An 89213-nucleotide genomic window follows, 5' to 3' on the forward strand; every position below is an offset into this window, starting at 1 on the left:
GTTCATCTGACGGGATGAAATTGGGATCTTTGGCGCCTGGGTCGAATGCCCACAGCAGCTTACCGGTATTCACATCGAAGCCACGGATAACGCCGGAAGTTTCGCGGGTGGAGAAGTTATCGGTCACCGACCCGGCAATCACGATGGTTTTATCAGTGATGATGGGCGGTGACGTCGGCTCATACAGACCCGGCGTGGTATCCGGCATGTTGGTTTGTAAGTTGAGGATGCCTTGATTGGCGAAGGTTGCGCACAGCTTGCCGGTTTCCGCGTTCAGGGCAAACAGACGGCCATCGTTCACCGGCAGGATGATGCGGCGCGGACAGTCAGCCACCACTTCCGGGCTGGCGTTATCGGCACGTGCTTCATGATAAGAAACGCCGCGACAGGTTACGTGCTGGAAAGAGGTGTTGGTATTGAGTTGGGGATCGAAATGCCACTTCTCTTTACCACTCGCCGCATCGAGCGCAAACAGACGCTGGTGGGCGGTACACAGATAGAGCGTATCACCAACTTTGATCGGCGTGACTTCATTGGTGATTTCACCCGGATCGTTTGGCTGTTTTAAATCACCGGTGCGAAATACCCAGGCTTCTTTCAATTGATGTACGTTGTCGGCGTTAATTTGTTTTAACGGTGAGTAGCGTTGACCTTCCTGATTGCGCCCGTAAGCGGGCCAGTCCTCGTCGGCCACCGGTGAAATTGCTTCGGCCGGGGTGGTATCCGCGCTCAGCGTGCCGTGTACTTCCTGCGGATCGTTGAAACCCGCCCAGGTCAGGATCGCGCCGCTAATCAGTAGTGCGACGACCAGCGCCGTTACCGCGCCGCTGGAAGGGACGATCAGGTGACGCCAGACGAACGGCAGAATCAGCCAGATACCGAAGAAGACCAGGATGTCGCTACGCGGTGTTAATGCCCAGAAATCAAAGCCGACTTCCCATACGCCCCAAATCATGGTGGCGAGAAGCAGGACGGCATACAGCCAAAGCGCGGAGCGTTGACTACGCCATAGCAGGAAGGCCACGCCGAGCATGGCCAGACCCGCTATCGGGTAATACCAGGAGCCACCGATGGCGACCAGCCAGCCTCCGCCAATCAGAAGATAGAGTCCACAAAGTGCGGCGAACAGAGCACTCAGTGTCACGATAAGTCGTTGGGATCGTACGTTGTTATTTGCCATAAAAAATACCATCACAGGTGTTATTTCTTTAATAGCAGTTAATTATAGGAGTTAAAACGCGTGACGATTGTCACATTATGAACTTTATCAACAGATGCCGCGGATGAATGCTTTTGCTGGTATACTGCGTGCCTTGCGCTTAGATGCTCGCTTATTAAAAGTAAGCATTGAGTGATTTGTTTTTAAATCATATGGTTAGAGATATGAAACATACTGTTGAAGTCATGATCCCGGAAGCGGAGATCAAAGCGCGTATTGCTGAACTGGGACGTCAGATTAACGAACGTTATAAGGACAGCGGCAGCGATATGGTGCTGGTTGGTCTGTTACGCGGTTCATTTATGTTTATGGCGGACCTGTGCCGTGAAGTGCATGTCTCCCACGAAGTCGATTTCATGACTGCATCCAGTTATGGCAGCGGAATGTCTACCACGCGTGATGTTAAAATCCTGAAAGACCTGGATGAAGACATTCGTGGCAAGGACGTGCTGATTGTCGAAGACATCATCGACTCCGGCAACACGCTGTCTAAAGTGCGTGAGATTCTGAGCCTGCGCGAGCCGAAATCCCTGGCTATCTGTACGCTGCTGGATAAACCTTCCCGTCGTGAAGTGGATGTCCCGGTTGAGTTTATCGGATTCTCTATTCCAGATGAGTTTGTGGTCGGCTACGGCATTGACTATGCTCAGCGTTATCGCCATCTGCCGTACGTTGGCAAAGTGGTGCTGCTGGACGAGTAATTGGCTGGAGTGCCTGATGGCGCTTCACTTATCAGGCCTACGGCGCAGGTTTGTAGGCCGGGTAAGGCATAGCCGCCTCCCGGCAATGTCTCATTATTTATGGTTGCAGTGTTTCTGGCTGAGGTTAGATAAGCCCTGGCGATAGCGCTGCTCCAGCGTTTCGCGGCTGGTGGCGGTGACGTCGAGATCGCGCAGCAGGCCATCATGAATACCGTAGGCCCAGCCGTGAATGGTGACTTTCTGACCGCGCTTCCAGGCGGATCGCATAATCGTTGAATGACCCAGGTTATAGACCTGCTCCATGACATTCAGTTCGCACAGGGTGTCCATGCGGCGTTCCTGCGGCATTTCGCCAAGCAGTGAGCTGTGTTTAAACCAGATATCGCGAATATGCAGTAACCAGTTATCAATCAGCCCCTGTTCTTTATTTTCAATCGCTGCCTGGACGCCGCCGCATCCGTAGTGGCCGCAAATAATAATATGTTCCACTTCCAGCACATCCACCGCATACTGAACCACTGAGAGGCAGTTCAGGTCGGTGTGAATAACCAGATTGGCAACATTACGGTGGACGAATAATTCGCCCGGTTCCAGACCGGTCAATCGTTCAGCGGGAACGCGGCTATCGGAACATCCAATCCATAGAAAACGTGGATTCTGCGCATGTGTCAGCGTTTCAAAAAATCCGGGATCCTCTTCTACCAGCATCTTTGACCATAGTGCATTGTTGCTGATGAGTGTATCTATGTCTTTCATGGAGTTGTACGACCCGAAACCAGATAAATTCGATGGGCTAATATAGGGTAACTCCAGCATTAATTAAACTATATATGAAATGTCAGAACGTAAGGTAAGTAAAAAACCATGACCATTGCTCTGGAACTTCAAGAACTTAAGAAAACCTATCCCGGTGGCGTGCAGGCGCTACGCGGCATAGATTTGCAAGTCGAAGCGGGTGATTTTTATGCGCTTTTGGGACCGAATGGCGCAGGTAAATCTACCACCATCGGCATTATCAGTTCGCTGGTGAATAAAACTTCCGGACGGGTAAGCGTCTTCGGATACGATCTCGATAAAGATACGGTTAACGCTAAACGTCAGCTTGGTCTGGTGCCACAGGAGTTTAACTTTAACCCGTTTGAAACCGTGCAGCAGATCGTGGTCAACCAGGCAGGCTACTATGGCGTTGAGCATAAAGAAGCCGTTAAGCGTAGCGAAATATATCTAAAACAGCTCGACTTGTGGGAAAAACGTAACGAACGTGCGCGTATGCTTTCCGGTGGGATGAAACGTCGTCTGATGATCGCGCGGGCGCTGATGCATCAGCCAAAGCTGTTGATTCTCGATGAACCGACGGCGGGCGTCGACATTGAGCTACGTCGTTCAATGTGGGGCTTTTTAAAAGATTTAAACGACAAAGGCACCACGATTATTCTGACTACCCACTATCTCGAAGAAGCGGAAATGCTGTGTCGTAATATCGGTATTATTCAGCACGGTGAGCTGGTGGAAAATACCTCAATGAAGAGTCTGCTCTCTAAACTGAAATCTGAAACTTTTATCCTCGATCTGGCGCCAAAAAGCCCGCTGCCAAAACTGGAAGGGTATCAGTATCGTCTGGTTGATACCTCGACGCTGGAAGTGGAAGTTCTGCGTGAGCAAGGGGTTAACAGCGTGTTCTCACAACTGAGCGCCCAGGGTATTCAGGTATTAAGTATGCGTAACAAAGCGAACCGACTGGAAGAACTGTTTGTTTCTCTGGTGCATGAAAAACAAGGAGATCGCGCATGATGCAGCTTTATTGGGTTGCGCTAAAAAGCATCTGGGCGAAAGAGATCCACCGCTTTATGCGTATCTGGGTCCAGACTCTGGTTCCTCCCGTCATCACCATGACGCTCTATTTTATTATTTTTGGTAATTTGATTGGCTCGCGTATCGGCGAAATGCATGGTTTTAGCTACATGCAATTTATTGTGCCGGGGCTGATTATGATGGCGGTGATCACCAACTCGTACGCTAACGTGGCATCGTCATTCTTTAGCGCCAAGTTTCAACGCAATATTGAAGAACTGCTGGTCGCTCCGGTACCGACGCACGTCATTATCGCGGGTTTTGTCGGCGGTGGCGTGGCGCGTGGCCTGTGCGTAGGGATCCTTGTAACGGCTATTTCACTGTTCTTCGTGCCGTTCCAGGTGCACTCCTGGGTCTTTGTTGCGCTCACGCTAGTGTTAACGGCGGTACTGTTTTCACTGGCCGGGTTGCTGAACGCGGTTTTCGCCAAAACCTTTGACGATATCAGCCTGATCCCAACCTTTGTGCTGACGCCGCTGACCTATTTGGGGGGCGTTTTCTATTCGTTAACGCTGCTGCCGCCGTTCTGGCAGGGGCTGTCGCACCTGAACCCAATTGTCTACATGATCAGCGGGTTCCGCTACGGCTTCCTGGGTATCCATGATGTTCCGCTGGTCACCACGTTTGGCGTGCTGGTGGTGTTCATCGCGGTGTTTTATTTGCTGTGCTGGTACCTGATCCAGCGTGGGCGCGGTTTGCGCAGTTAATTCTTTCTTCCTCTCTCTGCTCGGGAGAGGAAGACTTTTGACGCTTATCACCATTATGTATTTATCACACTGATAAACTACTTGCCTGCTAAGGAGGTAGGCAATGTTAGGTTGGGTAATTACCTGTCATGACGATAAGGCACAGGATATGCTGCATCGTCTGGAGCAGAAGCACGGCCCGTTGGCCCAATGCCAGGCGGTAAGTTTTTGGCGTGGACTCAGCTCAAATATGTTGAGCCGCATGATGTGCCACGCTCTGCATGCTACTGACTCAGGCGAGGGCGTGATCTTCCTGACGGATACCGCGGGGGCCGCACCATACCGCGTGGCCTCGTTAATGAGCCACAAACACCCCCAGTGTGAAGTGATTTCAGGTATCAGCTATTCATTGCTTGAGAGAATGCTTTCGTCGCGGGAATCAATGAGCAGCTCTGCGTTTCGCGATTGCATTGTTACGCTTGGCGGGCCGGAAGTCTCAAGTCTCTGGCATCAACAACAAAAAAATCCCCCCTTCGTATTGAAGCATGATTTGTATGAGTATTAATCGTTGGTATTGATGGTGCTTTTGCTACAATAGCCGAGGTTTCTCGCCTCGGTTCGGTTATCTCATATGGTTATGCGCGTTGTGCTTATTTTGTTGCTCCTGTCTTCTGGCAGCGTAGCTGCGGCTTTGCCTGCTCGCTACATGCAAACTACCGAAGCGGCTGCCGTGTGGGCGCAGATAGGTGATAAAATGGTGACGGTGGGGAATATTCGCGCCGGGCAGATCCTTGCCGTAGAGCCGATTGCGGCAGACTATTACGAATTCACCTTTGGCTTGGGTACCGGGTTTATTGATAAGGGACATCTGGAGCCTGTTCAGGGGCGGCAGAAAGTTGATGATGGTCTGGGCGATCTCAATAAACCGCTCAGCAATCAAAGCTTGATTACCTGGAAAGATACCCCGGTTTATAATGCTCCGGATGTGGGTAGCGCCCCGTTTGGCGTGCTGGCGGATAATCTGCGCTATCCCATTATCAGTAAGCTTAAAGACCGACTCAACCAGACGTGGTACCAGATCCGCATTGGCGGCAGACTGGCCTATATCAGTGCTCTGGATGCGCAGGAAGACAACGGTATACCGGTGTTAACCTATCATCATATCCTGCGCGATGAAGAGAATACCCGCTTTCGCCACACCTCCACGACAACCTCTGTACGCGCGTTTAGCAACCAGATGGCCTGGCTACACGACCGCGGCTACACGACGTTGACTATGTATCAACTGGAAGGCTATATCCGCAACAATATGAACCTCCCGGCGCGGGCGGTGGTGCTGACTTTTGATGATGGGCTGAAGTCGGTGAGCCGTTATGCTTACCCGATTCTGAAGCAGCACGGCATGAAGGCAACGGCGTTTATCATCTCCTCACGCATCAAGCGCCACCCGCAGAAGTGGGATCCGAAATCGCTGCAGTTTATGAGCCTTTCTGAACTGAACGAGATCCGCGACGTGTTCGACTTCCAGTCGCATACTCATTTTTTACATCGGGTGGATGCCAATCACCGGCCAATCCTTTTGAGTCGCAGCTATCACAACATTCTGTTTGATTTTGCCCGTTCGCGCCGGGCGCTGTCCCAGTTCAATCCTCATGTCCTGTATCTTTCCTATCCGTTTGGCGGTTATAACGCTACGGCGGTAAAAGCGGCAGGCGACGCGGGATTCCACATGGCGGTCACCACGGTGAGAGGGAAGGTGAAGCCGGGGGATAATCCGTTCTTATTGAAAAGACTTTATATTTTAAGAACGGATTCGCTGGAGACGATGTCGCGGCTGATAGTCAATCAGCCGCAGGGGTAAGCTTATTCGTAGGTAAAAGTAAATGTGGCGACGGATTCGAAATCACCGGCTTTGACGGTAGCTCCGGTAGGGACCAGTTTCGCGGCATAATCAAGGCTGACGCTATTGTTGCCCCAGGTAGAAAAGGCGGTGCCCGATGAATTGGAGCCATCGGCTTTCATCTGTTTGTAGCCATCTTTCACGGAGTAAACTTTTACGCCGACGCCGCTCGCATTACCGCCGCTTTGCGTCAGAATCGTAGGGTCGCCAGCCAGGTAATTGCCACTCATTTTGACGGTCACCTTGGTCATCAGGCAGTTGGTTAATTCAAAGGTGAAAGGGATCTCGCGAGCGGTATTTTTATTAATATCAGAAACGAAGAAATGCCCAAGATCCACCGTCGTTGAATACGCATCGTTGACTGAGGCCCATTGGCAGGTGGGCTCCATCACCTTGAAATGCAAAGAGGAGGCGTCAACAGAGAAGGTGATTGTATTTGGCTGGTCCACTGAGCCCATACGGAAAGTGCCGATTTTACCCGGTTTGGCATAGCCATCAGTTTGGCCGACTCTGGGTTGATAATTTGGGGTCTGATAAACATCGAAAAACAGATCCCAGTTGCTGTCGGCATCTTTCCAGGGCGCGCCGGTTTGTGACGGTACGGTGGCTAATCCGCTGGCGGGGAAATTGAGATAAACATCGCCAACGTCCGATGAGTGGTTGCACCCGCTGCCTTTAACGCAACGCAGCATATAAGTATAGCTGATGCCCTCAATATCGGTTTTGAGCAACCCGCCTCCTGTTCCTGGAACCGTATAAACATCCATCAGGCTTGCATCGGCTTCACCTAAGGTTATTTGGTTGCTGTTGCTTCTGCTGTTATTGCAATCCATCCCCCCTCGTAAGGGAATGGTATAGCTCGCGGGAACGCCCATGTTGACAACATTGGGGCCAATATAGGTAACAGGTAGCTGAATGATGGTCGGTTCGATAATGACGTGGTAATCCCCCGCTGCGCCAGCGGTAATATAACATTCGCTTGATGCCATCACGCTGCCGGAAAAAGCTAACGAGGCGCAGCCCAGGAGGAGAAATAAATAACGCTTTTGCATAATAAGTTCTTTTATTATTCGTAAGTCACGTTGACGACGACGTTGCTGAGCACTTTCCCGCTGCTCACCGCGCCGGTATTTTGATAGCGGGCGTAAAAGGCATATTCAGTCAAATAGTCATCGGCTGATTTCCCTTTTACGTCATATTCGACATCTGATTCGCCATCGTTATTCAGTACGTTGGTGTGGTAAGTTGCGGAGAAAATGACTACCCCGACGTTAGTTGCTGCGCCATTTCCCGCTTCATTTATAAAGACTTGTTTATTTCCGGCGGTGATGCCGGACTGCGGACTAAACTGGAAATGCAGCGACTGGAGTGTATTCCCGCCGGAACCAACGGCATCACATTGCTTCACCCGAATGGTAAAAGGTGTGCCGCCTGCATCCGTGGTGGGCTGAAGGCGGTCGCTGCCGTCGCTATTATAAAACCAACTGCGCATGACGGTAGGTAGCGTAATGTCTCCGCCATTGTCCAGGCTGATTTGACAGGTGTTATTGACGATCCTTGCCGAGAAATTAACATCCAGGCCATCGCCCGCATAGCTGTCTGCTGACCACTGCCCGGTAACCAACCCCATGAACAGAGCCAGTGTCGTGGGGCGAACAGAAAATAATAAATATCGCATCGTCACCTGCCGTTCTGGTTTATTCGTAAGTTACAACAAAGGTAATTGCCGACGAGGCGTCGCCAGCAACGGCCTGCGCGGCGGTATAACCGCTGGCCGCTACCCAACGCGCGTTCATCGCGTATTCCGCTGTGGAAGCGCCTTTAATTGCGGTTGTGACCGTATTTGAAGGCGTACCGCTGGTGCATGCCAGTTGCGTACCGCTCCCGGCCGCGCCGCCCCAGATTTCAACGGCCGTATGGGTATTGACAGTACCGGTGGTGGCGAATGAGGCGCTATTGCTATCGCACGTATTCCCGCTGCCGGCCTGGGCGGCGATTTTTGCCGAATCGACGCCTGCGCAACCGGTGAAAGCAATCTTAAAAGGTTCGGTACGGGTGCCAATATCAGACTTAAAGACATCGCCAAAATTGATGGTGTCCGTGGTGGTTGAGCCCTGTTTCACCGTGGCGGAGCAGGTGCCTGCAACCACTGTTGTGACAAATTTAGCCGACAGACTGGGGGTACCGACGATATCTGCATGCGCTGTATGGGTGAATAATCCACCGCAGAGGGCCAGTGCAAGAAAAAAGGGGGTATGTTTCATCTTAATGACTCCATTGCGCTGGGGAAATTATTCGTAAGTAAATTCAAATGTTGCGGTGGATTCAAATCGGCCCGCTTTAACCTGCGTAGAGGTACCTGTTGCCACCATTGTGGCGACCAGTGGGACGGCTTTTGCCGTTTTGATTTCATTGGTTGTCCATACCAATCTTTCGCTGTCGGTTGTACTGTTGATGACGAAAGGGGCATTCAGCGCGCTGGCGCGGGCAATCGTTAAGCCAACATAAGACGTCGGTGCTGGAGAGGTACCGGCGTAGGTATTTATCAGGGCGGTAGATATTCTTGTTGAACCGGTACCTTTAATTGTGGTTTTGATGGCGTTCAGCGAATCCGGGCATTCGACGATTTTAAGCGTAAATGGCGCGCTAATATTGCCTGTGCCTGAGAGAATATTATCCAGCCGCGTCTGGCCGCTATCGCCAAGGGTGATCGTATTGTCAGCGCCGCTGGCGCCGTCAATGGTCATATCGCAGGTGGTTTCGCGGATCGTCGCTTTAAAGGTGACTTGCAGACTATCACCATTCGCCCATACGGGCTGGGATATCGCCAGCGCTAACGCCGCTGCGGAGAAGCGGGCGAGGTACTTGGATGTGTTAAAAGTCATAAAGGGAACTCCCTGTATAAAATGGCTTATTGCATCTGACATGTTTGGTTATCCAGAACGGTGGTGAGCCCTGCTTTCGGTGCGTTTGCAGCGATCCGGTAATGAACTACGCAGGCGTTATCATTGGCATTACCCCAGACAACTCGTAGTGTTCCTTGTTGTTCTATCCCGCGAACATAGGCCTGGCCTGCCTGACCGACGCTACCGACCAGCTCGCCTTTGCTATTGAGTACGTCTGCGCCCAGAGGAATAAAGCCCCCATCGTTACGTGATAGCTCCAGAATCAGCGACTTACCTTCGTCAGTCTTAAAATCGACACGGACTACGGATCCATCGCGTGGCACGACAACCGTGCTGGTACTCTTAAGTTCAACGTCGTTTTCCAGGGTGGTAATATCAATACCCACGCGGTTTTCACGGTAAGGCGACATATAAGGCAAAATGCCGTAGCCGGAACTGCCAATCTCACCATGGCCATAGTTCAGCCGCGCCCCTTTGGCTCCGTTGGCATTGATTAGCGCCAGCGCGTCGTTATCGCCGATACTACCCGGCGCCAGCGTGATACCGCCGGAATGGATAACCATGCCGCCGTTGTAGCTTGCGGAATATTGTTTGCTGCCGTCGTCGCCGGCGGAGATCGATGTCCCCAGAGGCCCATATGGGCTGTTCCAGGTCGCATAACCGCCAATTTGGTTAATGTCGCCATAATCTCCGCCGCTGGATGAGGTAGTTACGGAGTAGCTCAGGCTGGTGTCCTTTGTGCTGCCGCTGGCAGTGGTATTTATGCTGTTGCTCCCGCTGAGGTCGGAGCGCATACCGACGTTGAGACTGGAGAAACCGGCTGTCGCGCTGTCCTGGCCAAATAGGGTGTTAAAGGGGATATTGAGGCTTAAATAGACGCTGTCGTCCTTGTCGCCATTGTCATCATAGGTTCGTTGCACGGACAAGCTATAGCTGCCGTAGCGGAAACTGTTGTTATAACCGATGCTGTAGTTTGAGGTGGCATCGCTTTCGTTCCAGTAATCCTGCCAGCTACCGCTGATATACAGTGAGCCGTATGCGCTATCGACCGTGGATAACGGTTGATTCACGCTGATCTGTACCTGGTTTTTCATCCGCTGAAAGTGGTTATACAGCTCTTCGCCGGAAGTGTAGGACTGATTCCGGTATTCGCCATGTTTGACGTCGTTAGCCAGCGAAGCCGCATCGTGCAGGCTCAAATAGTCTTCAGTAGAGAAACGGTAGGCGGCAACGTTAAACGAGGTTTTCGTCATCTCGACCATTTTGCTGTAGTTCAGGCGATAGCTCTGGCCGGTTAACGTGCCAATTTCGTCGATTTTGGCTTGCGATTGGGTAACGTCAAAGGCGAAGGCGCCGACGGACGTATTAATGGCAATCCCTAACAGTCCGGCAAAGAAGTGGTCATCCGTTGCTTGAGCGCCGAGATAACCAGTAAAGGTGTTATTAATCCCATAATACAGTGTACCGTAAGCCACATTCGGCCTGTCGCTCAGGCTATCGTCATTGAGTTCGCCGGCGCCGATATCCCAGCGAACCGAGCCCGGACGAAGCATCTGGGTGACGGAGGAAAAAGGGATCGAAAACGTTCGCTTGCTACCGTCGGACTCTTCGATGGTGACGTTCAGATCGTTACCATACCCCGTGGTGCTGATATCGCTGATTTCAAATGCGCCAGGCGGAACCGTGGTTTCATAAATCTTGTTCCCGCTCTGAGTAATGGTGACTTTGGCGTTGCTGTTAGCGACTCCGCGAACCACTGGGGCGAAGGTGGAACTGGCGCCGGGCAACATGCGGTCATCGTTGTACATGCGCAGACCGCGTAGGCTAACAGAGTCAAATGTATCGCCGCGCGTGTAGGAGTCGCCAGCGACCATTTGCGCGCGTAGCGGAGCAATATCACGCTGTAGATAGATATCCTGACTGGAATAATGGCTGCCATTATCGCTGTTCCAGTCAATATTTCCGCGTGAGCGTAAGCGCCACGGCCCCATATTCAGGCCATAATGCAGCCCCATATACGCCGTATCCGAAGTACTGCTACTGCTTTCGTTGTGCCACGCGTTGAGATCATAAGATAATAGCGCCGCCGGGATACCGTTGTCCCAAAGTGAAGGGTCAACATATCCTTGCGGGAGTTTAAGTACATACAGTTGCGGAAAGTTCAGATCAAGGGATTGTTTTCCCGTATCGTAACTCACGCTGGCGCCTGGATATTGCGCTTTGATATCAATACACGTCACCGTATCATCATGTGATTCGTTTAATTTACTGGTATCAATACCTGCCTGCGCTAATAACAGAGGCGTCAGGCAAGGGGATGCGCGCGGCGTGCCATTATCTTTAAATTCAATATCAACTGTAGTTTTTATTTTACCGTTTAAATTGACGGTCGCGCGGTATTTTCCTGCAGGGATTGGGTTGCCTAAGGTATAACGGCTAACATCAATGGCGCCACCACTATTAAGCAAGAACTGCTCATTAAATTCGATGGCTTCTTCTACGTCTACGGTATCTGATTTTGAAGATGGCGCAATTTTGCCATCTGCCAGAACATATTGTGGCAACGAGACAAAGATAGCCAGAGATAATAATGAAAATCGAAACTGCATGATGAGCCCAAATCGTCAACGCCAGTACTCACTACCGGCATAATATTATTATGTAATAAGGGTGATTATCGCCGAGTTATATTGAGGCGTTATTCTCTTCCACACCACCATTATCGTTTATTGACATATATTTCACAGTGCCTGAGGTTTGGCTGTTTAGGCCGGTAACCAGCATTTCGCTACTGGAAAAGGGTAAAATAGATTTACTGCTCACCGGTAACTCTCTGGTACCGACTTTAAAGGTCACCGCGGAAAGAGAGACGTTCCACGGTGAGTTATTTTGAGCGACCAGTGCATAATTACCGTTTTGTTTTTGCAGCGACCATTTCAGATCTTTGACCGCCTGTCCCGGCGTTCCTTTTAAACCATCAGGACGGAAGAAAAGTTTAATCCGGGTACGAAATGCCAACTGTAGCTGATTGGGGGATTCCCCTTCTTTTAGTTTAGCTTTGGGGGGAATTTCCAGGGCGTTAAACCAGAACATGGATTCTTTATCTTGTGGCAAAGGTTGCCCGAGATAGGTAATACGTATTGACTGTCCTTTGTGTGGATCGACGCGCGAAACAGGGGGGGTAATAACGAAAGGCAGCTTGAGTTCTTGTGGGTTGGTTGTATCACGGCCGTCATCCAACCAGGTTTGAACCAGCAGCGGCCGTTGCCCACGATTTTCTAATGAAATAACGACATCTTTTACAGACTGCGGATAAATAATACGAGTGCCGGAAATGACAATATCAGCGCTTGCCTGAAAGGCTGCGACACAAGTCATTGCTACAATAAAGCTTTTTAAGCCGGTACTGAAGGTCAAATTACGCATGGAAATATCCACTCTCTGTTGGATCTGGCAAAACTCCTCTGACCTGACGCCAGAGGAGTGAAGCATAATGATGAGACTTATTCGTACTGCATGGTGAAAGCAACCTGCGCCTGCACAACGCCACTGCTGACTGCGCCAGTGTTCATATACGCTACGTTGTAAATCAGTTCACCGCCGCTTTCATTATTATCTGGATCCCAGGTGACGTGCTGAGTGTTGTTGGTCTGATCGATTTTGATCAGATCACTTGCACCGTTACCGGCGTTGTGCAGAACCAGGTTAACGTTGGAGGCGGCGCCTTGCAGGCCGCTTTGAGGGACCAGTGCACCAGCGGTGCTTGCGCTTGAGCCTGACCAGGAGTCAAATTGGGCGCTGGCGCCTTTTGCGCTGGCATCACAGTTCGAGAGTACCAGGGTAAACGGCGTTTTCCCCAGCGCGCTATCAACGCTGTCAGTCGAGCCGGTCACGAAGTCTTTCACAAATACCGTTGGCAGAGTAACGTTGAAATCGTTAGTTGCTGCCTGAGTATTGATTGGATCATCTTTCAGTGAGATTTGGCAGGTGTTGCCAGAAACCAGACCGTGGAAAGTAATCGTACCTGCATCGGTGTTAGCGGCTAGCGCAGAACCAGAGAATGCAGCCAAAACGAATGCAGCTAAGGTATATTTTTTAAAAGCCATGATTAATATCCATATAAAAAAATATTTCTCGTCTCGAGAATGAGGTTAATTTACATAGCGTTAGCCATTAATAATATTAACTTTTTTAGTATATAGTAATACTTTCCCTTTCTAATAATTAGAATTGCTTAAATAATTTTTAATGAAAAATAATGTTATTTGTTTTCAATGGGTTGCTGTGCCTTTTTCTGCTTTCTGTATTTATGAAACAACTGGATTTTTATGTTTTAATTGAGGGGGTTCATCTATTTTGATATGATGTAAAAATAAACTTTAAAAAAATAATATTATATTCTAGATACAGTTTCTTCTAATATCATTAGCAGGCGGGAAATTGGTTTTGGTATTAAAGGTCCGAGTAATAAATATAAAAGAAGTGAAAGCCATTAATCTGCTTGTGCTTTATGTAAAACTAAACGTATTAACTTATCTTTTGCTTGCGTCACCTTTATGGTCTGTCAGCAATAAAAGTAAAGCAATAAAGTAGGTAAGCCAGATTGAACCATCTTAAATAGCCTCCATCCATAATACATTGGAGGCTATCGATGACTTAAATGAGAAGTGTAAGAATATCAGGCAACCTGGACCGGAATAGCTTTCGCGGTGCGCTTCATTTCGTTGTCGCCTTCAAAGTAGGCCACTTTCGGCCGCCAGGTACGGGCTTCTTCATCAGACATAGTGACGAAGCTGGCGATAATCACAATGTCGCCGACTTCAGCACAGTGCGCCGCCGCACCGTTCACCGAGATGATTCTGGAGCCGCGTTCAGCCGCAATAGCATAGGTTGAAAAACGTTTCCCGTTGGTCACGTTCCAGATATCAATAGCTTCGTTTTCCAGAATACCAGAGGCATCGAGGAAATCCTGGTCGATGGCGCAGGAGCCTTCGTAGTGCAGGTCCGCCTGCGTGACTTTTACGCGGTGGAGCTTGCCTTGCAGCATGGTGCGAATCATAACTTCTATACCCTGTCGTTTACCTTGGCTAAGCAGGCGCGAATGGCCTGCTTTGAGAAATTCTCAGGCAGTATTGCCTGATTTTTAACCCCTGTCTACTGGGCTAATGTAACGCTTTGATTATCGATCAGACGCGCCTGACCCAGCCAGGCGGCGGCCAGAATTACCGCTCGTTTACTGGTTTCCGTCAGTTCCTGCAGCGTGTCGGCATCACGGATTTGAATGTCGTCGGCACGGAAGCCTTTTTCATTCAATTCCTGCTCGGCAATGGCAATAATCTCTTGCAGCTCACGATTACCCGCAATCAGTTTTTCAGCGATGCCGTTCATCACTTTGTGCAGACCTGGCGCAATTTTGCGCTGCTCTGCGGTCAGATAACCGTTACGTGAGCTAAGCGCCAGACCATCTTTGGCGCGGATAATTGGCACGCCAACGATCTCAATGTCATAACCCATATCCGCCACCATTTTGCGGATCAGCGCAAGTTGTTGGAAATCTTTCTCACCGAAGCAGGCGATATCTGGCTGGATCAGGTTAAACAGCTTGCTGACGATCGTGGAAACGCCACGGAAGTGGCCTGGGCGGCTGGCGCCTTCCAGCATGGTGGAGAGACCGGGAACATCAACGAAAGTCTGGCCTTCCAGACCCTGAGGATAAATTTCTTCCACGGCTGGGGCAAATACATAATCGACTTTGCGCTTGTTCAGCTTTTCGCAGTCTTCCTGCAGCGTGCGCGGATAACGCACCAGATCGTCCGGCCGGTCAAACTGCATCGGATTGACGAAAATGCTGACGATCACCACATCTGCCCGGGCTTTTGCCTCATCGACAAGCTTCATATGGCCGTCGTGCAGGTTGCCCATTGTGGGAACCAGTGCGACGCGTTTGCCTTCCTGACGCAGACGGCGAATATGCTGGCGCAGCAGCGGCAGGGTTTCAATAATCAACACAACGAGACTCCTTAATGGAAACTGTGTTCTTCGCCCGGATAAACGCCGGACTCCACTTCAGCCATATACTGCCGTACGGCGGTGCGCATGTCGCCCGCTTCGGCAAGGAAATTTTTCGCGAATTTTGGAATATGACCGCCGGTGATGCCAAACGCATCGTGCATCACCAGGATCTGACCGTCGGTGACGTTGCCCGCGCCAATGCCGATTACCGGAATCGACAGAGCCTCAGTGACGCGCTTCGCCAGTTCAACCGGCACGCACTCGAGTACCAGCAACTGAGCGCCCGCGGCTTCTAAGGCCAGCGCATCATCCAGTAGTATCTGTCCGGCGTCGCCGCGGCCTTGAATTTTATAGCCGCCGAAGATATTCACCGACTGGGGTGTTAATCCCAGATGACCGCAAACCGGCACCGCGCGTTCGGTGAGCATTTTCACCGTATTCGTAAGCCATGCGCCGCCTTCGATTTTGACCATATTAGCGCCTGCTCGCATAACCGTGGCCGCGTTTTCAAACGCTTGTTGCGGCGTGGCATAAGCCATAAACGGTAGGTCGGCGAGCAACAGACAGTTGGGCGCGCCACGGCGTACGGCGCGGGTGTGATAGGCGATATCCTCCACGGTGACCGGCAGGGTAGAGTCGTGCCCCTGAATTGTCATGCCCAGGGAGTCGCCCACCAGCATCACGTTGATGCCAACATCGGCGAACAGTTTGGCAAAGCTATAGTCGTAGGCGGTAATCGTCGCGAAGCGCTTTTTCTCTTGTTTGCATTTCTGCAGCACAGCGATAGTAGTGGGTTTGCTCATAACCTCTCCGGCCATAATATTGATGAATAGAATGGCCGCATTGTAGGGGAATGAAGCGGAATAGCGTTAGCCCTTTGTGGGAATCTTATCGACCACCACTTAAACAGTCATCAGGGATAGTCGATGGTAAAAACACCGTTCGCTTTGAAATTTCCAGACCCAATTGACTGGGTTCCATCACGTTTAAGCGTGGCCAGGAAGTTGAGAGTTTGAGACTGGACCTTCCCGTTTTCGCTGCTGCCGTAGATATTATCATCGCCGGAAGTATCGCGCTGATCGTTATAGACTGATGTTGGGTCGTTTGGAATCATTACCATTTGCGAGCTATAGTTATTGGCCGCGCCGCTGATCTCCAGCCCCACGCCGGTGGCGTTATTCATCGTGAGAATATTGCCAAGCAGGGTAGGCGTTTTGGCCATCGTGGTGGTGGTGAGCGTCACATTAATATTGCGCAGACCCTTGCAACCTGCCAACTGGATGGAAAATGGAACAGCAGTGGCACCGTTGATAATGTCGTTCGGACTGTAGCGGCCCAGATCGACAGTGGTGCCGCTAACGGTGCTACCGCTGGCGACGGGCTGTGTGGTGCAGGTGGGCTCCGCGATGGTTACTGAGCTAATATCAAAGGTTACATTCTGATAAAAACTATTAACGCCTGCCGCTGGGTTTTCATTCCATATGCGGAGATGATAGTCGCCGTTTTTGAGCAAGGTGATCTTTGAATTGCCTGGTGTATAGGTTTGATCGGTATAAAAGGTGATTGCGGCATAAAACGACAACCCACCCCAGGTATAGTAATGCCCTGGTCCTGATAAATCTGGCCCTGTACATCCCCTTCCGTTACCCGCACTGACTGAAATCAGGTTGTGCATGATGCCGTTTTGCATTGCCGTTGATGGACCGCTTACCTGCAGAACGTACGAATGGAAGCTGCGTAGCGTGAGTGAGAAATAGAGACCCGTAATGTTCGTCTTAAAAATATCGACTCCGCCGTAGCTTCCTGCGGAAACGAGGCCAGACTCGATGGACAGGGCACCCGTAGTGCTTTGGCCCTGCTCTGAAACGTAGCAGAAAAGGCTATTATCTGCTGATGCTGAGCCATGAGAGTCGTTCCAGTTGATGGTGACGTTAGCAGGCGCCAGCTCGTTTGTCCGGCTGAAGTAGACGGTGCGTCCAGCAGGATAGATGAGCTTATAGGTACCATCTCTTGATGGGCCATCATATTCATAGTTCTGCTTACCGTTGCCTAATACGAAAGTATCCGTCTGGGCACAGGCTGTGGCAGAAAAAAATATCTGTATTATTAAATACATTGATAAAATGAAGGGAAATGACCTCTGCCATCCTCTGTTTTTATCATATTGCATCGGCGCGCTCCTTCTCATTGAAATCTCCTTCTCAAGCCGGTGAATTTTTACTCATAATAAACTGACACCAGCACGCTGGACTTCACCGGGCCGCTGACAATTGACTGCCCTGGCTGCACCTTCTGCATCCGGGCGTAAAACGAATAGCGGCTATCGGCGTAGTCGGCGGCAGTGACGTCATATTGGCTGCGCGGCGTGCCGTCGGTGTTCATCACGTTATAGATATTGTTGGCATCGTTAATGGAGAAAATCACCACCCCCACATTTTTTGCTCCATTACTTTCATCGTTGGCGAAAATTTGCATAGAGCCGGGGGCAAAGCTGCCGGACAATGGGGAGAAATGCAGGATAATTTTCGACGGATCTTTGCCGCTGACCGGCATGCAGTCTTTCACGTGCACATAGAAGGTGCTGCCGCCATCGTATAGGTCTTCGGCGGTGATGCCGCTGGCGAAGTAGTCATAGCCTTTGGTGCCCAACTCAACGAGCCCATTATTGTCAAGCGAGACTTCACAGCTGGTATTGACAATATTGGCTTTGATTTCCACATCGGTATCAGCCTGACTTAGCGAGGCCAGCAACGATAAGCCGATGCCGACAGCGCCATACAATAATTTGCTCATCACATGTTACTCATAGGTAATGGTGAACAGGCCCTGGGTAGAGAAGGAGCCGGTGTGTAAATCCGCGACGGTGCTGCCGGAGGCGAGCACGATGCGGGCGCTGAGCGGCATGACGACCGTGGTTTCATCGCTGGCCTGCGCCAGATCGATCAGTTGCTGCGCCGGGTTGGCGCAGCTTAGCTGTTTGCTGCCGCTGCTACCCGGCGTTGAGGTGGTCCACACCTCGGCAGAGACGTTTGCCGCGTCGTTGCTACCGTTTAGGGCATTGCGGAATCCATTGCCGCCGCCGGAAGCGCCATCGCAGCCGGTTTTTGCCGTCAGGGTGACATTCGCCTGCTTTTTAGCCAGACCTACGCAGTCGCTGAATACCAGCGAAAAGGCGCGTGAGTTGGTTTTATTCACAACCTGCGGAATATAAACGTCGCCAATATCAACAATCCCGTTCGCTTTGCCGCTGTCGTCGTGCAGCGTGGCCTGGCAGGTTGACGGCGTAATGGTAGTGGATACCGTCATTTCCAGTGAGTTTGTGCCCGCGTAGCCCGGTGCGGCGGCAAGGAGAATAGACAGTGTGCTACATAGCCGAATGAGATATCGCATCAACGCAGCCTCCCGCTTATTTATAAGTAAAGGTAAAAATGGCCTTAGCCTGAAAATCACCGGTTGTCGGTGACACTGAGGTACTTGCGCGGCGGAAAAAGGCGCTTAGCTCCATACCGTCGGCAATTTGGCTCTGGCTCCAGTCGGTTTGTTGCGTGCCATCGAGTCTCAGGCGGCTGCTGTCGTCACTGCCGGCGGGCTTAAAGCCTAGCCCGACGTTTTCAGCGTTTCCCTCGGTCAGGTCGTTTTTTATCATGAAGTTGGTCGTCGACAGCGTGACGCCTTTGATGGTCATCGCGATTGAAGCGATTGCGTTGTTGCACTCCTCCGGCTTGAGCTTAAAGCTGCCCTCGGTGCTGGCGGTGGCCTTAAGCAGTTCGGCGATCCCGATATTGGGAATAGTGAGCGCATACTGTGCGTCGCTACCGCTGAGCGATGCATTACTAAGGGGGCTGACCTTCATGAGACAGGTCGTTTCTTCAATGACGGCGGTGAAGTTAAGACTCAATCCCTGAGTACTGCTAAAGGCTGACTGTGTCAGCAGCGCGCTGGTGAGTGCCAGTGAGTTGACTACGTGGTGTGTTCTCATCCTGTGTCCTCGTAATCTATTGCATCTTGCAAGGGACGGCGTTGAAAATGGTGGTTTTACCCACCACCTTTTTATTGCCTGATGTGGTCTGGTAGTGCAATCGGCAGCTCTGCATTTTATTCTGCTGATTCCAGCGCACCTCCAGCTCGCCGCTCTCATTGATTCCGCGAACAAATGCTTGGCTACCCTGACCAACGGTTCCCAGCAGAGTATTGTTCATATCGAAGACTTCGGCGGTAAAAGGAACCGGCTGACTATCACTACGGATAAGGTTAATAATTGCAGAGCGCCCCTGGTCAGTTTCGAACTGACTCACCACCACCGCACCACGCCGTGGAATCACGGTCGCACTGGTGCTTTTCATTTCAATATCATTATCCAGCTCGTTAATATCGAGCGAGACGAGATTTTCCCTGTACGGTGTTAACGAACTGCCAATACCGTAACCGAAACGGTCGATAGTGCTGTTACCATAATCGATGCGCGCACCCTCCGCGCCTGGTGCATCAATAAGGACCAGCGTATCGCTATCGCCAAAGCTCTGGTTGCTGAAGGTGAGTCCTCCGCTGTGCAGCACAAAGCCCCCGTCGGTATTTAAGGAATACTGACGCGAGCTGTCGTTGCTGGCGGAAGCTGACGCGGCGATACTGCCATAGTCGGAGTCGTAGCTGACGTAGGAGCTGATGGTGGAGAGATCTTTCTCCTCTTTCTCCATGTCGTAGGCGGTACTGACGCTGTAGCTCCATCGGTTATCGGCGCTATAACCATTGGCGCTGGTATTGAACTGATTACTGCCATCGAAATCACTGCTGATGCTGCTGTTTAGGGTGTGAAAGCCGCCCTTGTCTCTGTCAGTACCGAGCAATTTATCCAAGGGGATAGTCACGCTCAGATAGATGGAGTCATCACGTTTATCGTTTTCATCATATGTCCGTTGCAGGTTGATGCTATAACTGGCCCAGCCCAGGCTGTTGCTGTAGCCCGCTGAGAAACTGCTGCGGGAATCATTGGTCACCCAGTAGTCGGCCCAACTGCCATTCAGATAGAGTGAGCCGTAGTTTGTGTCTTCGCTTTGCAGACTTTGATTGAGGCTGATCGTGAACTGATTTTTCATTCGCGAATAGCTGTTCATGCCGTGATCAGTGTTATCGTTACTGTGTTTGACATCATCAATAATGCTTAGCGCATCGTTCAGACCCAGATAGTCTTTTGTCGAATAGCGATAAGCGGCGATGTTTAACGAGGTGTCCGTCGGCGCGAAGAATTTATTCCACGATACGCGATAGCTCTGACCGCGATAGGTTTTATCGTCAGGAATGTCGGTCTGAGATTGGGTTATGTCAAAAGATACGGCGCCGATTAGAGTGTTCATTCCAAGTCCCAGTAACCCGGCAAAATAGCCATTATCTGTGGCCTGAATACCGCTAAAACCGGTGAAGGTACTGTTAAAACCGTAATAGAAGGTGCCCTGAGCCAGACCCGGCTCATCATGCAGGCTGTCGTCATTGACCTGGCCTACACTGAGGTCCCATTTGCCGACTCCGGGATGCATCATTTGCACCAGCGATGAAAACGCCTGGCTAAAGCTGTGTTTCGAGCCGTCGGCTTCAGTAATGGTGACTTCTAAATCGGCGCCATACCCGGATGGCGAAAGGTCATCAATGACAAATGGTCCTGGTGGTACTGTGGTTTCGTAAATTTTATAGCCGTTCTGCGTGATGGTAACTTTGGCGTTACTGTTGGCTACGCCACGGATTGTTGGCGCATAGCTGGCAAGCTGTGGTGGCAGCATCTGTGATTCACTATACAGGCGAACACCGCGTATATTGACAGTGTCGAAAGCTTCGCCGCTGGTACTGGATTCACCGATGACCAGTTGGGAACGCAGTGCGGCGATATCCCGCTGAACATAGCGGTTCTGATACTCAATATTGCTGTCGCCGTCTTTTTGCCAGGAGTAGTTGCCTTGGGCGCGAAAATGCCATGCGCCAAGGTTAATGCCACTGTTAAAACCAGCGTAAACGCTGTCTTCAGTACCATAGTTGTTTTCATTTTTCCAGGCGCTGATGTTGTAGGACAGCATTGCAGCAGGGATGCCATCATCCCATAGAGAGGGATCGACATAGTTGGCGAAGCCTTTTTGTACCCACATTTGCGGGACGCCAATATCCAGTCGCTGGTCGCCGCCGTCGTAATGGCTTTTCGACAGAGGAATCGCTTTTGCCAGGTCAAGGCAGTTGTTAACGCTTTCTTCGCGTTTCAACAGTAGCGCCTTTTCGGGCAGATCGTCAGGTATGCGGATATGCAACTGGCTTAATATTTTGGGTGTAATACACGCCTGCGTTTTGCCATTATTCGCAATATCAATAAATTCGACCTTTAGTGTGGTCACCAGATCGTTATTGACATAGCCGCTGACATCATAGAAGCCGGGGGCAATGGTATTACCGTCGGAATAACGACTAAGGTCGACTTTACTGGAACCTGGGCCCATTAAAAAGGAGCTGTCAAATTCAATCGTTTCGTTTTCGGCCCAGGCACAGACGCTGCCGGATAATAGCGTAAAGACAATAAAGCGAGCCAGGAAAGTGACCCTGAAATTTTTTGACAGCTGTTTCATTGGCGCATCCGAAAGTTTATAGGTATAGGTAAGCGTTAAATATCCACCTTGCCGTTGATTGCACCGCCGAAATCACTAATCGCGATATAGTTAATACTTGATTTGGCGGGCGCGCCTGTTAAGCCAGGAATGATGAAGTCGGCTTCTCCTTTGGGAGCAACCATTGAAGAGGAAACGGCATATTTTCGCCCGCTGACAACGGCTTCGACTTTATTAAACGAAATGTAATAACCAGTGGGATTTGTGACGTGAAGTACCGTTTTCCCCGCATTCTGTTGTATACGCCACTGTAATTTCTGCGGCGCTTCTGACGCGGCACCCTCCAGTCCTTCCGGGCGATAAAACAGTTTAATACGTGTACGAAAAGCTAATTGCAGGACGTTTTTTTCATTCACGTCAGCGTCTTTCATTTTGGGCGGCACTTCAAGCACGTTAAACCAGTAGATGCTTTCGCGATCTTTCGGTAATGCACGACTGCCAGTGTAGGTTAATTTTACCGTCTGTCCGCGTCCTGGTTCGATGCGGGACACCGGTGGAGTTGCGTTAAAAGGCACATTAATGGTGCTGGGGTCTGCATTTGAGTCGCCGTCATCCAGCCAGTTTTGTACCAGCGCTGGAGTTGAACCTTTATTCTCCAGACGGATGGTGGTGTCCTTTTGTGACTCTTTATAAACAATACGAGTGCCGGAAAGGACAATATCTGCGAACACGGGTTGAATAGCTGATAGTGAAGTAATGGTAAAGATGACACAAAAAAGAGAGCGACACGTCCTGGTCATAATTGTTCCTCCATGAGGGTAAATAAGGAGGAGGATCATGTTGAAGCACACGCTCTTCCTCCTGTGAAACACAAATGATTAGTCGTAGGTAACGGTATATGCTGTGTTAGATTTGACGTAGCCTGCGGTTACAGGTACAGCACCAGACTGCTTAACGTAAGAAACGACAAAGTTAAATTTCGCCACGCCGTCAGTATTAAAAGTTGTATTGTGAATGTCGGCAGCGTCATTTACTTTGACCTGGGTATAGGCCAGCGCGGCGCCGGAGTTATCGACCTGGTGGATCGCCAGGTTAACGCCAGTTGCCGGGTTGGTGATGGAGTCATCGTTGTTGAGCGTTCCATTGCTGTTGCTGAAGAACGTCGAGGCCATGCTCAGGTGCGCATTCGTATTTGTGTTAGTTTTTCCGCAGTCAACGGTAATATAAAACGGTTCTGGCTGAATACCGACGGCACTGCTCTGTACACCTGGATCGGCAGTTATAGCGGATGCCTGGGCGGTGTTCAGTTGAACCTGTCCATCCTGACTGCCGCCGTTAACGTGCGGGGTGCAGGTGTTATCGCTCACCAGACCAGCAAAATCTACCTGGCCGCCATCTAGGGCAAAGGCTGAAGTAGTGGAGGCAGCAGACAGAACCAGTGATAAAGCTATTAACTTTAATTTCATCTTGAAATATCCTTGTTAAAAATAGATGTCACTTAAGACAATATTTATTATAGGGAGTACTCTGCATCTATAAAAATATCATATGCGGATATTTCCTTTTTTTATATTCACAAACAAAATATTTAATTTGTTTTTTATCTATACTACAATTTCTTGTAATAATTTATCTGTGCATTGTTTTTAACGATTTTGTACATATTGTGCTTTTTTTTGCAAACATAGTATTTATTTATCTCTTGCTGTTATGTGTTGATGGTTTTTATTATCAATATATATATGTATTGTATTTGAGTTGATTGGTGTGTATTTGTATTTTTTATCATTATAAATAATGAAAATGATTTTAATTTTAACTGAAGTGACTACCATTATGTTTACAAAAGGTAAGGGTGTTCTTCTATCCTTGATAATTCTGTAAAGGAGTTATCTTGTTGAAAAAGATAACTCTCTGGGGACTGATGATCAGTTATAGGTAAGGGTATACGCGGTGTTGGATTTCACGTAGCCCGCTGTTACTGGTACCGCGCCAGACTGTTTGACGTAAGAGACGACGAAGTTGAACGTCGCCACGCCGTCAGCATCAAAAGTTGTATCGTGAATGTCGCTGGCGTCGTTTACTTTGACCTGGGTATAGGTCAGCGCGCTGCCGGAGCTATCGACCTGGTGGATCGCTAGGTTAACGCCAGTTGCCGGGTTGGTGATGGAGTCATCGTTGTTCAGTGTCCCGTTGCTATTGCTGAAGAACGTTGAGGCCATACTCAGGTGCGCTTTGGTGTTTTCGTTGGTTGTGCCACAGTCTACGGTAATATAGAACGGTTCTGGCTGAATACCGACGGCACTGCTCTGTACGCCAGGATCAGCTGCGATGGCTGACGTCTGGGCGGTGTTCAGTTGAACCTGCCCATCCTGGCTGCCGCCGTTAACATGTGGCGTACAGGTGTTGTCGCTCACCAGACCGGCAAAATCTACTTGCCCGCCATCAAGGGCGAATGCGGATGTTGAGAGTAGTACGGCAGAAAAAACGGTCGACAAGGCGATGATTTTTTTCTTCATGAGAATATCCTTATATCAAGTTACGGCAGTTAAATATGGGGTGAACCATATATTAATTCCGGGTTATTAGACCTTAAATATTCAGCTTTTGTAAAATTCATAGCGGATATGATTATTCGTCCATTTATTTTTATTATATATATTATATGATGGTTTTATTTGTGATGTTGAGGGCTTATTGATATATTATTTTATGAGGTTATTAATTTTTATCGCATCATGCTGTAAGTTGATGATTTGAAGGGGTGATAAATTGATGGTGTAAATTAAATAAAAAACAAAATAGAATGTTTGTATAATTGAGTCTTAGTAGAGAGCGAAATATAGAGGAAGTCTTTATCTTGATAATACATAATATTTATGAGTTGACTTAATTTAGATTTTTTAAATTTTGATTTTAAAAAATATAAGTCGGCAATAATTAAATGATAGCGCAAAATGTAAATTAAAAGCATCTAATATTATTTAATATAGTTTTAAATCAAATCATTGTAATTCCAACATGTGCCTTAAGTGAGCGGGTATAAATCAATCTGTCCTGTTTATATTCCTGTGTTTGAGCAAAAAGATCTACCAGCGGTCAGGGCGGGGTGACATATAGCTCAGGCATTCAGCCAACGATTGATTGTCATCAGGAAAATGTAAATCAGGAGCGATCTCAAACAGCGGCCATAGCATAAAGCCCCGGTTTTTCATGTCGTAGTGCGGCACGGTCAGGCGCTCGGTGTTAATCACTTCATCGCCAAACAGCATAATGTCGAGGTCCAGCGTTCGCGGACCCCAGCGTTCGGCCTTGCGCACACGCCCCTGTTGCAGCTCAATGCGCTGAGTATGGTTAAGCAATTCTTCTGGGGTGAGAGCGGTATCCAGCGCCACGGCGGCGTTCAGGTAATCGGGCTGATCCTGTGGGCCTAATGGCGGTGTGCGGTAAAATGAAGAGACGGCCATAATGCGGCTGTCGGGAATTTCACCGATCGCCTGTATGGCAGCATTCACCTGCTCCAGCGGGGAGGCGAGGTTGCTGCCAATAGCGATATAAACGACAGTCACGCACTTCCCTCGCGGCGTGGCGCGCGTTTACGTGGGCGACGATGACGACGACGTTCAGGCTCTTCATCCAGCTCGTTCAGCATGCCTTTTTGCTCCGGCGGCGCTGAAACCTGGAATTCACCCCACCATTGAGCCAGACGCTGCAGCTCGGCGTTGTTTTCCACTTCTGCACGCAGGGCCAGCAGGTCGTAGGCGGCGCGGAACTTCGGATGTTCCATCAGCTTCCAGGCGCGTTTGCCCTGACGACGGGACATGCGTAACTGCAACTGCCAGATATCACGGGTCAGCGAGGTTAATCGTTTCGGGATTGCCAGCGAGCGACAGGCTTCGTCGAGTACGTCATTCATTGCCAGTGCGAAAGCGTCGTAATAGGCCAGACCGCTTTCTTGCGCAATTTTCTGCGCGGCTTCCAGTAACGGATACCAGAACATGGCGGCGAACAAGAACGCCGGGTTAACGCGCATATCATTGTTAATGCGGTTATCGGTATTCTTCAGCACCTGGGCGATAATGCGCTCCATCGGGCTATCACCGTCTTCGGTGAAGTAGCGCGTAATGGTTGGGAACAGCGGCTGGAACAGGCTGTACTCACGCAGTTTTTTATAGGTTTCATATCCATAGCCCGCCTGTAATAGCTTAAGCGCTTCTTCAAACAGGCGTGCGGGAGGAATGTCGTTCAACAGCGTTGCCAGACGCGGGATCGGCTCTGCGGTTTCCGGGCTGATACGCATGTCGAGCTTGGCGGCAAAGCGCACGGCGCGGAGCATACGTACGGGATCTTCGCGATAGCGCGTTTCCGGATTACCAATCAGGCGAATGATGCCTTCTTCGAGATCCTGCATGCCACCGACGTAATCTCGCACGGTGAAATCAGCCACGCTGTAATACAGGCTGTTGATCGTGAAATCGCGACGCTGGGCATCTTCTTCAATGGAGCCAAAGATATTATCGCGCAGCAGCATACCGTTTTGCCCGCGCTGTGAGGTTGTGCGATCGGACTCGCTGCCTTCATGATGACCGCGGAACGTTGCCACTTCGATAATTTCCGGGCCAAACATGACATGGGCCAGACGGAAACGGCGACCGACCAGGCGGCAGTTACGAAACAGTTTTCGCACCTGATCCGGCGTTGCGTTAGTGGTGACATCAAAATCTTTTGGCTTTTTGCCCAGCAAAAGATCGCGCACGCCCCCGCCAACCAGCCATGCCTCGTATCCGGCCTTATTGAGCCTGTACATTACCTTCAGGGCATTTTCACTGATATCTTTGCGGGAGATAGAGTGCTGCTCACGCGGGATTACCGTCATATGTGGACGGGCGACGGCAAGCTCGGCCTCGCGCTCCTCGCGGCTTAGCACCTTGCGGCAAAAATTAGCGACTCGGGTAAAAATAGTGCACCTCGGTAGTGTCAAACTTCAATCAGAACAAGTGTTGCTGTGTAAAAATAGCGGCTAATCATAGCTCAGCATGGCGCATTTGAGAATGGCGTATTTACGATCGCTGATTCTGGCACCGTTGTCAGACTCCAGTTTTCCACTGCAAACTGAAGGATCTGATCGACCTGCATCTCCTGCCACGCGATATCCACACGCTGGCCGAGAAAGCGCAGCGCGGCAATAATCACCGGACGTGGATCGCCTTGCGGCAGGGCAGGTGCATGATTTTGTTTGGAAAGTTTAGCGCCTTGTTTGTTAAGCGCCAGCGGCAGATGAATATAGTCTGGCGCCTGCCAGCCAAACTGCTGATACAACGAAATTTGCCGCACCGTCGGTTCTATGAGATCGGCGCCGCGCACAATTTCCGTCACCCCCTGGAAGTGGTCATCTACCACTACCGCGAGGTTATAGGCAAACAGCCCGTCGCGGCGGTGAATAATAAAATCTTCACCAGCAAGTTGCGGGTCAGCCTGAATCACACCGCGTAGCCGGTCAGTAAACTGCATCACGGGGTGGCGTTGTTTAATGCGGACTGCCGCCTGCTCTGGCCCGAGGCGCAGCTCACGGCAGTGACCATCGTAAATGCCGCCGACGCTTTGAATACGCGCCCGCGTACAGGCGCAGTAATAGCTCAGATCCTGCTGATGCAGCCAGGCGAGCGCCTCGCGGTAGGCGTCATGGCGCTGGGATTGCCACAAAATGTCGCCATCCCAGTGCAGGCCGTAATGTTCCAGCTGACGCAGAATCGTATCTGCAGCACCGGGAACTTCACGAGGGGGGTCAATATCTTCAATGCGTACTCGCCAGATTCCACGCCGGGCACGAGCCTGCAGGTAACTGCCGAGGGCGGCAATCAGTGAACCGAAGTGCAGTTCGCCGGAAGGGGAGGGGGCGAAGCGGCCAATATAGTGTGAATCGCTCATTTTGCGGACTAACAAATAATAAGGCGGGAGAAACTCCCGCCTGTAGTAAACGTGGTAAAAATGACCGGAATTAACCTGCCATTTGTTTTTCGCGGATTTCTGCCAGCGTTTTGCAGTCGATACACAGATCGGCTGTCGGACGTGCTTCCAGACGGCGAATACCAATTTCTACGCCGCATGATTCGCAGTAGCCGAAATCTTCGTCTTCTACCTTCTTCAGCGTCTTCTCGATCTTTTTGATCAGTTTGCGCTCACGGTCACGGTTACGCAGCTCAAGGCTGAATTCTTCTTCCTGCGCGGCGCGGTCCACCGGATCAGGGAAGTTAGCCGCTTCGTCTTGCATATGAGATACGGTGCGATCGACTTCATCCCTAAGTTGATTACGCCATGCCTCAAGAATACGCCTGAAGTGCGACAGCTGGGCTTCGTTCATATACTCTTCGCCCGGTTTCTCCTGGTACGGCTCCACCCCAGCGATGGCGAGAATACTCAGGGACGATGTTTTACGGTTTTGCCCTTCTTGCATGTTGCTTCTCCTTAACACGCACTATCGATCCCCATGTTCGGGGGAAAAATCAGGTCGCTATAAATAGCAGATGCTTTTCCGGATAGCAATTATCTAAACGTAACACTTGACAACCCTGTGAGGAAAAGCGTATTTGCACACGCGCCCAGAATATTAATTAACCAGATGTTTACACCATTACAAGGTAATGGGCAACGGCTCTTTAAGAGTCATACCATGGGCAGAAAGTTCCGCTTTATAAACCAGAATTTCGACCCCCTTTTGCCGAGCTTCGACCAATAATTGCGCATATTTCGTATCAATATGGCGCGCGGGTGAAAACCGTGTAATGGCTGAATGTAGCACAGCGAAAAATATCACCGCCCGCTTACCTTCAGCCGCTACGCTCATCAATTCCCGAAGATGTTTCTGACCTCGTTCAGTGATGGCATCGGGAAAATAACCCTGATCTTTTTCCGCCAACGTGACTGATTTCACTTCAATATAGCAGTCAGGTCGGGAATCCGCCTGTAACAAAAAGTCTATACGACTCCCTTCGGTGCCGTATTTTACTTCACTTTTCAATATGCTATAGCCTGAAACTTCTGAAATTAGCGACTGCTGAATCGCCTCTTTCGCTAATCTGTTCGCCCACAGCGTGTTAACACAAATAAATGCCCCGGATTGCGTTTGCGTTAATTCCCAGGTATGCGGATATTTCCGTTTGGTATTTTCTGATGTCGAATACCAGACGGTATCACCTGGTGTTGCGCATCCGGTCATCGCGCCGGTATTTGGGCAGTGTAACGTTAACGTTGTGCCATCCGGTGTGATCACATCCGCTAAAAAGCGCTTGTAGCGCTGGATGAGCGTAGACGGTTGTAAAGGTGGAGAAAATTGCATCAGCAGTCCCTTTGATTATTCAGTCAGCGTCCAGCGTTGCATCTGTGCGTAACGCGTGCGTCCTCGTACAAATGAGGAGGAGTAAAGCGCAAATTCCGTGACCGGAAACGACCAGCCAAAGCCCGGTGGGGGGATGGGAACCGCGTGGCCGGCATCGCGCAGCAGCGTGATATGCGGGTGAAACGGCTGTGGGCTTTGGTAGCATCCACTGCGCGCGGCCTGTGCCCGCAGCATATTCGCCAGTTGTAACAGTCCGCGCGGCGGCTGACGCATCCCCAGCCATACCACTCGCGAACGCAGCCATTGCCCGGCATCATCCAGTTTGAGCGTAAAACCTGGCTGGCGAATGCGTCCGGCTAGCTGCGACAACGCCTGTTGCTTCTCTGCGCTGACATCACCTAAAAAGGCCAACGTCAGATGCAGATTCTCGGCGGCGACGGGACGGCCTGCTTCAGGAGGGAACTGCGTAGCTCGCCAGTGGATTAACTGCTCCCGAACCCCGCCTGGCAATTCAATCGCAAAGAACAGCCTTTTTGGCTCAGACATGATGGATACTCGGTTATGAATTAACGCGATGCTACAATGCAGCGCGAAGAATGTTAACCCTCAGGAGCCATTTGTGACGTCGTTGCCCGTTGCCGCCGTAGTGCCTGAACTGCTTACCGCCCTTGATAACTCGTCGCAGGTGCTGCTGACCGCGCCGACCGGTGCCGGGAAATCGACCTGGCTGCCGTTGCGACTGCTTGAGCATGGTGGCATCAAGGGGCGGATTATTTTGCTGGAGCCGCGTCGTCTGGCGGCACGCAATGCCGCGCAGCGGTTGGCGGAGTTGCTGAACGAAAAGCCCGGTGAGACCGTGGGTTATCGCATGCGCGCACAGAACTGCGTGGGGCCGCAGACCCGGCTGGAAGTGGTGACGGAAGGCGTCCTGACGCGCATGATCCAGCGCGATCCCGAACTGACGGGCGTCGGGTTAGTGATCCTCGACGAATTTCACGAGCGGAGCCTGCAGGCCGACCTGGCGCTGGCGCTGTTGCTGGATGTACAGCAGGGACTGCGTGACGATCTGAAACTGTTGATCATGTCCGCAACGCTCGATAACGGGCGCTTGCAGCAGTTATTGCCCGATGCGCCCATGATTATCTCTGAAGGCCGCACATTTCCAGTCGAGCGACGGTATCAACCGCTGGCGGCACATCTGCGTTTTGACGAAGCGGTGGCGATAGCCACGGCGGAGCTACTGCGCTATGAAAGCGGGTCGCTGCTGCTGTTTTTACCGGGCGTTGGGGAAATCCAGCGCGTGCAGGAGCAACTGGCAACGCGTGTGGGCAGCGATGTTGTGCTGTGCCCGCTGTATGGCGCGCTGACGCTTGCCGAGCAGCGTCAGGCGATTTTGCCCGCGCCGCAAGGTAAGCGCAAAGTGGTGCTGGCCACCAATATTGCCGAAACCAGCTTAACGATTGAAGGTATTCGGCTGGTGGTAGACTGCGCCCAGGAGCGCTTGGCGCGCTATGACGCGCGCACGGGACTGACGCGACTGATTACCCAGCGCATCAGTCAGGCCTCAATGACGCAGCGAGCGGGACGCGCAGGGCGTCTGGAACCCGGAATTTGTCTGCATCTGCTTGCCAAAGAGCAGGCGGAAAGAGCGGCTTCGCAAGGGGAGCCGGAGATATTACAGAGCGATCTGTCCGGGCTGCTAATGGAGTTGCTGCAATGGGGATGCACCAACCCTGAGCAACTAAACTGGCTGGATACGCCGCCCGCCATCAACCTGCAGGCGGCAAAACGACTGTTGCAGATGCTGGGCGCGCTTGAGGACGACAGGCTCAGCGCCACAGGGCAGAAAATGGCGGCGTTGGGTAACGACCCGCGATTAGCAGCTATGCTGGTTAGCGCCAACAATGACGATGAAGCGGCAACGGCGGCGAAACTGGCTGCGATTCTGGAAGAGCCGCCGCGCGGCGGCAGTACCGATCTGGCTGTGGCGTTTTCACGAAATCAGCCTGCCTGGCAGCAGCGCAGTCAACAGTTGCTGAAACGGCTTAACGTTCGCAGCGGACAGCCCGACAGCACACAACTCCCCCCGTTGCTGGCGCGGGCGTTTGCTGACCGGATCGCGCGTCGACGCGGGCAGGAAGGGCGTTATCAGTTGGCTAATGGTATGGGGGCAATGCTGGATGCCGATGATGCCTCAGGACGCCATGAATGGCTGATAGCCCCCCTGTTGCTACAGGGCAGCGCTTCGCCGGATGCACGTATTTTGCTGGCTCTGCCACTGGATATTGAGGCGCTAATGCAGGCATGTCCTGAGCTGCTGCAACAGTCCGACACCATCGAATGGGATGAGGCTCAGGGAACGTTAAAGGCATTGCGTCGCTCGCGCATTGGCCAGCTCACGGTAAAAGTCCAGCCGCTGGCTAAACCCTCGGAAGAGGAGTTGCACCAGGCGATGTTGAATGGCATTCGCGATAAAGGGCTAAGTGTGCTCAACTGGACGCCGGAAGCCGAGCAGTTTCGACTGCGTCTGCAATGTGCGGCAAACTGGTTGCCAGAGTATGACTGGCCCGCGGTAGATGAGGATTCTCTGCTGGCGTCGCTGGAGACCTGGCTGCTGCCGCACATGAGCGGTGTGCACTCGTTACGCGCATTAAAAGCACTCAATGTGGGACAGGCGTTGCGCGGTTTACTGGACTGGTCAATGTTGCAACGTCTGGATAGTGAGCTGCCTGCGCATTACACTGTGCCGACGGGAAGCCGGATTGCCATTCGCTATCATGAGGATAATCCTCCAGTATTGGCGGTTCGGATGCAGGAAATGTTTGGCGAAGCGAATACCCCAACCATCGCTCAGGGCCGCGTTCCACTGGTGCTGGAGCTGCTGTCTCCGGCCCAACGACCGCTACAGGTGACCAGCGATCTGAGCGCGTTCTGGCAGGGATCGTACCGCGAGGTGCAAAAAGAGATGAAAGGGCGTTATCCGAAACACGTCTGGCCGGACGATCCGGCGAATACCGCGCCAACGCGGCGTACAAAGAAGTATTCGTAATGCAACTGTAGGCCGGATAAGGCGTTTATGCCGCATCCGGCGAAAGAGCGGTAATAATTGAGAGATTTCTTCTTCTGTCGCAGGACGGAAGAACAGAGAATCGGGCCCTTGCGCCTGAATGTTGCGGAGAAAAAGCATGGCGGGGAATGACCGCGAGCCAATTGGACGTAAAGGGAAACCATCGCGTCCGGTAAAACAAAAGGTGAGCCGTCGTCAACTCAGAGATGAAGAGTATGACGACGATTATGATGATGATGACTATGAGGATGAAGAACCGATGCCGCGTAAGGGTAAGGGCAAAGGGCGTAAGCCTCGTGGTAAGCGCGGCTGGTTCTGGCTGCTGGTAAAACTGTCGATTGTCTTTTTGGTGCTGATCGCCATTTACGGCGTGTATCTGGACCAAAAAATTCGCAGCCGTATTGATGGCAAAGTCTGGCAACTTCCGGCGGCGGTGTATGGCCGCATGGTTAACCTTGAGCCAGAAATGCCCATCGGCAAGAATGAGATGGTGAAGCTGCTGGAGGCCACGCAGTATCGTCAGGTGACGAAGATGACGCGTCCGGGCGAATTCACCGTACAGGCGAAGAGCATTGAGATGATTCGTCGCCCGTTTGACTTCCCGGACAGCAAAGAAGGGCAGGTGCGCGCGCGTCTGACCTTTGACGGCGATCATCTGGACACCATCGAGAATATGGATAACAACCGCCAGTTCGGTTTCTTCCGTCTCGATCCGCGTCTGATTACCATGCTCTCTTCACCTAACGGCGAGCAGCGCCTGTTTGTCCCGCGTAGCGGCTTCCCGGATCTGCTGGTGGACACGCTGTTAGCGACAGAAGACCGTCACTTCTATGAACACGACGGGATCAGTCTCTATTCCATTGGCCGTGCAGTGCTGGCGAACCTGACGGCAGGTCGTACGGTACAAGGGGCCAGTACGCTGACCCAGCAGTTGGTGAAGAACCTGTTCCTCTCCAGCGAGCGCTCCTACTGGCGTAAAGCCAACGAAGCCTATATGGCGCTGATCATGGACGCGCGTTACAGCAAAGACCGTATTCTTGAGCTGTACATGAACGAAGTCTATCTCGGTCAAAGCGGTGACAATGAGATCCGTGGCTTCCCGCTGGCGAGCCTGTATTACTTCGGACGTCCGGTGGAAGAGTTAAGCCTCGACCAACAGGCCCTGCTGGTTGGGATGGTGAAAGGGGCGTCGATTTATAACCCGTGGCGTAACCCGAAGCTGGCGCTGGAGCGTCGTAACCTGGTGTTGCGTCTGCTGCAACAGCAGCAGATTATCGACCAGGATCTGTATGACATGCTGAGCGCGCGTCCATTAGGCGTGCAACCGCGCGGCGGGGTGATTTCACCACAGCCAGCGTTTATGCAGATGGTGCGTCAGGAGCTACAGGCGAAGCTGGGCGATAAAGTTAAAGATCTCTCCGGTGTGAAAATTTTCACCACCTTTGATTCGGTGGCGCAGGATGCCGCAGAAAAAGCGGCGGTGGAAGGCATTCCGGTGCTGAAGAAACAACGTAAGCTGAGCGATCTGGAAACGGCGATTGTGGTGGTTGATCGCTTTAGCGGCGAAGTTCGCGCCATGGTCGGTGGGGCAGAGCCGCAGTTTGCGGGCTATAACCGTGCGATGCAGGCACGTCGTTCAATTGGTTCTCTGGCGAAGCCGGCGACCTATCTGACGGCACTTAGCCAGCCGAAGCTGTACCGCCTGAATACCTGGATTGCCGATGCGCCAATTGCGCTGCGTCAGCCGAACGGCCAGGTGTGGTCACCGCAGAACGATGACCGTCGCTATAGCGAAAGCGGTAAAGTGATGCTGGTGGACGCGTTAACGCGCTCAATGAACGTACCCACGGTAAATCTGGGGATGGCGCTGGGCCTGCCCGCTGTAACCGATACCTGGCTGAAGCTGGGTGCTCCGAAAGATCAGCTTAACCCGGTTCCGGCTATGCTGCTGGGGGCGCTGAACCTGACGCCAATCGAAGTGGCGCAGGCGTTCCAGACTATCGCCAGCGGCGGGAACCGCGCGCCGCTGTCGGCGCTGCGTTCGGTGATTGCCGAAGATGGCACGGTGTTGTACCAGAGCTTCCCGCAGGCTGAGCGTGCCGTTCCGGCGCAGGCGGCGTATATGACGCTGTGGACCATGCAGCAGGTGGTTCAGCGTGGTACGGGCCGCCAGCTTGGCGCGAAGTATCCAGGGTTGCATCTGGCAGGTAAAACCGGTACCACCAACAACAACGTCGATACCTGGTTCGCCGGGATCGACGGCAGCCAGGTGACCATCACCTGGGTGGGCCGCGATAACAACCAGCCAACCAAGCTGTACGGTGCCAGTGGCGCGATGTCGATTTACCAGCGTTACCTGGCCAACCAGACTCCGACACCGCTGGTGCTGACGCCGCCGGAGGATGTGGTGGATATGGGCGTAGACTACGACGGTAACTTCGTTTGCAGCGGCGGGATGCGTACGCTTCCGGTATGGACCACCGATCCGGATTCACTGTGTCAACAAGGTGAGATGTTGCAGCAGTCGGGTAATCCGTTCGATCAATCTTCTCAGCAGCCGCAGCAACAGCAGCCTCAACAGCAGCAACCGCCGCAGCAAGAGAAGAAGGACGGCGATGGCGTGGCCGGTTGGATTAAAGAGATGTTTGGCGGTAACTAACGCCTGCTTAAAAACCCGCTTCGGCGGGTTTTTCTTTATTCGCGCAAGATACTCACACTGCTATTCAACAATCCGCCATTGTTTTGCCTGATGGGGCTACGCTTATCAGGTATACAGTGCAAGGGCGTAACGCCACCTTTCAGCCTAATTTATTAACCCTTTCTTTTCATCTGGTTATTTCTTAACCCCTCAGTTTTAGTAGGGACGTGTATTGCTTGCTATCTCGCCAGAGTTTCGAATATTATGCTGCCGTTATAATAATAATTCTCGTTTACGTTATCATTTACTTTCATCAGAGAAATACCAATGGCGCGTCTTAAAACTGCTCAGCCAAGTTCATCACTGCGTAAAATCGCAGTAGTGGTAGCCACAGCGGTTAGCGGCATGTCTGTCTATGCACAGGCGGCGGTTGACCCGAAAGAAGAAACCATCACCGTAACTGCAGCGCCTGCTCCGCAGGAAAGTGCATGGGGGCCTGCGGCAACCATCGCCGCGAAACGCTCTGCCACTGCCACCAAGACTGATACGCCTATCGAAAAGACCCCGCAGTCTGTTTCGGTTGTGACGCGTGAAGAGATGGATATGCATCAGCCAGGGTCGGTAAAAGAGGCTTTAGCCTATACCCCTGGTGCTGCCGTTTCTACGCGTGGCGCTTCCAGCACTTATGATTTCGTTATTATTCGTGGCTTCTATACGCCTGGCCCAACACCGAACAATTACCTTGATGGCGTCAAGCTACAGGGGGATTACTACAGCTCTGCCGTTGTTGATCCTTACATGCTTGAACGCGTCGAGCTTATGCGCGGGCCAACGTCTGTACTTTACGGGAAAAGTAATCCGGGTGGCTTGATCTCCATGGTTAGCAAAAGCCCGACATCAGAGCCGCTAAAAGAAATTCAATTCAAAATGGGTTCGGATAATCTGTTCCAAACCGGTTTTGATTTCAGCGATTCCCTGGATGACGACGGCGTGTACTCATACCGCCTGACAGGGTTGGCTCGTTCTAATGACGAACAACAGGATTTCGCGAAGCAGAAGCGTTATGCCATTGCTCCGGTGTTTAGCTGGAAGCCTGATGACCGAACCAACCTGACTCTGCGAGCAAACATTCAGAATGAACCGTCAACGGGCTATTACGGCTGGTTGCCGAAACAAGGTACGGTCGATCCGTTACCTGATGGTTCCCGTTTGCCAGTTAGCTTTACGGATTATGCGCCGAACAATACCTATTCGCGTTATGAGCGAATGGTTGGCTACAGCTTTGAACACAGTTTTGATGACACTTTCACTGTGCGTCAAAATTTACGTTATAGCCAAATCAAAACCTCTCAACAGAGTGTGTACGGTTTCGGCGCAGTGGGTAATCAGCTGACCCGTCAGATTATCGTCGCCGATGAACGCTATAATGATTTTGGCGTAGATACTCAATTGGAAAGCAAGTTCGCGACGGGAGATGTTGGACACACTCTGCTCACCGGCGTCGACTATTCGCGTCTGCGAAACGATATTGATAACGCCTACGGAAGTGCACCGCCTTTAGATATGAATAATCCGGTGTATGAAGATGTTGATTTCCCTGACGCGAAACCGTTCCAGCTTAACACGCAGCACCAAACTGGCGTGTATGTACAGGACCAACTGGAATGGAATAAATGGGTTGCAACACTGGGAGGCCGCTATGACTGGTCTCAGCAGGCAACCACTATTCGTTCCAGTAATCAGAAAGTTGAGCGTAACGATGAGCAGTTCACCTGGCGCGGCGGGATTAACTATCTCTTCGACAATGGTATTACGCCATACTTTAGCTACAGCGAATCATTCGAGCCGAACCCTTCAAAAGCATGGGCGGCAACACCTGCTGATAACGTTGCTTATGCGCCGTCAAAAGGTAAGCAATATGAAGCTGGCGTGAAATATGTTCCAAAAGATCTGCCCGTTGTTGTTACTGCCGCGGTATATGAGCTAACGAAAACGAATAACCTGACCACCGACCCGCTTAATCCGTTTGCGCAGGTTCCGGCGGGTGAAATACGTTCTCGTGGCGTTGAATTAGAAGCAAAAGCCGCAGTGAATGCGAACATTAACCTGACTGCGTCTTACACGTATACCGATGCGGAATATACAGAAGACACGACGCTTAAAGGTAAAACACCTGTTCAGGTACCAAAAAACATGGCCTCTCTGTGGGGGGATTACACCTTCTACGAAGGCCCGTTATCTGGGTTAACGCTGGGAACTGGTGGCCGTTATGTCGGTTCTAGCTATGGTGATCCTGGAAATACTTTCAAGGTGGGTAGCTCAACCGTGATGGATGCCGTCGTTAAATACGATCTCGCTCGTCTCGGTATGGCAGGTTCCAGCGTTGCAGTTAACGTTACTAATCTGTTTGACCGTGAATACGTTGCCAGCTGCTTTGATACCTATGGCTGCTTCTGGGGCGCAGAACGTCAGGTCGTTGCAACCGCAACCTTCCGTTTCTAATTTCTCTTTGGGCACGCTTTGCGTGCCCGTTTTACAAGTTGGCTGCTATGCAGGAAAACAGATCCCATCCCGACACCACTTTTGCGTTGCGTAATGTCTCCTTTCGTGTGCCTGGCCGCACGCTTTTGCATCCCCTCTCGTTAACGTTTCCTGTGGGAAAAGTGACAGGACTTATCGGTCACAACGGTTCCGGAAAATCGACGTTACTGAAAATGCTGGGACGTCATCAGCCGCCGTCAGAAGGCGAAATCCTGCTAGACGACCAGCCGCTGGAGAGCTGGAGCAGTAAAGCGTTTGCCCGCAAGGTTGCTTACCTGCCGCAGCAACTGCCGCAGGCTGAAGGGATGACCGTCCGCGAGCTGGTGGCCATTGGCCGCTACCCGTGGCATGGCGCGCTGGGACGGTTTGGTGTGGCTGACCGGGAGAAAGTAGAAGAAGCCATTTCGTTGGTGGGCTTAAAACCTTTAGCGCATCGTCTGGTCGATAGCCTGTCCGGTGGGGAACGCCAGCGTGCGTGGATCGCCATGCTGGTGGCGCAGGACAGCCGCTGTCTGCTACTTGACGAACCGACCTCCGCGCTGGATATCGCCCATCAGGTTGACGTGCTGGCGCTGGTGCATCGCTTAAGCCAGCAGCGCGGCTTGACGGTGATTGCCGTACTGCACGATATCAATATGGCGGCCCGCTACTGCGATTACTTAGTTGCGCTGCGCGGCGGCGAAATGATTGCTCAGGGAACGCCTGCGGAACTGATGCGCAGCGAAACGCTGGAACAGATTTACGGTATCCCGATGGGCATTTTGCCGCATCCGGCCGGTGCCGCACCCGTGAGTTTTGTCTATTAATGATCGGATTACCTCATATTACCCGTCGGCGGCTGCTGACGGCGATGGCGCTGTCGCCGCTGCTGTGGCGGATGAATACGGCGCACGCGGCGGCGATTGATCCACAGCGTATTGTGGCGCTGGAATGGTTACCGGTAGAGCTGTTGCTGGCGCTGGGTATTACGCCGTATGGCATTGCCGATATCCCTAACTACAAGCTGTGGGTCAATGAGCCTCCATTGCCGGAGTCGGTGATTGACGTCGGGCTACGTACGGAACCCAATCTCGAACTGCTGACCGAAATGAAGCCCTCGTTTCTGGTGTGGTCGGCTGGTTATGGCCCCGCCCCCGAAAAGCTCGCGCGGATTGCCCCCGGGCAGGGATTTAATTTCAGTGATGGCAAAAAGCCGCTGGCCGTTGCGCGAAAATCGCTGCAGGAAATGGCGCAATTGCTGAATCTGTCAGCCTCCGCTGAACGCCATCTGGCCGAGTACGATCGTTTTATCGCCAGCCTGAAACCGCGCTTTATGCAACGTGGCGAGCGCCCCGTGCTCCTGACATCCCTGCTTGATTCGCGGCATATGCTGGTGTTTGGGCCGAACAGCCTGTTTCAGGAGGTGCTGGACGAATATGGGATCCCCAACGCCTGGCAGGGAGAAACCAACTTCTGGGGCAGCACTGCTGTGAGTATTGACCGTCTGGCTGCTTATAAGGATGTTGATGTGCTGTGCTTTGATCACGGCAACGGTAAAGAGATGGCTGCGCTGATGTCTACGCCATTATGGCAGGTGATGCCGTTTGTCCGTGACGGACGTTTTCAGCGCGTGCCTGCCGTCTGGTTTTATGGCGCAACGCTGTCCGCGATGCATTTTGCCCGCATTCTGGATAATGCGCTGGGAGGCAAAGCGTGAGTAAACGAATTGCGCTGTTCCCAACGCTTCTTCTGGCGGTTCTGTTTGTCGCTGCCTGCTGGCTGACCTGGGTTAACTTCTCTGTTGCGCTACCGCGCAGTCAGTGGCAACAGGCTATCTGGTCACCGGATATCAATGCTATTGAGCAGATGGTTTTCCACTACAGCTTGCTGCCGAGGTTGGCAATTTCGCTGTTGGTCGGTGCCGGGCTGGGCCTGGTCGGCGTGTTGTTCCAGCAGGTGCTGCGTAACCCACTGGCAGAACCCACTACGTTAGGTGTCGCAACCGGGGCGCAGTTAGGTATTACGGTCACGACGCTGTGGGCGATTCCGGGGGCGCTGACCGCGCAATTTGCGGCGCTGGCAGGGGCCTGTATCGTTGGCGCGCTGGTGTTTGGCGTCGCTTGGGGAAAACGTCTTTCTCCGGTGACGCTAATCCTTGCCGGTCTGGTGGTCAGCCTGTACTGCGGGGCGATTAACCAGTTGATGGTGCTCTTCCATCACGATCAACTACAAAGCATGTTTTTATGGAGCAGTGGCTCGCTGACGCAAACCGACTGGAGTGGCGTTCAGCGCCTGTGGCCGCAACTGCTGGGTGGCGTGATGTTGACACTGCTGTTATTACGCCCAATGACGCTGATGGGACTGGATGACGGCGTGGCGCGAAACCTTGGGCTGGCGCTATCGCTGGCGCGCCTGGCGGCACTGACGCTGGCGATTGTCATCAGCGCCTTGCTGGTTAACGCCGTCGGAATTATCGGTTTTATCGGCCTGTTTGCGCCGCTGCTGGCAAAAATGCTCGGTGCCCGGCGCTTACTGGCGCGTCTGTTGCTGGCCCCGTTGATTGGCGCGCTGATCCTCTGGCTCTCCGATCAAATCATTCTGTGGCTAACCCGCGTCTGGATGGAAGTCTCCACCGGCTCGGTGACGGCACTGGTTGGCGCGCCGCTGCTGCTGTGGCTGCTGCCGCGCCTTAAAAGCATGAGCGCACCGGATATGAATGCCAGCAACCGCATCGCCGCTGAGCGTCAAAATGTACTGATGTTTGCGCTGGCGGGCGGTGCGATTTTACTGCTGGCGGTTGTCGTGGCGTTGTCGTTCGGACGTGATGCACACGGCTGGACATGGGCCAGCGGCGCGATGCTTGATGAACTGATGCCCTGGCGCTGGCCACGTATTCTGGCGGCGCTGATTGCCGGAGTGATGCTGGCGGTTGCGGGCTGTATTATTCAGCGTCTGACCGGAAATCCAATGGCCAGCCCGGAAGTCCTGGGTATTAGCTCCGGCGCGGCATTTGGCGTAGTGCTCATGCTGTTTCTGGTGCCCGGCAATGCCTTTGGCTGGCTACTCCCCGCCGGGAGCCTCGGAGCGGCGGTCACTCTGCTTATCATCATGGTTGCCGCCGGGCGCGGCGGTTTTTCGCCGCACCGTATGCTGCTGGCAGGGATGGCGCTCAGCACGGCGTTTACAATGCTGCTGATGATGCTGCAGGCCAGCGGCGACCCGCGCATGGCGGGCGTGTTGACCTGGATCTCTGGCTCAACCTATAACGCGACAGGCGAGCAGGTATTGCGTACCGGGATAGTGATGGTTTTCTTGCTGGTGCTGACGCCGCTGTGCCGTCGTTGGTTGACGATTTTACCGCTCGGCGGCGATACGGCGCGGGCGGTCGGTATGGCGTTGACGCCGTCACGCGTGGGATTACTGCTGTTGGCGGCGGGATTAACGGCGACAGCAACCATGACGATTGGGCCGTTGAGCTTTGTCGGGCTGATGGCGCCGCATATTGCTCGCATGATGGGTTTTCGCCGGGCGATGCCGCATATGCTGATTTCGGCGCTGGCGGGAGGCGTGCTGTTGGTCTTTGCCGACTGGTGCGGCAGAATGGTGCTGTTTCCGTATCAGATCCCGGCGGGATTACTGTCGACGTTTATCGGCGCGCCGTACTTTATCTATCTGCTGAGAAAGCAGAGCCGCTGAGGCTGATTCTTTTCATGTAGGCCGGATAAGACGCTCGCGTCGCCATCCGGCAATAAAAAAGCCGGGTGGCGGCTTCGCCTTACCCGGCCTACGTTGTTTCTGTACGTTCTCTTTTACAGTTTCGCAAACACCCGACGCGCGGCGTCGATGGTGTTATTGATATCTTCTTCGCTGTGCGCCACAGACATAAAGCCCGCTTCGAAGGCAGAAGGCGCCAGGTAAACCCCTTCATCCAGCATCATGTGGAAGAAACGCTTAAAGCGTTCAACGTCGCATGCCATCACATCCTGATAGCAGGTCACGGTTTCTGCATCGGTGAAGAAAATCCCGAACATCCCGCCCACATGGTTAACCACCAGCGGAATATTAGCGTCTTTGGCCGCTTCCAGCAGACCTTCCGCCAGACGCGTTGTCAGTTCGTTCAGCGTTTCATGAATACCCGGTTGGGCCACTTCGGTCAGACAAGCAAAGCCCGCCGCCATTGCAATCGGGTTACCGGACAGTGTACCCGCCTGGTAAACCGGACCGGTCGGCGCCAGCGCGTCCATCACATCACGACGGCCACCGAATGCGCCAACGGGCATCCCGCCACCGATGATTTTACCCAGGCAGGTCAGGTCCGGAACAACGCCGTAATAATCCTGTGCACCGGCCAGTGCCACGCGGAAACCGGTCATCACTTCATCGATAATCAACAGCGCGCCAAACTCATCGCACAATGCACGCAGGCCTGGCAGGAATTCTGGCAGCGGCGGGATGCAGTTCATGTTGCCGGCGACCGGCTCAACAATGATACAGGCGATCTCCTGCGGGTACTGTTCAAACGCTGCACGCACTGAAGAGAGATCGTTATAGGTGCAGGTCAGGGTGTGTTTCGCGAAATCAGCTGGAACGCCAGGGGAGTTCGGCTGGCCCAGCGTTAACGCGCCGGAACCGGCTTTGACCAGCAGGCAGTCAGCATGGCCGTGGTAGCAGCCTTCAAATTTGATGATCTTATCGCGACCGGTAAAACCGCGCGCCAGACGGATGGCGCTCATTGTCGCTTCCGTACCGGAGTTCACCATGCGCACCATGTCCATGGTCGGCACGAGTTCAGTGACCAGCTCCGCCATTTTCACTTCCATCTCGGTTGGCGCGCCGAAGCTTAAACCGCGTTCTGCGGCTTCAATCACCGCATTACGGATTGCCGGATGGTTGTGACCCAGTACCATCGGTCCCCAGGAACCGACGTAGTCGACATAGGCTTTACCATCGACATCGTACAGATACGCGCCGTCCGCTTTTTCGATAAACAGCGGAGTACCACCCACGCCAGTAAAGGCGCGAACGGGGGAGTTAACGCCGCCAGGGATAAGTTCGCGTGCTGCGCTGTAGAGATTTTCAGACTTACTCATGGATGGGGTCCTGGTTCGTAGAAAAAGTAAATGCCCGCTATTCTAGTTATTCAGAGAAGGTTATGAAAGTTTTACGCAATTGAAACAATGCGATTTGCAGGGGATTTTCGTGAAATGTGCGAGTAGAATGCCGATTCCGTATTTGTATTACCAATTAATGATCATCTGATGAAGACAGACACTCCCTCTTTTGAAGCACAGCAAATTGTGCGTTTACGCCGCAGGGATCAAATCCGTCGACTCCTGGAACGAGATAAAACGCCGTTGGCGATCCTCTTAATGGCCGCGGTAGTGGGTACCGTGACGGGACTTGTGGGCGTAGCCTTTGAGAAAGCGGTGACCTGGGTGCAGAATCAGCGCATAGGCGCGCTGGCTCAGGTTGCGGACCATGCCATTCTGCTGTGGCCGCTGGCGTTTATCCTCTCTGCATTGCTGGCGATGGTCGGCTATTTTCTGGTGCGTAAATTTGCACCGGAAGCGGGCGGTTCGGGGATCCCAGAGATTGAAGGCGCTTTGGAAGAGTTACGACCCGTGCGCTGGTGGCGCGTTCTGCCGGTGAAATTTATCGGCGGTATGGGCACACTGGGCGCTGGGATGGTGCTCGGGCGAGAAGGGCCGACCGTGCAGATTGGCGGCAACATTGGACGCATGGTGCTGGATATTTTCCGTATGCGCAGCGCCGAAGCGCGGCATACCCTGCTGGCTACCGGTGCCGCAGCGGGCTTGTCGGCGGCGTTTAATGCTCCTCTGGCGGGGATCCTGTTCATTATTGAAGAGATGCGTCCACAGTTTCGCTATAACCTCGTGTCGATCAAAGCCGTGTTTACCGGCGTCATCATGTCGAGCATTGTGTTTCGCGTTTTCAACGGTGAAGCCCCGATTATTGAAGTTGGCAAGCTCTCCAATGCGCCGGTGAATACGCTGTGGCTGTATCTGGTGCTGGGGATTATTTTTGGCTGCGTCGGACCATTGTTTAATACCATGGTGTTGCGTACCCAGGACATGTTCCAGCGTTTCCATGGTGGCGAGATTAAAAAATGGGTGCTCATGGGCGGTGCGATTGGCGGCCTGTGCGGGATCCTTGGATTAATTAAACCTGAAGCGGCAGGTGGCGGGTTTAACCTGATCCCGATTGCTGCGGCAGGCAATTTTAGCGTCGGTCTGCTGCTGTTTATCTTTATTACCCGGGTTATTACCACGCTGCTGTGCTTCTCGTCCGGTGCGCCTGGTGGGATTTTTGCCCCGATGCTGGCGTTGGGCACGCTGCTTGGTACCGCATTCGGTATGGCCGCAGCGGCCTTCTTTCCGCATTATCACCTCGAGGCCGGGACCTTCGCCATTGCCGGAATGGGAGCATTGTTGGCGGCGTCGGTAAGGGCGCCGCTCACCGGTATTGTGCTGGTGCTGGAGATGACCGATAACTATCAGCTCATTTTGCCAATGATTATTACCTGTCTTGGCGCAACACTATTAGCCCAATTTATGGGCGGAAAGCCGCTATACTCGACTATCCTTGCCCGCACGCTGGCAAAACAGGAAGCGGAGCAGGCGGCAAAAAGCCAGGGTACCGCCGCTGGCGAGAATACTTGAACGAAATACCAGGGTATTAGATAATGGCTTTAACCATTGGGTTATAATTTGCCCAATTGCCAATGTCGTTTGGAGCAAAATATGAGTGATGACGTAGCGCTGCCACTGCAATTTACTGAAGCAGCAGCCAATAAAGTAAAAAGCCTGATCGCTGACGAAGATAACCCGAACCTGAAATTACGCGTGTATATCACCGGCGGTGGTTGCAGTGGTTTTCAGTATGGTTTCACCTTTGATGATCAGGTGAACGATGGTGATATGACCATTGAGAAACAAGGTGTTGGTCTGGTGGTTGATCCGATGAGCCTGCAATATCTGGTGGGTGGTTCGGTTGACTATACCGAAGGTCTGGAAGGTTCCCGCTTCGTTGTGACTAACCCGAATGCTAAAAGCACCTGCGGGTGTGGTTCTTCTTTCAGCATCTGATTGCTGTTCGTTATGCCGGATGGCGACGCGAGCGTGTTATCCGGCCTACAGGAAAGATGTTCCAGGCCCGATAAGCGTAGCGCCATCGGGCAAAACAATATCAACGCCCGTTATCATCCAGCGCAAACGTCGGCAATTTCAAATGCCAGCGAATGGCGGCCAGTCGAATCAGCAGGGTGACAATCATCCCCATCATACTGGCGTTTTCCAGTGAAACATCAAAGGTATAAAACGCGGTCGCATGTACGATCCCGCCGATAATGCAGGCTGTAGCGTAGATTTCGGTGCGCAAAATCATCGGCACTTCACGGGCTAATACGTCACGAATGATCCCACCGCCAACGCCGGTAATCACGCCCATACAAATTGCCACCAGAGGCCCTGTTCCGGCTATAAAAGCTTTGTTGACGCCAATGCCCACGAATACCGCCAGACCAACGGCATCCAGCACCGGCAGGATCCACTTCGGCAACCGTCGGGGCTGACGCACCAGCAGGATCGTCAGCATGCTGGTGATCATCGCCACCACCAGATCGGTAGGATCCTTAACCCAAAAAACCGGTCCGTTATCCAGCGCCATATCGCGGATCGTCCCGCCACCGACGGCTGTTACCACGCCTAAGACCAGAACGCCGAAGGGATCCATACGCAGTTTTCCGGCAAGCAAGACGCCAGAGATAGCAAATACCGCGGTACCGACAATATCCAGCCAATAGACGAGCATGTTTAAATCCTCACAACAAACCTGGTGGGGGCAGGCGCTAATTTACCTGTGAAAGCGCATTGCAGAGTTGTTTTGCGGCGAGGATAATACGCGGGCTCGCGCGTTCGAACCAGTCACTATTAAGTGTAATAATGGGTATTTTTAGCTGGTTTCCCCAGTATTGCTCAATTTTCAGCGTTTCGCCCGAACCACCGGTGGCAACGATAGCCTGCGGCGCTCTTGCCAGGACCTGTTCACGGCTAACCTGCGGCCATGGAACCCGACTGCCGGCAAAGATGTTTTCTCCACCGCATACCTCAAGAACCTCATGCTGAATGGAGCCTTTTCCACTTGTAAACAGAGGATTCGCACCAAACTGGAGAAACACGCGTTTTTTCGGTTTGTTGGTATACTGAGATTTTAGTAAAGCATATTCATCAAGCAACGTTTTTGCTGCCTGTTTGGCCTGCTCTGGCCTGGGGCTCCATGGCGCCAACTGGCGTAGCGCATCGGCGACCTGCTCAATGGTAACAGCATCCACCCAGATGACCTTAACACCCAGCGCGGTCAGTTGATTTACCTGCCGCTCAGCATTTCCCCCGCGCCAGGCGACGACCAAATCCGGTTTCAGCGCCACAATGCGCTCCAGATTCATGCCTTGCCAGGTTGAGACCTCTTCAATATTTTTAGCCTCGGGCGGGTAATTTGAATAGCTACTGACGCCAACGGGGGTAATGCCTGCGGCAAAAGCGAGTTCAGTATTGGCGGGAGAAAGCGTAACAACACGCGGTGCGGCGTAAAGGAACGCCGGGAGAGTGAAAAGCAGGGCGACCAGCGCCCTGGAGAGTAATTTAGCCATGCGCCAGTTTCTGTACCAGCGTTTCAACCATCAGGCTTGACTGCTTCGCGGCGACCACCAGGAACTCGTCAAAGCTGAGATGGGACTGCTGATCGGCGACGTCAGAAATGGCGCGAACCACGACGAACGGCACGTTAAAATTGTGGCAAACATGCGCAATCGCGGTTGCTTCCATCTCAACGGCAATCGCCTGTGGGAAGTTATGTTGAATTTTTGCCAGGCCAACAGAGCCATTAATGAAGGCATCGCCGCTGACGATAAGCCCACGGACAGCATTCAGATTCAGTTCTGCAATGCAGGCTTCTGCCGCAGCAATCAGTGCAGGATCGGCTTTGAAACCCGCCGGGCAACCCGGTAGCTGACCAAATTCATAGCCAAATGCCGTGACGTCGGCATCGTGATAGCGCGCTTCATCAGAAACCACGATATCGCCGACTTTCAGCGTAGAGGCCAGGCCGCCCGCTGAACCGGTATTAATGATGGCGTCCGGCTTGCAGCGTTCAAGCAGCAACGTAGCGCCCAGTGCAGCAGCGACTTTACCGATGCCTGATTTCAGTAGCGCAACCTCAGTACCGTTTAGTTGGCCGGTGTAAATTTCACAACCGCCGAGAGCGATGGTCTGACGGTTTTCGATTTTGTCACGCAGTAGCGTAACTTCTTCTTCCATTGCACCAATGATGCCGATTTTCATAGATTTACTCGCGATAAGCCAGATTTGAGGGCATAGTCTATCATGCGCTTAAGGGGTAGCGCATTTCTCAGGCGGGAGAGGACATGGCACAGATCGATTTCCGAAAAAAAATAAACTGGCATCGTCGTTACCGTTCGCCGCAGGGCGTGAAGACTGAGCATGAGATCCTGCGTATTTTCGAAAGCGATCGTGGACGTATTATCAATTCTCCGGCAATTCGCCGACTGCAACAAAAGACCCAGGTCTTTCCGCTGGAACGTAATGCGGCGGTGCGTACGCGTTTAACGCACTCAATGGAAGTTCAGCAGGTTGGCCGCTATATCGCGAAAGAGATCCTCAGCCGACTAAAAGAGCAAAAGTTGCTGGAGCAGTATGGCCTGGATGAACTGACGGGACCGTTTGAAAGTATTGTCGAAATGTCCTGCCTGATGCACGACATTGGCAATCCGCCGTTTGGTCACTTTGGTGAAGCGGCAATTAATGACTGGTTCCGCCAGCGACTGTATCCCGCAGATGCGGAAAGTCAGCCACTCAGCGATGACCGCTGTCTGGTGGCGGCATTACGTTTGCGCGAAGGCGAAGAGTCGCTGAATGATATTCGCCGTAAGGTGCGACAAGATTTATGTCATTTTGAAGGTAATGCGCAAGGGATTCGTCTGGTACATACCCTGATGCGCATGAATCTTACCTGGGCGCAGGTTGGCGGTATTTTGAAATATACCCGTCCGGCGTGGTGGCGTGGTAATGCGCCTGCAACACACAACTATTTAATGAAGAAACCAGGCTATTATCTTTCTGAAGAACTGTATATTGAGAGGTTACGTAAAGAATTATCATTAGCGCCTTACAGTCGCTTTCCATTAACCTGGATTATGGAAGCTGCCGATGATATCTCTTATTGCGTGGCCGATCTGGAAGATGCCGTTGAGAAAAGAATCTTTAGCGTCGAGCAACTTTATCACCATCTGCATGAGGCGTGGGGACACCACGAAAAAGGTTCCCTGTTCAGTCTGGTGGTAGAGAACGCCTGGGAGAAATCACGTTCAAATACATTAAGCCGGAGTACCGAAGATCAGTTCTTTATGTATTTACGCGTTAATACATTGAATAAACTGGTGCCGTACGCTGCTCAGCGATTTATCGATAACTTGCCGCAGATTTTTGAGGGATGTTTTAATCACGCGCTGTTAGAAGATGCCAGTAGCTTCAGCCAGTTGCTGGGTGTCTATAAAAATGTGGCGATAAAACATGTGTTTAGCCACCCAGATGTTGAGCAACTGGAGTTACAGGGCTATCGGGTGATCAGCGGGCTGCTGGAAATCTATCAACCGTTATTAAAAATGACTCAGTCAGATTTTACTGAACTGGTCGAAAATGAAAGAGTAAAACGTTTTCCTATCGAGTCCCGGTTATTTCAGAAGCTGTCCACTCGCCATCGCCTTGCTTATGTTGAGGCGGTCAGTAAAATATCGGTTGGCTGCGCTGAGTTTTCTGTTCTGGAATATTATTATCGCTGTCGTTTGATTCAGGATTATATCAGCGGGATGACAGATTTATACGCCTGGGATGAATATCGCCGGTTGATGGCAGTAGAGCAATAAATAATCATTTGTAAAGGCCGACAATAAAATTTTACTTTTTCCTTAAACTTAAATCTGGAACTTAGCGCTATAAAACGACTCTGACGTATACAGCAATTTTGCGTTACCTGTTAATCGAGAACGAAACACATGAAAAAAACCACATTAGCAATGAGTGCACTGGCTCTGAGTTTAGGTTTGGCGTTGTCCCCCTTGTCTGCAACAGCGGCTGAAACGGCGTCTTCAGCAACGACCGCCCAACAGATGCCAAGCCTGGCCCCGATGCTTGAAAAAGTGATGCCATCGGTGGTGAGTATTAACGTCGAGGGGAGCACGACGGTGAATACGCCGCGCATGCCGCGTAATTTCCAGCAGTTCTTCGGTGATAATTCCCCATTCTGCCAGGACGGTTCTCCGTTCCAGAGTTCCCCGTTCTGCCAGGGCGGCGCACCGGGCGCTGACAACGGCGGTGGCCAGCAGCAAAAATTTATGGCGCTGGGCTCCGGCGTAATTATTGATGCCGCGAAAGGGTATGTTGTGACCAACAACCACGTGGTGGATAACGCCACGGTGATTAAAGTTCAACTGAGCGATGGACGTAAATTTGACGCGAAGATCGTGGGTAAAGATCCGCGCTCCGATATCGCGCTGATCCAGATTCAGGATCCGAAAAACCTGACGGCTATTAAGCTGGCGGATTCCGACGCGCTGCGCGTGGGTGATTACACCGTAGCAATTGGTAACCCGTTTGGCCTCGGCGAGACCGTTACCTCCGGTATCGTTTCTGCGCTGGGCCGTAGCGGCCTGAATGCGGAAAACTACGAGAACTTTATCCAGACCGATGCTGCGATCAACCGGGGTAACTCCGGTGGCGCCCTGGTCAACCTGAACGGTGAGCTGATCGGGATTAATACCGCGATCCTCGCACCGGACGGCGGTAATATCGGGATCGGCTTTGCAATCCCAAGCAACATGGTGAAAAACCTGACCTCGCAGATGGTTGAGTTCGGCCAGGTTAAACGTGGCGAGCTGGGCATTATGGGTACCGAGCTGAGCTCTGAGCTGGCGAAAGCGATGAAAGTTGACGCCCAGCGTGGCGCATTCGTCAGCCAGGTCATGCCGAACTCTTCCGCAGCGAAAGCGGGTATTAAAGCCGGGGATGTGATTACCTCCCTGAACGGTAAACCTATCAGCAGCTTTGCCGCCCTGCGTGCGCAGGTGGGAACTATGCCGGTAGGCAGCAAAATTAACCTTGGCCTGCTGCGCGACGGTAAGCCTGTTACTGTGAATCTGGAACTGCAGCAGAGCAGCCAGACCCAGGTTGATTCCAGCTCTATCTTCAAAGGCATTGAAGGTGCTGATATGAGCAACAAGGGCCAGGACAAAGGGGTCGTGGTAAGCGACGTGAAACCGAATTCTCCGGCGGCACAGATTGGCCTGAAGAAAGGGGATGTGATTATCGGTGCTAACCAGCAACCGGTGAAAAATATCGCCGAACTGCGCAAAATTCTCGACAGCAAACCCGCTGTACTGGCGTTGAACATTCAGCGTGGCGACAGCTCCATCTATCTGTTGATGCAGTAATCTCCCTCAACCCCTTCCTGCACAGGAAGGGGTTTCTTTTTGTGATACCTCCCACAACTCCATACTTCTCTCTTCCGCTTTGTGCATTTGCACAATGTTGTCGTTTGTTATCTTCCTTATGCTTGAGCTCTGCTCACAGGAGGGTTTATGGCTGGCTGGCATCTTGATACCAAAATGGCGCAGGATATCGTGGCGCGTACCATGCGCATCATTGATACCAATATCAACGTAATGGATGCCCGTGGGCGGATAATCGGCAGCGGCGATCGCGAACGAATTGGTGAATTGCACGAAGGCGCGCTGCTGGTGCTTTCTCAGGGGCGGGTGGTCGATATTGACGATGCGGTCGCACGGCATTTACACGGTGTGCGACAGGGGATCAACCTGCCGCTGCGTCTTGAAGGCGAAATCGTTGGCGTTATCGGTCTTACCGGCGAACCGGAACATCTGCGTAAATACGGTGAATTGGTGTGTATGACCGCCGAAATGATGCTGGAACAGTCTCGTCTGATGCATCTTTTAGCCCAGGACAGCCGTCTGCGCGAAGAGCTGGTGATGAACCTGATTCAGGCGGAAGAAAATACCCCGGCGCTAATGGAATGGGCGCAGCGTTTAGGCATCGATTTGAACCAGCCGCGCGTGGCAGCGGTAGTTGAAGTCGACAGCGGTCAGCTTGGCGTTGACAGCGCGATGGCTGAGCTACAGCAATTACAGAATGCGTTGACCACGCCAGAGCGTAATAATCTGATTGCGATTGTTTCCCTGACTGAGATGGTGGTGCTGAAACCCGCGCTCAATCAGTTTGGCCGCTGGGATGCCGAAGATCATCGCAAGCGCGTTGAACAGCTTATTACCCGGATGAAAGAGAACGGACAGCTGCGTTTTCGCGTCTCGCTCGGCAACTATTTTACCGGGCCTGGCAGCATTGCCCGTTCGTATCGTACGGCGCGTACCACCATGATGGTCGGTAAGCAGCGGATGCCGGAAAGCCGAAGCTATTTCTATCAGGATCTGATGCTGCCGGTACTGCTGGACAGCCTGCGCGGCGGCTGGCAGGCCAATGAGTTGGCGCGTCCGTTGGTACGGTTAAAAGCAATGGATAATAACGGCTTGCTGCGTCGGACATTGGCGGCATGGTTTCGGCATAACGTTCAGCCGCTGGCGACCTCAAAGGCATTGTTTATTCATCGTAATACGCTGGAATATCGCCTGAATCGTATTTCAGAACTGACCGGGCTGGATTTGGGGAATTTTGACGACAGACTGCTACTGTATGTGGCGTTGCAGTTAGATGAGCAGCATTGATTGCCTGATGGCGCTACGCTTATCAGGCAAAATGCCGGGTGGCGGCTTCGCCTTACCCGGCCTACGAATACATCCACTCGCGGTTATTTACGCGTCAGTTTTTCCAGATCGGCTTCAATTTCGCTGATCTTGTTGGTCACGACGCTTTCCAGATGACGTAAATCATCGAGGATCTTACGTTTAAGATCGACTTCGCTGCGATCGCGCTGGCAGATCTGATCCAGTTCATCGATCACATAGCGCAGGTTGGGGCTGATCTCCTGCACTTCTTTATAACCCTGGCCGACGCCATCGGCGACAACCGTTTTACGCTGGCGGGGATATTTGAACTTCACGCTCTTGGCAAAAAACTCGCCTTTATCCTTCTGGAAATAGATTTTCAGGATATCGTTGTTGGCTTCTTGCCGCAGGCTGTAACGATCGATCTCTTCAGGATTAGTAATGCCCAGACTTTTCAGATTGTCATACATAGCGGTACCCTTAAGCTCACTATAACCATTGAATAATTAACGAAAAGCCTTGTTTACGCCACTCGCAGATGTAAAAAAAGCGGGCTAAGCCCACTTTTTCAAATTGCTGTTAGTCGATGGTGCGTAACAGTTCGTTGATTCCCACTTTGCCACGCGTTTTGGCATCAACCTTTTTCACTATCACCGCGCAGTACAGGCTGTATTTGCCATCTTTCGACGGCAGGTTGCCGGAAACGACAACGGAGCCCGCCGGAACGCGGCCATAATGCACTTCGCCAGTTTCGCGATCATAAATACGGGTGCTCTGACCGATGTATACGCCCATGGAGATAACGGAGCCTTCTTCGACGATCACGCCTTCTACTACTTCAGAACGCGCACCGATGAAGCAGTTATCTTCAATGATGGTCGGGTTAGCCTGTAACGGCTCCAGTACGCCGCCAATGCCAACGCCGCCGGACAGGTGTACGTTTTTACCGATTTGCGCACAGGACCCGACAGTCGCCCAGGTATCAACCATCGTACCTTCATCAACATAAGCGCCGATGTTTACGTAAGATGGCATCAGCACGGTGTTACGGGCGATAAACGCGCCCTGACGCACGGCCGCAGGCGGAACCACGCGGAAACCTTCCTTCTGGAAGCGCGCTTCGTCATAGTCGGCGAATTTCATCGGCACTTTATCGAAGTAACGGCTTTCCGCACCATCGATAACCTGATTATCGTTAATACGAAAAGAGAGCAGGACCGCTTTTTTCAGCCACTGATGCGTGACCCACTGACCCTCAATCTTTTCTGCGACGCGCAGAGCACCGGAATCCAGTAAAGAAATAACCTGATTCACCGCTTCGCGGGTTACGGTATCCACATTTGCCGGAGTAATGTCGGCACGGCGCTCGAAAGCGGATTCAATAACGTTCTGTAACTGCTGCATTGTTAAACTCTTTCCATAATAAATAAAAACATCACCCTTTATCGTTTGGATTGAGGGCCTCTGTCAACCGTTGATGCACTTCCTGCTGCAGCTCATTATTAAGGGCGCGCCGGTCGGCGGTGGCGATTATGAATAAATCTTCTACTCGCTCGCCAATTGTTGTAATTCGGGCGCCATGCAGCGAAATTCCCAGATCGGCAAAAATCTGCCCGACCCGCGCCAGCAGTCCTGGCTGGTCGAGAGCGATAAGCTCGAGGAATGATTTTCGATCGGTATGGGTCGGCAGAAAAGTCACTTCGGTATCGACGGTAAAATGGCGTAATTTTGCCGGCTGGCGACGCGGTTGCGGCGGTTGCCAGCTACGCTGAGTGATCGCCTGTTCCAGCCCAAAACGGATCGCTTCGTGTCGGTCTGACGACAGCGGGCTACCGTCCGGCTCCAGCACAATGAATGTATCCATCGCCATTCCATCGCGGGTGGTGAAAATCTGCGCATCGTGGACGCTCAGATTACGCCGATCCAGCTCGGCGCAAACGGCGGCAAACAGATACGGGCGATCCGGACTCCAGATAAAGATTTCCGTTCCTCCACGCGTTGCCTGTGGGCTAAGCAGAATGAGCGGCTCTTTGAGGTCATGTTGTAAGAGATGACGCGCATGCCAGGCCAGTTGATTTGGACTGTGGCGCACGAAATAGTTCGCCCGACAGCGTGACCAGATATGGTGCAGCGCTTCTTCATCAATGTTATCCATCCTCAATAACGCCAACGCCTGAAGCTGATGGTGACGCACGCGCTCGCGCATATCCGGTGTGTTTTGCATCCCACGCCGTAGCTGTTTTTCCGTGGCAAAGTACAGCTCGCGCAGCAGGCTTTGCTTCCAGCTATTCCACAGCGTTTCGTTGGTGGCGCAAATATCCGCAACGGTCAGGCACACTAAAAAGCGCAGGCGGTGTTCCGTTTGCACTTCTTCGGCGAATTGCTTAATCACTTCGGGATCCTGAATATCGCGACGTTGAGCGGTGACTGACATCAGTAAATGCTGGCGCACCAGCCACACGATCAGCTGTGTTTCGCGGGAGTTCAGGCCGTGCAGCTCGGCGAATTTGAGTACGTCCTGAGCACCGAGAACCGAATGATCGCCACCGCGGCCTTTGGCGATATCATGGAACAAAGCGGCAATCAGAATTAGCTCCGGCTGCCGCAGGCGCGGCCACAGATCCACACACAGCGGATGGCGCTGGCGGGTATCTTCGTTGGCAAAACTTTCCAGCTTGAGCATTACGCGAATGGTGTGTTCATCCACCGTATAGGCATGAAACAGGTCAAACTGCATTTGGCCGACTATATGCGACCATTGCGGCATATAGGCCCACAACACGCTGTGGCGATGCATCGGCAGCAGACCACGACTCACCGCGCCCGGATGGCGTAACATGCTGAGAAACAGCGAGCGCGCTTCCGGGATATAGCATAACGGCTGCGTTAAATGACGACGGGCATGGCGCAGATGGCGCAGCGTGGTGGAGTAAATCCCGCTGATTGCGCTGTTACGCACCATGATGTAAAACATCCGCAATATCGCTTCGGGTTTGCGGATAAACAGGTCATCGCTGCGCAGATCAATCAAGGAGCCGCGCAGTTGAAAGTCGTCATCAATCGGACGCGGCTTTTCGTCGGCGGGCATAGCGAGGATCGCCTCGTCGAACAGCTGCAACAGCATGTGGTTCAGTTCGCTGACCCGTCGTGTGACGCGGAAGTAGTCTTTCATCATCCGCTCGATAGGCTCATTGCCCTCGCCGCCGTAGTTTAGCCGTTGGGCTACGCTGAGCTGACGATCAAACAGCAGGCGGTTATCGTAACGACTCACGATCAGGTGCAGAGCAAAGCGTATGCGCCACAGGATATGCAAGCATTCATTCAGCTCGGCACGCTCCGCCAGCGTCAAAAAGCCGAAACCAACCATCTCATCCAGTGAGGTTGCGCCAAAATGGCGGCGGGCGACCCATTGTAGAGTGTGGATGTCGCGCAGGCCGCCGGGGCTGCTTTTGATATCGGGTTCCAGATTGTAGCTGGTGCCGTGATAACGCTGGTGGCGTTGGTTTTGCTCTTCCACTTTGGCGGCGTAAAACTTATCGGACGGCCAGAAACCTTCGCTAAAAATATGCTTTTGTAGCTCAAGAAACAGCGCCACGTCGCCAATCAGCAGGCGTGTTTCTATCAGATTAGTGGCGACGGTTAAATCTGATAAACCTTCCAGCAGACACTCTTCCAGCGTACGCACGCTGTGGCCCACTTCCAGCCTCACGTCCCACAACAGCGTTAACAGCTCACCGACTTTTTCGGCCTGCGCGTCAGGGAGCTTTTTACGGCTGAGGATCAACAGGTCAATGTCGGAAAGCGGGTGCAGTTCGCCGCGCCCGTAACCCCCAACGGCAACCAGCGCCAGGTCGGCAATTTGGCCAAAACCGGCTTCAATCCACAGGCGTTGTAGCAACTGGTCAATAAATTCGGTACGGGCCTCAATGAGCTGTTCAGCGGAAATTCCGCTGTCAAACGCTTCGCCTAACCAGCGCTGGAACGTGTCGATATGCGCTTTAATGCCGGCGCAGTTGAGATCATTCTGTGGCCAGGTTCCGGGGTTTTGCGGTTGGCCAGGCAGGGTGGGGAGGGCTGTATTTGCGTGCTGTTCAGGAAGAGTATTCATTATGCGCCACCCATTAAAAAGCCGGATGATGGCGTGAACGCCTTATCCGGCCTACGAAGTAGTACAATTTGTAGGCCTGATAAGATGCGGAGGCATCGCCATCAGGCAAAACATTATTCGTCGTGTGTGATGATCGCCGGGATGGTGTCATCCTTGCGTAACGTCAGGATCTCACAGCCGTTTTCTGTCACCACAATAGTATGCTCGTACTGAGCAGACAAGCTGCGGTCTTTGGTTTTCACCGTCCAGCCGTCTTTCATGGTGCGGATGCGGTAATCACCGGCATTCAGCATCGGTTCTACGGTGAAGGTCATGCCCGGCTGCAGTACCACGCCGCCGTCGTCCGCATCGTAGTGCAGAACCTGAGGCTCCTCGTGGAAGCCGCGACCGATACCGTGACCGCAGTATTCACGTACTACAGAGAAGCCTTCGCCTTCCGCGTATTTCTGAATCGCTGCACCCAACGTGCGCAGGCGAATGCCCGGTTTAACCATCCGCAGCGCCAGATACAGGCTTTCCTGCGTTACACGGCACAGACGTTCGCCCAGAATGGTGGGCTTGCCGACGATAAACATTTTAGAGGTATCGCCGTGGAATTCGTCTTTAATCACGGTCACGTCGATGTTAACGATATCACCATCTTTCAGGTGCTTCGCGTCGTCCGGGATCCCGTGGCACACCACTTCGTTAATCGAGATACACACGGATTTAGGGTAACCGTGGTAGCCCAGGCACGCGGAAATGGCCTGCTGCTCATTAACGATGTAGTCATTACAGATGCGATCCAGTTCGCCGGTGCTGACGCCCGGTTTGATAAACGGTTCGATCATCTCCAGTACTTCCGCCGCCAGACGGCCAGCGACGCGCATTTTTTCGATTTCTTCAGGGGTCTTGATTGAGATAGCCATGAATTCTGTCCATCAGTGCCGATTATTTCGGCAATAATTGTGTAAGTGCTGACAATGGTATCAGTCAGGGGTGTACCCTGCCAAATTGAGAATCATTCTGAACTTCGCCTTTCGTGCCACAGGTGCGTTGGCTACATTTTTTTCACCCCGGTCACTTACTGGCCGTAAGCTCCCGGGGATTCAAAAATTTGCCGTCTGCCTGTAACACGAAATTCATCGTTCAATTCAGCACTGAGTGCCAACAATTATTGGTGTCGGTGGCGTATTTGTGGTATAAAGCGCGCCGGACTTCCGATCCATTCGAAGACTACACACGATGGACGGGAGCGACAAATCTCACTTTGTGTAACAACACACACGTATCGGCACATATTCCGGGGTGCCCTTTGGGGTCGGTAATATGGGATGCGTGGAGGCTTAACCCCAACTTTTATATATAGAGGTTTTAATCATGGCAACTGTTTCCATGCGCGACATGCTCAAGGCTGGTGTTCACTTTGGTCACCAGACCCGTTACTGGAACCCGAAAATGAAGCCGTTCATCTTCGGTGCGCGTAACAAAGTTCACATCATCAACCTTGAGAAAACTGTACCGATGTTCAACGAAGCTCTGGCTGAACTGAACAAGATCTCTGCTCGTAAAGGTAAAATCCTTTTCGTTGGTACTAAACGCGCTGCAAGCGAAGCGGTGAAAGAAGCTGCTAACAGCTGCGACCAGTTCTTCGTGAACCATCGCTGGCTGGGCGGTATGCTGACTAACTGGAAAACCGTTCGTCAGTCCATCAAACGTCTGAAAGATCTGGAAACTCAGTCTCAGGACGGTACTTTCGAAAAGCTGACCAAGAAAGAAGCGCTGATGCGTACTCGTGAGCTTGAGAAACTGGAAAACAGCCTGGGCGGTATCAAAGACATGGGCGGTCTGCCGGACGCTCTGTTCGTAATCGATGCTGACCACGAGCACATTGCTATCAAAGAAGCAAACAACCTGGGTATCCCGGTATTTGCTATCGTTGATACCAACTCTGATCCGGACGGTGTTGACTTCGTTATCCCGGGTAACGACGACGCAATCCGTGCTGTGACCCTGTACCTGGGCGCTGTAGCTACTACCGTTCGTGAAGGCCGTTCTCAGGATCTGGCTTCCCAGGCGGAAGAAAGCTTCGTAGAAGCTGAATAATGAGGCACGCTCGTTAGAGCGACCCCTTATATATCCAAGATAATTCGAGTTGCAGGAAGGCGTTGACGCAACGAATCCCCCGGAGCTTACATAAGTAAGTGACTGGGGTGAGTAAGGAAAACAACGCACCTGCAGCTGGAAGAATGACGGATATAGGCCAGGTAGTATCACGTTTGGTTAGGGGGCCTGTATATGGCCCCCTTTTTCACTTTTAAATCTGTGCGGTTTCATGCCGGGCAGATCAAATCTTCCGAGGATTTTAGAATGGCTGAAATTACCGCATCCCTGGTAAAAGAGCTGCGTGAGCGTACTGGCGCAGGCATGATGGATTGCAAAAAAGCACTGACTGAAGCTAATGGCGACATCGAGCTGGCAATCGAAAACATGCGTAAGTCTGGCGCAATCAAAGCGGCGAAAAAAGCAGGCAACGTTGCTGCTGACGGCGTAATCAAAACCAAAATCGACGGCAACATCGCTTTCATTCTGGAAGTTAACTGCCAGACTGACTTCGTTGCTAAAGATGCTGGTTTCCAGGCATTTGCTGACAAAGTACTGGACGCTGCCGTTGCTGGCAAAATCACTGACGTTGAAGTTCTGAAAGCACAGTTCGAAGAAGAACGTGTTGCGCTGGTTGCTAAAATCGGTGAGAACATCAACATTCGTCGCGTGGCTTCCCTGGAAGGCGAAGTTCTGGGTAACTACCAGCACGGTGCGCGTATCGGTGTTCTGGTTGCTGCAACTGGCGCTGACGAAGAACTGGTTAAACAGCTGGCAATGCACGTTGCTGCAAGCAAACCAGAATTCGTTAAGCCGGAAGACGTTTCTGCTGAAGTGGTAGAGAAAGAATACCAGGTTCAGCTGGACATCGCCATGCAGTCTGGCAAGCCGAAAGAAATCGCAGAGAAAATGGTTGAAGGCCGCATGAAGAAATTCACCGGCGAAGTTTCTCTGACTGGCCAGCCTTTCGTTATGGAACCGAGCAAATCTGTTGGTCAGCTGCTGAAAGAGCACAATGCTGACGTAACTGGTTTCATCCGCTTCGAAGTGGGTGAAGGCATCGAGAAAGTTGAGACTGACTTTGCAGCAGAAGTTGCTGCGATGTCCAAGCAGTCTTAATTTTTAAAGGAGCCGCCTGAGGGCGGCTTCTTTTTGTGTCTGGCTTGTAAATTCAGCGAACCGCTATAGTGGTCATGCTGAAAAGCGACATACAATGTCGCCGGAATTAACTCATCTCATTCGTTGACAGTCTCAGGAAAGAAACATGGCTACCAATGCAAAACCCGTCTACAAACGTATTCTGCTTAAGTTAAGTGGCGAAGCTCTGCAAGGTTCAGAAGGCTTCGGTATTGATGCAAGCATACTTGACCGTATGGCTCAGGAAATCAAAGAGCTGGTTGAGCTGGGTATTCAGGTTGGCGTAGTGATTGGTGGCGGTAACCTGTTCCGTGGCGCTGGTCTGGCGAAAGCAGGGATGAACCGCGTTGTGGGCGACCACATGGGCATGTTAGCCACCGTAATGAACGGTCTGGCGATGCGCGATGCGCTTCACCGCGCCTATGTGAACGCTCGCTTGATGTCCGCCATTCCTCTGAACGGCGTGTGTGATAACTACAGCTGGGCGGAAGCGATCAGTCTGCTGCGTAACAATCGCGTTGTTATTTTGTCTGCGGGTACCGGCAATCCGTTCTTCACTACCGATTCAGCAGCCTGTCTGCGCGGTATTGAAATTGAAGCGGATGTAGTACTGAAAGCCACCAAAGTGGACGGCGTATTTACTGCCGACCCGGCTAAAGATCCTACGGCGACCATGTACGAACAGTTGACCTACACTGAAGTACTGGATAAAGAGCTGAAAGTGATGGATCTGGCTGCGTTCACGCTGGCTCGTGACCACAAATTACCGATTCGTGTCTTTAACATGAACAAACCGGGTGCGCTGCGCCGTGTTGTTATGGGTGAAAAAGAAGGCACGTTAATCACGGAATAATTCCCGTTGCGGCTAAATGCAGGTAATATTCCGCTTTAATGTCGCGGGATACGTCCCTCAAAATTAATCAAGACTATACTTGTCACACCTTGCGTGGTGGGTATGGTCTGACTGAAACGAGCTTTCAAGGATTCGTAACGTGATCAACGATATCAGAAAAGATGCTGAAGTACGCATGGACAAATGCGTCGAAGCGTTCAAAAATCAAATCAGCAAAATTCGTACGGGCCGTGCTTCTCCTAGCCTGCTGGATGGTATTGTCGTGGAATATTACGGCACGCCGACTCCGCTGCGCCAACTGGCAAGCGTAACGGTTGAAGATTCCCGTACCCTGAAAATCAACGTGTTTGACCGCTCCATGGGACCTGCCGTTGAAAAAGCAATTATGGCTTCCGACCTTGGTCTGAATCCAAGTTCAGCGGGTTCCGACATCCGCGTTCCGCTGCCTCCGCTGACCGAAGAACGTCGTAAAGATCTGACCAAGATCGTGCGTGGCGAAGCTGAAGGCGCGCGTGTTGCCGTACGTAACGTACGCCGCGATGCAAACGACAAAGTGAAAGCGCTGTTGAAAGATAAAGAGATCAGCGAAGATGACGATCGCCGTTCTCAGGACGAAGTACAGAAACTGACTGACGCAGCGATCAAGAAAGTTGATGCGGCGCTGGCAGAGAAAGAAACGGAACTGATGCAGTTCTGATTCATCTGTACGCTAAAAACGCCGCTTAGAAGGCCTGCAAGGGCTGGATGGCGGCGTTTTGCTTTTTCTGCCTATACCCTATTTTTCTGGATGTCTCATGAAGCAATTAACCATCCTGGGATCAACCGGTTCCATTGGTTGCAGTACGCTGGATGTAGTACGCCATAACCCGGAAAAATTTCGTGTTGCTGCGTTGGTTGCGGGTAAGAATGTTGCCCGTATGGTGGAGCAATGCCTGGAATTTTCTCCTCGCTATGCGGTAATGGACGATGAAAAAAGCGCGGCATTGCTAAAATCGGCTCTGCTGGAGCAGGGTAGCCGCACTGAAGTTATGAGTGGACAGCAGGCTGCCTGTGATATGGCCGCGCTGGATGATGTTGATCAGGTTATGGCGGCGATTGTCGGCGCAGCGGGCTTGCTGCCGACGCTTTCGGCGATCCGCGCGGGCAAAAGCATTTTGCTGGCGAACAAAGAGTCTCTGGTAACCTGCGGACGTCTGTTTATGGACGACGTGAAACGCCACAAAGCGCAGCTTTTGCCGGTTGATAGCGAGCATAACGCGATTTTTCAGAGTTTACCGCAACCGATCCAACTCAATCTGGGATACGCTGACCTTGAGCAAAACGGCGTCGTGTCCGTGCTGCTTACCGGGTCTGGTGGCCCTTTCCGTGAAACGCCATTGCGCGATCTGGTTGCTATGACCCCCGATCAGGCATGTCGTCATCCGAATTGGTCGATGGGACGAAAAATCTCTGTCGATTCAGCCACCATGATGAATAAAGGTCTGGAATACATTGAAGCGCGTTGGTTATTTAATGCCAGCGCAAGCCAGATGGAAGTGCTGATTCATCCGCAGTCGGTTATTCATTCGATGGTTCGTTATCAGGATGGCAGCGTTCTGGCGCAGTTAGGGGAACCTGACATGCGTACACCTATTGCCCATACGATGGCATGGCCGGAACGTGTGAAGTCTGGCGTTAAGCCTGTCGACTTTTGCCAACTCAGTGCGTTGACGTTTTCGGCACCTGACTACCAGCGCTATCCGTGCCTGAAACTGGCGATGGACGCGTTTGAGCAAGGGCAGGCGGCGACGACCGCCCTGAACGCCGCGAATGAAATTACCGTTGCCGCATTTCTGGCGCAGCAGATTCGATTTACCGATATTGCCGATCTTAATTTATCCGTACTGGATAAGATGGATTTGCAGGAGCCGCAGAGCGTTGATGACGTACTGAAGGTTGATGCCATCGCGCGGGAAGTTGCCAGAAAAGCAGTGATGCGACTCTCAAGCTGATGATAATCCCTCTACGGAAGATCGTGCTATTTGTTAGCGTTGGGCTTCAGTGATATAGTCTGCGCCACTCGATCGCGGGTAGTTGCTTTTTGTCGGTCGGGTAAGCCGTGGTTTGACACGGCTTTTTTGTGTGAGGGCTTCAGTATTCCTGAGTACCGTAAATCCTTTCAGGGACTAAAAACGCGTTATGTTGTCTGCAACTAAACCATTAAGCGAAAATTTGCCAGCACATGGTTGCCGCCATGTAGCAATCATCATGGATGGCAATGGCCGCTGGGCGAAAAAGCAAGGGAAGATTCGCGCCTTTGGGCATAAGGCCGGAGCAAAATCCGTCCGCCGGGCTGTCTCTTTTGCTGCCAATAACGGTATTGATGCGTTAACGCTGTATGCCTTTAGCAGTGAGAACTGGAACCGACCTGCGCAGGAAGTGAGCGCGTTAATGGAACTGTTTGTGTGGGCGCTTGATAGCGAAGTAAAAAACCTGCACCGCCATAACGTACGTCTGCGTATTATCGGGGATATCAGTCGATTTAACTCACGTTTGCAAGAACGGATTCGCAAATCAGAAGCGCTTACCGCCCAGAATACCGGGTTGACGCTGAATATTGCAGCGAATTACGGTGGACGGTGGGATATTGTCCAGGGAGTCAGGCAACTGGCACAACAGGTGCAGGAAGGTCTGCTGCGTCCAGAGCAAATCGATGAAGAGATGCTTGGGCAGCAAATTTGTATGCATGAACTGGCCCCTGTGGATTTAGTGATAAGGACTGGGGGAGAGCATCGAATTAGTAATTTTCTGTTATGGCAAATTGCCTATGCCGAACTTTACTTTACGGATGTTCTCTGGCCCGATTTCGATGAACAAGACTTTGAAGGTGCGCTGCATGCCTTTGCTAATCGTGAGCGTCGTTTCGGCGGCACCGAGCCCGGTGATGAAAAAGCCTGATGGGGGTCGCTTTTGCTGAAGTATCGCCTGATTTCTGCTTTTGTTTTAATACCCGTTGTCATCGCGGCGCTGTTTTTGCTGCCGCCGGTGGGGTTCGCCATTGTTACGCTGGTCGTCTGTATGCTGGCCGCCTGGGAATGGGGACAGTTAAGCGGTTTTACCACGCGTACACAGCGAGTCTGGCTGGCGGTTTTGTGCGGGCTATTGCTGGCGCTAATGCTATTTTTACTGCCAGAATACCATCGTAATATTCATCAGCCGCTGGTTGAAGTATCGCTATGGGCGTCACTGGGCTGGTGGATCGTCGCGCTGTTACTGGTACTGTTTTACCCAGGTTCGGCGTCGGTCTGGCGTAATTCCAAAACATTACGCATAATTTTCGGCGTACTAACCATTGTTCCTTTCTTTTGGGGAATGCTGGCGCTACGGGCATGGCACTATGATGAGAATCATTATAGTGGCGCGCTATGGCTGCTGTATGTCACGATCCTCGTCTGGGGAGCGGACTCTGGTGCGTATATGTTTGGTAAGCTGTTTGGCAAACATAAACTGGCGCCGAAGGTTTCTCCTGGTAAAACCTGGCAGGGTTTTATTGGCGGACTCGCTACTGCGGCCGTGATCTCATGGGGTTATGGCATGTGGGCGAATCTTGAAGTTGCGCCTGTCACCTTGCTTATTTGCTCCATCGTTGCAGCCCTGGCCTCCGTGCTGGGTGACCTGACTGAGAGTATGTTTAAGCGTGAAGCAGGTATTAAGGACAGTGGTCACTTAATTCCAGGACACGGCGGTATTCTGGATCGTATTGATAGCCTGACGGCTGCGGTACCGGTCTTTGCCTGCCTGTTGTTACTGGTATTCAGGACGCTCTAACGGATGGTCTTATGCTGAGTATTCTCTGGAATCTGGCTGCATTCATCGTCGCACTCGGTGTGCTTATCACCGTGCATGAATTTGGTCATTTCTGGGTTGCACGGCGCTGCGGAGTCCGCGTTGAGCGCTTTTCCATTGGCTTTGGAAAAGCGCTTTGGCGTCGTACCGATAAACTGGGTACAGAATACGTCATCGCACTAATCCCCCTCGGCGGTTACGTCAAAATGCTGGATGAGCGCGCTGAACCGGTGGTACCGGAGCTGCGCCATTACGCTTTCAACAATAAAACGGTTGGGCAACGCGCAGCCATTATTGCCGCAGGTCCGATTGCAAACTTCCTTTTTGCTATTTTCGCTTATTGGCTGGTGTTTATCATCGGTGTCCCTGGTGTTCGTCCGGTTGTTGGTGAAATAACGCCCAACTCGATTGCTGCGCAGGCGCAAATTCAACCTGGTACGGAACTAAAAGCGGTTGATGGTATCGAAACCCCTGATTGGGATGCCGTGAGACTACAGTTGGTTGCCAAAATTGGCGATGAGCATACGACGCTCAGCGTGGCGCAGTTTGGCAGTGACCAGCGGCAGGACAAAACGCTGGATTTACGCCATTGGGCATTTGAGCCAGACAAACAGGATCCCGTCTCCAGTTTAGGGATTCGCCCACGCGGTCCACAGATTGAACCAGTGCTGTCAGAAGTGCAGGTTAACTCGGCTGCAAGTAAGGCGGGTTTGCAAGCTGGCGACAGGATCGTTAAAGTCAATGGTCAGCCGCTGACGCAATGGATGACGTTCGTGACGCTGGTGCGCGATAATCCGGATGAGCCGTTAGCGCTAGATATTGAAAGACAAGGAAGTTCCTTGTCTTTAACGTTAACCCCAGATTCAAAACAGGTTAACGGGAAGGCAGAAGGTTTTGCAGGCGTGGTGCCTAAAATTATTCCTCTGCCTGATGAGTATAAGACTGTACGCCAGTATGGGCCCTTCAGCGCCATCCTCGAAGCCTCGGATAAAACGTGGCAGTTGATGAAGCTGACGGTCAGTATGCTGGGAAAATTGATTACCGGTGATGTAAAACTGAACAACCTCAGTGGGCCGATTTCTATCGCCCAGGGGGCTGGGATGTCAGCGGAGTTCGGGGTGATTTATTACCTGATGTTCCTTGCGCTTATCAGCGTGAACTTAGGGATAATTAACCTGTTTCCGTTGCCCGTTCTTGACGGGGGGCATCTGCTGTTCCTGGCGATTGAAAAGCTGAAGGGCGGTCCGGTATCCGAGCGGGTTCAAGACTTTAGTTATCGCATTGGCTCTATCTTGCTGGTGTTGTTAATGGGGCTTGCACTTTTCAATGATTTCTCTCGGTTGTAAGAGAGTGTTAGGAAGAACGCATAATAACGATGGCGATGAAAAAGTTGCTCATAGCGTCGCTGCTGTTTAGCAGCGCCACCGTATACGGTGCTGAAGGGTTCGTAGTGAAGGACATTCATTTCGAAGGCCTACAGCGAGTCGCCGTTGGTGCGGCTCTCCTCAGTATGCCGGTGCGCACAGGCGACACGGTTAATGATGAAGACATCAGTAATACCATTCGTGCTCTGTTCGCCACCGGTAACTTTGAGGATGTCCGCGTCCTGCGCGATGGTGATACCCTTCTGGTTCAGGTAAAAGAACGTCCGACGATTGCCAGCATCACTTTCTCCGGTAACAAATCGGTGAAAGACGACATGCTGAAGCAAAACCTCGAGGCGTCTGGCGTACGTGTTGGCGAGTCTCTGGATCGCACCACGCTTGCCGATATCGAAAAAGGCCTGGAGGATTTCTACTATAGCGTCGGTAAGTACAGCGCCAGTGTGAAAGCGGTGGTAACGCCGTTGCCGCGTAACCGCGTTGACCTCAAACTGGTCTTCCAGGAAGGTGTTTCGGCGAAGATCCAACAGATCAATATCGTCGGCAACCATGCTTTCTCGACTGACGAACTTATCTCTCACTTCCAACTGCGTGATGAAGTGCCGTGGTGGAACGTGGTGGGCGATCGTAAATACCAGAAACAGAAACTCGCGGGCGATCTTGAAACCCTGCGCAGCTACTATCTGGATCGCGGTTATGCTCGTTTCAATATCGATTCTACCCAGGTCAGCCTGACGCCGGATAAAAAAGGTATCTACATCACCGTTAACATCACTGAAGGCGATCAGTACAAGCTTTCTGGAGTCGAGGTGAGCGGTAACCTGGCCGGACACTCCGCCGAAATTGAGAGCTTGACCAAAATCGAGCCAGGCGAACTCTATAACGGCACCAAAGTGACCAAAATGGAAGATGATATCAAGAAGCTTCTGGGGCGCTATGGCTATGCCTATCCGCGCGTTCAGTCGCAGCCTGAAATCAACGATGCCGACAAAACCGTTAAATTACGCGTAAATGTGGATGCGGGTAACCGTTTCTATGTGCGTAAGATTCGCTTTGAAGGTAACGACACGTCTAAAGATTCTGTTCTGCGTCGCGAAATGCGTCAGATGGAAGGCGCATGGTTGGGCAGCGATCTGGTCGACCAGGGTAAAGAACGTCTGAACCGTCTGGGTTACTTTGAAACCGTCGATACCGATACTCAGCGTGTTCCGGGCCGTCCGGATCAGGTTGATGTGGTCTATAAGGTGAAAGAGCGTAACACCGGTAGCTTTAACTTCGGCGTCGGTTACGGTACCGAGAGCGGCGTGAGCTTCCAGGCTGGCGTTCAGCAGGATAACTGGTTAGGTACCGGTTATTCCGTCGGTATTAACGGCACCAAAAACGACTACCAGACCTATACTGAGTTGTCTGTCACCAACCCGTACTTCACCGTTGACGGTGTGAGCCTTGGCGGCCGCGTCTTCTATAACGACTTTGAAGCGGATGATGCAGACCTGTCCGACTATACCAACAAAAGTTATGGTACTGATGTAACGCTCGGCTTCCCGGTTAACGAATACAATACGCTGCGTGCGGGTCTGGGTTATGTACATAACAAACTGTCCAACATGCAGCCGCAGGTTGCGATGGATCGTTATCTTGAGTCAATGGGTGAGACCAATACCAACAGCTTTGCTGCTGATGACTTCACCTTTAACTATGGTTGGACATATAACAAGCTTGACCGTGGCTACTTCCCGACAGACGGTACGCGCGTCAACCTGAACGGTAAAGTGACCATTCCGGGTTCTGATAACGAATACTACAAATTGTCGATGGATACCGCGACCTACGTGCCGATTGATGACGATCACAAATGGGTTGTCCTGGGCCGTACCAAGGTAGGTTATGGAGACGGTATTGGCAGTAAAGAAATGCCGTTCTATGAGAACTTCTATGCCGGTGGTTCCAGCACCGTACGTGGTTTCCAGTCGAATACTATCGGTCCGAAAGCAGTTTATAAATCAGGGGCTTATGCAGGGGATCCTGACGACTACGAAGAGTGCACGAACAAGGACGGTAAAGACTGTAAATCAGATGATGCAGTCGGTGGTAACGCCATGGCTGTCGCCAGCCTGGAGTTTATTACCCCAACACCGTTTATTAGTGATAAATATGCCAACTCGGTTCGTACCTCCTTCTTCTGGGATATGGGTACCGTTTGGGATACTAATTGGCAGGATAGCGCAGAAACACGAGCTGTCGGTGTGCCAGATTACAGCGATCCGAGCAATATCCGTATGTCAGCAGGTATCGCTTTACAATGGATGTCCCCATTGGGGCCGTTGGTTTTCTCCTACGCCCAGCCGTTCAAGAAGTACGATGGAGACAAAGCGGAACAGTTCCAGTTTAACATTGGTAAAACCTGGTAATTGTTCTTCGCAAAGGAATGTAGTGGTAGTGTAGCGCTGACTTTAGGCGATCTTGCATGGGATCGCCTGGCCACGCAAAGAACTGTACCTACGGGTGCAAATGGGATGGTAAGGAGTTAATTGTGAAAAAGTGGTTATTAGCTGCAGGTCTCGGTTTAGCGATGGCAACGTCCGCACAGGCCGCTGACAAAATTGCAATCGTCAACATGGGTAGCCTGTTCCAACAGGTTGCACAGAAGACAGGTGTTTCCGCTACGCTGGAAAACGAGTTCAAAGGCCGTGCCAGCGAACTGCAGCGCATGGAATCCGATCTGCAATCTAAAATGCAGCGTCTGCAATCTATGAAAGCGGGTAGCGATCGTACCAAGCTGGAAAAAGACGTTATGGCTCAGCGCCAGACTTTCTCTCAGAAAGCTCAGGCTTTTGAGCAGGATCGTGCGCGTCGTTCCAACGAAGAACGTGGCAAACTGGTTACTCGTATCCAGACAGCTGTGAAATCTGTTGCTAACAGCCAGAGCATCGATCTGGTCGTTGACGCAAACACCGTTGCATACAATAGCAGCGATGTAAAAGACATCACCGCTGACGTACTGAAACAGGTTAAATAAGTAATGCCTTCAATTCGACTGGCTGATTTAGCAGAGCAGTTGGATGCAGAATTACACGGTGATGGCGATATCGTCATCACCGGCGTAGCGTCCATGCAATCTGCACAAACTGGCAATATCACATTTATGGTGAATCCTAAGTACCGTGAACACTTAGGGGTATGCCAGGCTTCTGCCGTTGTGATGACGCAGGACGATCTTCCTTTTGCTAAGAGTGCGGCGCTGGTAGTGAAGAATCCCTACCTGACCTATGCTCGTATGGCGCAAATTTTAGATACCACGCCGCAGCCCGCACAGAACATTGCACCGAGTGCAGCGATCGATGCGACGGCGAAGCTGGGTAAAAATGTCTCTGTGGGCGCAAATGCGGTCATTGAGTCTGGCGTAGAGCTGGGCGATAACGTCGTTATCGGCGCAGGCTGCTTCGTCGGAAAAAATACAAAAATCGGTGCAGGTTCGCGTTTGTGGGCGAATGTGACGATTTACCACGACATTCAGATCGGTGAGAACTGCCTGATCCAGTCCAGCACTGTCGTCGGATCGGATGGATTTGGTTACGCGAACGATCGTGGTAACTGGGTGAAGATTCCGCAGCTTGGTCGTGTGATTATCGGCGATCGCGTCGAGATCGGCGCTTGTACCACCATTGACCGTGGTGCTCTGGACGATACTGTGATCGGTAATGGTGTTATCATTGATAATCAATGCCAGATTGCACATAACGTTGTGATTGGCGACAATACGGCGGTAGCCGGTGGCGTCATTATGGCGGGTAGCCTGAAGATTGGCCGCTACTGCATGATTGGCGGTGCCAGCGTGATCAATGGGCATATGGAAATATGCGACAAAGTCACGGTAACTGGCATGGGTATGGTGATGCGTCCTATCACTGAACCTGGCGTCTACTCCTCAGGCATTCCGCTACAACCCAATAAGGTATGGCGTAAAACAGCTGCACTGGTGATGAATATTGATGATATGAGCAAGCGCCTCAAAGCGATTGAGCGCAAGGTTAATCAACAAGACTAAAGCACCTTTTTTGCATGTCTGACTTTTCGGCCTGTCTCATTCATACGATTGCGACAGGCCGTGTTATTATTGCCTTTTAGTATATTTTGACAGGAAGAGTATTTTGACTACTAACACTCATACTCTGCATATTGAAGAGATTTTAGAACTTCTGCCGCACCGTTTTCCGTTTCTGCTGGTTGACCGTGTGCTGGATTTTGAAGAAGGTCGTTTTCTGCGCGCAGTGAAAAATGTATCCGTTAATGAGCCTTTCTTCCAGGGCCACTTCCCGGGCAAACCTATTTTCCCTGGCGTACTGATTCTGGAAGCGATGGCGCAGGCCACTGGTATCCTTGCGTTTAAAAGCGTAGGAAAACTGGAACCAGGCGAACTGTACTATTTCGCGGGTATTGACGAAGCACGCTTTAAGCGTCCTGTCGTGCCGGGCGATCAGATGATCATGGAAGTGACTTTCGAGAAAACGCGCCGTGGCCTGACCCGTTTTAAAGGGGTTGCGCTGGTCGACGGTAAAGTTGTGTGCGAAGCAACGATGATGTGTGCCCGTAGCCGGGAGGCCTGATACGTGATTGATAAATCCGCCTTTATTCACCCTACCGCCATTGTGGAAGAGGGCGCCAGTATTGGCGCTAACGCTCACATTGGCCCATTTTGTATTGTTGGACCCCATGTTGAAATTGGTGAGGGTACCGTACTGAAGTCTCACGTTGTCGTGAATGGCCATACAAAAATTGGTCGCGATAACGAGATCTATCAGTTTGCCTCCATCGGCGAAGTTAACCAGGATCTTAAATATGCTGGCGAACCGACCCGCGTGGAAATTGGCGATCGCAACCGCATCCGCGAAAGCGTCACCATTCATCGTGGCACAGTGCAGGGCGGTGGAGTGACGAAGGTGGGCAGCGATAACTTACTGATGATTAATGCGCACGTCGCGCATGATTGTACGGTAGGCAACCGCTGTATTCTGGCGAATAACGCCACGCTTGCCGGACATGTTTCGCTGGATGATTTTGTTATCATCGGCGGTATGACTGCGGTGCATCAATTCTGCATCATCGGCGCGCATGTGATGGTTGGCGGCTGTTCTGGCGTTGCTCAGGACGTGCCACCGTACGTTATCGCCCAGGGCAACCACGCGACGCCGTTTGGCGTCAACATCGAAGGTCTGAAGCGTCGTGGGTTCACCCGCGAAGCGATTACCGCGATTCGTAATGCCTACAAAGCGTTGTACCGTAGCGGTAAAACGCTGGAAGAAGTGAAGCCGGAAATCGCCGAACTGGCGAAACAGTACCCCGAAGTCCAGGCTTTCAGCGACTTCTTTGAGCGCTCAACGCGTGGTCTGATTCGTTAATGACTGAGCAGCGTCCTTTAACGATTGCCCTCGTCGCCGGAGAAACCTCCGGCGATATTCTTGGTGCAGGGCTAATTCGCGCACTCAAAGCTCGTGTTCCCAATGCGCGTTTTGTTGGCGTGGCGGGGCCGCTAATGCAGGCCGAAGGCTGTGAAGCCTGGTACGAAATGGAAGAACTGGCGGTTATGGGCATCGTTGAAGTGCTCGGACGTCTGCGCCGTTTACTGCATATTCGTGCCGATCTCACTCGTCGATTCACCGATCTCAAGCCGGATGTTTTCGTTGGTATTGATGCGCCTGATTTCAATATTACCCTTGAAGGGAACTTGAAAAAGCAGGGCATAAAAACCATTCATTATGTCAGTCCGTCCGTCTGGGCGTGGCGACAGAAACGCGTTTTCAAAATAGGCAGATCCACCAATATGGTGCTGGCCTTTCTGCCTTTCGAAAAAGCGTTTTATGACAAATTTAACGTCCCGTGCCGCTTTATCGGCCACACCATGGCGGATGCCATGCCGTTGGATCCGGATAAAAACGCGGCACGTGATATTCTGGGTATTCCCCACGATGCTCACTGCCTGGCGCTGCTGCCTGGAAGCCGTGGCGCTGAAGTGGAGATGCTCAGCGCCGATTTTCTGAAAACGGCGCAGCTGTTACGTCAGCATTACCCGGATCTCGAAGTGGTGGTGCCGCTGGTCAATGCCAAACGCCGGGAGCAGTTTGAGCGTATCAAGGCTGAGGTTGCGCCGGAGCTTTCCGTGCATCTGCTTAATGGCATGGGACGTGAAGCGATGGTGGCCAGCGACGCCGCACTGCTGGCTTCAGGCACCGCTGCGCTGGAGTGTATGCTGGCAAAGTGTCCGATGGTGGTCGGCTACCGCATGAAACCCTTCACCTTCTGGCTGGCGAAGCGTCTGGTGAAAACGGATTACGTTTCGCTACCTAACCTGTTAGCGGGAAGAGAACTGGTTAAAGAGCTGTTGCAGGAAGAGTGTGAGCCGCATGCGCTGGCGCAAGCGCTGTTGCCGTTACTGGCGAATGGCAAAACCAGCCATGCGATGCACGACACATTCCGTGAACTGCACCAGCAGATCCGTTGCAATGCCGATGAGCAGGCAGCGGATGCAGTCCTGGAGTTAGCGCAATGATTGAATTTGTTTATCCGCATACGCATTTAGTGGCGGGTGTGGATGAAGTCGGGCGTGGTCCTTTGGTCGGTGCGGTTGTTACTGCTGCCGTTATTCTGGATCCGGCTCGCCCGATTATCGGTCTTAACGACTCAAAAAAACTGTCAGAAAAACGTCGCCTGGCGCTGTTTGATGAAATCAAAGAAAAAGCGTTAAGCTGGAGCGTAGGCCGTGCAGAACCGCATGAAATCGACGATCTGAATATTTTGCATGCCACCATGCTGGCGATGCAGCGTGCGGTCGCGGGTCTGCATATTGCGCCAGAATACGTACTGATTGATGGCAATCGTTGCCCGGCATTACCGGTACCGTCGATGGCGGTAGTCAAAGGTGATAGCCGCGTTGCGGAGATTAGCGCAGCGTCAATACTGGCAAAAGTGACCCGCGATGCTGAAATGGCTGCGCTGGATACGGTTTTTCCGCAGTATGGTTTTGCACAGCACAAAGGCTATCCAACTGCTTTTCATCTGGAAAAATTGGCACTGTATGGCGCGACAGAGCACCATCGCCGCAGTTTTGGCCCCGTCAAACGCGCACTGGGACTCACGTCCTGATTCTTGTGTCGAAGGAATCTGAAGATGTCTGAACCACGTTTCGTCCACCTCCGGGTGCACAGCGACTACTCCATGATCGATGGGCTGGCGAAAACCGGGCCGCTGGTGAAGAAGGCGGCCGCGTTAGGCATGCCTGCGCTGGCGATCACCGATTTTACCAACCTGTGTGGTCTGGTGAAGTTTTACGGAGCGGGTCACGGCGCCGGTATTAAGCCTATTGTAGGCGCAGATTTTCATGTCCGCAGTGAACTATTGGGTGATGAACTCACGCAACTCACCGTACTGGCCGCTAACAATACCGGCTATCAGAACCTGACGTTGTTGATATCAAAAGCCTATCAGCGCGGTTATGGCGCAGAAGGGCCGGTCATCGACAGGGACTGGCTGGTCGAGCTAAAAGAAGGTTTGATTTTGCTCTCCGGCGGCCGCATGGGCGACGTCGGACGTAGCTTGTTGCGCGGTAATAGCGCCCTGGTTGATGAATGCGTGGCGTTTTACGAAGCGCATTTTCCCAATAGCTACTTCCTTGAGCTGATCCGTACCGGCAGACAAGATGAAGAAAACTATCTGCATGCCGCGGTAGAACTGGCCGAAAGGCGTGGTTTGCCGGTGGTGGCGACCAACGATGTTCGCTTCCTGGAAACCGGCGATTTTGACGCGCATGAAATCCGTGTGGCGATCCACGACGGGTTTACCCTTGACGACCCTAAACGCCCGCGTAACTACTCTGCGCAGCAGTATATGCGTAGCGAAGACGAGATGTGCGAGCTGTTCTCCGATATCCCGGAGGCGCTGCAAAACACCGTCGAAATCGCCAAACGCTGTAACGTCACGGTGCGCCTTGGCGAATATTTCCTGCCGCAGTTCCCGACCGGCGATATGACCACCGAGGATTTCCTCGTGGCGAAGTCGAAAGAGGGGCTGGAACAGCGACTGGAGTTCCTCTTCCCGGATCCGGAAGAGCGCGCCAGGCGCCGTCCGGAATATGATGAACGTCTGGATGTTGAGCTACAGGTTATCAACCAGATGGGATTCCCGGGCTACTTCCTGATCGTTATGGAATTTATCCAGTGGTCGAAAGATAACGGCGTACCAGTAGGCCCGGGACGTGGTTCCGGCGCTGGCTCGCTGGTGGCCTATGCGCTGAAAATTACCGACCTGGATCCGCTGGAATTTGACCTGCTGTTCGAACGTTTCCTCAACCCGGAACGTGTTTCAATGCCCGACTTCGACGTTGACTTCTGTATGGAGAAACGCGACCAGGTTATTGAACACGTGGCGGAAATGTACGGTCGTGATGCGGTTTCGCAGATTATTACTTTCGGTACGATGGCGGCAAAAGCGGTTATCCGTGACGTGGGCCGTGTGCTCGGTCATCCGTACGGCTTCGTGGATCGTATTTCGAAACTGGTGCCGCCCGATCCGGGCATGACGCTGGCGAAAGCCTTCGAAGCTGAACCGCAACTGCCGGAAATCTATGAGGCAGATGAAGAGGTTAAAGCGCTGATCGATATGGCGCGTAAGCTGGAAGGCGTCACGCGTAACGCCGGTAAGCACGCCGGTGGTGTGGTTATCGCCCCGACCAAAATTACCGATTTTGCGCCGCTATACTGCGATGAACAGGGGCTGCACCCGGTTACTCAGTTTGATAAGAACGACGTGGAATACGCCGGCCTGGTGAAGTTCGACTTCCTGGGGCTGCGTACGCTGACCATCATCAACTGGGCGCTGGAGATGATCAACGCCCGCCGTGAAAAGAACGGCGAGCCGCCGCTGGATATCGCAGCCATTCCGCTTGACGATAAGAAAAGCTTCGACATGCTGCAACGCTCGGAGACCACCGCGGTATTCCAGCTTGAATCCCGCGGCATGAAGGATCTGATCAAACGTCTGCAGCCTGACTGCTTCGAAGATATGATCGCACTGGTGGCCCTGTTCCGCCCAGGCCCGCTACAGTCGGGGATGGTAGATAACTTTATCGACCGTAAGCATGGGCGCGAAGAGATTTCCTACCCGGACGTACAATGGCAGCATGAGTGTCTGAAGCCGGTACTGGAGCCAACCTACGGCATTATCCTGTATCAGGAACAGGTTATGCAGATTGCCCAGGAGCTGTCTGGTTACACGCTTGGCGGCGCGGATATGTTGCGTCGTGCGATGGGTAAGAAAAAGCCGGAAGAAATGGCCAAACAGCGCGGCACCTTTGAAGAAGGGGCGAAAAAGCGCGGCGTCGACGGCGAACTGGCGATGAAAATCTTTGACCTGGTGGAGAAATTCGCCGGTTACGGATTTAACAAATCACACTCCGCTGCCTATGCGCTGGTCTCTTACCAGACGCTGTGGCTGAAGGCACATTACCCTGCCGAGTTTATGGCGGCGGTAATGACGGCCGATATGGATAACACCGAGAAAGTGGTCGGGCTGGTGGATGAATGCTGGCGCATGGGGCTAAAAATCCTGCCGCCGGACATTAACTCCGGGCTTTACCATTTCCACGTTAACGATGATGGCGAGATTGTTTACGGCATCGGCGCGATAAAAGGCGTGGGTGAAGGGCCAATTGAAGCTATTATTGAGGCGCGCAACGAAGGCGGTTACTTCCGCGAGCTGTTTGATCTCTGTGCGCGTACGGATATCAAAAAACTTAATCGCCGGGTGCTGGAAAAACTGATTATGTCCGGGGCGTTTGACCGCCTTGGCCCACACCGCGCGGCGTTGATGAACTCGCTCAACGATGCGCTAAAAGCCGCCGATCAGCATGCGAAAGCCGAGGCTATTGGCCAGGCTGACATGTTTGGCGTGCTGGCGGAAGAGCCGGAACAAATTGAACAGTCTTATGCCAACTGTACACCGTGGCCTGAGCAGGTAGTATTAGACGGTGAGCGTGAAACGTTAGGGCTTTACCTGACGGGACACCCCATCAACCAGTATTTAAAAGAAATTGAGCGCTATGTTGGAGGCCACAGGCTGAAAGACATGCATCCGACAGAACGTGGTAAAGTCACCACGGCTGCGGGGCTCGTCATTGCCGCGCGGGTAATGGTCACCAAGCGCGGTAATCGTATCGGCATCTGTACACTGGATGACCGTTCCGGGCGTCTGGAAGTTATGTTGTTTACCGATGCCCTGGATAAATACCAGCAATTGCTGGAAAAAGACCGCATACTTATCGTCAGCGGACAGGTCAGCTTTGATGACTTCAGCGGCGGGCTTAAAATGATGGCCCGTGAAGTCATGGATATTGACGAAGCCCGGGAAAAATATGCTCGCGGGCTTGCTATCTCGCTGACGGACAGGCAAATTGATGACCAGCTTTTAAACCGACTCCGTCAGTCTCTGGAACCCCACCGCTCGGGGACAATTCCAGTACATCTCTACTATCAGAGGGCGGATGCACGTGCGCGGTTGCGTTTTGGCGCGACGTGGCGTGTCTCTCCGAGCGATCGTTTGCTAAACGATCTCCGCGGCCTTATTGGTTCGGAGCAGGTGGAACTGGAGTTTGACTAATACAGGAATACTATGAGTCTGAATTTCCTTGATTTTGAACAGCCGATTGCAGAGCTGGAAGCAAAAATCGATTCTCTGACTGCGGTTAGCCGTCAGGATGAGAAACTGGATATTAACATCGATGAAGAAGTGCATCGTCTGCGTGAAAAAAGCGTAGAACTAACGCGTAAAATCTTCGCCGATCTTGGCGCATGGCAGGTAGCCCAACTGGCGCGCCATCCACAGCGTCCGTACACCCTGGATTATGTCCGCCTGGCGTTTGATGAATTTGATGAGCTGGCGGGCGATCGTGCCTATGCGGATGACAAAGCTATCGTCGGCGGTATCGCGCGTCTGGATGGCCGTCCGGTGATGATCATTGGTCATCAGAAAGGCCGTGAGACCAAAGAAAAAATTCGTCGTAATTTCGGCATGCCAGCGCCGGAAGGCTATCGCAAAGCGCTGCGTCTGATGGAAATGGCTGAACGTTTCAACATGCCGATCATTACCTTCATTGACACCCCTGGGGCTTACCCGGGCGTGGGCGCTGAAGAACGTGGTCAGTCTGAAGCGATCGCGCGCAACCTGCGTGAAATGTCGCGTCTGAGCGTACCGGTCATCTGCACCGTTATCGGTGAAGGTGGTTCCGGCGGCGCGCTGGCGATCGGCGTAGGCGATAAAGTGAATATGCTGCAATACAGCACCTATTCCGTTATCTCCCCGGAAGGCTGCGCGTCTATTCTGTGGAAAAGCGCCGATAAAGCGCCGCTGGCCGCAGAAGCGATGGGGATTATCGCGCCGCGTTTGAAAGAGCTGAAGCTTATCGACTCTATCATTCCTGAACCGCTGGGTGGCGCGCACCGCAACCCGGAAGCCATGGCGGCGTCGCTGAAAGCGCAACTGCTGGCCGATCTCGCCGATCTTGATGTGTTAGGTAAAGAAGATCTGAAAAACCGTCGTTACCAGCGTCTGATGAGCTACGGCTACGCGTAAACTGCATTCATTCTGAAAAGGGCCACAATGCTGTGGCCCTTTTTTTTACCTACTGTTTGACCAGGCTATGCTTAACTAAGGTTTTTCCAGGAGGAACGCATGAATATCATTGCCATCATGGGACCGCATGGCGTCTTTTATAAAGATGAGCCCATCAAGGAACTTGAGCGTGCGCTACAACAGCAGGGGTTTCAGATTATCTGGCCGCAGAATAGCGTTGACCTGCTGAAGTTTATCGAACATAACCCGCGAATTTGCGGCGTCATTTTTGACTGGGATGAATACAGTCTGGATCTGTGCAGTGAGATCAACCAGCTAAACGAATATCTTCCGCTCTACGCCTTTATTAATACCCATTCGACGATGGATGTCAGCGCCCATGATCTGCGTATGGCGCTGTGGTTTTTTGAGTATGCGCTGGGCCAGTCTGAAGACATTGCCACCCGCATCCGCCAGTACACCAGTGAATATCTGGATAACATCACGCCGCCTTTTACCAAAGCGCTATTTACCTATGTGAAGGAAGGAAAGTATACCTTCTGCACGCCCGGTCATATGGCGGGAACGGCGTACCAGAAAAGCCCGGTCGGCTGCCTGTTCTATGATTTCTTTGGCGGCAATACGCTGAAAGCCGATGTGTCCATTTCTGTGACCGAGCTGGGTTCGCTGCTGGATCATACCGGCCCGCACCTGGAAGCGGAGGAGTATATCGCGCGCACTTTTGGCGCCGAGCAGAGCTATATGGTGACCAACGGCACGTCCACCTCCAATAAAATTGTTGGTATGTATGCCGCACCAACCGGCAGTACACTGTTGATTGACCGCAACTGTCATAAGTCGTTGGCGCATTTGCTGATGATGAGCGATGTGGTGCCAATCTGGTTGAAGCCGACGCGTAATGCGTTGGGCATTCTGGGCGGTATCCCCCGTCGGGAATTTACCCGTGCAAGCATTGAAAGCAAGATAGAGGAGACCCCCCAGGCGCAATGGCCGGTGCATGCGGTGATCACCAACTCTACCTATGACGGCCTGCTGTATAACACCAACTGGATCAAGCAAACGCTGGATGTGCCCTCTATCCATTTTGATTCAGCCTGGGTGCCATATACCCATTTTCATCCGATCTATCAGGGGAAAAGCGGGATGAGCGGTGAGCGCGTGCCGGGGAAGGTGATTTTTGAAACCCAGTCTACCCACAAGATGCTGGCGGCGTTGTCACAGGCTTCTCTGATCCACATTAAGGGTGACTACGACGAAGACACCTTCAACGAAGCCTTTATGATGCACACATCCACTTCGCCGAGTTACCCGATTGTTGCCTCGATAGAAACCGCAGCGGCCATGCTGCGAGGCAATTCAGGCAAGCGGTTAATCAATCGTTCGGTGGAGCGGGCGCTGCATTTTCGTAAAGAAGTGCAGCGGTTGCGTGAAGAGTCGGATGGCTGGTTTTTTGATATCTGGCAGCCGGAAAGGGTGGATGAAGCAGAATGCTGGCCGGTAGCGCCTGGTGAAGACTGGCACGGATTTGTCGATGCTGACGCCGACCACATGTTCCTCGACCCGGTGAAAGTCACTATTCTGACGCCGGGGATGGATGAACAAGGAAATATGAGTGAAGAGGGGATCCCCGCCGCGTTGGTGGCGAAATTCCTTGATGAACGCGGCGTGGTTGTCGAGAAAACGGGACCGTATAATCTGTTGTTCCTGTTCAGCATCGGCATTGATAAAACCCGGGCGATGGGCCTGCTGCGCGGCCTGACGGAATTTAAGCGTTCGTACGATCTGAATTTACGCGTGAAAAACATGCTGCCGGATCTGTATGCCGAGGATCCCGACTTTTATCGCAATATGCGTATTCAGGATCTGGCGCAGGGGATCCATAGGCTTATTCGCCAGCACGATCTCTCCGGGCTGATGCTACGGGCATTTGATACCTTACCGGAAATGAAAATGACGCCGCATCAGGCCTGGCAGCGGCAGATCAAAGGTGAGGTTGAAACGGTGGCGCTTGATCAACTGGTGGGGCGCGTTTCCGCCAATATGATCCTGCCTTATCCGCCCGGAGTACCGCTCTTGATGCCTGGTGAAATGATCACGGAAAAAAGCCGGGCTGTACTCGATTTCCTGCTGATGCTGTGTTCAGTGGGCCATCATTATCCTGGATTTGAAACCGATATCCATGGCGCTAAACTGGGTGAGGATGGCGTGTATCGTGTGAGAGTCTTAAAAATGGCATAACGACTTGCCTGAACCCATTACGCACGAGTAACGTGCTGAAAGAACAAACGAAAGAGGCGATGACGCTATGCTGGAATTAAAACAGGTTCACCATATTGCCATTATTGCGACGGACTACGCGGTGAGTAAGGCATTTTACTGCGATGTGCTGGGCTTCACCCTGATGAGCGAAGCCTACCGGGAAGAGCGTGACTCCTGGAAAGGCGATCTGGCATTGAACGGTCAGTATGTGATTGAGCTCTTTTCTTTCCCATTTCCACCTTGCCGCCCGAGTCGACCGGAAGCCTGTGGTTTACGTCATCTGGCATTCAGTGTGGATGATGTAGAGAAAGCGATCGCGCATCTGGAGGCTCGCGATGTGAAGTGTGAGGCGGTACGCATCGATCCTTTTACTGGCAAACGCTTTACGTTTTTTAACGATCCCGACGGATTACCGCTCGAACTGTATGAGCTGTAAGGCTTGTTATTGTGGCGTTAGCCCGGTAACGTGCCGGGCAATGCCATTGTAAGTAACCATCATGACAACACTCACGCTGAATACTTCACTGCTGAATTCTCAATCGATTCTGGTCGCCTTTAGCGGCGGGCTGGACTCCACCGTGCTGCTGCATCAGTTAGTGCTGTGGCGAGCACAGCACCCTGACGTTACGTTGCGCGCAATCCATATTCATCATGGACTAAGTCCCCATGCGGACAGCTGGGTGCAGCACTGTGAATCGATATGCGCGCAGTGGCAGGTGCCGTTGGTGGTTGAACGGGTCCGTCTGGAGGATGATGGCCTGGGTATAGAAGCTCAGGCGCGGCGGGCGCGCTATCACGCATTTGCACAGACGTTACTGCCGGGCGAGGTACTGATGACCGCCCAGCATTTGGATGACCAGTGCGAAACCTTTCTGCTGGCACTTAAGCGCGGCAGTGGTCCTGCCGGGCTTTCGGCCATGGGGGAACGCTCACCGTTCGCCGGGACCCGGCTGATCCGACCGCTGCTGGCGCAAACGCGAGAGGCGCTGGAAGGGTGGGCGCGACAGCACCAATTATGCTGGATCGAAGATGAAAGTAATCAGGATGATACCTACGATCGCAATTTCCTCAGATTGCGCGTTACTCCCTTGCTGCAACAGCGTTGGCCACACTTCGCGCAAGCTACAGCCCGCAGCGCCGCGCTGTGCGCCGAGCAGGAGAGCTTGCTGGATGAATTGCTTGCCAGCGATCTAGCCGACTGTGTCACGGCCCAGGGAACACTGTTGCTGGCGCCGCTTATGATGATGAGCGATGTGCGGCGTGCTGCGCTGCTTCGCCGCTGGCTGGCGGGATTACATGCGCCAATGCCTTCCCGTGACGCTCTGGAACGTATCTGGCAGGAAGTCGCGCTGGCACGAGAGGATGCTTCCCCCTGTTTTCGCCTTGGAGGGTTCGACATTCGTCGCTACCAGTCGCAACTGTGGTGGGTGAAACCGGTCGACGGGCACAGCGAAACCGTCATTCCTTGGCCATGCTGGCAAACGCCGCTGACGCTGCCCGTTGGGCTGGGATCGGTGCAGTTAATCTCCGCAGGCGAATTGCGCGTGCCTAAAGCGGACGAGCTGGTCAGTATTCGTTTTAAAGCGCCAGGCGTATTACATATTGTCGGGCGTAACGGTGGACGTAAATTAAAGAAAATCTGGCAGGAGCAGGGGATTCCACCCTGGCGACGAGATACCACGCCGCTGCTTTTTTATGGTGAAACGTTGATTGCGGCTGCGGGTGTTTTTGTGACGCGTGAGGGAATAGCAGAAGATGAAGAAGGTGTGAGTCTGATTTGGCATGCCTGATGGCGCTGCGCTTATCCGGCCTACGTATCGCATGGACCGTAGGCCGGATAAGGTGCTTGCACCGCCATCCGGCAACAAAATAATCAGGATTCGCTGACTACCACGGTACCGATTTGTGGGTGGCTGAAGCTGGCAATTTTGTCGAGGCGAAGCTCACGGGTTTCACCTGCGACCTCTGCGACCAGATATTCCACGTTTTTGCGGGAAACCAGATCGTTTGCCTTCGCTTGCAAAACTTCGCCATCTTTTAACGCCAACGTCAGTAACAAATGGTGCTGGCAGGCGAGTTCAAGATTGTCGTAATCATCACAGTTGATGGGTTGATACGTTTCATTCATTGACATAATCGCTCACCAGTAAGTTCGCGGCAGCATAGGCCGCTTTTTCCCTGACCGACTCTGAAAGGGCGCTGTCTGCCGCCACTTCATTAAGCACCTTCAATACGCAGCCCAGCGCATCCGGGACATACCCTAAGTCTCCGCTGGCGATTTCCGCGTACCGCTTGCGTATTAACTCACAATATTTTTCCACATGCCCTCCTGTCAGCACTCTGACTTAACCGTGGATGCAAGTCTAAGCCTACGAAGATAAACTCTGTTTAGCAAGGTGACTATACCATACTCATTCAGGCAATATCAGCGCCTTGATAGAGGCGCTGTTAGCAGCCTTTTGCCGTGGTTTTCGCTACAATGTGCGCCTGATTCGAAAGGAGTTCTCAAATGGCGCTTAAAGCGACAATCTATAAAGCTGTAGTCAATGTGGCGGATCTTGACCGCAACCAATTCCTTGACGCAGCCTTGACGCTGGCGCGTCACCCTTCAGAAACCCAGGAGCGCATGATGCTGCGTCTGCTGGCGTGGATTAAATATGCCGATGAGCGCCTGCAGTTTACGCGGGGCCTGAGTGCGGAAGATGAACCGGAAGCATGGCTGCGAAACGACCATCTGGGCATTGATTTATGGATTGAACTCGGCCTGCCGGATGAGCGCCGTATTAAGAAAGCCTGCACTCAGTCTGCTGAGGTGGCCCTGTTTACCTACAACAGCCGTGCGGCCCAGATCTGGTGGCAACAAAACCAGAGTAAGTGCGCGCAGTTTAAAAATCTTACCGTGTGGTATCTGGATGACGAACAGCTGGCACAACTGAGTGAATTTGCTGGTCGCACCATGGCGCTGCAGGCGACGATCCAGGATGGCGCGATCTGGTTGTCCGATTCTCAGAACAATCTGGAAATTCATCTGACCGCGTGGCAGCCGCGTTCATGATTGTTATCTCCCGAAACGTCTCTATCCCTGACAATGAGCTGGAAATCACGGCGATTCGGGCGCAGGGCGCGGGCGGTCAGCACGTTAACAAGACCTCGACGGCTATCCATTTGCGCTTTGACATTCGGGCCTCTGGCCTGCCAGAGTATTATAAGGAACGACTGCTTGCCGCCAGCCATCATCTGATTAGCAGCGATGGCATTATTATCATTAAGGCGCAGGAATACCGTAGCCAGGAGCTTAATCGGGAAGCGGCAATCTCGCGGCTGGTGGCGGTGATCAAAGAATTAACCGCAGTGCAAAAAAGCCGACAGGCAACGCGTCCTACGCGCGCTTCGAAAGAGCGTAGGTTGTCGTCGAAGGCGCAAAAATCCACAGTGAAAGCACTGCGCGGGAGAGTTCGTCGAACGCAAGACTGACGAGCAGGAATAAAAATTTATAAGGAATTGATAGTGAAAACAGCAATATTGTCCGTAGTCGCTGCATGCACGCTTTTTTCCTTGATCGGCTGTAACAACCGTACTGAAGTCGAAGTACTACAGCCGACACGGGCGGCAGAATTAAAACCGATGCAGCAGAGCTGGCGTGGCATCCTGCCTTGCGCAGACTGCGAAGGGATTGAAACTTCTCTGTTCCTTGAAAAAGACGGAACATGGGTGATGAACGAACGCTATCAGGGGGTGAGGGATGAACCGTCGTCCTTTGCCTCTTATGGTACATGGGCGCGCACTGCTGACAAGCTGGTGCTGACCGACAGCAAAGGTGAAAAGTCGTACTACCGGGTAAAAGGTGAAGCGCTGGAAATGCTCGATCGTGAAGGTAATCCGATTGAGTCGCAGTTCAACTACACGCTCCAGCCGGTTTCCGCCAGCTTACCAGTGACGCCAATGCCGATGCGGGGGATGTACTTCTATATGGCTGATGCAGCTATCTTTACCGACTGCGCAACGGGTAAACGGATGCCGGTGGCGAATAACGCCCAGCTTGAGCGTGACTATTTAGCCGCTCGCGCGGAAAACGGGCAATCCGTACTGCTGACGCTGGAAGCGCATTTCACGCTGGAGGCGAACCCGGACACCGGCGAAAAAGTGAAAACGCTGATGGCGGATAAAGATGCGAAGTTTATCCCTGGTAAAGCGTGTAATTAATCGATAAAAAAAGGCCCTGATAATCAGGGCCTTTTGCTGGTATTAGCCTTTAATGGCTTTTACCAGGTAGTCGACGATGTCGCCTGTTTTAATCAACTGCTTCTCGCCGTTACGACGGTATTTGTATTCGATATCGTCGTTGTCGAGGTTACGGTCGCCCAGCACGATGGTGTGCGGAATACCGATCAGTTCCATATCGGCAAACATCACGCCCGGACGCTCTTTACGGTCGTCCATCAGCACTTCAATGCCCTGCGCGCGCAACTCAGCGTACAGTTTTTCAGCCAGTTCCTGCACGCGATAGGACTTATGCATGTTCATCGGCAGAATTGCCACCTGGAACGGGGCAATGGCGTCTGGCCAGACGATACCGCGATCGTCATAGTTCTGTTCGATAGCGGCAGCAACCACGCGAGTTACTCCGATACCGTAGCAACCCATGGTCAGGATCTGGTTACGACCGTCTTCGCCCTGAACGGCGGCTTTCATCGCTTCAGAGTACTTGGTGCCCAACTGGAAGATGTGACCCACTTCGATGCCGCGTTTAATCAGCAACGTGCCCTTGCCATCCGGACTCGGATCGCCAGCGACCACGTTACGGATGTCAGCCACTTCCGGGGTGGCGACGTCGCGATCCCAGTTGATACCGAAATAGTGCTTACCGTCGATGTTCGCACCCGCGGCGAAATCGCTCATCACGGCAACGGTACGGTCGATAACAACCGGAATTGGCATGTTCACCGGACCTAGAGAACCTGGACCCGCTTTCACCAACGCGCGGATTTCTTCTTCAGTGGCGAAGGTCAGTGGGCTGGCAACCTGCGGCAGTTTTTCCGCTTTGACTTCGTTCAGCTCGTGATCGCCGCGAACCAGCAGCGCAATCAGCGGAGACTTGCTGCCTTCAACCGCTTTCACCAGCAGGGTTTTTACGGTTTTTTCGATCGGCAGGTTGAACTGTTCAACCAGCTCGGCGATGGTTTTCGCGTTCGGCGTATCAACCAGCGTCATCTCCTGCGTTGCTGCCGCACGCGGCTCTTTCGGGGCCACGGCTTCGGCGAATTCGATGTTTGCTGCATAGTCGGAGGAGTCGGAGAAGATCACATCGTCTTCGCCGCTCTGCGCCAGCACCTGGAATTCGTGAGAGGCGCTACCGCCGATTGAACCGGTGTCCGCCTGGACCGCACGGAAATCGAGACCCATACGGCTGAAGATCTTGCTGTACGCCGCATACATCGCGTCGTAGGTCTCCTGCAGAGATTCCTGAGAAGTATGGAAAGAATAAGCATCTTTCATCAGGAATTCGCGGGAACGCATCACGCCGAAGCGCGGACGGACTTCGTCACGGAATTTAGTTTGGATCTGGTAAAAGTTCAGCGGCAGCTGTTTGTAAGAGCTCAGCTCGTTACGAATCAGGTCGGTGATCACTTCTTCATGCGTTGGGCCAAGGACGAACGGGCGATCGCCACGGTCAGCAATACGCAGCAGTTCCGGGCCGTATTGTTCCCAACGGCCACTCTCTTGCCACAGCTCAGAGGGCTGAACGACCGGCATCAACACCTCGATCGCACCGGCGTTGTTCATCTCTTCACGCACGATGTTTTCGACTTTTTTCAGGACGCGCACGCCGGTCGGCAGCCAGGTATATAACCCGGAGGCCAGCTTGCGGATCATCCCGGCGCGCAGCATCAGCTGGTGGCTGATGACTTCGGCGTCGGCAGGTGTCTCCTTCAGAGTGGAGAGCAGATATTGGCTAGTACGCATGTTGTTACGGTTCCAGTTGAACGATCGAACAGGCTCAAAACGAGCCTGGCACAAAACAAAAGTGGTTTAGTTTACCAGCGAGAAAGGGATGTCAAAAGAGTACGCGACGCAAATTAGCGGGCTTCCAGAGCAAAGACCTCAAATCCTGACGGCGTAACGCGCCAGCGGACGTTAAAGTCCAGCAGCCAAACGGCATAGGTTTTGCCTTCTTCCTCGTTTTTACGGTAGGCAGGACGGGGATCCTGCGCCAGCACTTCGGCAATAAACTGGCGAAGATGCGGATAACGTTTTTCCAGCCCAGCCAGTTGCCCAGCGATCTCTTCACTGAACGTCACATCTATGCTGGCCTGCGGTGCATCCTGAGCATAGCTGGCGCGAGCAGCGGGCAGCGATTCGGCAAATGGCAGATACGGCTTAATATCCACTACCGGCGTACCATCGACAAGATCCAGTCCGCCGAGCTCAAGGATAACGTGCTCTTTATGGCAGCGGATGCCCCGCAGCTCAACCAAAGACATGCCAACAGGGTTCGGACGAAACGTTGAACGCGTGGCGAAGACACCCATTCTGGCGTTGCCGCCAAGACGGGGAGGGCGCACGGTTGGACGCCATCCTCCTTCCATTGTCTGATGAAAAACAAAAATCACCCACAAATGGCTGAAGGCTTCCAGGCCGCGAACAGCTTCGGCCTGGTTATAGGGAGCGAGCAAATGCAGTTCGCCGCTGGCGCTTTTCACCAGACCTGGCTGGCGTGGAACAGCGAACTTTTCTTTATAAGGTGAGCGGATAACGCCTATTTGCTCGAACTGAAAATGGCTCATTTCGCCGAAATGTTCAGTGCAGAACCAATGCAAACCGCCTGACGATAGCAACCTGGGGTCCCGCTGGTTACTTCGCAACTGTGCAGCAATACCGCATTCGCTTTCATTTTAGAGGCGTTAATCTGCATGCGTTTACGTGCGGTTGGGATGCTAGGAGGGGAATCCTGGTTTGATGCCTGGCAGGATTCGCCGCTGACTTCGCCGAGATCGCGGAACGGTTTACCCACTAAATCTTCGGCGTTAGTAATGATTCTTACCGGCGCCGCGCGCGGTGCTTTTGGTTTTTCCGGCTCCGCTTTTGGCGGGGTAGCGGTGCTTTGAACGGGTTCAACAGGGGATCTGCTTAACATAGAACAGCCGCTCAGCATGAGTGCTACTAAACAGATCGGTAAAGCACGCATAATATTTCCTCAATGAATGATCTAAACGTCAGATATTGAATCAGGTGCTTGCATAAATGACAAGACGGGCAAGCGCCCGTCCTGATGATATTACAGATTCTGGAAACAGCCTAAAATTACCAGCCCTTAACCGCACCGCCGTTGAAGACTTTGTTTGCCGCTTCGTACACTTCGTCAGACTGGTAGGCCTGCACGAATTTCTTCACGTTCTCAGCATCTTTGTTGTCTTCACGGGTCACGATCAGGTTTACGTACGGAGAATCTTTATCTTCAACAAAGATACCGTCTTTTGCCGGGGTCAGGCCAATCTGGCTGGCGTAGGTGGTGTTGATGACCGCCAGGGCGATTTGCGCATCGTCCAGGGAACGCGGCAGCTGCGGCGCTTCCAGTTCAACCAGCTTCAGGTTTTTCGGGTTTTCAATCACGTCCAGCGCGGTCGGCAGCAGGCCAACACCGTCTTTCAGTTTGATTAAGCCCACTTTTTGCAGCAGCAGCAGCGAGCGGCCGAGGTTAGTCGGGTCGTTTGGAATAGCGACCTGAGAACCTTCCTGCAGCTCATCCAGTGATTTGATTTTTTTTGAATAGCCCGCAATCGGGTAAACAAAAGTATTGCCCGCGGCAACCAGCTTGTAACCACGATCTTTAATCTGCTGATCCAGGTACGGTTTGTGCTGGAAGGCGTTAGCATCAATGTCGCCTTTGCTCAGCGCTTCGTTAGGCAGGACGTAATCGTTAAACGTGACCAGCTCAACGTCCAGACCGTATTTTTCTTTTGCCACTTTCTGCGCGACTTCTGCAACCTGCTGCTCTGCGCCAACAATAACGCCCACTTTGATGTGGTTAGGATCTTTTTCATCCTGACCGCAACCCACAAGTGCCAGAGAACCGATCAGGGCTCCAACTGCCGCAAAGGTTTTGAATTTGAACGCCATGCTTATTTCCTTTTCTTAATGAGTTTTTAGTGTTGTGTGCAACGTTATTTGTGCGTGACAACCCGGACGATGCGATCGCCGGATAACTGAATTAAATAAACCAGAACGACGAGCAATACCAGTACTGTATTCATCACGGTGGCGTTGTAGCCAATATAACCGTACTGGTAGCCAATCTGTCCCAGACCACCTGCGCCGACGGCACCGCCCATCGCGGAATAGCCAACCAGCGTGATAAGGGTGATGGTGGCGGCATTGACCAGGCCCGGCAGCGCTTCTGGCAGCAGGACTTTACGCACGATCTGTAACGGTGTAGCGCCCATTGCACGAGAGGCTTCAATCAGCCCGGTCGGGATTTCCAGCAGCGCGTTTTCCACCATACGGGCGATAAACGGCGCGGCGCCGACGGTCAGTGGAACAATAGCGGCCTGCAGCCCGATAGAAGTACCCACAATCATGCGGGTGAAAGGAATCATCCACACCAGCAAAATAATGAATGGGATGGAACGGAAAATATTTACCAGTGCAGAGAGCGTACGGTAAAGCTTAGCGTTCTCAATGATTTGCCCAGGACGCGTAACGTACAGCAATACGCCAACCGGCAGGCCAATGACAAAACCAAAAAAACCGGACACAAAGGTCATTGCCAGCGTTTCCCATACGCCGCGAACCAGCAGCCACATCATCGGCTCAGACATAACCCAGTACCTCTACTTTTACATGGTGTTCCTGCAGCCAATTAATGGCTGCTTGTGTATCTTCCTGTGTGCCGTGCATTTCAGTCAGCATGATGCCGAACTTCACGCCGCCGGCGTAATCCATCTGCGCGCTAATAATGTTGTTATTTACATTAAAGCGACGGGCCGTCTCAGAGAGTAATGGCGCATCGACCGAATGACCGGTGAACTCCATGCGCAGCATTGGCACGCTGTCGGCCTGCGGCTCTGCTTTTAAACGTTCCAGATAATCTTCCGGGATATCCAGATGCAGAGTGGACTGGATAAACTTCTGTGCCAGCGGCGTTTTCGGATGAGAGAAAACTTCGCTGACGGTGTCTTGCTCAATCAGTTCACCATTACTGATGACCGCCACGCAGTCACAAATGCGTTTTACTACGTCCATCTCATGGGTAATTAGCAGAATGGTGAGACCCAGACGACGGTTAATGTCTTTCAGCAGCTCCAGAATCGAACGCGTGGTTGCCGGGTCGAGTGCGCTGGTGGCTTCATCGCACAGCAACACTTTGGGATTACTTGCCAGCGCACGAGCGATCGCCACTCGTTGTTTTTGTCCACCGGAAAGGTTGGCCGGATAGCTATCGTGCTTGTCGCCAAGACCGACTAAATCCAGCAGTTCTGTTACACGGCGTTTGATCTCTTCTTTTGGTGTGTTATCCAGTTCCAGCGGCAGCGCGACGTTGCCAAATACGGTACGGGAAGAGAGCAGGTTAAAGTGCTGGAAAATCATGCCGATTTGACGGCGAGCTTTGGTCAACTCGGACTCTGAAAGCGTGGTCAGTTCCTGACCGCCGACCTGAACGCTGCCTTCGGTTGGGCGTTCAAGTAAGTTAACGCAGCGGATAAGTGTACTTTTACCGGCACCGGAGGCGCCAATTACGCCGTAAATCTGCCCGGCAGGAACGTGCAGGCTGACATTATTTAGCGCCTGAATGGTGCGAGTCCCCTGCTGGAACACTTTGGTGATATTCGAAAGTTTAATCATTGGTTATTTATTATCGTAATTAAGTTAGCCGTGGCATTTTCGTCTGTCTGGGACGGTCAAGGCCGTCAACAAGATGGATGTTAAGGCATCCAGACGTCTAAATCAATCTAGCTTTGCACGATGAGCACTTTCTTGCCCGCCGAAACATGCGATACTAGAGCCACATGCCTTATTCAGGAGCTATAAAAGGTGGCAAAGTCTGTACCCGCAATTTTTCTCGACCGTGACGGCACCATTAATGTGGACCACGGTTACGTACATGAGATTGACGAGTTCGAGTTTATCGACGGTGTTATTGATGCCATGCGTGAACTTAAAAATATGGGTTACGCGCTAATTGTGGTGACGAACCAGTCTGGTATCGCGCGCGGTAAATTTACCGAGGCTCAGTTTGAAACGTTGACCGAATGGATGGACTGGTCGCTGGCCGATCGCGACGTTGATCTGGATGGTATCTACTATTGCCCGCATCATCCGCAGGGTACCGTAGAAGAGTATCGTCAGGTCTGCGATTGCCGTAAACCGCATCCCGGGATGCTGATTTCCGCCCGCGACTTCCTGCACATCGATATGGCTGCTTCTTATATGGTAGGCGACAAAATAGAAGATATGCAGGCGGCAGCTGCTGCGAATGTTGGAACCAAGGTACTGGTGCGCACGGGCAAACCCGTCACGCCGGAAGCAGAAAATGCGGCAGATTTGGTTATAAATAGTCTGGCAGACCTGCCAATGGCGATAAAAAAGCAGCAAAAGTAAGCGTTGTGGGTAAAAGGTGAGCGGTTGAAACAAAAATGCATTTTTCCGCTTGTCTTCCTGAGTCGACTCCCTATAATGCGCCTCCATCGACACGGCGGATGTGAATCACT

At 52.3% G+C, this 89213-nt stretch carries 82 protein-coding genes and 1 pseudogene (1 of these 83 only partly in view); 41 read left to right on the forward strand and 42 right to left on the reverse strand.

Annotated features, from left to right (window positions below; translation table 11 throughout):
* Positions 1 to 1180: the beginning of a glucose/quinate/shikimate family membrane-bound PQQ-dependent dehydrogenase gene (locus FDW96_RS02300; RefSeq protein WP_137365165.1), read on the reverse strand. 1211 nt of this gene lie to the left of the window's left edge; 1180 of the gene's 2391 nt are visible here — the first part of the coding sequence; it begins with the start codon at positions 1178 to 1180; the stop codon falls past the left edge of the window.
* 203 nt (positions 1181 to 1383) lie between these two features.
* On the opposite strand from FDW96_RS02300, the gene hpt reads away from it, so the two are divergent.
* Positions 1384 to 1920, forward strand: coding sequence for a hypoxanthine phosphoribosyltransferase (hpt, locus tag FDW96_RS02305; RefSeq protein ID WP_042312274.1), 537 nt, complete (start codon positions 1384 to 1386; stop codon positions 1918 to 1920).
* A 93-nt stretch (positions 1921 to 2013) separates the two neighbouring features.
* Here the strand turns inward: hpt and can are convergent, their stop codons facing one another.
* The gene (gene can / locus FDW96_RS02310) at positions 2014 to 2676 is read right to left on the reverse strand and encodes a carbonate dehydratase (protein WP_038637306.1); all 663 of its coding nucleotides are present in this window, start codon (positions 2674 to 2676) and stop codon (positions 2014 to 2016) included.
* A gap of 108 nt (positions 2677 to 2784) precedes the next feature.
* On the opposite strand from can, the gene FDW96_RS02315 reads away from it, so the two are divergent.
* The 4 genes from FDW96_RS02315 (at position 2785) to FDW96_RS02330 (ending at position 6318) form a co-directional block, all read left to right on the forward strand.
* Positions 2785 to 3711 carry an ABC transporter ATP-binding protein gene (locus tag FDW96_RS02315; protein WP_042312269.1) on the forward strand — a complete coding sequence of 309 codons (927 nt, stop codon included), beginning with the start codon at positions 2785 to 2787 and terminating at the stop codon, positions 3709 to 3711.
* Positions 3708 to 4478, forward strand: a complete 771-nt coding sequence (locus FDW96_RS02320; RefSeq protein WP_042312267.1) for an ABC transporter permease — start codon at positions 3708 to 3710, stop codon at positions 4476 to 4478. The genes FDW96_RS02315 and FDW96_RS02320 overlap by 4 nt, the downstream gene beginning before the upstream one ends.
* Before the next feature lie 103 nt (positions 4479 to 4581).
* Complete coding sequence (locus tag FDW96_RS02325; RefSeq protein WP_038637318.1) at positions 4582 to 5022, forward strand: PTS sugar transporter subunit IIA; 441 nt, start codon at positions 4582 to 4584, stop codon at positions 5020 to 5022.
* Between the two features lie 66 nt (positions 5023 to 5088).
* Positions 5089 to 6318, forward strand: coding sequence for a polysaccharide deacetylase family protein (locus tag FDW96_RS02330; RefSeq protein WP_137349661.1), 1230 nt, complete (start codon positions 5089 to 5091; stop codon positions 6316 to 6318).
* A 2-nt stretch (positions 6319 to 6320) separates the two neighbouring features.
* Here FDW96_RS02330 and FDW96_RS02335 read toward each other — a convergent pair whose 3' ends face one another.
* The 24 genes from FDW96_RS02335 to thpR form a co-directional block, all read right to left on the reverse strand.
* Positions 6321 to 7409, reverse strand: a complete 1089-nt coding sequence (locus FDW96_RS02335; protein WP_137365166.1) for a fimbrial protein — start codon at positions 7407 to 7409, stop codon at positions 6321 to 6323.
* Positions 7410 to 7423: 14 nt separating this feature from the next.
* Positions 7424 to 8035 (reverse strand): fimbrial-like protein, encoded by a 612-nt coding sequence (locus tag FDW96_RS02340; protein WP_137365167.1) that lies wholly within the window; start codon positions 8033 to 8035, stop codon positions 7424 to 7426.
* A 19-nt stretch (positions 8036 to 8054) separates the two neighbouring features.
* Positions 8055 to 8621 (reverse strand): hypothetical protein, encoded by a 567-nt coding sequence (locus tag FDW96_RS02345; protein WP_042312256.1) that lies wholly within the window; start codon positions 8619 to 8621, stop codon positions 8055 to 8057.
* Positions 8622 to 8648: 27 nt separating this feature from the next.
* Complete coding sequence (locus tag FDW96_RS02350) at positions 8649 to 9242, reverse strand: fimbrial protein (protein WP_137349660.1); 594 nt, start codon at positions 9240 to 9242, stop codon at positions 8649 to 8651.
* Between the two features lie 26 nt (positions 9243 to 9268).
* Positions 9269 to 11872 carry an outer membrane usher protein gene (locus FDW96_RS02355; protein ID WP_137365168.1) on the reverse strand — a complete coding sequence of 868 codons (2604 nt, stop codon included), beginning with the start codon at positions 11870 to 11872 and terminating at the stop codon, positions 9269 to 9271.
* Positions 11873 to 11948: 76 nt separating this feature from the next.
* Positions 11949 to 12689: a fimbrial chaperone gene (locus tag FDW96_RS02360; protein ID WP_137365169.1), complete on the reverse strand. Its 741-nt coding sequence runs from the start codon at positions 12687 to 12689 to the stop codon at positions 11949 to 11951.
* 77 nt (positions 12690 to 12766) lie between these two features.
* On the reverse strand, positions 12767 to 13369 hold the full coding sequence (locus tag FDW96_RS02365; RefSeq protein ID WP_042312249.1) for a fimbrial protein: 603 nt from the start codon (positions 13367 to 13369) through the stop codon (positions 12767 to 12769).
* A 572-nt stretch (positions 13370 to 13941) separates the two neighbouring features.
* Complete coding sequence (gene panD / locus FDW96_RS02370) at positions 13942 to 14322, reverse strand: aspartate 1-decarboxylase (protein WP_000621526.1); 381 nt, start codon at positions 14320 to 14322, stop codon at positions 13942 to 13944.
* Between the two features lie 95 nt (positions 14323 to 14417).
* On the reverse strand, positions 14418 to 15272 hold the full coding sequence (panC, locus tag FDW96_RS02375) for a pantoate--beta-alanine ligase (protein WP_042312241.1): 855 nt from the start codon (positions 15270 to 15272) through the stop codon (positions 14418 to 14420).
* Positions 15273 to 15283: 11 nt separating this feature from the next.
* Positions 15284 to 16078, reverse strand: a complete 795-nt coding sequence (gene panB, locus FDW96_RS02380) for a 3-methyl-2-oxobutanoate hydroxymethyltransferase (protein ID WP_137349658.1) — start codon at positions 16076 to 16078, stop codon at positions 15284 to 15286.
* Positions 16079 to 16188: 110 nt separating this feature from the next.
* Positions 16189 to 17445 carry a fimbrial protein gene (locus FDW96_RS02385; protein ID WP_157716792.1) on the reverse strand — a complete coding sequence of 419 codons (1257 nt, stop codon included), beginning with the start codon at positions 17443 to 17445 and terminating at the stop codon, positions 16189 to 16191.
* A 47-nt stretch (positions 17446 to 17492) separates the two neighbouring features.
* The gene (locus FDW96_RS02390; protein WP_042312236.1) at positions 17493 to 18068 is read right to left on the reverse strand and encodes a fimbrial-like protein; all 576 of its coding nucleotides are present in this window, start codon (positions 18066 to 18068) and stop codon (positions 17493 to 17495) included.
* 6 nt (positions 18069 to 18074) lie between these two features.
* Positions 18075 to 18665 carry a fimbrial protein gene (locus FDW96_RS02395; RefSeq protein WP_249360753.1) on the reverse strand — a complete coding sequence of 197 codons (591 nt, stop codon included), beginning with the start codon at positions 18663 to 18665 and terminating at the stop codon, positions 18075 to 18077.
* A 16-nt stretch (positions 18666 to 18681) separates the two neighbouring features.
* A complete protein-coding gene (locus tag FDW96_RS02400; RefSeq protein ID WP_137365171.1) occupies positions 18682 to 19254 on the reverse strand; it encodes a fimbrial protein in 573 nt (190 codons plus the stop codon).
* A 16-nt stretch (positions 19255 to 19270) separates the two neighbouring features.
* Positions 19271 to 21874: an outer membrane usher protein gene (locus tag FDW96_RS02405; protein WP_137365172.1), complete on the reverse strand. Its 2604-nt coding sequence runs from the start codon at positions 21872 to 21874 to the stop codon at positions 19271 to 19273.
* 35 nt (positions 21875 to 21909) lie between these two features.
* Positions 21910 to 22653, reverse strand: a complete 744-nt coding sequence (locus FDW96_RS02410; RefSeq protein WP_042312230.1) for a fimbrial chaperone — start codon at positions 22651 to 22653, stop codon at positions 21910 to 21912.
* 78 nt (positions 22654 to 22731) lie between these two features.
* Positions 22732 to 23319, reverse strand: a complete 588-nt coding sequence (locus FDW96_RS02415; RefSeq protein WP_042312228.1) for a fimbrial protein — start codon at positions 23317 to 23319, stop codon at positions 22732 to 22734.
* Positions 23320 to 23781: 462 nt separating this feature from the next.
* Complete coding sequence (locus FDW96_RS02420) at positions 23782 to 24372, reverse strand: fimbrial protein (RefSeq protein ID WP_042312226.1); 591 nt, start codon at positions 24370 to 24372, stop codon at positions 23782 to 23784.
* A 570-nt stretch (positions 24373 to 24942) separates the two neighbouring features.
* Positions 24943 to 25422, reverse strand: a complete 480-nt coding sequence (gene folK / locus FDW96_RS02425) for a 2-amino-4-hydroxy-6-hydroxymethyldihydropteridine diphosphokinase (RefSeq protein WP_042312222.1) — start codon at positions 25420 to 25422, stop codon at positions 24943 to 24945.
* A complete protein-coding gene (gene pcnB, locus FDW96_RS02430; protein ID WP_208616126.1) occupies positions 25419 to 26813 on the reverse strand; it encodes a polynucleotide adenylyltransferase PcnB in 1395 nt (464 codons plus the stop codon). The genes folK and pcnB overlap by 4 nt, the downstream gene beginning before the upstream one ends.
* Positions 26814 to 26884: 71 nt before the next feature.
* Positions 26885 to 27781: a tRNA glutamyl-Q(34) synthetase GluQRS gene (gluQRS, locus tag FDW96_RS02435; protein ID WP_137365173.1), complete on the reverse strand. Its 897-nt coding sequence runs from the start codon at positions 27779 to 27781 to the stop codon at positions 26885 to 26887.
* Positions 27782 to 27851: 70 nt separating this feature from the next.
* Positions 27852 to 28307 carry an RNA polymerase-binding protein DksA gene (gene dksA / locus FDW96_RS02440; RefSeq protein WP_003018625.1) on the reverse strand — a complete coding sequence of 152 codons (456 nt, stop codon included), beginning with the start codon at positions 28305 to 28307 and terminating at the stop codon, positions 27852 to 27854.
* A gap of 177 nt (positions 28308 to 28484) precedes the next feature.
* Positions 28485 to 29189, reverse strand: coding sequence for a DNA/RNA nuclease SfsA (sfsA, locus tag FDW96_RS02445; RefSeq protein WP_137365174.1), 705 nt, complete (start codon positions 29187 to 29189; stop codon positions 28485 to 28487).
* 15 nt (positions 29190 to 29204) lie between these two features.
* Positions 29205 to 29735 (reverse strand): RNA 2',3'-cyclic phosphodiesterase, encoded by a 531-nt coding sequence (gene thpR, locus FDW96_RS02450; RefSeq protein WP_061380849.1) that lies wholly within the window; start codon positions 29733 to 29735, stop codon positions 29205 to 29207.
* Between the two features lie 73 nt (positions 29736 to 29808).
* On the opposite strand from thpR, the gene hrpB reads away from it, so the two are divergent.
* From hrpB to fhuB, 6 genes are all read left to right on the forward strand, one after another.
* The gene (gene hrpB, locus FDW96_RS02455; protein WP_170974683.1) at positions 29809 to 32238 is read left to right on the forward strand and encodes an ATP-dependent helicase HrpB; all 2430 of its coding nucleotides are present in this window, start codon (positions 29809 to 29811) and stop codon (positions 32236 to 32238) included.
* Between the two features lie 136 nt (positions 32239 to 32374).
* Complete coding sequence (gene mrcB, locus FDW96_RS02460; protein WP_048214900.1) at positions 32375 to 34915, forward strand: bifunctional glycosyl transferase/transpeptidase; 2541 nt, start codon at positions 32375 to 32377, stop codon at positions 34913 to 34915.
* A 306-nt stretch (positions 34916 to 35221) separates the two neighbouring features.
* Entirely contained in the window at positions 35222 to 37396 is a 2175-nt protein-coding gene (gene fhuA, locus FDW96_RS02465; RefSeq protein ID WP_042312205.1) for a ferrichrome porin FhuA, read from the forward strand.
* Between the two features lie 47 nt (positions 37397 to 37443).
* Positions 37444 to 38241: a Fe3+-hydroxamate ABC transporter ATP-binding protein FhuC gene (fhuC, locus tag FDW96_RS02470; RefSeq protein ID WP_042312203.1), complete on the forward strand. Its 798-nt coding sequence runs from the start codon at positions 37444 to 37446 to the stop codon at positions 38239 to 38241.
* A complete protein-coding gene (gene fhuD, locus FDW96_RS02475; protein WP_061380846.1) occupies positions 38241 to 39131 on the forward strand; it encodes a Fe(3+)-hydroxamate ABC transporter substrate-binding protein FhuD in 891 nt (296 codons plus the stop codon). Before fhuC ends, fhuD begins: the two co-directional genes overlap by 1 nt.
* The gene (gene fhuB / locus FDW96_RS02480; protein ID WP_061380845.1) at positions 39128 to 41110 is read left to right on the forward strand and encodes a Fe(3+)-hydroxamate ABC transporter permease FhuB; all 1983 of its coding nucleotides are present in this window, start codon (positions 39128 to 39130) and stop codon (positions 41108 to 41110) included. The genes fhuD and fhuB overlap by 4 nt, the downstream gene beginning before the upstream one ends.
* Before the next feature lie 113 nt (positions 41111 to 41223).
* On the opposite strand, the gene hemL is transcribed toward fhuB, so the two are convergent.
* Entirely contained in the window at positions 41224 to 42504 is a 1281-nt protein-coding gene (gene hemL, locus FDW96_RS02485; protein WP_042312195.1) for a glutamate-1-semialdehyde 2,1-aminomutase, read from the reverse strand.
* 168 nt (positions 42505 to 42672) lie between these two features.
* Here hemL and clcA point away from each other — a divergent pair, with 168 nt between their 5' ends.
* From clcA to erpA, 3 genes and pseudogenes are all read left to right on the forward strand, one after another.
* Positions 42673 to 44094, forward strand: coding sequence for a H(+)/Cl(-) exchange transporter ClcA (clcA, locus tag FDW96_RS02490; RefSeq protein ID WP_137365176.1), 1422 nt, complete (start codon positions 42673 to 42675; stop codon positions 44092 to 44094).
* Between the two features lie 23 nt (positions 44095 to 44117).
* Positions 44118 to 44183, forward strand: a pseudogene (yadW, locus tag FDW96_RS25150) (small protein YadW).
* A complete protein-coding gene (gene erpA, locus FDW96_RS02495; protein ID WP_006686771.1) occupies positions 44176 to 44520 on the forward strand; it encodes an iron-sulfur cluster insertion protein ErpA in 345 nt (114 codons plus the stop codon). The pseudogene yadW and the gene erpA overlap by 8 nt, the downstream one beginning before the upstream one ends.
* Positions 44521 to 44620: 100 nt before the next feature.
* Here erpA and FDW96_RS02500 read toward each other — a convergent pair whose 3' ends face one another.
* From FDW96_RS02500 to mtnN, 3 genes are read right to left on the reverse strand one after another with little or no spacing between them, the layout of a single operon-like run.
* Complete coding sequence (locus FDW96_RS02500) at positions 44621 to 45244, reverse strand: TRIC cation channel family protein (protein WP_038637378.1); 624 nt, start codon at positions 45242 to 45244, stop codon at positions 44621 to 44623.
* A gap of 37 nt (positions 45245 to 45281) precedes the next feature.
* Positions 45282 to 46082, reverse strand: a complete 801-nt coding sequence (gene btuF, locus FDW96_RS02505; RefSeq protein ID WP_137365177.1) for a vitamin B12 ABC transporter substrate-binding protein BtuF — start codon at positions 46080 to 46082, stop codon at positions 45282 to 45284.
* Positions 46075 to 46773, reverse strand: coding sequence for a 5'-methylthioadenosine/S-adenosylhomocysteine nucleosidase (mtnN, locus tag FDW96_RS02510; RefSeq protein WP_042312191.1), 699 nt, complete (start codon positions 46771 to 46773; stop codon positions 46075 to 46077). Before mtnN ends, btuF begins: the two co-directional genes overlap by 8 nt.
* A gap of 83 nt (positions 46774 to 46856) precedes the next feature.
* Here mtnN and dgt point away from each other — a divergent pair, with 83 nt between their 5' ends.
* The 3 genes from dgt (at position 46857) to cdaR (ending at position 51242) form a co-directional block, all read left to right on the forward strand.
* Positions 46857 to 48374: a dGTPase gene (gene dgt / locus FDW96_RS02515; protein ID WP_042312189.1), complete on the forward strand. Its 1518-nt coding sequence runs from the start codon at positions 46857 to 46859 to the stop codon at positions 48372 to 48374.
* Positions 48375 to 48503: 129 nt separating this feature from the next.
* A complete protein-coding gene (degP, locus tag FDW96_RS02520) occupies positions 48504 to 49937 on the forward strand; it encodes a serine endoprotease DegP (protein WP_005132129.1) in 1434 nt (477 codons plus the stop codon).
* A 147-nt stretch (positions 49938 to 50084) separates the two neighbouring features.
* Complete coding sequence (cdaR, locus tag FDW96_RS02525) at positions 50085 to 51242, forward strand: DNA-binding transcriptional regulator CdaR (protein WP_042312184.1); 1158 nt, start codon at positions 50085 to 50087, stop codon at positions 51240 to 51242.
* Between the two features lie 83 nt (positions 51243 to 51325).
* On the opposite strand, the gene FDW96_RS02530 is transcribed toward cdaR, so the two are convergent.
* From FDW96_RS02530 to map, 4 genes are all read right to left on the reverse strand, one after another.
* Positions 51326 to 51712, reverse strand: a complete 387-nt coding sequence (locus FDW96_RS02530) for a DUF3461 family protein (protein ID WP_003018562.1) — start codon at positions 51710 to 51712, stop codon at positions 51326 to 51328.
* A 109-nt stretch (positions 51713 to 51821) separates the two neighbouring features.
* The gene (dapD, locus tag FDW96_RS02535) at positions 51822 to 52646 is read right to left on the reverse strand and encodes a 2,3,4,5-tetrahydropyridine-2,6-dicarboxylate N-succinyltransferase (protein WP_006686779.1); all 825 of its coding nucleotides are present in this window, start codon (positions 52644 to 52646) and stop codon (positions 51822 to 51824) included.
* A gap of 31 nt (positions 52647 to 52677) precedes the next feature.
* Positions 52678 to 55350, reverse strand: coding sequence for a bifunctional uridylyltransferase/uridylyl-removing protein GlnD (glnD, locus tag FDW96_RS02540; RefSeq protein WP_042312181.1), 2673 nt, complete (start codon positions 55348 to 55350; stop codon positions 52678 to 52680).
* Positions 55351 to 55463: 113 nt separating this feature from the next.
* Positions 55464 to 56258, reverse strand: a complete 795-nt coding sequence (map, locus tag FDW96_RS02545; protein ID WP_038637400.1) for a type I methionyl aminopeptidase — start codon at positions 56256 to 56258, stop codon at positions 55464 to 55466.
* A gap of 451 nt (positions 56259 to 56709) precedes the next feature.
* On the opposite strand from map, the gene rpsB reads away from it, so the two are divergent.
* The 20 genes from rpsB (at position 56710) to tilS (ending at position 80297) form a co-directional block, all read left to right on the forward strand.
* A complete protein-coding gene (gene rpsB, locus FDW96_RS02550) occupies positions 56710 to 57435 on the forward strand; it encodes a 30S ribosomal protein S2 (RefSeq protein WP_003018553.1) in 726 nt (241 codons plus the stop codon).
* A gap of 264 nt (positions 57436 to 57699) precedes the next feature.
* The gene (gene tsf / locus FDW96_RS02555; RefSeq protein WP_003018551.1) at positions 57700 to 58551 is read left to right on the forward strand and encodes a translation elongation factor Ts; all 852 of its coding nucleotides are present in this window, start codon (positions 57700 to 57702) and stop codon (positions 58549 to 58551) included.
* Positions 58552 to 58696: 145 nt separating this feature from the next.
* On the forward strand, positions 58697 to 59422 hold the full coding sequence (gene pyrH, locus FDW96_RS02560) for a UMP kinase (RefSeq protein WP_003018549.1): 726 nt from the start codon (positions 58697 to 58699) through the stop codon (positions 59420 to 59422).
* A 139-nt stretch (positions 59423 to 59561) separates the two neighbouring features.
* Complete coding sequence (gene frr / locus FDW96_RS02565) at positions 59562 to 60119, forward strand: ribosome recycling factor (RefSeq protein WP_006686783.1); 558 nt, start codon at positions 59562 to 59564, stop codon at positions 60117 to 60119.
* A gap of 97 nt (positions 60120 to 60216) precedes the next feature.
* On the forward strand, positions 60217 to 61413 hold the full coding sequence (gene ispC / locus FDW96_RS02570; protein WP_061380843.1) for a 1-deoxy-D-xylulose-5-phosphate reductoisomerase: 1197 nt from the start codon (positions 60217 to 60219) through the stop codon (positions 61411 to 61413).
* A gap of 187 nt (positions 61414 to 61600) precedes the next feature.
* Positions 61601 to 62359 carry a (2E,6E)-farnesyl-diphosphate-specific ditrans,polycis-undecaprenyl-diphosphate synthase gene (gene ispU, locus FDW96_RS02575; protein ID WP_032940405.1) on the forward strand — a complete coding sequence of 253 codons (759 nt, stop codon included), beginning with the start codon at positions 61601 to 61603 and terminating at the stop codon, positions 62357 to 62359.
* A 12-nt stretch (positions 62360 to 62371) separates the two neighbouring features.
* Positions 62372 to 63229, forward strand: a complete 858-nt coding sequence (cdsA, locus tag FDW96_RS02580) for a phosphatidate cytidylyltransferase (RefSeq protein WP_137365178.1) — start codon at positions 62372 to 62374, stop codon at positions 63227 to 63229.
* Positions 63230 to 63240: 11 nt separating this feature from the next.
* Complete coding sequence (gene rseP / locus FDW96_RS02585) at positions 63241 to 64593, forward strand: sigma E protease regulator RseP (RefSeq protein ID WP_061380841.1); 1353 nt, start codon at positions 63241 to 63243, stop codon at positions 64591 to 64593.
* Positions 64594 to 64622: 29 nt separating this feature from the next.
* The gene (gene bamA, locus FDW96_RS02590; RefSeq protein ID WP_137360290.1) at positions 64623 to 67040 is read left to right on the forward strand and encodes an outer membrane protein assembly factor BamA; all 2418 of its coding nucleotides are present in this window, start codon (positions 64623 to 64625) and stop codon (positions 67038 to 67040) included.
* A gap of 122 nt (positions 67041 to 67162) precedes the next feature.
* The gene (gene skp / locus FDW96_RS02595) at positions 67163 to 67648 is read left to right on the forward strand and encodes a molecular chaperone Skp (protein ID WP_016151765.1); all 486 of its coding nucleotides are present in this window, start codon (positions 67163 to 67165) and stop codon (positions 67646 to 67648) included.
* 3 nt (positions 67649 to 67651) lie between these two features.
* Positions 67652 to 68677, forward strand: a complete 1026-nt coding sequence (lpxD, locus tag FDW96_RS02600) for a UDP-3-O-(3-hydroxymyristoyl)glucosamine N-acyltransferase (protein WP_042312169.1) — start codon at positions 67652 to 67654, stop codon at positions 68675 to 68677.
* Positions 68678 to 68780: 103 nt separating this feature from the next.
* Positions 68781 to 69236, forward strand: coding sequence for a 3-hydroxyacyl-ACP dehydratase FabZ (gene fabZ, locus FDW96_RS02605; protein WP_003018528.1), 456 nt, complete (start codon positions 68781 to 68783; stop codon positions 69234 to 69236).
* Positions 69237 to 69239: 3 nt separating this feature from the next.
* Positions 69240 to 70028: an acyl-ACP--UDP-N-acetylglucosamine O-acyltransferase gene (lpxA, locus tag FDW96_RS02610; RefSeq protein WP_003018525.1), complete on the forward strand. Its 789-nt coding sequence runs from the start codon at positions 69240 to 69242 to the stop codon at positions 70026 to 70028.
* Entirely contained in the window at positions 70028 to 71176 is a 1149-nt protein-coding gene (gene lpxB, locus FDW96_RS02615; protein WP_042312164.1) for a lipid-A-disaccharide synthase, read from the forward strand. The genes lpxA and lpxB overlap by 1 nt, the downstream gene beginning before the upstream one ends.
* Positions 71173 to 71769 carry a ribonuclease HII gene (gene rnhB / locus FDW96_RS02620; protein ID WP_038637421.1) on the forward strand — a complete coding sequence of 199 codons (597 nt, stop codon included), beginning with the start codon at positions 71173 to 71175 and terminating at the stop codon, positions 71767 to 71769. The genes lpxB and rnhB overlap by 4 nt, the downstream gene beginning before the upstream one ends.
* Positions 71770 to 71793: 24 nt before the next feature.
* Positions 71794 to 75276, forward strand: a complete 3483-nt coding sequence (dnaE, locus tag FDW96_RS02625) for a DNA polymerase III subunit alpha (RefSeq protein WP_061380840.1) — start codon at positions 71794 to 71796, stop codon at positions 75274 to 75276.
* Between the two features lie 12 nt (positions 75277 to 75288).
* Entirely contained in the window at positions 75289 to 76248 is a 960-nt protein-coding gene (gene accA / locus FDW96_RS02630) for an acetyl-CoA carboxylase carboxyl transferase subunit alpha (protein WP_038637427.1), read from the forward strand.
* A 99-nt stretch (positions 76249 to 76347) separates the two neighbouring features.
* On the forward strand, positions 76348 to 78486 hold the full coding sequence (gene ldcC / locus FDW96_RS02635) for a lysine decarboxylase LdcC (protein ID WP_042312156.1): 2139 nt from the start codon (positions 76348 to 76350) through the stop codon (positions 78484 to 78486).
* 67 nt (positions 78487 to 78553) lie between these two features.
* The gene (locus FDW96_RS02640; protein WP_137360293.1) at positions 78554 to 78943 is read left to right on the forward strand and encodes a VOC family protein; all 390 of its coding nucleotides are present in this window, start codon (positions 78554 to 78556) and stop codon (positions 78941 to 78943) included.
* Between the two features lie 61 nt (positions 78944 to 79004).
* A complete protein-coding gene (tilS, locus tag FDW96_RS02645; protein ID WP_137365179.1) occupies positions 79005 to 80297 on the forward strand; it encodes a tRNA lysidine(34) synthetase TilS in 1293 nt (430 codons plus the stop codon).
* Positions 80298 to 80380: 83 nt separating this feature from the next.
* Here tilS and rof read toward each other — a convergent pair whose 3' ends face one another.
* Together rof and FDW96_RS02655 are read right to left on the reverse strand one after the other, a co-directional pair.
* Positions 80381 to 80641, reverse strand: a complete 261-nt coding sequence (gene rof / locus FDW96_RS02650) for a Rho-binding antiterminator (protein ID WP_032940409.1) — start codon at positions 80639 to 80641, stop codon at positions 80381 to 80383.
* Positions 80628 to 80828 (reverse strand): YaeP family protein, encoded by a 201-nt coding sequence (locus FDW96_RS02655; RefSeq protein WP_005132083.1) that lies wholly within the window; start codon positions 80826 to 80828, stop codon positions 80628 to 80630. Before FDW96_RS02655 ends, rof begins: the two co-directional genes overlap by 14 nt.
* A gap of 188 nt (positions 80829 to 81016) precedes the next feature.
* Between FDW96_RS02655 and FDW96_RS02660 the strand changes: the two genes are divergently transcribed.
* The 3 genes from FDW96_RS02660 to nlpE are packed head-to-tail and all read left to right on the forward strand — an operon-like array spanning position 81017 to position 82710.
* Positions 81017 to 81562, forward strand: coding sequence for a YaeQ family protein (locus tag FDW96_RS02660; protein ID WP_042312149.1), 546 nt, complete (start codon positions 81017 to 81019; stop codon positions 81560 to 81562).
* A complete protein-coding gene (arfB, locus tag FDW96_RS02665) occupies positions 81559 to 81981 on the forward strand; it encodes an alternative ribosome rescue aminoacyl-tRNA hydrolase ArfB (RefSeq protein ID WP_042312146.1) in 423 nt (140 codons plus the stop codon). The genes FDW96_RS02660 and arfB overlap by 4 nt, the downstream gene beginning before the upstream one ends.
* Before the next feature lie 30 nt (positions 81982 to 82011).
* A complete protein-coding gene (gene nlpE, locus FDW96_RS02670) occupies positions 82012 to 82710 on the forward strand; it encodes an envelope stress response activation lipoprotein NlpE (protein ID WP_094300986.1) in 699 nt (232 codons plus the stop codon).
* Positions 82711 to 82752: 42 nt separating this feature from the next.
* Here nlpE and proS read toward each other — a convergent pair whose 3' ends face one another.
* The 6 genes from proS to metN form a co-directional block, all read right to left on the reverse strand.
* Entirely contained in the window at positions 82753 to 84471 is a 1719-nt protein-coding gene (proS, locus tag FDW96_RS02675; protein ID WP_061380836.1) for a proline--tRNA ligase, read from the reverse strand.
* A gap of 113 nt (positions 84472 to 84584) precedes the next feature.
* Entirely contained in the window at positions 84585 to 85292 is a 708-nt protein-coding gene (tsaA, locus tag FDW96_RS02680; protein ID WP_061380835.1) for a tRNA (N6-threonylcarbamoyladenosine(37)-N6)-methyltransferase TrmO, read from the reverse strand.
* Positions 85289 to 85693, reverse strand: coding sequence for an Rcs stress response system protein RcsF (gene rcsF / locus FDW96_RS02685; RefSeq protein ID WP_016151780.1), 405 nt, complete (start codon positions 85691 to 85693; stop codon positions 85289 to 85291). The genes tsaA and rcsF overlap by 4 nt, the downstream gene beginning before the upstream one ends.
* 116 nt (positions 85694 to 85809) lie before the next feature.
* Complete coding sequence (gene metQ, locus FDW96_RS02690; RefSeq protein ID WP_006686809.1) at positions 85810 to 86625, reverse strand: methionine ABC transporter substrate-binding lipoprotein MetQ; 816 nt, start codon at positions 86623 to 86625, stop codon at positions 85810 to 85812.
* Positions 86626 to 86669: 44 nt separating this feature from the next.
* Entirely contained in the window at positions 86670 to 87323 is a 654-nt protein-coding gene (locus tag FDW96_RS02695; protein ID WP_006686810.1) for a methionine ABC transporter permease MetI, read from the reverse strand.
* Entirely contained in the window at positions 87316 to 88347 is a 1032-nt protein-coding gene (metN, locus tag FDW96_RS02700) for a methionine ABC transporter ATP-binding protein MetN (protein WP_038637459.1), read from the reverse strand. Before metN ends, FDW96_RS02695 begins: the two co-directional genes overlap by 8 nt.
* Before the next feature lie 189 nt (positions 88348 to 88536).
* Between metN and gmhB the strand changes: the two genes are divergently transcribed.
* A complete protein-coding gene (gmhB, locus tag FDW96_RS02705; protein WP_042312133.1) occupies positions 88537 to 89103 on the forward strand; it encodes a D-glycero-beta-D-manno-heptose 1,7-bisphosphate 7-phosphatase in 567 nt (188 codons plus the stop codon).
* Positions 89104 to 89213 lie beyond the last annotated feature (110 nt).

It is taken from the genome of Citrobacter sp. TBCS-15, from assembly GCF_005280815.1.
Classification (GTDB): Bacteria; Pseudomonadota; Gammaproteobacteria; order Enterobacterales; family Enterobacteriaceae; genus Citrobacter; species Citrobacter werkmanii.

Excerpts from the sequence above, each read along its gene's own strand:
- rof (WP_032940409.1), bottom strand. The coding sequence starts at position 80,641 with ATGTCAATGAATGAAACGTATCAACCCATCAACTGTGATGATTACGAC.
- tsf (WP_003018551.1), top strand. The coding sequence starts at position 57,700 with ATGGCTGAAATTACCGCATCCCTGGTAAAAGAGCTGCGTGAGCGTACT.
- lpxB (WP_042312164.1), top strand. The coding sequence starts at position 70,028 with ATGACTGAGCAGCGTCCTTTAACGATTGCCCTCGTCGCCGGAGAAACC.
- clcA (WP_137365176.1), top strand. The coding sequence starts at position 42,673 with ATGAAGACAGACACTCCCTCTTTTGAAGCACAGCAAATTGTGCGTTTA.
- rpsB (WP_003018553.1), top strand. The coding sequence starts at position 56,710 with ATGGCAACTGTTTCCATGCGCGACATGCTCAAGGCTGGTGTTCACTTT.
- proS (WP_061380836.1), bottom strand. The coding sequence starts at position 84,471 with ATGCGTACTAGCCAATATCTGCTCTCCACTCTGAAGGAGACACCTGCC.
- FDW96_RS02415 (WP_042312228.1), bottom strand. The coding sequence starts at position 23,319 with ATGAAATTAAAGTTAATAGCTTTATCACTGGTTCTGTCTGCTGCCTCC.
- rseP (WP_061380841.1), top strand. The coding sequence starts at position 63,241 with ATGCTGAGTATTCTCTGGAATCTGGCTGCATTCATCGTCGCACTCGGT.
- FDW96_RS02325 (WP_038637318.1), top strand. The coding sequence starts at position 4,582 with ATGTTAGGTTGGGTAATTACCTGTCATGACGATAAGGCACAGGATATG.
- pyrH (WP_003018549.1), top strand. The coding sequence starts at position 58,697 with ATGGCTACCAATGCAAAACCCGTCTACAAACGTATTCTGCTTAAGTTA.
- FDW96_RS02335 (WP_137365166.1), bottom strand. The coding sequence starts at position 7,409 with ATGCAAAAGCGTTATTTATTTCTCCTCCTGGGCTGCGCCTCGTTAGCT.
- cdaR (WP_042312184.1), top strand. The coding sequence starts at position 50,085 with ATGGCTGGCTGGCATCTTGATACCAAAATGGCGCAGGATATCGTGGCG.
- FDW96_RS02365 (WP_042312249.1), bottom strand. The coding sequence starts at position 13,369 with ATGGCTTTTAAAAAATATACCTTAGCTGCATTCGTTTTGGCTGCATTC.
- FDW96_RS02400 (WP_137365171.1), bottom strand. The coding sequence starts at position 19,254 with ATGAGAACACACCACGTAGTCAACTCACTGGCACTCACCAGCGCGCTG.
- fhuA (WP_042312205.1), top strand. The coding sequence starts at position 35,222 with ATGGCGCGTCTTAAAACTGCTCAGCCAAGTTCATCACTGCGTAAAATC.
- FDW96_RS02355 (WP_137365168.1), bottom strand. The coding sequence starts at position 11,872 with ATGCAGTTTCGATTTTCATTATTATCTCTGGCTATCTTTGTCTCGTTG.
- degP (WP_005132129.1), top strand. The coding sequence starts at position 48,504 with ATGAAAAAAACCACATTAGCAATGAGTGCACTGGCTCTGAGTTTAGGT.
- dgt (WP_042312189.1), top strand. The coding sequence starts at position 46,857 with ATGGCACAGATCGATTTCCGAAAAAAAATAAACTGGCATCGTCGTTAC.
- lpxD (WP_042312169.1), top strand. The coding sequence starts at position 67,652 with ATGCCTTCAATTCGACTGGCTGATTTAGCAGAGCAGTTGGATGCAGAA.
- hpt (WP_042312274.1), top strand. The coding sequence starts at position 1,384 with ATGAAACATACTGTTGAAGTCATGATCCCGGAAGCGGAGATCAAAGCG.
- FDW96_RS02395 (WP_249360753.1), bottom strand. The coding sequence starts at position 18,665 with ATGCGATATCTCATTCGGCTATGTAGCACACTGTCTATTCTCCTTGCC.
- FDW96_RS02420 (WP_042312226.1), bottom strand. The coding sequence starts at position 24,372 with ATGAAGAAAAAAATCATCGCCTTGTCGACCGTTTTTTCTGCCGTACTA.
- ispC (WP_061380843.1), top strand. The coding sequence starts at position 60,217 with ATGAAGCAATTAACCATCCTGGGATCAACCGGTTCCATTGGTTGCAGT.
- FDW96_RS02320 (WP_042312267.1), top strand. The coding sequence starts at position 3,708 with ATGATGCAGCTTTATTGGGTTGCGCTAAAAAGCATCTGGGCGAAAGAG.
- FDW96_RS02390 (WP_042312236.1), bottom strand. The coding sequence starts at position 18,068 with ATGAGCAAATTATTGTATGGCGCTGTCGGCATCGGCTTATCGTTGCTG.
- ldcC (WP_042312156.1), top strand. The coding sequence starts at position 76,348 with ATGAATATCATTGCCATCATGGGACCGCATGGCGTCTTTTATAAAGAT.
- FDW96_RS02660 (WP_042312149.1), top strand. The coding sequence starts at position 81,017 with ATGGCGCTTAAAGCGACAATCTATAAAGCTGTAGTCAATGTGGCGGAT.
- FDW96_RS02640 (WP_137360293.1), top strand. The coding sequence starts at position 78,554 with ATGCTGGAATTAAAACAGGTTCACCATATTGCCATTATTGCGACGGAC.
- bamA (WP_137360290.1), top strand. The coding sequence starts at position 64,623 with ATGGCGATGAAAAAGTTGCTCATAGCGTCGCTGCTGTTTAGCAGCGCC.
- hemL (WP_042312195.1), bottom strand. The coding sequence starts at position 42,504 with ATGAGTAAGTCTGAAAATCTCTACAGCGCAGCACGCGAACTTATCCCT.
- fhuD (WP_061380846.1), top strand. The coding sequence starts at position 38,241 with ATGATCGGATTACCTCATATTACCCGTCGGCGGCTGCTGACGGCGATG.
- panD (WP_000621526.1), bottom strand. The coding sequence starts at position 14,322 with ATGATTCGCACCATGCTGCAAGGCAAGCTCCACCGCGTAAAAGTCACG.
- dnaE (WP_061380840.1), top strand. The coding sequence starts at position 71,794 with ATGTCTGAACCACGTTTCGTCCACCTCCGGGTGCACAGCGACTACTCC.
- accA (WP_038637427.1), top strand. The coding sequence starts at position 75,289 with ATGAGTCTGAATTTCCTTGATTTTGAACAGCCGATTGCAGAGCTGGAA.
- metQ (WP_006686809.1), bottom strand. The coding sequence starts at position 86,625 with ATGGCGTTCAAATTCAAAACCTTTGCGGCAGTTGGAGCCCTGATCGGT.
- map (WP_038637400.1), bottom strand. The coding sequence starts at position 56,258 with ATGGCTATCTCAATCAAGACCCCTGAAGAAATCGAAAAAATGCGCGTC.
- rnhB (WP_038637421.1), top strand. The coding sequence starts at position 71,173 with ATGATTGAATTTGTTTATCCGCATACGCATTTAGTGGCGGGTGTGGAT.
- glnD (WP_042312181.1), bottom strand. The coding sequence starts at position 55,350 with ATGAATACTCTTCCTGAACAGCACGCAAATACAGCCCTCCCCACCCTG.
- mtnN (WP_042312191.1), bottom strand. The coding sequence starts at position 46,773 with ATGAAAATCGGCATCATTGGTGCAATGGAAGAAGAAGTTACGCTACTG.
- FDW96_RS02360 (WP_137365169.1), bottom strand. The coding sequence starts at position 12,689 with ATGCGTAATTTGACCTTCAGTACCGGCTTAAAAAGCTTTATTGTAGCA.
- metN (WP_038637459.1), bottom strand. The coding sequence starts at position 88,347 with ATGATTAAACTTTCGAATATCACCAAAGTGTTCCAGCAGGGGACTCGC.
- FDW96_RS02350 (WP_137349660.1), bottom strand. The coding sequence starts at position 9,242 with ATGACTTTTAACACATCCAAGTACCTCGCCCGCTTCTCCGCAGCGGCG.
- FDW96_RS02530 (WP_003018562.1), bottom strand. The coding sequence starts at position 51,712 with ATGTATGACAATCTGAAAAGTCTGGGCATTACTAATCCTGAAGAGATC.
- panB (WP_137349658.1), bottom strand. The coding sequence starts at position 16,078 with ATGAGCAAACCCACTACTATCGCTGTGCTGCAGAAATGCAAACAAGAG.
- fhuC (WP_042312203.1), top strand. The coding sequence starts at position 37,444 with ATGCAGGAAAACAGATCCCATCCCGACACCACTTTTGCGTTGCGTAAT.
- FDW96_RS02695 (WP_006686810.1), bottom strand. The coding sequence starts at position 87,323 with ATGTCTGAGCCGATGATGTGGCTGCTGGTTCGCGGCGTATGGGAAACG.
- tilS (WP_137365179.1), top strand. The coding sequence starts at position 79,005 with ATGACAACACTCACGCTGAATACTTCACTGCTGAATTCTCAATCGATT.
- FDW96_RS02410 (WP_042312230.1), bottom strand. The coding sequence starts at position 22,653 with ATGACCAGGACGTGTCGCTCTCTTTTTTGTGTCATCTTTACCATTACT.
- tsaA (WP_061380835.1), bottom strand. The coding sequence starts at position 85,292 with ATGAGCCATTTTCAGTTCGAGCAAATAGGCGTTATCCGCTCACCTTAT.
- ispU (WP_032940405.1), top strand. The coding sequence starts at position 61,601 with ATGTTGTCTGCAACTAAACCATTAAGCGAAAATTTGCCAGCACATGGT.
- btuF (WP_137365177.1), bottom strand. The coding sequence starts at position 46,082 with ATGGCTAAATTACTCTCCAGGGCGCTGGTCGCCCTGCTTTTCACTCTC.
- rcsF (WP_016151780.1), bottom strand. The coding sequence starts at position 85,693 with ATGCGTGCTTTACCGATCTGTTTAGTAGCACTCATGCTGAGCGGCTGT.
- FDW96_RS02315 (WP_042312269.1), top strand. The coding sequence starts at position 2,785 with ATGACCATTGCTCTGGAACTTCAAGAACTTAAGAAAACCTATCCCGGT.
- FDW96_RS02385 (WP_157716792.1), bottom strand. The coding sequence starts at position 17,445 with ATGCAATATGATAAAAACAGAGGATGGCAGAGGTCATTTCCCTTCATT.
- FDW96_RS02405 (WP_137365172.1), bottom strand. The coding sequence starts at position 21,874 with ATGAAACAGCTGTCAAAAAATTTCAGGGTCACTTTCCTGGCTCGCTTT.
- thpR (WP_061380849.1), bottom strand. The coding sequence starts at position 29,735 with ATGTCTGAGCCAAAAAGGCTGTTCTTTGCGATTGAATTGCCAGGCGGG.
- arfB (WP_042312146.1), top strand. The coding sequence starts at position 81,559 with ATGATTGTTATCTCCCGAAACGTCTCTATCCCTGACAATGAGCTGGAA.
- can (WP_038637306.1), bottom strand. The coding sequence starts at position 2,676 with ATGAAAGACATAGATACACTCATCAGCAACAATGCACTATGGTCAAAG.
- sfsA (WP_137365174.1), bottom strand. The coding sequence starts at position 29,189 with ATGCAATTTTCTCCACCTTTACAACCGTCTACGCTCATCCAGCGCTAC.
- dapD (WP_006686779.1), bottom strand. The coding sequence starts at position 52,646 with ATGCAGCAGTTACAGAACGTTATTGAATCCGCTTTCGAGCGCCGTGCC.
- FDW96_RS02345 (WP_042312256.1), bottom strand. The coding sequence starts at position 8,621 with ATGAAACATACCCCCTTTTTTCTTGCACTGGCCCTCTGCGGTGGATTA.
- erpA (WP_006686771.1), top strand. The coding sequence starts at position 44,176 with ATGAGTGATGACGTAGCGCTGCCACTGCAATTTACTGAAGCAGCAGCC.
- gluQRS (WP_137365173.1), bottom strand. The coding sequence starts at position 27,781 with ATGAGCGATTCACACTATATTGGCCGCTTCGCCCCCTCCCCTTCCGGC.
- FDW96_RS02500 (WP_038637378.1), bottom strand. The coding sequence starts at position 45,244 with ATGCTCGTCTATTGGCTGGATATTGTCGGTACCGCGGTATTTGCTATC.
- FDW96_RS02330 (WP_137349661.1), top strand. The coding sequence starts at position 5,089 with ATGGTTATGCGCGTTGTGCTTATTTTGTTGCTCCTGTCTTCTGGCAGC.
- dksA (WP_003018625.1), bottom strand. The coding sequence starts at position 28,307 with ATGCAAGAAGGGCAAAACCGTAAAACATCGTCCCTGAGTATTCTCGCC.
- FDW96_RS02340 (WP_137365167.1), bottom strand. The coding sequence starts at position 8,035 with ATGCGATATTTATTATTTTCTGTTCGCCCCACGACACTGGCTCTGTTC.
- mrcB (WP_048214900.1), top strand. The coding sequence starts at position 32,375 with ATGGCGGGGAATGACCGCGAGCCAATTGGACGTAAAGGGAAACCATCG.